At 61.2% G+C, this 115343-nt stretch carries 90 protein-coding genes and 1 pseudogene (1 of these 91 running past the window's edge); 48 read left to right on the top strand and 43 right to left on the bottom strand.

Features of this window, described 5'->3' with window-relative positions; translation table 11 throughout:
* Positions 1 to 59 precede the first annotated feature (59 nt).
* Positions 60 to 869, bottom strand: coding sequence for an NYN domain-containing protein (locus tag BOH68_RS09820; RefSeq protein ID WP_077371238.1), 810 nt, complete (start codon positions 867 to 869; stop codon positions 60 to 62).
* 100 nt (positions 870 to 969) lie between these two features.
* Positions 970 to 1863 carry a LysR family transcriptional regulator gene (locus tag BOH68_RS09825; RefSeq protein ID WP_077371323.1) on the bottom strand — a complete coding sequence of 298 codons (894 nt, stop codon included), beginning with the start codon at positions 1861 to 1863 and terminating at the stop codon, positions 970 to 972.
* Positions 1864 to 1981: 118 nt separating this feature from the next.
* Here BOH68_RS09825 and BOH68_RS09830 point away from each other — a divergent pair, with 118 nt between their 5' ends.
* Positions 1982 to 3193 carry an NADH:flavin oxidoreductase/NADH oxidase family protein gene (locus BOH68_RS09830; protein ID WP_077371236.1) on the top strand — a complete coding sequence of 404 codons (1212 nt, stop codon included), beginning with the start codon at positions 1982 to 1984 and terminating at the stop codon, positions 3191 to 3193.
* A gap of 111 nt (positions 3194 to 3304) precedes the next feature.
* On the opposite strand, the gene arfA is transcribed toward BOH68_RS09830, so the two are convergent.
* A complete protein-coding gene (gene arfA, locus BOH68_RS09835; RefSeq protein WP_077371234.1) occupies positions 3305 to 3484 on the bottom strand; it encodes an alternative ribosome rescue factor ArfA in 180 nt (59 codons plus the stop codon).
* A gap of 901 nt (positions 3485 to 4385) precedes the next feature.
* Between arfA and BOH68_RS09840 the strand changes: the two genes are divergently transcribed.
* A complete protein-coding gene (locus tag BOH68_RS09840; RefSeq protein WP_077371232.1) occupies positions 4386 to 5795 on the top strand; it encodes an NAD(P)-binding domain-containing protein in 1410 nt (469 codons plus the stop codon).
* A gap of 140 nt (positions 5796 to 5935) precedes the next feature.
* On the opposite strand, the gene BOH68_RS09845 is transcribed toward BOH68_RS09840, so the two are convergent.
* The 3 genes from BOH68_RS09845 to BOH68_RS09855 all read right to left on the bottom strand — a co-directional run bounded on the left by BOH68_RS09845 (position 5936) and on the right by BOH68_RS09855 (position 10382).
* Positions 5936 to 6103, bottom strand: a complete 168-nt coding sequence (locus tag BOH68_RS09845) for a hypothetical protein (RefSeq protein WP_157109453.1) — start codon at positions 6101 to 6103, stop codon at positions 5936 to 5938.
* 138 nt (positions 6104 to 6241) lie between these two features.
* On the bottom strand, positions 6242 to 7600 hold the full coding sequence (locus BOH68_RS09850) for an ammonium transporter (protein ID WP_077371230.1): 1359 nt from the start codon (positions 7598 to 7600) through the stop codon (positions 6242 to 6244).
* 355 nt (positions 7601 to 7955) lie between these two features.
* Positions 7956 to 10382 carry a DUF1989 domain-containing protein gene (locus BOH68_RS09855; protein ID WP_077371228.1) on the bottom strand — a complete coding sequence of 809 codons (2427 nt, stop codon included), beginning with the start codon at positions 10380 to 10382 and terminating at the stop codon, positions 7956 to 7958.
* Positions 10383 to 10656: 274 nt separating this feature from the next.
* Between BOH68_RS09855 and BOH68_RS09860 the strand changes: the two genes are divergently transcribed.
* The 7 genes from BOH68_RS09860 (at position 10657) to BOH68_RS09890 (ending at position 17047) form a co-directional block, all read left to right on the top strand.
* Positions 10657 to 11967 (top strand): sensor histidine kinase, encoded by a 1311-nt coding sequence (locus BOH68_RS09860; RefSeq protein WP_077371226.1) that lies wholly within the window; start codon positions 10657 to 10659, stop codon positions 11965 to 11967.
* On the top strand, positions 11964 to 12851 hold the full coding sequence (locus BOH68_RS09865) for a response regulator (protein ID WP_077371224.1): 888 nt from the start codon (positions 11964 to 11966) through the stop codon (positions 12849 to 12851). Before BOH68_RS09860 ends, BOH68_RS09865 begins: the two co-directional genes overlap by 4 nt.
* Positions 12848 to 13705, top strand: a complete 858-nt coding sequence (locus BOH68_RS09870; protein ID WP_077371222.1) for a PAS domain-containing protein — start codon at positions 12848 to 12850, stop codon at positions 13703 to 13705. Before BOH68_RS09865 ends, BOH68_RS09870 begins: the two co-directional genes overlap by 4 nt.
* 172 nt (positions 13706 to 13877) lie before the next feature.
* A complete protein-coding gene (locus BOH68_RS09875; RefSeq protein WP_077371220.1) occupies positions 13878 to 15281 on the top strand; it encodes an NAD(P)-binding domain-containing protein in 1404 nt (467 codons plus the stop codon).
* A gap of 202 nt (positions 15282 to 15483) precedes the next feature.
* On the top strand, positions 15484 to 15852 hold the full coding sequence (locus tag BOH68_RS09880; RefSeq protein WP_077371218.1) for a DMT family transporter: 369 nt from the start codon (positions 15484 to 15486) through the stop codon (positions 15850 to 15852).
* A 14-nt stretch (positions 15853 to 15866) separates the two neighbouring features.
* Positions 15867 to 16187, top strand: coding sequence for a DMT family transporter (locus BOH68_RS09885; RefSeq protein ID WP_077371216.1), 321 nt, complete (start codon positions 15867 to 15869; stop codon positions 16185 to 16187).
* Positions 16188 to 16297: 110 nt separating this feature from the next.
* Positions 16298 to 17047, top strand: a complete 750-nt coding sequence (locus BOH68_RS09890; protein ID WP_077371215.1) for a 2OG-Fe(II) oxygenase family protein — start codon at positions 16298 to 16300, stop codon at positions 17045 to 17047.
* Positions 17048 to 17068: 21 nt separating this feature from the next.
* On the opposite strand, the gene BOH68_RS09895 is transcribed toward BOH68_RS09890, so the two are convergent.
* Positions 17069 to 17983: a LysR family transcriptional regulator gene (locus BOH68_RS09895; RefSeq protein WP_077371213.1), complete on the bottom strand. Its 915-nt coding sequence runs from the start codon at positions 17981 to 17983 to the stop codon at positions 17069 to 17071.
* Positions 17984 to 18186: 203 nt separating this feature from the next.
* Between BOH68_RS09895 and BOH68_RS09900 the strand changes: the two genes are divergently transcribed.
* Together BOH68_RS09900 and BOH68_RS09905 are read left to right on the top strand one after the other, a co-directional pair.
* On the top strand, positions 18187 to 18648 hold the full coding sequence (locus tag BOH68_RS09900) for a LexA family protein (RefSeq protein WP_258038138.1): 462 nt from the start codon (positions 18187 to 18189) through the stop codon (positions 18646 to 18648).
* A gap of 8 nt (positions 18649 to 18656) precedes the next feature.
* A complete protein-coding gene (locus tag BOH68_RS09905; RefSeq protein WP_077371321.1) occupies positions 18657 to 19988 on the top strand; it encodes a Y-family DNA polymerase in 1332 nt (443 codons plus the stop codon).
* Here BOH68_RS09905 and BOH68_RS09910 read toward each other — a convergent pair.
* The 3 genes from BOH68_RS09910 to BOH68_RS09920 all read right to left on the bottom strand — a co-directional run bounded on the left by BOH68_RS09910 (position 19945) and on the right by BOH68_RS09920 (position 23008).
* Positions 19945 to 20835, bottom strand: coding sequence for a LysR substrate-binding domain-containing protein (locus BOH68_RS09910; RefSeq protein WP_077371209.1), 891 nt, complete (start codon positions 20833 to 20835; stop codon positions 19945 to 19947). The genes BOH68_RS09905 and BOH68_RS09910 overlap by 44 nt on opposite strands.
* Before the next feature lie 160 nt (positions 20836 to 20995).
* On the bottom strand, positions 20996 to 21850 hold the full coding sequence (locus tag BOH68_RS09915; RefSeq protein ID WP_077371207.1) for a trimeric intracellular cation channel family protein: 855 nt from the start codon (positions 21848 to 21850) through the stop codon (positions 20996 to 20998).
* Positions 21851 to 21913: 63 nt separating this feature from the next.
* Positions 21914 to 23008, bottom strand: coding sequence for a GlxA family transcriptional regulator (locus tag BOH68_RS09920; RefSeq protein WP_258038137.1), 1095 nt, complete (start codon positions 23006 to 23008; stop codon positions 21914 to 21916).
* A 342-nt stretch (positions 23009 to 23350) separates the two neighbouring features.
* Between BOH68_RS09920 and BOH68_RS09925 the strand changes: the two genes are divergently transcribed.
* The 3 genes from BOH68_RS09925 (at position 23351) to BOH68_RS09935 (ending at position 27728) form a co-directional block, all read left to right on the top strand.
* A complete protein-coding gene (locus BOH68_RS09925; RefSeq protein WP_077371205.1) occupies positions 23351 to 24520 on the top strand; it encodes an iron-containing alcohol dehydrogenase in 1170 nt (389 codons plus the stop codon).
* Between the two features lie 89 nt (positions 24521 to 24609).
* Positions 24610 to 26043 carry a hypothetical protein gene (locus BOH68_RS09930; RefSeq protein ID WP_077371203.1) on the top strand — a complete coding sequence of 478 codons (1434 nt, stop codon included), beginning with the start codon at positions 24610 to 24612 and terminating at the stop codon, positions 26041 to 26043.
* A 65-nt stretch (positions 26044 to 26108) separates the two neighbouring features.
* Positions 26109 to 27728 (top strand): sigma-54 interaction domain-containing protein, encoded by a 1620-nt coding sequence (locus BOH68_RS09935; RefSeq protein ID WP_077371201.1) that lies wholly within the window; start codon positions 26109 to 26111, stop codon positions 27726 to 27728.
* Here BOH68_RS09935 and BOH68_RS09940 read toward each other — a convergent pair.
* The 3 genes from BOH68_RS09940 to BOH68_RS09950 form a co-directional block, all read right to left on the bottom strand.
* Positions 27712 to 28938, bottom strand: a complete 1227-nt coding sequence (locus tag BOH68_RS09940; RefSeq protein WP_077371199.1) for a GGDEF domain-containing protein — start codon at positions 28936 to 28938, stop codon at positions 27712 to 27714. The two genes, BOH68_RS09935 and BOH68_RS09940, sit on opposite strands and share 17 nt — an antisense overlap.
* Positions 28939 to 29179: 241 nt before the next feature.
* Entirely contained in the window at positions 29180 to 30691 is a 1512-nt protein-coding gene (locus BOH68_RS09945; protein WP_077371197.1) for a sodium:solute symporter family protein, read from the bottom strand.
* Complete coding sequence (locus tag BOH68_RS09950) at positions 30684 to 31019, bottom strand: hypothetical protein (RefSeq protein WP_240499702.1); 336 nt, start codon at positions 31017 to 31019, stop codon at positions 30684 to 30686. The genes BOH68_RS09945 and BOH68_RS09950 overlap by 8 nt, the downstream gene beginning before the upstream one ends.
* A gap of 411 nt (positions 31020 to 31430) precedes the next feature.
* On the opposite strand from BOH68_RS09950, the gene BOH68_RS09955 reads away from it, so the two are divergent.
* A complete protein-coding gene (locus tag BOH68_RS09955) occupies positions 31431 to 32375 on the top strand; it encodes a hypothetical protein (RefSeq protein WP_077371193.1) in 945 nt (314 codons plus the stop codon).
* Between the two features lie 94 nt (positions 32376 to 32469).
* On the opposite strand, the gene BOH68_RS09960 is transcribed toward BOH68_RS09955, so the two are convergent.
* The 6 genes from BOH68_RS09960 to ltnD all read right to left on the bottom strand — a co-directional run bounded on the left by BOH68_RS09960 (position 32470) and on the right by ltnD (position 38898).
* Positions 32470 to 33846, bottom strand: a complete 1377-nt coding sequence (locus tag BOH68_RS09960; RefSeq protein WP_077371191.1) for a GntP family permease — start codon at positions 33844 to 33846, stop codon at positions 32470 to 32472.
* Between the two features lie 155 nt (positions 33847 to 34001).
* A complete protein-coding gene (denD, locus tag BOH68_RS09965) occupies positions 34002 to 34997 on the bottom strand; it encodes a D-erythronate dehydrogenase (protein ID WP_077371189.1) in 996 nt (331 codons plus the stop codon).
* A 109-nt stretch (positions 34998 to 35106) separates the two neighbouring features.
* A complete protein-coding gene (otnI, locus tag BOH68_RS09970; RefSeq protein ID WP_077371187.1) occupies positions 35107 to 35919 on the bottom strand; it encodes a 2-oxo-tetronate isomerase in 813 nt (270 codons plus the stop codon).
* 38 nt (positions 35920 to 35957) lie between these two features.
* Positions 35958 to 36611, bottom strand: coding sequence for a 3-oxo-tetronate 4-phosphate decarboxylase (otnC, locus tag BOH68_RS09975; RefSeq protein ID WP_077371185.1), 654 nt, complete (start codon positions 36609 to 36611; stop codon positions 35958 to 35960).
* Positions 36608 to 37960 (bottom strand): 3-oxo-tetronate kinase, encoded by a 1353-nt coding sequence (gene otnK, locus BOH68_RS09980; RefSeq protein WP_077371183.1) that lies wholly within the window; start codon positions 37958 to 37960, stop codon positions 36608 to 36610. Before otnK ends, otnC begins: the two co-directional genes overlap by 4 nt.
* Complete coding sequence (gene ltnD, locus BOH68_RS09985) at positions 37960 to 38898, bottom strand: L-threonate dehydrogenase (protein WP_103751359.1); 939 nt, start codon at positions 38896 to 38898, stop codon at positions 37960 to 37962. The genes otnK and ltnD overlap by 1 nt, the downstream gene beginning before the upstream one ends.
* A gap of 163 nt (positions 38899 to 39061) precedes the next feature.
* Here ltnD and BOH68_RS09990 point away from each other — a divergent pair, with 163 nt between their 5' ends.
* Entirely contained in the window at positions 39062 to 40099 is a 1038-nt protein-coding gene (locus tag BOH68_RS09990) for a LacI family DNA-binding transcriptional regulator (RefSeq protein WP_077371179.1), read from the top strand.
* Positions 40100 to 40122: 23 nt separating this feature from the next.
* Here BOH68_RS09990 and BOH68_RS09995 read toward each other — a convergent pair whose 3' ends face one another.
* From BOH68_RS09995 to BOH68_RS10025, 7 genes are all read right to left on the bottom strand, one after another.
* Positions 40123 to 41838, bottom strand: a complete 1716-nt coding sequence (locus tag BOH68_RS09995; RefSeq protein ID WP_077371177.1) for a sodium:solute symporter family transporter — start codon at positions 41836 to 41838, stop codon at positions 40123 to 40125.
* 184 nt (positions 41839 to 42022) lie between these two features.
* Positions 42023 to 42715 carry an oligogalacturonate-specific porin KdgM family protein gene (locus BOH68_RS10000; RefSeq protein WP_167592992.1) on the bottom strand — a complete coding sequence of 231 codons (693 nt, stop codon included), beginning with the start codon at positions 42713 to 42715 and terminating at the stop codon, positions 42023 to 42025.
* Positions 42716 to 43052: 337 nt separating this feature from the next.
* Positions 43053 to 44840: a sodium:solute symporter family transporter gene (locus BOH68_RS10005; RefSeq protein ID WP_077371173.1), complete on the bottom strand. Its 1788-nt coding sequence runs from the start codon at positions 44838 to 44840 to the stop codon at positions 43053 to 43055.
* 224 nt (positions 44841 to 45064) lie between these two features.
* On the bottom strand, positions 45065 to 47206 hold the full coding sequence (locus BOH68_RS10010) for a heparinase II/III domain-containing protein (protein WP_077371171.1): 2142 nt from the start codon (positions 47204 to 47206) through the stop codon (positions 45065 to 45067).
* Between the two features lie 105 nt (positions 47207 to 47311).
* Positions 47312 to 49471, bottom strand: coding sequence for a heparinase II/III domain-containing protein (locus BOH68_RS10015; protein ID WP_077371169.1), 2160 nt, complete (start codon positions 49469 to 49471; stop codon positions 47312 to 47314).
* Between the two features lie 137 nt (positions 49472 to 49608).
* Positions 49609 to 50382 (bottom strand): SDR family NAD(P)-dependent oxidoreductase, encoded by a 774-nt coding sequence (locus BOH68_RS10020; RefSeq protein ID WP_077371167.1) that lies wholly within the window; start codon positions 50380 to 50382, stop codon positions 49609 to 49611.
* 165 nt (positions 50383 to 50547) lie between these two features.
* On the bottom strand, positions 50548 to 50892 hold the full coding sequence (locus BOH68_RS10025; RefSeq protein ID WP_077371165.1) for a cupin domain-containing protein: 345 nt from the start codon (positions 50890 to 50892) through the stop codon (positions 50548 to 50550).
* A 351-nt stretch (positions 50893 to 51243) separates the two neighbouring features.
* Between BOH68_RS10025 and kdgR the strand changes: the two genes are divergently transcribed.
* The 8 genes from kdgR (at position 51244) to BOH68_RS10065 (ending at position 61942) form a co-directional block, all read left to right on the top strand.
* Positions 51244 to 52044, top strand: coding sequence for a DNA-binding transcriptional regulator KdgR (gene kdgR, locus BOH68_RS10030; protein ID WP_077371163.1), 801 nt, complete (start codon positions 51244 to 51246; stop codon positions 52042 to 52044).
* Between the two features lie 597 nt (positions 52045 to 52641).
* Entirely contained in the window at positions 52642 to 53670 is a 1029-nt protein-coding gene (locus BOH68_RS10035; RefSeq protein WP_456821145.1) for a polysaccharide lyase family 7 protein, read from the top strand.
* Between the two features lie 674 nt (positions 53671 to 54344).
* Complete coding sequence (locus tag BOH68_RS10040) at positions 54345 to 55280, top strand: BKACE family enzyme (RefSeq protein WP_024952191.1); 936 nt, start codon at positions 54345 to 54347, stop codon at positions 55278 to 55280.
* Complete coding sequence (locus BOH68_RS10045; RefSeq protein ID WP_077371159.1) at positions 55277 to 56230, top strand: L-carnitine dehydrogenase; 954 nt, start codon at positions 55277 to 55279, stop codon at positions 56228 to 56230. The genes BOH68_RS10040 and BOH68_RS10045 overlap by 4 nt, the downstream gene beginning before the upstream one ends.
* Positions 56230 to 56697 carry a thioesterase family protein gene (locus BOH68_RS10050; protein ID WP_077371157.1) on the top strand — a complete coding sequence of 156 codons (468 nt, stop codon included), beginning with the start codon at positions 56230 to 56232 and terminating at the stop codon, positions 56695 to 56697. The genes BOH68_RS10045 and BOH68_RS10050 overlap by 1 nt, the downstream gene beginning before the upstream one ends.
* Positions 56698 to 56814: 117 nt before the next feature.
* On the top strand, positions 56815 to 57753 hold the full coding sequence (locus tag BOH68_RS10055) for an alpha/beta hydrolase fold domain-containing protein (protein ID WP_077371155.1): 939 nt from the start codon (positions 56815 to 56817) through the stop codon (positions 57751 to 57753).
* Positions 57754 to 58280: 527 nt separating this feature from the next.
* Positions 58281 to 59252, top strand: coding sequence for a TAXI family TRAP transporter solute-binding subunit (locus tag BOH68_RS10060; protein WP_077371153.1), 972 nt, complete (start codon positions 58281 to 58283; stop codon positions 59250 to 59252).
* 83 nt (positions 59253 to 59335) lie between these two features.
* Positions 59336 to 61942, top strand: coding sequence for a TRAP transporter permease (locus BOH68_RS10065; RefSeq protein ID WP_077371151.1), 2607 nt, complete (start codon positions 59336 to 59338; stop codon positions 61940 to 61942).
* A 109-nt stretch (positions 61943 to 62051) separates the two neighbouring features.
* On the opposite strand, the gene BOH68_RS10070 is transcribed toward BOH68_RS10065, so the two are convergent.
* Positions 62052 to 62936 (bottom strand): MurR/RpiR family transcriptional regulator, encoded by an 885-nt coding sequence (locus BOH68_RS10070; RefSeq protein ID WP_077371149.1) that lies wholly within the window; start codon positions 62934 to 62936, stop codon positions 62052 to 62054.
* A 140-nt stretch (positions 62937 to 63076) separates the two neighbouring features.
* Here BOH68_RS10070 and BOH68_RS10075 point away from each other — a divergent pair, with 140 nt between their 5' ends.
* The 8 genes from BOH68_RS10075 (at position 63077) to BOH68_RS10110 (ending at position 73706) form a co-directional block, all read left to right on the top strand.
* Complete coding sequence (locus BOH68_RS10075) at positions 63077 to 65470, top strand: GcvT family protein (RefSeq protein ID WP_077371147.1); 2394 nt, start codon at positions 63077 to 63079, stop codon at positions 65468 to 65470.
* A gap of 215 nt (positions 65471 to 65685) precedes the next feature.
* Complete coding sequence (locus BOH68_RS10080; protein ID WP_077371145.1) at positions 65686 to 66450, top strand: electron transfer flavoprotein subunit beta/FixA family protein; 765 nt, start codon at positions 65686 to 65688, stop codon at positions 66448 to 66450.
* Positions 66450 to 67376 (top strand): electron transfer flavoprotein subunit alpha/FixB family protein, encoded by a 927-nt coding sequence (locus BOH68_RS10085; protein ID WP_077371143.1) that lies wholly within the window; start codon positions 66450 to 66452, stop codon positions 67374 to 67376. The genes BOH68_RS10080 and BOH68_RS10085 overlap by 1 nt, the downstream gene beginning before the upstream one ends.
* Positions 67376 to 68275: a bifunctional methylenetetrahydrofolate dehydrogenase/methenyltetrahydrofolate cyclohydrolase FolD gene (gene folD / locus BOH68_RS10090; RefSeq protein WP_077371141.1), complete on the top strand. Its 900-nt coding sequence runs from the start codon at positions 67376 to 67378 to the stop codon at positions 68273 to 68275. The genes BOH68_RS10085 and folD overlap by 1 nt, the downstream gene beginning before the upstream one ends.
* Before the next feature lie 221 nt (positions 68276 to 68496).
* Positions 68497 to 69378, top strand: coding sequence for a formyltetrahydrofolate deformylase (gene purU / locus BOH68_RS10095; RefSeq protein ID WP_077371139.1), 882 nt, complete (start codon positions 68497 to 68499; stop codon positions 69376 to 69378).
* Positions 69379 to 69509: 131 nt separating this feature from the next.
* Positions 69510 to 71153 carry an electron transfer flavoprotein-ubiquinone oxidoreductase gene (locus BOH68_RS10100; protein WP_077371137.1) on the top strand — a complete coding sequence of 548 codons (1644 nt, stop codon included), beginning with the start codon at positions 69510 to 69512 and terminating at the stop codon, positions 71151 to 71153.
* A 323-nt stretch (positions 71154 to 71476) separates the two neighbouring features.
* Positions 71477 to 72466, top strand: coding sequence for an IS481 family transposase (locus BOH68_RS10105; protein WP_456821146.1), 990 nt, complete (start codon positions 71477 to 71479; stop codon positions 72464 to 72466).
* Positions 72467 to 72659: 193 nt separating this feature from the next.
* Complete coding sequence (locus tag BOH68_RS10110) at positions 72660 to 73706, top strand: alpha/beta hydrolase (RefSeq protein WP_139345477.1); 1047 nt, start codon at positions 72660 to 72662, stop codon at positions 73704 to 73706.
* Positions 73707 to 73848: 142 nt separating this feature from the next.
* On the opposite strand, the gene BOH68_RS10115 is transcribed toward BOH68_RS10110, so the two are convergent.
* From BOH68_RS10115 to BOH68_RS10145, 7 genes are all read right to left on the bottom strand, one after another.
* A complete protein-coding gene (locus BOH68_RS10115; RefSeq protein ID WP_077377474.1) occupies positions 73849 to 74754 on the bottom strand; it encodes a hypothetical protein in 906 nt (301 codons plus the stop codon).
* 80 nt (positions 74755 to 74834) lie between these two features.
* A complete protein-coding gene (locus tag BOH68_RS10120; RefSeq protein WP_077377477.1) occupies positions 74835 to 75386 on the bottom strand; it encodes a hypothetical protein in 552 nt (183 codons plus the stop codon).
* Positions 75383 to 76003, bottom strand: coding sequence for a HupE/UreJ family protein (locus BOH68_RS10125; protein ID WP_077377480.1), 621 nt, complete (start codon positions 76001 to 76003; stop codon positions 75383 to 75385). Before BOH68_RS10125 ends, BOH68_RS10120 begins: the two co-directional genes overlap by 4 nt.
* A gap of 194 nt (positions 76004 to 76197) precedes the next feature.
* A complete protein-coding gene (locus BOH68_RS10130) occupies positions 76198 to 77172 on the bottom strand; it encodes a YHYH protein (RefSeq protein ID WP_170877451.1) in 975 nt (324 codons plus the stop codon).
* Between the two features lie 361 nt (positions 77173 to 77533).
* Positions 77534 to 77884 (bottom strand): hypothetical protein, encoded by a 351-nt coding sequence (locus BOH68_RS10135; RefSeq protein WP_077377487.1) that lies wholly within the window; start codon positions 77882 to 77884, stop codon positions 77534 to 77536.
* A gap of 150 nt (positions 77885 to 78034) precedes the next feature.
* Entirely contained in the window at positions 78035 to 79078 is a 1044-nt protein-coding gene (locus BOH68_RS10140) for a YHYH protein (RefSeq protein WP_170877452.1), read from the bottom strand.
* Between the two features lie 334 nt (positions 79079 to 79412).
* Positions 79413 to 80369, bottom strand: a complete 957-nt coding sequence (locus BOH68_RS10145) for a GlxA family transcriptional regulator (protein WP_077377493.1) — start codon at positions 80367 to 80369, stop codon at positions 79413 to 79415.
* A gap of 483 nt (positions 80370 to 80852) precedes the next feature.
* Between BOH68_RS10145 and BOH68_RS10150 the strand changes: the two genes are divergently transcribed.
* The 5 genes from BOH68_RS10150 (at position 80853) to tdh (ending at position 88937) form a co-directional block, all read left to right on the top strand.
* Positions 80853 to 82559 carry a BCCT family transporter gene (locus BOH68_RS10150; protein ID WP_258038303.1) on the top strand — a complete coding sequence of 569 codons (1707 nt, stop codon included), beginning with the start codon at positions 80853 to 80855 and terminating at the stop codon, positions 82557 to 82559.
* Between the two features lie 369 nt (positions 82560 to 82928).
* Entirely contained in the window at positions 82929 to 84614 is a 1686-nt protein-coding gene (locus BOH68_RS10155; RefSeq protein ID WP_077377496.1) for a BCCT family transporter, read from the top strand.
* Between the two features lie 280 nt (positions 84615 to 84894).
* Positions 84895 to 86373 (top strand): BCCT family transporter, encoded by a 1479-nt coding sequence (locus BOH68_RS10160; protein WP_077377499.1) that lies wholly within the window; start codon positions 84895 to 84897, stop codon positions 86371 to 86373.
* A gap of 303 nt (positions 86374 to 86676) precedes the next feature.
* On the top strand, positions 86677 to 87915 hold the full coding sequence (locus BOH68_RS10165; protein WP_077377502.1) for a glycine C-acetyltransferase: 1239 nt from the start codon (positions 86677 to 86679) through the stop codon (positions 87913 to 87915).
* Complete coding sequence (gene tdh, locus BOH68_RS10170) at positions 87912 to 88937, top strand: L-threonine 3-dehydrogenase (RefSeq protein ID WP_077377505.1); 1026 nt, start codon at positions 87912 to 87914, stop codon at positions 88935 to 88937. The genes BOH68_RS10165 and tdh overlap by 4 nt, the downstream gene beginning before the upstream one ends.
* A 59-nt stretch (positions 88938 to 88996) precedes the next feature.
* On the opposite strand, the gene BOH68_RS10175 is transcribed toward tdh, so the two are convergent.
* Entirely contained in the window at positions 88997 to 89938 is a 942-nt protein-coding gene (locus BOH68_RS10175; RefSeq protein ID WP_077377508.1) for a LysR family transcriptional regulator, read from the bottom strand.
* 131 nt (positions 89939 to 90069) lie between these two features.
* Here BOH68_RS10175 and BOH68_RS10180 point away from each other — a divergent pair, with 131 nt between their 5' ends.
* Both BOH68_RS10180 and BOH68_RS10185 read left to right on the top strand, forming a co-directional pair.
* Complete coding sequence (locus BOH68_RS10180) at positions 90070 to 90531, top strand: DoxX family protein (protein WP_077377511.1); 462 nt, start codon at positions 90070 to 90072, stop codon at positions 90529 to 90531.
* Positions 90532 to 90580: 49 nt separating this feature from the next.
* Positions 90581 to 91306 (top strand): pirin family protein, encoded by a 726-nt coding sequence (locus tag BOH68_RS10185; protein WP_077377513.1) that lies wholly within the window; start codon positions 90581 to 90583, stop codon positions 91304 to 91306.
* Between the two features lie 500 nt (positions 91307 to 91806).
* Here BOH68_RS10185 and BOH68_RS10190 read toward each other — a convergent pair whose 3' ends face one another.
* The gene (locus BOH68_RS10190; RefSeq protein WP_077377516.1) at positions 91807 to 95451 is read right to left on the bottom strand and encodes a sensor domain-containing phosphodiesterase; all 3645 of its coding nucleotides are present in this window, start codon (positions 95449 to 95451) and stop codon (positions 91807 to 91809) included.
* A 119-nt stretch (positions 95452 to 95570) separates the two neighbouring features.
* Here BOH68_RS10190 and BOH68_RS10195 point away from each other — a divergent pair.
* From BOH68_RS10195 to BOH68_RS10205, 3 genes and pseudogenes are all read left to right on the top strand, one after another.
* Positions 95571 to 96566: pseudogene (locus tag BOH68_RS10195) on the top strand (IS30 family transposase).
* 895 nt (positions 96567 to 97461) lie between these two features.
* Positions 97462 to 97866 carry a YkvA family protein gene (locus BOH68_RS10200; protein WP_077377519.1) on the top strand — a complete coding sequence of 135 codons (405 nt, stop codon included), beginning with the start codon at positions 97462 to 97464 and terminating at the stop codon, positions 97864 to 97866.
* Positions 97867 to 98059: 193 nt separating this feature from the next.
* Entirely contained in the window at positions 98060 to 98749 is a 690-nt protein-coding gene (locus tag BOH68_RS10205) for a hypothetical protein (protein ID WP_139345480.1), read from the top strand.
* 144 nt (positions 98750 to 98893) lie between these two features.
* Here the strand turns inward: BOH68_RS10205 and BOH68_RS10210 are convergent, their stop codons facing one another.
* Entirely contained in the window at positions 98894 to 99874 is a 981-nt protein-coding gene (locus tag BOH68_RS10210; RefSeq protein WP_077377525.1) for a DMT family transporter, read from the bottom strand.
* A gap of 391 nt (positions 99875 to 100265) precedes the next feature.
* Here BOH68_RS10210 and BOH68_RS10215 point away from each other — a divergent pair, with 391 nt between their 5' ends.
* Positions 100266 to 101960, top strand: a complete 1695-nt coding sequence (locus BOH68_RS10215) for an L-lactate permease (RefSeq protein WP_077377528.1) — start codon at positions 100266 to 100268, stop codon at positions 101958 to 101960.
* A 121-nt stretch (positions 101961 to 102081) separates the two neighbouring features.
* On the opposite strand, the gene BOH68_RS10220 is transcribed toward BOH68_RS10215, so the two are convergent.
* The 5 genes from BOH68_RS10220 to BOH68_RS10240 all read right to left on the bottom strand — a co-directional run bounded on the left by BOH68_RS10220 (position 102082) and on the right by BOH68_RS10240 (position 106868).
* Positions 102082 to 102720 carry a DUF1294 domain-containing protein gene (locus BOH68_RS10220; protein WP_077377531.1) on the bottom strand — a complete coding sequence of 213 codons (639 nt, stop codon included), beginning with the start codon at positions 102718 to 102720 and terminating at the stop codon, positions 102082 to 102084.
* Positions 102721 to 102746: 26 nt separating this feature from the next.
* Positions 102747 to 103283: a DUF2628 domain-containing protein gene (locus BOH68_RS10225; protein ID WP_170877454.1), complete on the bottom strand. Its 537-nt coding sequence runs from the start codon at positions 103281 to 103283 to the stop codon at positions 102747 to 102749.
* 223 nt (positions 103284 to 103506) lie between these two features.
* Entirely contained in the window at positions 103507 to 105642 is a 2136-nt protein-coding gene (locus tag BOH68_RS10230; RefSeq protein WP_077377538.1) for a 2Fe-2S iron-sulfur cluster-binding protein, read from the bottom strand.
* 28 nt (positions 105643 to 105670) lie between these two features.
* Positions 105671 to 106312 carry a glutathione S-transferase family protein gene (locus BOH68_RS10235; protein WP_077377541.1) on the bottom strand — a complete coding sequence of 214 codons (642 nt, stop codon included), beginning with the start codon at positions 106310 to 106312 and terminating at the stop codon, positions 105671 to 105673.
* Positions 106313 to 106391: 79 nt separating this feature from the next.
* Complete coding sequence (locus BOH68_RS10240; RefSeq protein ID WP_077377544.1) at positions 106392 to 106868, bottom strand: nuclear transport factor 2 family protein; 477 nt, start codon at positions 106866 to 106868, stop codon at positions 106392 to 106394.
* Between the two features lie 148 nt (positions 106869 to 107016).
* Between BOH68_RS10240 and BOH68_RS10245 the strand changes: the two genes are divergently transcribed.
* The gene (locus BOH68_RS10245; RefSeq protein ID WP_077377547.1) at positions 107017 to 107940 is read left to right on the top strand and encodes a LysR substrate-binding domain-containing protein; all 924 of its coding nucleotides are present in this window, start codon (positions 107017 to 107019) and stop codon (positions 107938 to 107940) included.
* Between the two features lie 6 nt (positions 107941 to 107946).
* Here BOH68_RS10245 and BOH68_RS10250 read toward each other — a convergent pair whose 3' ends face one another.
* Positions 107947 to 108879, bottom strand: coding sequence for a LysR family transcriptional regulator (locus BOH68_RS10250; protein ID WP_077377550.1), 933 nt, complete (start codon positions 108877 to 108879; stop codon positions 107947 to 107949).
* A 128-nt stretch (positions 108880 to 109007) separates the two neighbouring features.
* On the opposite strand from BOH68_RS10250, the gene BOH68_RS10255 reads away from it, so the two are divergent.
* From BOH68_RS10255 to BOH68_RS10270, 4 genes are all read left to right on the top strand, one after another.
* On the top strand, positions 109008 to 109928 hold the full coding sequence (locus BOH68_RS10255) for an NAD(P)-dependent oxidoreductase (protein WP_077377553.1): 921 nt from the start codon (positions 109008 to 109010) through the stop codon (positions 109926 to 109928).
* 3 nt (positions 109929 to 109931) lie between these two features.
* Entirely contained in the window at positions 109932 to 111497 is a 1566-nt protein-coding gene (locus tag BOH68_RS10260; RefSeq protein ID WP_258038305.1) for an aldehyde dehydrogenase family protein, read from the top strand.
* Positions 111498 to 111727: 230 nt separating this feature from the next.
* On the top strand, positions 111728 to 113326 hold the full coding sequence (locus BOH68_RS10265; protein ID WP_077377555.1) for a BCCT family transporter: 1599 nt from the start codon (positions 111728 to 111730) through the stop codon (positions 113324 to 113326).
* Between the two features lies 1 nt (position 113327).
* On the top strand, positions 113328 to 115343 hold the 5' portion of the coding sequence (locus BOH68_RS10270) for a CocE/NonD family hydrolase (RefSeq protein WP_077377558.1). It continues 45 nt past the right edge of the window; only the first 2016 of its 2061 coding nucleotides appear in the window; it begins with the start codon at positions 113328 to 113330; the stop codon falls past the right edge of the window.

Below are 115343 nucleotides of genomic sequence, written 5' to 3' on the forward strand. Positions count from 1 at the left end.
ACTGGTTATCACGGGGCTTCTGTGTCGAAAGGCATCGTGCATCGTGAGATGACGAGGATTCAGCTGGCGTTTGCCGTCTCCCTGGTCTTTTTCCGGACATACAAATGCACGGAACCGCCTTTGACAGGGCGTTGCCATTTGTCCAGATACTCCAATGTCTGAATCACTCCCCCCAGCTTGCTGGCACCATGATCCGCCGGCGTGAAGCCGGGCATCTTCTTTTTCAGGTAACTTCCCAGCGCTGACAGGGCCGTCCAGCCATCCGTCTGTGGCAGCTCATTCAGTGCATTGAGGATATGCGACCTCAGCTGTCGCTGTGCCTTGGTCGGCTTGACGAGGGTAACCGTCTCGGTCGGCGGCTTGCTCGGGGGCTTCTTCACGACAGGCGACTTGCTCGAGGGCTTCGCCACGGCGGGCGTATCCGGCTCCCTGCGCAGACACTCGGTATGCAGGAAACTGTCACAGGCGGAAACGAAGGGTTGAGGGGTCTTGGCTTCCCCGAAGCCATGCACGCGCATGCCGCTTTCCCTCAGACGTGTCGCCAGGCGCGTGAAATCACTGTCCGAGGACACCAGACAGAATCCCTCCACATTGCCCGCATACAACAGATCCATGGCATCGATGATCAAGGCGGAATCTGTCGCGTTCTTGCCCTGGGTATAACGGAACTGCTGGATAGGCTGAATGCCATGGTGCAGAAGTGGCTCCTTCCAGGGCGTCAGATTGGAGGTGGTCCAGTCCCCATAGGCGCGCTTGATACTGGCGATTCCCAGTTTCGCGATCTCCGCCAGCAATTCCTCACAGACGGCTGCCTGGGCATTGTCTGCATCAATCAGTACCGCAAATCGATCTTTTCCCGTTGGTGACATGTCTCGCTCCATGATCTACGTCACAGGAGTCTCAAGGTCGCTCCCTGGGTCAATATGTCATGAATCCTGCAAGACAATCACTCGGTAAATCGTCGTTTACTCACGTACGCTGAGCTTCCTCTGCGTCAAATCCCGCGATCAAGGCATCCATCAGCATTCTCACCCGGCGCGGCAGAATCGACGTCTCCGGGCGGACGAGGAAGATTCTGGTATCGGCACCGTCACCGCGAATGTCTTCCAGCAGCGGGATCAAGCGCCCAGAGGCCAGGTCATCGGCGATCAGGTAGTACGGCAGACAGGCAACGCCACGCCCTCCCAGACAGGCGGTATGCAGGGTTTCCAGGGAGTTCGAGAGAAAGCCGCAGCGCATCTCGGGCAGTGACGTGAGTCCCCAGGCGTTGAAGCCACCGGGGAGATTCAGGATCAGGCTGACATGCTCCGCCAGATCCGGCACTGAGCGCGGCGTGCCATGTCTTGCCAGATACTCCGGCGATGCACAGATGACACGCTGATTGGTGGCCAGCCGCCTGGCGATCAGGCCGGGCTCGGGCTTTGCGGTGCTGCGGATGGCCAGATCCATCCCCTCATGCACCAGGTCGACCACAGCATCCGTCAGGGTCAGGTCCACGATGACCTCGGGATAGCGCTCCATGAAGCGCATCAGCAACGGCATTACCTGCAATTTTCCCAATGCGTTGGAACACGAGAGACGAATGCGCCCCTTGAGTGCACCACTGCCCTCGGCGATCTCCTGCTCCACATTGCGCAGCCGCTCCTGCAGCTCCCGTGTCTCCGAGGCATAGAGCTGACCCGCTTCACTCAGGCGCATCCGCCGAGTGGAGCGAATCAATAACTGGGCACCCAGACGCTGCTCCAGATGCGCGATGCGCTTGCTGATCGCCGAGTGGGTAATGCCGAGCTGACGCGCCGCCCCGGTGAAGGTGCCGGCATCGACCACGGCATGAAAAATATCGAGATCCGTATACGTTTTCATATGTTCCATCGGCTCACGGATGCTGTGCTCACACACCGGATTATCACCAGACACTGCCCATGTCACCATGGCATCTGTTCCTTCCATGCCATATTCAGTGCCCAGAGACATCGCCACCATGATAGATCAGCCGACCGCTTCCGCCCTGTTCACGCCCTTCACGCTGCCTTGCGGGCGAGTGCTCGCCAATCGCCTCATCAAGGCCGCGATGTCGGATTCTCTCGGTGATGGTACGGGGCATCCGAGTGACACCCAGATTCGCCTCTATGAGCGCTGGGCGGAAGGCGGCGTGGCGGCGGCGCTGGTCGGGGAAGTGCAACCGGACCACCACCACGCCGAGAAGCCCGGCAATCTGGTCCTCAATGCGCAGTCCGACCTCGCGGCCTTCACGCAACTGGCGCAGCGCGGCCAACAGCACGGAGCCGAGCTCTGGCTGCAGCTCGGCCATGCCGGCGCGATGGCCTACCCGCCGACCAGTACGCCACATGGCCCCAGCGCGCTGGATATCCCCGGGCTACGTTGCGAGGCCATGAGCCTGGAGGCCATCAAGGCCTTGCCTGCCGCCATGGCAACCACGGCTCGCCTGGCTCGTGACGCCGGGTTTGGCGGGGTTCAAGTACATGCCGCGCATGGCTTTCTGCTCAGCCAGTTCCTGTCTCCCCTCTTCAATCAGCGCACGGATGACTACGGCGGTAGCCTCGACAACCGCATGCGGCTGATGCGTGAGGTGATCATTGCCATGCGTGAGGCCGTTGGCCACGACTACCCGGTGGTGGTGAAACTCAACTCGAGTGATCAACTTGAGGGCGGTTTCGAGGAAGCCGAAGCGCTACAGGTGATAGCAGCGCTCGATGAGCTACCCATCGATCTGATCGACATCAGTGGCGGCACCTATTTCCCCGGCGCCAGCTCCGCGTCGGACGCCAGTGCCAGCGGCCCCTACTTCGTCGAGTTCGCCAGGCGTGCACGCGAGGTGACGACCCTGCCGCTGATGGTGACCGGCGGCTTCAAGACTCTGGCGCAGGCCGAAGACGCCGTGGCACAGGGCGCCGTCGACTTCGTCGGCCTGGCCCGCCCACTGGCGCTGCACCCGTCACTGCCCACGCTATGGCGAGCGGGAGAATGCCCTGCGCCAGAATTCCCGCGTTTCAGCGCTCCGCCGGAAGGTGGCGTGACCGCCTGGTATACGCTGCGCCTGACCCAGCTGGGCGAGGACCGTGAGCAGGAATCACTGGGCGAACTGGAGACGGTGCTGGCCGACTATGAAGCCCGCGACGCCGCGCGCGCCAAGACCTGGAACGCGCACTTCGCCGACTGTCTCCGCGACTGAGCCGCTTCTCGAAGTGGCCAGATACGCGAACGCCGCAGCGCTGATGCTGCGGCGTTCGTGTGACCAGCGCCTCAGACAGGGGCTCCCTTCAGAGGCGGCAATGAGGCTTCTTCAAGCGGCACAATACACACCGACTGAAGGAGCCTCACTGCCACCGCTACCCCCTTGTTGCTTGCCATTGCGCTGATAGCTGCCCTTGCCCTTGCGCGCCTTCACGACACGCTGCTTGAACATCGGGGTACGCAGCACTGCCTTGAGGGCGTTGTCCTGCACCTTGCGCTTGTGAGTCATGGTGTCTTCTCCTGTGGCCTCTCTGTCACCGGCCCAGTATACGCCCTTTCGCCATGCAGAGTGATCAACCTCCACTTCCCCCTCGTCGCTGGTCTGGTGCGTGAATAGCCCCGCAGATCCTCTAGAAAATCCTCCAGCGAGGATCATTCGATAATCTGGCACCCTTTTCCCTTCTGATTTCTGTTCTTTCTCCATTCTCACGCCACTCACTACTCCGACACTACGTTCCCATCCTTCTCACACCCTTATTTACTCCACACCTCAAAATCACGATCGCCAACCTGCTTGACAAAGAGGATATTTAAGGCCACCACCCGCTTGACAAATTACGCATTGAAGAGACAGAAAATCACCCACCTTCCAAGCGGCATTGCAACACGGAAATCTTCTTTTTTCTACACAGAAAAACACGCCAGACAACGCCATGGCAAACCATCACGACATAAAAAATATGCTTTAAATCAACAATTTACTAAAAAACAATACCAACCATGAGCCGATAAATCACATCCTTCATCCTGGCCATTCGGAAGAGAGACACAATCCACAATGATCTTGCCACTAAAGTCTAAATAGTCTCATGATCGTGTACACTTCATGCACTCAGAATCAATACCTCACATTTGAGATGACGCATCATTTCTGCGAGGATGCCTCACGTTCCGCGAGCAGTAGATGGCTCTCAAGGCAATAAAAAATACGCCTTCCGTGCTCAGGCTCCGTGAAATGACAGGTGGCCAGTCAACTGGATTCCTTACCTTTCCAGGCCACCCAAGCGCTGGATAATGCTCATTATTATCGCGATCCACTACAGGGGAAAAAGCACCTGGTCAACACGACATCCCGCAACGCGGGGTTCACGGATCACGACGTCTCATTACAGTCTCAACAGGAAATACCCATGACAAAACGCATTGCGATCATTGGCGCAGGGCCGAGTGGCCTGGCACAGCTGCGCGCCTTTCAATCTGCCGCTGACAAGGGTATCGACATTCCCGAGATAGTCTGTTTTGAAAAGCAGAGCGACTGGGGCGGCCTGTGGAATTACAGCTGGCGAACCGGTCTTGATCAGAATGGTGAACCCGTCCACGGCAGCATGTATCGCTACCTGTGGTCCAACGGCCCCAAGGAATGTCTGGAGTTCGCGGATTATTCCTTCGAGGAACATTTCGGCCACCCGATCGCCTCATACCCGCCTCGCGCGGTCATCTTCGATTACCTCAAGGGTCGGGTCGAGAAGGCAGGCGTGCGCAAGTACATCCGCTTCAATTGCCCGGTGCGCCACGTCAGCTTTGACGACACCCGCGAGCAGTTCACCGTCAGTGTCCATGACCAGCAGGCCGATGCGGTCGTTCAGGAGCATTTTGACCACGTCATCGTCGCTTCCGGTCACTTCTCGACCCCCAATGTGCCTGAGTTCCCGGGGTTCTCGCAGTTCAATGGCCGTATTCTGCATGCACATGACTTCCGCGATGCGCTGGAGTTCAAGGGCAAGGATCTGCTGCTGATCGGCAGCAGCTACTCTGCCGAAGATATCGGTTCACAGTGCTACAAGTATGGCGCTCGCAGCATCACCACCAGCTATCGCACCGCCCCGATGGGCTTTGCCTGGCCGGAGAACTGGGAAGAGAAGCCGCTGTTGCAGAAAGTGGACCGCGACACCGCCTACTTCCGCGATGGCACCCGCAAGAAGATCGATGCCATCATCCTGTGCACCGGCTACCTCCATCACTTCCCGTTCCTCGATGAACCGCTGCGCCTCAAGACAGCCAACCGCATGTGGCCGCTCGGTCTCTACAAGGGCGCTGCCTGGGAAGCCAATCCGCGCCTGTTCTATCTCGGCATGCAGGATCAGTGGTACACCTTCAACATGTTCGATGCCCAGGCATGGTGGGTGCGTGACGTGATTCTCGGTGAGATCGCGCTGCCCAGCCGCGAGGCCATGCAGGCAGACAGTCAGGCATGGCGTGACCGGGAAGAGACACTGGACAGCGATGAATCGATGATCCGCTTCCAGGGCGATTACGTGAAGTCACTGATTTCCAAGACGGATTATCCGAGCTTCGATATCGACGGCGTCAATCGCACCTTCCTCGAGTGGGAGCACCACAAGCACGAGAACATCATGACCTTCCGTGACTACTCCTATCGCTCGCTGATGACCGGCACCCTGGCCCCGCGCCATCACACGCCCTGGCTCGACGCGATGGATGATTCGCTGGAAGCCTTCCTGGCGCAGCCCGACAAGAGCGCCAGACAAGCAGGCGGCAAGACAGCCGCCGAACGCTCCCTCGCGACTGACAAGGTCTGAGTGACGGACAGGATCTGATTGACTGACGGCCTTGTGTCACCTGACATGTGACATCGGGCCCACAGAATGCACAACGCCGCGAAGCATGGCTTCGCGGCGTTGTGCATTCTGTGGTTGCGGAGCAAGAAGGCCCCGATGGATCAGAGGGTCTTCTTGCTGCGGAATGACGCTTTCTCATGGCGCAGGATATTGACGCTCAACGAGATGCAGACGCCAGCCGCGATCAACAGACTGACCGCCACCATCCCTGAATTGCTGAAGAAGAACGCATAGTTGGCAGCATGTACCGCAGTATCGACAGTTTCCATGACAAGACTCCTGGAGAAGAAAGAAAACGAATCGGCCCGTTCGCTCCGTCACTGGCTGGCAGCCAGACTTCAGGACAGATGGCAACGAACGCTGCAACAAACGAGCCAATCCTCATGCGGGTAATCGTCAGAACCGACTCAGCTGATGTCCGGACGCTTGTCCATTGGCGCCGCGACCACCCCACCGGAACGTGCCGGCACGCTGGAAGATGACTCGGTTGCCATGCTCTCCGGGTAGGCCTTGGCCGGCACTTCGAACAGGTCCAGCCCGAGCACTTCGACATGCGGCGGCACGCGCAGCAGGTTGAACTTCTTGAGCAGATAGGCAACGCCCCAACCCGGCACGAAGCCCGTCACTGCCATCACCACCGCGCCTGTCAGCTGCCCGGTGAAGGAGACGTCCGGCACGCCTTCGCCGACATTCGGGAAGCCCGCGGCGAAGACACCCACCAGTACCACACCATAGAAGCCGCAGAAGCCATGTACCGCGAAGGCACCGACGGAGTCATCCAGGCCACGCTTCTCTAGCAGCGCGCCGATCTTCGGCATCAAGGCGCCACCGGTGACGGCCAGTACGAAGGCCAGGCCCGGGTTGTAGAGATCCAGCCCCGCCGCGACGGTGATGATGCCGCCCAGCGCACCGGACATGGTCCAGAAGGGATCACGCGAGGACAGATAGGCACCGATCACGCCGCCACCGAAGCCCATCAGGGTATTGAAGGCGAAGGCCGAGAGGTTGGTGCGATTGCCATAGATGGTGGTCCAGCCGATGTCACCGGTGTTGAAGATGATGCAGCCGCCGAGGAAGCCGAAGAAACCGACGATGATCAGCATCAGCCCGATCAAGGTCATCGGCATGTTGTGCGGTGCGATCACCTGCGGCTTGCCATCGTCACTGTACTTGCCGATGCGCGCGCCCAGATTGAGCAGCACGCCCAGCGCGAAGAAGCCGGCCACGGCATGCACCACGCCCGCCGCGCCGACATCGTGGTAGCCCAACTTGTGCAGCATCCAGCCATCCGGATGCCAGCCCCAGGCACCCGCCAGGATCCAGACACCCGCACCGAGAATCACCGCCAGTAACAGGAAGGCGCCCAGGCGGATGCGTTCGATCACCGCGCCCGAGAGAATCGAGCCCGTGGTCGCACCGAACAGGGCAAAGGCCGCGAAGAAGATACCGGTGCCCATGTCATCGGCGTCCGGGCGCATGCTCGCGCTCCAGGGCAGTGCCGCGGAAGCCTCGATGGGGATCAGCCCGTTGGGGAAGGCGTTGTAGATCCACCAGCCCACGAAGTAGAAGGCGGGGATGATCGAGGCCAGCGTCAGCACGTTCTTCATGCCGGATGCCAAGGCATTCTTGGAACGGGAGGCACCGATCTCGTAGGCCAGAAAGCCTGCGTGGATCAGGAACATGATGGCGGTACACCACCAGTAGAACACCTCGATGTTCATCGCCTGGTGCATATCCAATATGCTTTGCAACGTCTTTTCATCCATCGTCTTTTCTCCTTTTCCGGGCCGGGTCTGACACCGCATGCCTGCCGGTGGAAACCCTGTCTGCCCGAAGGTTGTTGTTGTTTTTCAAGGGGGACCTGCTGGATAAAGCAAGCGACATGCCAGATGACCCCTGATGGCCACCTTCAGTAATACGTTGTTTTCATTGATATCTTCTAGAAATCGTGGACACCTCTTCACATATGAAGCCCGGAAATCACCACCTGGCAAGAGGGTGTTCGTTATTGAGGCAGGCAGGCGGCGTCCTGCACCGTGATATGACGTGAGTCGTACTGCATATACGAATCGTCACCGGCCAGCCTCACGCGCGAGGTCTCGGCCATGCGTCATGCATCACTCAGCTGCGCACCTTGAGACGCTCAGGATCATGGAAAGGCAATGTCACCACCTCGGCGACGAGACGCTTCTGGTGACCATCCAGCTGACCGATCTCAAGCTGCGTTCCGGGGCTTGAGAACTCCGGGGCAAGACGACACATGGCGATGGACTGGTTGAGCAAGGGAGAGCGGGTCGCGCTGGTGATCACCCCGACCGGATAGCGGCCGTGATAGACGAGGTCGCCGTGGCTGACCAGCTCGCTGCTGTCCATCTTCAGGCCCATGATCCGATGGCGGGATTCCGGCGTCTCGCGCTGCATGGCCGCACGCCCGACGAAATCATCCTCCTTGCTCTTCATCGGCACGGTGAAGCCGATGCCCGCCTCGTAGGGAGACGTCTGCGGGCAGAATTCATGGCCAGCGAAGATCAGCCCCGCCTCTATCCGCAGCATGTCGAGGGCATCCAGCCCCAGTGGCGCGATGCCATGCGGCTCACCGGCCGCCCAGATCGCCTCCCACACGGCCGGGGCGTCATGCGGATGACACCAGATCTCATAGCCCAGCTCACCGGTATAGCCGGTCCGAGACACCATCAGCGGGATGCCATTCGGCCCCGCCAGACGGCCGACCATGAAGCGGAACCAGCCCAGCGTTTCCACCTCCGGCTGGGTACGCGCATTCCAGATCAACGGCGCCAGCACCTCGCGGCTCTTCGGCCCCTGCAGCGCGATGTTGTGCAGCTGATGGGTGGAGTCGCGCACCGTGACGCGATAGCCCTGCTGCTCTGCGAGATCCCGCAGCCACTGGCCGCTGGCCGGATCACCACAGATCCAGCGGAAGGTCTGCTCGCCCATGCGGAACAGGGTGCCGTCATCGAGCATGCCGCCGGTTTCCTGACACATGGCGGAATACACCACTTCTCCGATGGAGAGTCGGCGCACGTTGCGGGTCAGCGCATATTGCAACAGGCGTTCGGCGTCCGGTCCGGCGACCTCGAACTTGCGCAATGCGGAGAGATCCATCACCGCGACCCGTTCGCGACAGGCGAGATACTCCGCCTTGGCCCCCCACCCCTCGTAATGGGTGGCCAGCCAGTAGCCGTGGTAATCGATGTACTGCTTGGTCAAGGCGGAGGTGCAGGGATGGAAAGCGGTGGGCAATGTCATGCGCGGCAATTCCTCGGGCCGGTTGCGATAAGCGATACCGCGGGGGAAGTCATGTTCAGCGGCGTAGATACGCACATGGATATCGGTCGGCACCCAGCCGTTGGCGGCGTCGATGTCGTCCGGACAGGCGGATGAGGCACAGATGAGGTCACGGTCGGCGCGCAGCAGCACATAGTCGCCGGGTCGTGACCAGGGCTCATCCACCGCCAGGGTGCCGCAGGGCTGTACCCAGGTATTGAAGAAGAAGTTGATGGCCGGCCAGCTGGCACGCTGTCGGATACCATGAGACGCCGACAGGGCATTGTTGAAGTTGACCGTGCAGCTGTCGTGACCGAAGTAGCCGTGGTGTTCGTAATACTGCGGCGAGCAGGCAAGCATGAAGCTGTCATGGCGTCCGACCGTGTCCTGGATCACCTCGAGCATCGGATGCAGGTGCTGATCAAAGAACACCGAATACAGTCCCGGATTGGGCATGCAATGCCCGGACAGGCTGCGCGTGGCGCCAGCATCCAGCCCCAGCTCCTCGCCCTGTGCCCAGGCAGTGGCGTCGAAGGCCACGAAGTCGGAGCACTGACGCCCCGCCACATCGATGATCTGGATCCACTCGCCCTGCTTGACCTCATAGACCTCGACCGTCCCCGCCGCGACTCTCGTCTCCTGGCGGATCGGTGCCAGCGGCACCGGCAGATGTTCCAGCCCCACAAGCCCGGTGCAGAAATGGGACACCTCAAGCTCGGTGGCCAGCCGCTCTCCTTCGATCGTCATGTCACTGCCGGGGGCCAGCAGAATCAGGCGTGCGGCAGGCGCTTCCAGCGGCCAGCGAATCTCGGCTGGCAATCCGGCCGCTGACAGGCGCTGCCAGTGCGATGGCGGGCAATGCGCGACCCCCAGCGCCTCCAGGCGTGCCTGAGTGTGCGGACTCCGAGTGTGCGGACTCCTGTTGCCGGACGTCTCCTGCGCCTCGCTGGCCTGAGGCTGACTGGCGAAGGCGTGATCTCCCGGGCTGACGACGCTCGCGAAGTGCGCAAGCGACGCCTCGATTGTCGTGCCTGCCCCCTTCACCACTTCGCGGGAGCTTTCCCCGCTCTGCTGTGCCGCATCGGCGGCTTCATCACCCGTTGCCTTCAGCGCCAGCCACTCACAGGACTGCGCACCGTCCACGGATGACACCTGCACGCTATCGCCGGGCGACAGATCAAGTGCCAACACCTCCAGGCCGGCGATTCGGTAACGATACGGCTGGTTCGGCGTGGCAGCGGGTATCTCGACTGCAAGTCCCATCCTGGTGATACCTCTTGTTGTCATGGCAGGCGAGCCAGTCGAAGGAAGTGCTCGAGGGGCTAGCCTGGATCAGATGTGCCTGGATGGTGCATGACTCCTTGCGTCGCGCACCACGTTCTTCATGGTTAATTAAATTTACTATCAGTAGATGCGACGACAATCCATCAAGAGAGGTACCCATGAAGGAGTAATCCATTCGCTGGCATGAAGCTTGCTGGTGTGACACTCGAATCAGGGCGCGCCGCAGGGGCGGCGAAACGACAGAGGAACTCGCATGGCACTCAGTCTCGGCGCATCGAAGACAGGCAAGGCGCCTGCATCGCAAGGGATAGCGCATCGCCTTGATGTCCAGCGCGCACGAGGCTGTCGCGCCGATGCCGAGACTCCCGTTCGCCCTGCTGCCATCCCGCCGCCTGATCTGCGTGACAGACACCACCTCGATGCCATCACCTTGCGCATCGCTACCTGCGCTGACCTCGAGGAGGCGTTGCCATCCATGCTGAGAGAGCTGCTGGACATGCTGAACGGCTGTCCTGAAAGCGGCACGGCTCACTCCGCGACTGGCGAACTCTGTGTCGTGCATCGCGCACCCGGTCAGGCGACCCATGCGGTGATTTCCCCTGTCGGCCTCGCTCTGTCAGCCGCTGCGCGCCAGAGACTGCAGGAAGTCGTCAGGGATATCGCTCGCGATCCCGGCGCCCGACAGCAGGCGTCTGGCATAGCCGGCACGCCAGGTGGCGTGCTGATCGCCCTCACGGACGCCGCTGACAGAGGGGAGACGGGCAGAGGGGCGACGGGCGATGACTGGTTGTGGCTTGGAGAGCCGGCAGCCGCAGCCCCCTCACGCGAGACACCGCTGGCACACGCCGTCATCGACGCTCTGAGCCGTGGGCTGGCATTGCAGCAGCAGCAACAGGCGCGTCACGCCGAAGACAGGCAGGCAGCGGTGGCACAGGCTCTGAAGAACGAACGCCGACAACTGGCGGCCGAGCTGCACGATACCCTCGCCCAGGAATTGAGTTATCTGCAGATGCAGAGCGCACGCCTGACACGTGCCGCCCGTCATGCGCCACAGGAGGTGCAGGCACTGGCTGAGGAGGTGCATACTCAGGCTCGGCGCACCTTCCGCCAGACCCGTGAACTGATCAATGGCGCGCACGCCACCTGGGGAGACGCGCCGCTTGCCTGTGTGCTGGAGGCCTTGATCGAGGAATTCGAGACCCGTTCCAGCATGGTGTTCGAGCTCGACAATCGCATCCAGTCACTGCACCTCCCCGATGCCCTGTCCCTGCAGGTGATGTTCATCGTGCGCGAAGCGATGACCAACAGCGTGCGCCATGCCAGGGCCACCCACCTGCGCCTGCAACTGCTCTATCAGTCTTCAGGACCGCAGCCGGCGGCGCGGGTGTTGCTGACCGTCGAGGACAACGGCTGCGGGTTCGATCCCGCCGAGATCCCCGCCGCGCATTTCGGACTGGGCATCATGCAGGATCGCGCACGCCACCTCGGGGCCGAGTTCGCCATCACCCAGCCTCGCCAGGGCGGTACCCGCGTGACACTGAGCTGGGAGCGCCGCGACACATGACCGCGACACGACAGACACCCTCGACGCACCCGACACGTCATACACTCCCGACAAGAGTGGTACTCGTCGACGACCATCCGCTGTTTCGGCGCGGGCTTGCCGAGCTCTTGAGTGAAGGTGGCCTGTTCGAGGTCGTGGCCGACTTCGATGATGGTGCGCATCTGCTCGAGCGCCTCCCCACCCTCGCCCCCGAGCTGGTGATCGTCGACTGGCAGATGCCGCAACTCGATGGCCTGACCCTGATGCGCCATCTCAAGCAGCGTGATGCCGCCCTCAAGGTCGTACTGTTGACCGCCTCCGACGACAGCCGCCACCTGCTGGATGCCATCCAGCAAGGGGCGGATGGCTACCTGATGAAGGACACCGCCCCCGAACGCATCCTCGAGCGCCTGCAGGCCGTCATCGACGGCAAGCTGGGGTTGGAGGAGGAGACCTTGCTGCTGCTGGCCAGGCGCCTGCAGCAGGACCACCGCCAGCGCTCGGCACGCGAACATGCACCGCCGGAAGGTGGCGTTCCCACGCCGGGTTCAGCCGTGCCGCTGACCGAGGCGACAGACGCTGCCCTGACTGACGGCATGGCTGAGGCCGAGACGGCGGACTGGCATCGCGGTCTGACCGAGCGTGAGCGCGATACCCTCAAATGGATCGGGCGCGGCCTCAGCAACAAGCTGATCGCGCGCGAGCTGGGCATCAGTGACAGCACGGTGAAGGTCTACGTCAAGAATCTGCTGCGCAAGCTGGATCTGCATTCGCGACTGGAGCTGGCCGCCTGGGTCTACGCCCACCCGCTGACGCCAGCGAGTGATGCCGGCCGAGCGCCCGCCGAGGACGCGACAAGCGCCAAAGAGGCCATGATACGGGCCGAAAAGGAGAGCCTGAGATGATGCGCTACCTCGAACAGTTCGCCTCCGCCTCGACTGCCTCGACTGCCTCGCCCTTCAGCGCACAGGCGATTCTCGACAGCCTGAGTGATGCCGTGGTCGTGGTGGATGCTGACAGCACGCTGCTTTATGCCTCGCGTGGCTGGCAGGCCCTGAGCGGACACGAATCGAGCGGCTCACGGGAAGACACGCCAATCGCCTCTCGGACGGAGGGGGGCGGCACGGCACCGCGGCGCCTGCGGGAAGCACTGCACCCCGCAGATCACGCGCGCTGGGACGTGCTCGCCCGGCACGTGTCACGCCGTGAGCGGCCTGACTGCTGGCGATTGCGCATCCTCGGGCCGAACCACCACTATCGCTGGTGTGAAGTCCGTAGCCAGTCGCTCTCGCTGGCCTCACCCTGGCCCGCCACGCTCACTCTGCATGACATCAGCGAGCGCGTGCAGCAGGAGCAGATCGACGCCGCCAACCTGCGCAGCCTGACGCGCCTGATCAAGGGCCTGCCCGCGATGGTCTATCGCGCGCGCAACAACCGCCACTGGTCGATGGAGTACATCAGTGACGGCTGCCTGGCCATCACCGGACTCAGCCCGCGCGAGCTGCTCGACCACCCCTCCCTCACCTACGGCGACATGATCCACCCCGAGGATGCCGACCGCGTGTGGGACCAGGTACAGGCCGCCCTTCAGGCACACACACCCTTCACCCTTGCCTACCGCATTCGTCACCGCGATGGCGACGTGCGCCGGGTACAGGAAAAGGGCCATGGCATCTATTCACCTGACGGCACGCCACTGGCCGTGGAAGGCATCATCTTTGCCGTCGACACCTCGGACCTGGCAGGGGATTCCGCATGATCCGGCGAGCATGGTATCGACGTCGCATACTCCTTTATGGCTACCCTTTCCGAGCAATGTGCAGCCAAGTCACATCTCGCTAGCCTGTTTCGTTGTCAGTGTTTCTCGACGTTCATCACGTCACGAAACCTCAGGTAACGCATCAAGACACAACAAGAACAGGATGGTATCCATGACCCAACGTATCGCGATCATCGGCGCAGGCCCCAGTGGACTGGCTCAATTGCGCGCCTTTCAATCCGCAGCCGACAAGGGCATCGAGATCCCCGAGATTGTCTGTTACGAGAAGCAGGATGACTGGGGTGGTCTGTGGAATTACAGCTGGCGCACCGGCCTGGATGCGCACGGCGAGCCGGCCCACGGCAGCATGTATCGCTACCTGTGGTCGAATGGTCCCAAGGAGTGTCTCGAGTTCGCCGACTACTCCTTTGAAGAACATTTCGGGCGCCCTATCGCCTCCTACCCGCCGCGCGCCGTGCTGTTCGACTATATCAAGGGGCGTGTCGAGAAGGCTGGCGTGCGCAAGTACATTCGCTTCGGCTGTCCGGTCCGTCAGGTCACCTTCGATGAGACTACCCAGCAATTCACGGTCAGCGTGCATGATCAGGCGCTCGATCTGGTGACCAGCGAAGAATTCGATCACGTCATCGTGGCTTCCGGGCATTTCTCGACTCCGAACGTGCCGGAATTCCCCGGTTTCGCGACCTTCAATGGCCGCATTCTGCATGCCCATGACTTCCGTGATGCACTGGAATTCAAGGGCAAGGATCTGCTGTTGCTCGGCAGCAGCTATTCCGCGGAGGACATCGGCTCGCAGTGCTACAAATACGGTGCGCGCAGCATCACCACCAGCTATCGCACCGCCCCGATGGGCTTCAAATGGCCGGACAACTGGGAAGAGAAGCCGCTGCTGGTGAAGGTCGATCGCGATACCGCCTATTTCAGTGACGGCAGCCACAAGCGAGTCGATGCCATCATCCTGTGCACCGGCTATCTGCATCACTTCCCGTTCCTCGAGGAGTCGCTGCGCCTCAAGACTGCCAACCGCATGTGGCCACTGGGGCTCTACAAGGGCGTGGTGTGGGAAGAGAATCCGCGCCTGTTCTATCTCGGCATGCAGGACCAGTGGTACACCTTCAACATGTTCGATGCCCAGGCCTGGTGGGTGCGCGATGCGATTCTCGGCACCCAGACACTGCCGGCGAAAGCGGCGATGCAAGCCGATAGCCAGGCATGGCGCGAGCGTGAGGAAACGCTGGATAGCGACGAGGCGATGATCGTCTTCCAGGGCGACTACGTGAAATCGCTGATCAGCGAGACCGACTACCCGAGCTTCGATATCGATGGCGTGAATCGCACCTTCCTCGAGTGGGAGCATCACAAGCACGAGAACATCATGACCTTCCGCGATCACGGCTATCGCTCCTTGATGACCGGCACCCTGGCGCCCAGACATCACACGCCGTGGCTTGAGGCGATGGATGACTCGCTGGAAGCCTATCTGGCCCAGCCGGCCGAGGCGCCATCCGACGAGGAGTCAGCTGCTCAGGCGACGACCACGCCGCTGGCCTCCTGACGCTTTCTGGTCACCTGACGCTCTTGTGAGAAGGAGCTGCGCGGATGACTCGCCAGGCACCAGGCGGAGGGGCTCCCTCCGCCTTTTCATGGCCATAAACATCAACAAAAACTCATATAGACTCGCATTCATGCAACGCATGTCTTTCGCTGGCGATTGAACGCCTCATTTTCCCGACACCTCACAAGGACGCCCGATCACCATGCGCATCACGCTCTATTTCCTGATCTCGACCCTGTGCGAAATCGGCTGGGCCACGGGCCTGAAGGTCGCCGACACTCCCCTGGAATGGGCACTGACGGTGCTGCTGGTCATCATCAGCCTGAGTCTGGTCACCCAGATCGCCAGGACACTGCCCGCCAGCACCACCTACGCCATCTTCGTCGGCCTGGGCACGCTGGGGACGGTGGTGACTGACCTGCTGTTCTTCGAGCTCGAGTTCCAGTGGTCCACGCTGGGCTTCGTGGTGCTGATGCTGATCGGCATCATCGTGCTCAAGACGGCCCCCGGCGCGCCTGCCGACAAGCAACCTCGCGCGAGTGCCACACCACAGACCACCGTCAGTGAATGAGCAGGAGGGATGACATGGATTGGGTCTATCTGATCGCCGCCGGCTGCTGTGAAGTCGTCGGCGTCACCGGTTTCAACCAGTACGCCAACCACCGCCGCCGACGGGGTGTGCTGCTGGTAACACTGGGCTTCAGCGCCTCCTTGAGCCTGCTGTATCTGGCCATGGACACCATCAGCCTGGGCATCGCCTATGCCGTATTCTCCGGCATCGGCACCGTGGTCAGCGCCATCATCGGGGTGCTGTTCTGGCGGGAGCATTTCTCGTTTCGCCGCATGGCCTGCATCGGCCTCATCGTGCTGTCGATCGTCGGCCTCAACCTGACAGGCGGACATTGATCATTGCCATTCGTGCAATGACCAATTGCCGTCAGGTGCCTTTTTCTGTCGTCGGCAGTGCACTAGCCTCTCGGGCAACATTCGTGATCATGCCATTCAGGAGTCTTGCCATGAGCCTGTCCTTCTACGCCGTCAGTCACGAGCGCGGCTTCTCTCCCACGCCCCTGCCCATCTGGACGGACAATGGTGATGTGTCTGACCTCTTCGAGACCGAGGCGACACCAGAGGTGGTCCGTCAGGAGGTCGAGGGTGTCCCGGGCGCCTTCCAGCTGCTCAATGTGCTGACGCCTGCCGAGGCTGACAACTTCGTCGCCGCCCTGGAGGAAATGGGCTTCGAGGAGGATGCGCCCGTCTCCCTGCCGCGTTCGGTGCGCCACAACCACAACGTCAACTGGGTCGTCAGTGACGCCATCGATCAGGTCATCTGGGCGCGCTCGGCGCCGCTGGTGACCGAGCAGATCCAGGGCGAGGGCGCAAAAGGCATCAATGCGCGCTTTCGTGTCTATCGCTACGAGGCCGGTGACTTCTTCAAGCCGCATACCGATGGTGCCTGGCCGGGCAGTCGCGTCATCAATGGCGAGATCGTCCAGGACGCCTATCCGGGCCTGATGAGCCAGTACACCTTCCTCATCTTCCTGAGCGATGGCTATACCGGCGGGCGCACCGAGTTTCTGGTCAGCCGTCGCGACCCCGAAAGGCCTGCCCAGTCACGGGACGACATCCAGACAGTCGCGGTCGCAACGCCCAAGGGTGGCGTGCTGTGCTTCCCGCATGGCTCGCACCCGCAGCACTGCGTGCACGCAGGCGAGCCGATCCGCGATGGTGCCAAGTACATCATCCGCAGCGATATTCTCTACTGATGACCACCTGCCGAGAACCTGCTAGCGACCGGCCAGCCGCTCGCGGCGGGCGAGCAGGAAGTCGACCCAGGCACGCACGCGCGGGTTGTGCTGATTCTCGCGTGCGAAGACGACATGGATGCCAGTGTCGAAATCCGACGACGTGACTTGATGGTCCTCCAGCACCGCCACGAGGCGTCCCTGGTCCAGTTCTTCACGGATGGCCCAGAGCGGTTGCACCACGACACCAGCCCCCTCGAGGGCTGCCTGGGTCAGAATGTCGGCGTTGTTGGTGCGCAACGCGCGTGCTCGCGCCGAGATGCGGTGCTCCCGCTCACCCTGCACCAGCCGCCAGTGATGATTGGCGGTGGTATAGCTGAAGGTCAGCAGGCGGTGCCGCTCCAGGTCCTCAGGCTGACGAATGGGCGGCTGGGCACTGAGATAGGACGGCGCCGCGGCCAGCACGAAACGCTGGTCACTGATGTGCCGTGCGATCAGACTCGAGTCTTCCAGATGGCCGATGCGGATGGCGACATCGAACTGCTCCTCGATCAGATCCACGCGCTGATCACTGCTGACGATATCCAGCGCCACCTCGGGGTAGCACTGCATGAATTCACTCACCAGCGGTGCCAGATAGAGGCGCGAATATCGCCACGGCACCGAGATGCGCAGCGGCCCTGCGACTCGCTCACTCAGCGTCTCGAGCTCATCCGTCAATTGAGCCACCTCGCCCAGGATGGCACGGAAACGGATCACGGCTCGCTCCCCGGCAGGCGAAAGCCGCACATGGCGCGTGGTGCGCATCAGCAACGGCTCGCCCAGCTGTCGCTCCAGATGATTGACGTGACGCGTCGCCGTGGAGCTGGCGATCTCCAGCTCACGCGCAGCCGCATTGAAGCTCTGATGCTCCGCCACCTTGAGGAAGGTGCGCAGTCGTTGGGTCAGTTCGTTCATGGCTCTCCACAGTGAATCCGCCTTTCACGTAGACACCGGACCTTGCGCCCGATGGCATTCGCCGATGCCGAGCATAACACCCTCGCCATCCGGGCTTCGCAGCGGCCACTTTCACTTGAGGCGGCTTTGCATATTAGCGGTTGCCTAACGCTTGCCTGCCACGGATACTGCATATAAATACAGCCATGACAGGAGAGCTTTCCATGACCGCATCTGCCCCCCTTGCCACTCACGAGACGTTGGCTCGCCCTCATCCCGCTCCTGCGCCATGTAAGCTGCCATACCCCCACATCACGGGGCGTGCGGGAATTTCCGGCTTTCCGTCACCGGCCGAGGATTACGCTGGCCGGACATTGGATCTCAACGAGCGGCTGATCAAGCGTCCGGCAGCGACCTTCTTCATGACGGTGGCAGGTGACAGCATGGAAGGCTTCGGCATCTACGAGAATGACACCCTGGTCGTGGATCGCTCCATCGACGCCCGCCCCGGACATATCGTGGTGGCGCTGGTCGAGGGCGAGGTGGTGGTCAAGCGCTACGAACTGATCGGCCAGCGGCCGTATCTGTGCTCCGGCAATGCCCTGTATCCGCCGGTGGCTATCGTCGATCTCGAGTGTCAGGTCTGGGGGGTGGTGCGCTCCGTCATCCACGAATACTCGGTATGAGCGCGCCGATGATCGGGCTGGTCGACTGCAACAACTTCTACGCCAGCTGTGAGCGAGTCTTTGATCCGCGCCTGGAAGGCCGCCCCGTGGGGGTGATGTCCAACAATGACGGCTGCGTGATCGCACGCTCTCAGGAACTCAAGGCGCTGGGCATCGAAATGGGGACTCCGTCCTTCCAGCTGCAATCCCTGGTACGCGAGGGTCGCATCCACCTGCTCTCCTCGAACTATGAGCTGTATGGCGACATGTCGGCGCGCGTGCGCGACGTGCTGGAGGAATACAGCGCGGGAGTCGAACCCTACTCCATCGACGAGATGTTCGTGCGCTTCGATGGCTTTGACCGCAACGCGATGCTGGCGCTGAGTCGTACCCTGCACCGCAATGTGCGCAAGTTCACCGGCATCCCGGTATGTGTCGGCGTGGCCCCCACTCGTACCCTGGCCAAGCTGGCCAACCGTACCGCCAAGAAGCGGCCGGAATTCGGCGGCGTCTGCGTGCTGGAACCTGCCGAAGTCGGCACCCAGCGCCTGCTGGAAGACACACCGCTGGGCGATGTCTGGGGCGTGGGCCATCGCCTGGTCGAACGGCTGGCACTGCAAGGGCTGCATACCGCCTGGGACCTGCGCTGTGCGGACCCGCGCGCCATCGGTCAGCGCTATTCCGTCGTGCTGGAGCGCACCGTGCGCGAGTTGCAAGGCACGCCCTGCTTCGAGATGAACGACCCCGATGATGCCCGTCAGCGCATCATGACCTCACGCTCCTTCGGCCGCATGACCGATGACATGAATGAGCTCAAGGATGCCATTCGCCAGCACGCCCAGCGCGGCGCCGAGAAGCTGCGCCATCAGGGCAGCCAGACACGTGCCGTGCTGGTCTTCCTCAAGAGCAACCGCCACCGCCCGGATCTCCCGCAATACTCGCCCAGCACCATCATCGAACTCCCCGAACCGACCAGCGACAGCCGCGAGATACTCGCCGCCGCCCATCAGGCGCTCGAGCGTATCTATCTGCGCGGCTATCGCTTCATGAAGGCAGGCGTGATGCTGCTGGACCTCATCGACCAGCCCCGAGAGCAGCTCTCGTTGCTCGACAGCGAGGCCGATATCGCCAGACGAGAACGCAACCAGCAGCTGATGGCGACACTGGATGCGATGAATCAGAAGATGGGCCGTGGCACCGTGCGTCTGGGCGTCGCGCGCCCGGATGCCGCCTGGCAGCTGCGCTGCGCGCATCGCAGCTCACGCTATACCACCCGCTGGCAGGAGCTGAAGCGACTGGGGAGCCCCCCTCAGCTCCCTACAACGCCAGGCGCGACGCAAGAAACTCGACAAAGGCACTGATACGGGGCGAGAGCGTGCTGTTGCGGTAATACACCGCCTGGATCAGCTCACGCGGATTGGGCGACTGGACCTGCCCCGGCAGCACTTCCACCAGAGCGCCCGACGCCAGGTCATCGGCGAGCATGAAGCGGGAGATCAGCGCGATGCCGTGGCCGGCCAGGCATAGCTGGCGCATGACTTCACCGCTGGAGGTGGAAAGGTGCGGCGTCGTTTCCAGCTCCCGGGGCGCACCCTTGAGTGGCCAGCGATTCAGGCGACTGGGCGGCAGGAATCCCAGCAGGCGATGCGACGCCAGCGCCGCGACGCTCGTCGGCGTGCCATGCCTTGCCAGATAAGCGGGGCTGGCGACCAGGTGCAGGGTCGAGCGCCCCAGTACCTTGGCATGCAGGGTCGAATCCTCGAGCTCGCCGATGCGAATGGCGACATCGGTGCGCTGCTCCAGCAGATTGATGATGTCGTCACCCGCCGAAAGCTCCAGGGAAATGCCGGGATAGCGACGCTCGAACTCTCTTACCAGCGGCACCAGCTGATGCAGGACGAAAGGACTGGCGGCATCGACCCGCAGACGGCCGCTGGGTTGATCACGCTGCTGACGCAAGACGTCTTCGGCCTCGCTCAACTGCTGCAGCCCTTCCCTGATGCGCTCGACGAAAGCACGCCCCTCGTCCGTCAGGGCGACGCTGCGAGTGGTACGAGTCAACAGCGGTGTCTCAAGCTCGCTTTCCAGCCGCTGGATGGCCCGCGACACCTTGGCCACGGGCACATCCCGCTGCTTGGCGGCAGCACTGAACCCTCCGCTGTCGACCACCGCCAGCAACCATTCAAGGTCTTGTGAGCGACTGCGCATGATGAAACTTCTCCCAGAAGACGATGGTCCTTGTCAGACCTTGATGACCCCTTGTTCGGCCCGAATCCTTGCAGAAATCGCAATGATCGGCACCTGTCAGCCACTTCTTGCACTACAATCACGCACCGCTTCCAAGCGATCACGCCATGGCCTTCCGTGCTCAGCTCCTGCCTCGCCGACTCTCCCCGGGGCGCAGCATGCGCACCCGGGCCTTGGGAGTACGACGTGGCAGCATCGGCGGCTCGGGGGGCTGGTCGATCTTCATCGAGGCCTCGAGCTTGCTGAGCCCCACTGAGCCCCCCAGGGTGGTGGCGAATTCGGCGTCACCCTGCTCGCGCTGATTGTCTGAGGGCGTGCCCGACGTGCGGGGTTCACCACTCGCTGACAGGTCCGGTGGCGGGATGATGACCCAGGCGAAGGTCGGCAGCGTAAGATTCCAGTAGATGGCCGGAAGTCGAATCATCAATACCATCACGATGGCCGCGCCTGTCGCCCAGGCAAGCGGCATCCCGAGCTCGAGTAGCGCGATATAGAGAATCCCACCCGCCAGCGACGCCGAGGCGTAGATTTCCTGACGCAGCACCATCGGCACGCGGCGCGCCAGTACATCCCGGATCATGCCGCCTGCCACGCCACTCATGGTGCCCATCACCACGACAACGATGCCCTCTACCCCCATCATGCGGGCCTTGTGAGCGCCCAGCACGGTGAACAGCGCAAGGCCGAAGGCATCCGTCACGGGCAGAAAAACCCGCGTCAGACGGTGGATGTAGTGAAAGCCCAATGTCGCCACGCCCACCGTGAGCAGGATCACCCAGAGATAGACCGGCTGCTCGACCCAGAACACCGGCCTGATGCCCAGCACCAGATCACGCAGGGTGCCGCCGCCGATACCGGTCACGGCGCCGAGCACCAGCATGCCGATCGGGTCCATCCGCGAACGACAGGCCACGACGACGCCTGTCAGCGCGAAGATCATCACACCGGCCAGATCCAGCCAGGTTATCCAGTTCATACCCATAGCATCCTCAGACGACGAAACTGTCATTCATGCGCCACACGCGAGCGTGATGGCCGTTCATTCAGCGGCCAGTCCGCGACGCGCCGTCACGCTGGGCGCCTCACCGAAACGCTGTTGATAGGCACGAGAAAAGTGCGCCAGATGGGTGAATCCCGTGGCAAAGGCCGCCTGGGAGACACTGACCCGACTGTCGGCGAGCACCCGCTGCGCATGATCCAGACGCATGCCGAGATAGCATTGCTTGGGTGTCTCGCCGAATTGCGCCACGAACAGGCGCGTCAGCTGGCGCTGTGACTGCCCCGCGAGCCGGCAGACCACCGGAATGGGCAGGGCCTGGGCAAGATTGGCCTCCATCACTGCCAGCGCCCGCACGACACTGCGCGGCAACGACGAATCGCGCGGAGTCGGGCTCTCCACGTTCACGGCCGTGCGCTGGTGCATGATCTGACGTCCCACGGCATCGGCCAGCGAAGGGCCATAGAGCCGCTCGATCCAGGCCAGCATCATGTCGATGCTGGCCGCCCCGCCGGAGCCGGTCAGACGCTCACCCTGCCATTCATAAGGGGCCGAGCTGACGTCCAGCTCAGGAAACTCCTGCTGAAAGGCCGGCACGCTTTCCCAGTGCAACGCCACCGGATGCCCCGCCAGCACACCGGCCCGCGCCAGAATGAAGGGGGCGGTATCCAGTCCCCCCAGCCAGGCACCATGGGCCGCCAGCCAACGCAGCACGGCACGCGACTCACTGTCGACACTCGCTTCTGGCTCATAGGACGACACCACCATCAGGCGCATCCGGGCCATGGACGCCGAGGTCTGTTCACACACCGCTTCCGGTGCCTGGCGGGGCGCCCCCGTCATCAGCTGATCGAGGCGACCATCGACATCGATACGGACCCCATTGCTGGCCACCACCGCCTCACCATCCGCTGACAACAGCCGCCAGGCGAACAGATCCCGCCCGAAGCGATTGGCGACCCTCAAGGGCTCGAGCAGGCAGAACAGCGTCAACATCGAGAAGCGCGGTACCAGCCAGACATTCAGCGTATTCTCGGCGGCGCCGGGCGCCAGCACGGGTGGTGAGTCCGGCCGCGGGTAGGGATGCGCGCCAGTGCTCAAGGGCTTCATGTCCAGCGCGGTCGGGGTATCAGGCATATGGCGATTTTCATCAATCCTTCGGCGGTTTTCATCAAACGATAATGACATTGGAGAAAAGAGACCAGTGACCCGTGCAGAATCGCGGCTTTCGATCGTCTGTCACCTGCCATCATCGCATCGCGTCTGATGACATAACGCATCACTCAAGCCACGCGAGTGATTCCATATGGCATCAGAATATCGACCTTGGGCGTAGCGACCTTAGGCGAAAACTCAATAAAAACCCATTGAATTCAGTGGCTTGCAAAGAGCAAGAAACTGGCATGCCATTTGCTATCCATCATGACAGGAGACGCCAACCAGCGCCTCTCCCCATGTCATCCAGGACAGGATATCGCCATGAGCATCGCCAGCTTCAAATCCGCCCACCGCCTGATAACGGGCCAACAGGCCTCATCACGCCTCAGTGAAGAAATCCTTCGCCTGGGCATGCGCTGCCCGATGGTGGTCACCGACCCCGGTGTGCTGGGATCGGGTACCCTCAAGCCGATCACGGATCAGCTCGATGTACTGAAGGCCAATGGCCAGCTGACCCATTACCGCATCTTCAGCGAGGTCAGTGCCGAGCCGGAAGTGCACATCGTGGAGGACTGCATGAGCGTCTACCTCGAGGCGCAGTGCGATGGCCTGATCGCGCTGGGCGGCGGCAGCGCCATGGACATCGCCAAATGCGTGGCGGTATACGCCACCCATGACGGCGATCTGGAAAGCCTGTTCGGGGAAGACAAGGCCCGTGTGCGTGGTGCACCGCTGATCGCGATGCCGACCACGGCAGGCACCGGCTCCGAAGTCACCAACATCGGCATTCTGTCTGACACCGAAGCACGCATGAAGAAAGGTATCGTAAATGACTACCTGCTGCCGGACGTCGCCATCGTCGCCCCGGAGCTGACGGTCAGCTGTCCCCGCCATGTCACTGCCGCCAGCGGCGTCGATGCTCTGGTGCATGCCATCGAGGCCTACCTGTCCAACTTCGCCACGCCCATCACCGATGCGCTGGCCATCAAGGCCATGCGCCTGATCATCAAGGCATTGCCCAAGGCCTATGCCAATCCCGGCAATCTCGAGGCGCGTGAAGCCATGGCCACGGGGAGTCTGCTGGCAGGCATGGCCTTCGGCAATGCGGGGGTCGGTGCGGTCCACGCCCTGGCCTACCCGCTGGGCGGGCGCTACCACCTGCCCCATGGCGTGACCAACGCCCTGCTGCTGCCGCATGTGATGCGCTGGAATGCGCTGGCCTGCGTCGAACGCTTCCGGGATATCGCTGAGGCACTGGATACTGCGCATCATGCACTCAAGGATGAGGCCGCGGCCGAACTGGTCGTCGAGCGCCTGCACCAGCTGTGCCGAGACGTGGACATCCCCAGTGGCCTGCGCCATTTCGACATTTCCGAAAAGGATATTCCTTCGCTTGCGGCAGATGCAGTCAAGGTGGAACGCCTGCTGCGCAACAATCCGCGCCAACTGACCCAGCACGACATCGAGTGCATCTATCGCGCCGCCTGGTGAAGCCCGCCAGGCATGAGCACTGCCCCTTCTCGTGAACACCATCTCCACCCCAGGTGAAGATGAATAACGATAACAACAGGAACGCCATCATGAGCCACTGGAAAACCCGCCAACCCGGAGAGGAAAGCCCCTACTACGCCCTGGGGCCTTTCAAGATTCGCCTGCCCTTCCTGCACTACCGATTCGAGCTGCCCGACTATCTGCAGGGACTTCTGATGTGCGCGGTGGATCTCGCCGCCATCCCGCTGATGACGGAGCTGCTGGGCATGCCGTTTGAAGCCGCCCTGGCGATCGTGATGCTCAACGGGCTGCTGTATCTCGTTCACCATCTGCTGGGCGACCCGGTCATTCCCGGCTGGATCACGCCGGCCATCCCTCTGCTGATGGCCTATGTGGCCACCTTCCCCGAGGGCGAGACGCGGGTGCATGCCCTGATCGCCTTCCAGCTGATGCTCGGGATACTGGCCATCGTGCTCGGACGAACGGGGCTGGCCAGCAAGGTGGTCAATCTGATTCCCTCGGCCATCAAGGCCGGCATCATCATGGGGGCAGGCCTGGCCGCGATCAGCGTGGTCTTCAAGGAAGGCGGACGCTTCGACACCTATCCCATCACCATCAGCATCGCCGTGGGTCTGGCGTTCTACATCATCTTCTCGCGCCACTTCGCAAGGCTGAAGACCTCGAATCCGTTCTGGGGCAACCTGGGCAAGCTGGGAATCTTCCCGATCATCCTGCTGGCGATCATCGTCGCACCGCTGGTCGGCGAGGCCGCCTGGCCTGACGTGCAGTGGGGCTTCAGTCAGCCGGACTTCGTGACCATGTTCAGCCAGTACACCGTCTTTGGCGTGGGCTTGCCGCCGCTGTCGATGTTCCTGACCGCCCTGCCCACCGTACTGGCCGCCTATATCGTGCTGTTCGGCGATGTCCTGCAATCCAAGGCGCTGGTCGAGGAAGCCGATGAGTCACGGCCTGACGAGAAGATCGACTACGACGCCAACCGTGCCCACATGATCTTCGGTGGCCGCAATACGCTGATGAGTCTGTTCGGTCCGGACGTCACCATGTGCGGGCCGCTGTGGGCCGCCATGCAGGTCGTCGTGGTCGAGCGCTACAAGGAAGGCAAGCAGGCGATGCACTCGCTGTTCGGGGGCTCAGGCTCCTTCCGCTGGGGCACGAATACCGGCCTGCTGTTGCTGCCCATCGTCAGTCTGGTCCAGCCCATTCTGGGGATCGCGCTGGCGCTGACCCTGTTGATCCAGGGCTATGTCAGCGTGCGACTGGGGATTCTCGAAGCCCGCAGCCAGCGTGACCTCGGCATTGCCGGCGTGATCGCCGCCGTTCTGGTGATCAAGGGCGCCGCCTGGGCCTTCGGAATCGGGATCGCCCTGTGCCTGTTGATCTACGGCAAGCGCTTCTTCTCGGGGGAAAACGACGAGACCTTCAGCCGCGATCTCGGCAAGGGCGATATCGACGCTCCCGCCAGTGACGTGACGCCAACCGTTTCCACGACATCCTCGCATTGACGTATCGTTACCCCATGGCCCCCCGCCGCCTGAGCGCGCGGGGGCTTCTGTCAGGGGAACCCTCAATGCAGAACGTGGAACAGGATCTCAAGCTGGAAGCGGCGCTGGCACTGCTGGAACGTCAGTCACTGGAGGCCGTCGAGGTCATCGACACCCGCGGCGAGGTGATCGGCGTCTTGACGCGCCAGGAAGTGGAATCCGCCGCCGAGCGCAAGGAACGCCTCGCCCGGTCGAATCAGCGCACCCTCGCCGCCGGGCCGGACGGCCCATCGGACACCGCCACGAACCTGCTGGCCGAGGTTCCGGTGCAGCGAGTGCTGGATGCCTTGCACGACGGGGTCTACATCACCGACGCCCTCGGGGTGACCGTGGCCATCAACCAGGCCTATGAGCGCATCACGGGGCTCAAGCGCAGTGATGTGCTGGGCCGGCACATGCAGGAACTGGTGCGCAGAGGCTATATCTCCAAGTCGGTCTCTCTGGAAGTCATCCGTGACGGCAAGCCCGTCACTCTGGTCCAGAGCCTGCACGATGGCCGCAAGATCCTGGTCAGTGGCCTGCCCATGCACGCGCGGGATGGCGCCTTGAGTCACGTCGTCACCAGCGTGCGTGATATCACCGAATTGCTGCGCGCCAAGCATGCCCAGGAACAGCTTCGCCAGCTGCACTCCCTGCACGAGACCTACAGCGTCAACGCCGGTACCGACGAGCAGGCACTGGAACTCGTCACCAGCGAGGCCACGGCCGCTTGCTTCGCGCTGGCAGAACGCGTGGCCGCCACCGACGTGAAGGTCCTGATCCAGGGCGAGACGGGCACGGGCAAGACATTGCTGGCCCGCTATCTTCACGAGCACAGCGAACGCTCTGCCGGCGTGTTTCTGGAACTCAACTGTGCCGCCCTGCCCGAAGGACTGCTGGAGGCGGAACTGTTCGGCTATGCGCCCGGGGCCTTCACCGGTGCCAATGCCCGGGGGAAACAGGGGCTGTTGGATGTGGCCAATGGTGGCACGCTGTTTCTCGACGAGATTGGCGACCTGCCACTCTCGCTGCAGGCCAAGCTGCTGAAGGTCGTCGAGGAGCAACGTTTCATGCCCGTGGGGGGAACCGAACTCAGGCGGACCAACGTGCGCCTGCTGACCGCGTCACATCATGACCTGGCCGCTCGCGTGAGGGAGGGGCGCTTTCGCGAAGACCTCTATTATCGCCTCAGCGTCGTCCCCATCACGCTGCCCCCGCTTCGCGAGCGCCGTGGTGAGGTCATCCCGCTGCTACGCCACTATCTGGGTCACTTCTGCCAACGCCATGCCCGCGTTCGCCACTTCGATCCCGAGGTGCTGGAACTGCTGGCCTCGCATCAGTGGCCGGGCAACATCCGTGAGCTGATCAACCTGGTCGAGCGACTGGTCGTCACCACCCACCAGATGCTCATCACCACGGACATGCTGCCCGCCGAATGCCTGGGGCCAGGCGGTCTCGCGGCTCCCTCTGTCGCTGCGACGATACCTGCCGGAGTGCGCGAGAACCACGCCACACTCACGCAATGCACCCAGGCCCTGGAGCGGGAACTGATCCACCGGGCGCTCGAGCGACATGCCACGACGCGTGCTGCCGCTTCCTCGCTGGGCATCAATCAATCGACACTGGTCAAGAAGATGCAGAAGTACGCCATCAGGCGTCAGCAGTGACCGTGGTCTCGGGCAGCGAGCGAGGTGACAGCACGCAGCGGTCCCTGCCTCTGGCCTTGGCGTGATAGAGCGCTTCATCCGCCTGATTCAGGATATTCTCGAAGTCGTAATCCTCCCCGCTGCCAGCGGCGGAGACCCCCACGCTGATGGTGACGATCCCCTGCTGCGGATTGCCCGCATGCGGTAGCGCCAGTCCGCTGACATGCTCGCGAATCTCCTCCGCTCGCGCCAGCGCCGCTTGCGGGGAGCACGATGGCAGCAGCACCACGAACTCCTCCCCCCCGAAACGCGCCACGATGTCGACATCGGGGTGCACGCTTTCGAAGATGGCCGTCGCGATGCGCTTGAGGCAGACATCGCCTTTCACGTGACCGTAGTGATCGTTGTAGGCCTTGAACTGATCGACATCGATCATGGCGACGCCGTACTGGAGTCGGCGATCGACCTGCTTGCCGATCAGGGAACTCACCAGGCTGTCGAAGTGGCGGCGGTTGTAGACTTCCGTCAGGGGGTCGATGGAGGCAAGTCGCCGAAACTCTTCATTCTTCTCCGTGAACTCCTCGACCCGCAACTGCTCGCGCAGCAGCAACAGGTAGGAAAGCCGCTCGGCCTTCTCGCTGCGCAGATTGGAGATGATGGAAAACAGCGTGATGGAGAAGAACACCATCAACGCCATGAACCCTGCCGACTCATAGGGGGCAGGATGGGCGGTGACCAGGTACAGCATCACGCAGAAATGGAAGGCCGAGGAACATAGGGCGTACCAGAAACGCAGCTGGAACAGGACATTTCCCACCAGCACGATGAGCCCGAGCGCGAACAGATCCAGAAAGGAATGCGGTGACACTGACAACTGGATCAACAGGGCCGTGAAGATCATCGCGAAGCACACGAGAGCGGTCATCAGCATCTCGCGCAACACCGGCGACACACCGCGCTTGAGCAGGTAGATACAGAACAACGCGATGGGCGTCATCACTCCGACCCGGATGATGATGGCTTCCAGCATGTGATCCGGCCGAAAGCGCCAGTCATTGATCAGAAACAGCAGGTAGATGCTGATCGCCACCGCCCCCATGCAGACAAGCTTGTGACTGCGCTCTGCGTGGATATCCCGCTCGAACCGCGCCTCGATCTCGTCCGGGAAGTCGATACCCAGCCCGCCGTTGCGGTGTATCTGCCTGTCCACCTGTACCATCAGATCATTCATCCACGCCCCCTCCCTTGAGGACAGTCAATCAATGATCACACTCTATACAAGGCGACACCGGTGAATAAGGCATGCGGGCCAAACGTGACAATCGTTCACGCTTGTCAAACGATTGTCCAAATATTCGAGGCCTCGGACATTGCCCCCACGCCCCGGCGGGTGGGACGAGGCGACGGGGTCCCTCCCGTCTCGCTCATCACCCGAGATTCTCCCCCTGCAGGCGACAATCGGCAGTGCGCCCTCAGCGATCGGCAGGCAATGAAAAGCGCCACGGCGCCGCAATCCGGAAGAAGCGCCGCGTGACGGCCTCGTCCACGGGACGCGTGATCAGCGAGACCAGCACGAAGACCGGTAGATTGAGCATCAGGCCCCAGAAACCGGCGTGAATCCCGAGCGGATGCGGCCAGACGATGGTCAACAGCACCGTGACGACAAAGCCGGCGCAGATGCCTGCAGACACACCGGCTGCCGAGGCACGCGGCCAGAAGAACATGCCGAGAAACGCCGGCAGCACCTGGGAGGCAAAGCCCAGCCCGATCAGCAGGATCATCACCAGATTGCCCGGTTCGATGATGGCCAGCGGCGCGATGATCAGAAACATCACCGGGAAGATCAGCCACCGTGCCCATTGGCCGGCGCGTGCATCACTGAGCTTGAACCCGGGCTGCAGCACATCCCGGCTCAGGCTCAGGGCTACCGAATGGATGAAGGGCTCGCTGGAGGACATCGAGGCAGCCAGCGTCCCCGCCCCCAGCAGCCCCACCAGCCAGACCGGCATGTTGGCCATCGCGTACTCCAGCACCACCGTATCGGCACGCTCAAGCTCGGGCAGGCTGAAGATGCCGATGAAGCCCACCACCACCAGCGGCAGGATCACCACGTAGTAGGTCGGCAGCCAGCTGGCGCTGCGGCGGATGGTCTGCGCGGAGGAGGCGCTCATCCATTGCGTCCACACCGGTGGCATGAAGGACAGCATCGAGACGATGATCGAGGTGGTCCAGAAGCTGAAGCTCATGTCGCCTCCCGCCCCCGGCAGGCGGAGATACTCGGGATGTGACCGCTCGAGGCGCTCGAACACTCCGCTGAAGCCCCACTCCCCCGTGGCCAGGTGCGCCGCCCACAGGCCGATGACCCATGCCACCACCACCATCAGCACGCCCTGGAAGACATTGGTACGCCCGATGGCGCGCTGACCACTGACGAACAGATACACGGCGATCGCCGCAAGCACCAGCAGCACGCCGGCCCACAGCGGGATACGCCCCCCGCTCATCACCAGCAGGATGTAGGCCGAGCCGATGGTCTGCAGCACCGCATAGGCCACCGAGGCGATCGACATCACCAGCGCCGAGAGCGCGCCGAGTGCGGGGCTCTGATAGCGATCCGCGATCGCGCTTGCCTGGGTGACATGCCCGAACTGCTCACCGAATTTCCACACCTTGGGCCCGAAGTACCAGGCCACCAGCGCCAGATAGGCCAGATAGATCGCGACATAGAAGACCGGCACTCCCTTGCTGTAGGCCCAGCCCGGCGCGCCCATGAAGGTGTAGGCACTCACGCTGCCCGCCGCGATCAACAGATACAGTGTCATCGGCCCCATCGAGCGGCCGGCCACACCCCACTGCTCCAGCGAATCCATGCGTCGGCCGCCGCGCGCGCCCAACCCGATCAGCATCGCCAGCGCGATATAGCCCAGGGTCATCATCAGCGGCACGCTGCCCTGCCAGGACGTGAGAGTCAGTGACTCACTCATGTGACGCCCTCTCATCCTCGCGCGGTGCGCCATCCTCTTCATCCGGCAACAGACGATTGCCCAGCAGCATGGCCCCGCTGCAGGCGAAGATGATCAGGTAGCTCCAGAGGATCAACGACGGCATGCCCCACAGCGAGCTCTGCTGATTGACCCAGCCGATCACCGGCCAGATACCCAGCGCGATCAACAGCAGAAAGACCGCCAAGAGACTCCAGCCCCGCCAGCTGGCAGGCATGACGACGCATGGCAGGCGTGACGTGGAGGCAACCTCGCCGGTGTCCGGCGCGGAGGAAGGAGAGGAAGACGACGAGGTGTCAGGCGTAGCCAAGACAAGCTCCGATATGAACAGGGAGTGAATGAAAAATCTCGGCGCGCAGTGTAGCCGCTTGAAGCGCGGCTGGGGAGTTGCCATGAGGGTAAAAGGTCTGACCGCCGGGGATGTCAGTGGCCATGCTCGATCTCCTCATCCGTTCAGAGTCAGGTCAGAGTCAGGGCAGAGTCCGGTCATGCGGATGCGATGAGTTTCCACCAGCCCTGAATGGAGGGCATCGGCTGGCTGTGGTAGCGTTCGCGCGATCTTTCATCAGACAAGACGCATTCAACCAGGGAGCATCGAGAGGTGCTTGATCCCCGGGCATCCTGAGCAGAAATTCTGCCGAGAGCCACCTCTTGAGACGCCTCGCTCACTTGTAGCGCGCTGAGCGAGCTCTCCCTCATCTACCGACAAGGCATTGGTACCGTGACCCCCATCTTCGAAAAGGACATTCGATATTTCACTCAACACGAACAGGAATATGTCGCCCCGATCCGCAGACGCAAGCTATATACCGCCTGGAGCCTGGCGCTGGTAGGCATCCTGCTGGTGGGTCTTTCATGCGTATTCCTGATGGCGCCATTGCTCTTCCCGGAGAAGGACAGCCTTCCCTGGCCTGCCGACCTGGTGGTGATCGTCATCGTGTGGGTGGGCCTGTTTCTCATGAGCCTGCCCTACCACGCCCGTCATGGCGTGCCACCGACGGCAGGACGGATGACCGGGCAACTTGAGGAAGTGACATCCTCGACCCCCACTACCCCTCCGGACTCGATCATCGAGGATAGATTTCAAAGACAGGGATGGAAACAGACACATGAAGGCATCAGCTATCACTCCAGCAACCCCAGAAAGATCACCACTCGCCACTATTATCTGGGCAATACCCGCCTGATCTTGCCGCCCGGGGCTGACGCCATCGTCCGTCCAGCCCTTGGCGAGGAGATATCCGTCATTGGTGCCCATGTTCCTGACGGCGTATCGCCACCGTTTCGGACTCTCTTCCCGTTCTTGAGACTCGCGCGCCAGGGAAGCCCAGACCACGGCTACATGGTCGTGCTGCAATATGACGACAAGATCAACATCGATGGTGTCCTCGAGAAGTACGGCAAGCACTTCTTCTGGCGACGCAGGATGAGGAAACCTCTGCTGGCTCTGGTCATGGTGCTTCTGCTCATGCTGCCTTTCCTCTCTTCCCTCATCATCGCCCTCATCGATCACTTCTCCGAGGGGCTGGGTCCCGGGTTGACCTACCCCTGGTGGGCCGCATGTCTCTGCCTGGTGCTGTCCTTCCCGGTGATCTATCTCAAGACCCGAAAGGCGCTGATCGGCAAGAGCGACATGATCGATTATCAGGAGCAGCTCAAGGGCTGATGGATACACGACTCAAGAACACGCTGCTCAACACAGCAACGCTGGACCTCGATGAGGCCCGGCGTTCTTGAGGCGAAAGACTGTCCTGACTGGCTCAACCGACGATGGCGTTGAGCATCAACAGCGTGATGATGGAAATGGCCCAGGCGAGTGTCGTCGGCAAGGTCAGCACCAGCATCTGATGCTTGGTGCTCTTGACGCCGAGCATGCGATTGACGACCCAGAAATAACTGTCATTGAAGTAGCTGAAGAACATCGCGCCGATACAGGCGGCCTGCGCGGCCAGCACCATGTTGACGTCCGGCATGCCCATCAGGATCGGCGCGGAGATCGAGGCTGCGGTAATCATCGACACCGTGCCGCTCCCCTGGATGAAGCGCACCAGCGTTGCGATGATGAACGGGATCAACAGCGGCTGAAGCCCCAGTGCCGCGACCTGCATGGCGATGTAATCGCCTCCGCCACTGGCACGCAGTACCGAGCCCAGTGCACCACCGGCACCGGTGACCAGCAGGATGATCCCCGCCGTCTCGACGCCCTTTTCCAGATGATCGAACACTTCCTGTTTGGGGGTCTTCGGCATCAGGCCATAGATGGCGACCAGCACGCCGATGCCCACGGCGATCACCGGGTTGCCGATGAAGGCGATGGTACTGGTGAGCGCATTGCTGGTATCGCCCATCACGGCACTGACCAGCGTGTTGAGGAAGATCAGCGCGATGGGCAGGCCGATCGGCATGCAGGACATCAGCAGGGAAGGCAGCTCCGATTCAGGCAGCATGCTGTCGGTGTCATGCTTGACGCTACCTTCGAAACCACCCGGCTGGGCCTCCAGCATCGCCTCGATGCGCGGGCCCATGATACGGGCGTAGATGACGAGTGCGATCAGCGCAGGAGCGGTGATCACCAGGCCCCAGCCGATCATCAGACCGATGTCGACACCGAAGATACCCGCCACGCCCAGCGGACCCGGGGTCGGTGGCACGCTAGAGTGGGTGATGATCAGGCCAGCCGCCAGCGCGATGCCCAGACCGATCACCGAGCGTCCGCTGTTGCGCGCCAGTGAACGCACCAGCGGGTTGAGGATGACGTAGGCCGAATCACAGAAGATCGGGATGGAGACGATGTAGCCCGTCAGCGCCATCGCGGCCTCTTCCTTGTTCTTGCCCAGCAGATTGAGGATGGCATAGGCCATGCGCTGTCCGGCACCGGTCACCTCCAGCACACGCCCCATCATCACGCCGAAGCCGATCACGAGACCGATGGTGGAAAGCGTCTTGCCAAAGCCGGTGGTGATGGCACTGATCACCTCATTGGGCGGCATGCCACCGATCAACCCCGCCAGAGAGGCGGCGATGATCAAGGCCAGCAAGGCATGCACGCGGGTCTTCAAAACCAGATAGATCATGACGAAGATGGCGATACCCAGGCCGATGATGACCTGTGGCCCCGCGACGGCGGCGTCTGTCATGGGTGATGCTCCTGTCGATTGTTATTGTGTGGCGTGCGGTGTCGGCGCTGCCGGCTGGCATGTCACCGATCGTTGTTATTGACGTACTGGTGTGACGAGCAGGTCTGGCGAAGGTGTCTGGCGAGCTCGTCCTGGATGAGATGCCCGAACGCTGGCTAGGCGATGGCGCTCTCGTCGCGATACGCATTGAGAATCTCGTGCAGGTCGGCATCGCCGACGAAGCCCAGCGCACGCGCCTTGCGGGTGTCAAAGCGCGCCGGCCAACTGCCGACGATGGCGGTGATCCGCGGGTCAGGCTCATGCTTGACGAGGGCCAGCGCCTGCTCGCCGGCGATATCTGCCAGCGCCTTGAGCATCTCGGCGACGCTGACGGTGATGCCCGGCAGCATGAAGCAGCGCGAGAGGCCGAAATCAGCCGCCGGCACTTCCGCACCCTGGATCAGGGCCGCGACCACGCGACGCGGCGACATCACGAACATCTCAAGCTCGGTCGGTACCGGGCAGATGGCGGTTTCGCCATTGAGCGGTTCGCGCAGGATTGAGGAGGCGAAGCTCGAGGCCGCCGCGTTGGGGCGCCCCGGGCGCACGATGATGGTGGGCAGGCGCAGCACGCAGCCATCCACCAGACCGCGACGGCTGTAATCATTGATCAGCAGCTCCGACATCGCCTTCTGGGTGCCGTAGGAGTTCTGCGGCACCAGGGCAGTCATGTCGCTCAGCGTCTCGGGGAGATCGCCCCCGTAGGCGGCGACCGAACTGGCCATCACCAGTCGGGTATCGCTCAACCCGCGCGCCGCGCAGCCTTCCAGCAGCAGGCGAGTCGCGTCGAAATTGACGCGCATGCCGAGTGCCAGATCCGCCTCGGCCGCCGAGCTGACCACGGCTGCCAGGTGATAGATCACCGCAGGCTCACCGGCCAGACAGCGATCAAGCACCTCGGCATCGGCGATGTCGCCGGCGATGATCTCGACATCCAGCGAGGTGGCCGGTTCGGCTGCCAGACATAACGCCGCCTCGGGACGTGGTGCCTCGATCTGATCCAGCAGGGTCAGGCGTGACAATGGCTGGCCGTTCAAGCTGCCCTTGTCGATCAGGGCCTCGGTCAGGCGCTGACCGAGGAATCCGGCGGCGCCGGTAATCATGACGTGCATCGTGTGGACTCCTTGCCAGCCGTCGGCATGACGGCCCATGGCGTATTGTCGTTGTTGTGGTTGTTGGCGTTATTGGTGTTATCGGCGTTGTTGCTGGCTTGTCTGATGATCAGGCGGTGCCGGACAGGCCGTCGTTGAGCCCGAAAGCCTGTCCCCAGCCGAGGCCTGCGCGCGTCTCACCGCGTGGACGATATTCACAGCCGATCCAGCCGTCGTAGCCCAGGCTTTCCAGCCGGGCGAACAGCGCCGGATAGTGCACTTCCCCCACATCCGGCTCGTGACGGTCCGGCACGCCGGCGATCTGCACATGGCCCATGTGCGCGAACTGCGCTTCCAGATTGCGGATCAGGTCGCCCTCGACGATCTGGCAGTGGTAGAGATCGAACTGCACCTTGAGGTTGGCGGCGCCGACCCGGGCGAGAATCTCGCGTGCCTGCGCCTGGCCACTCAGATAGAAGCCGGGCATGTCGCGCGGGTTGATCGGTTCGATCAGCAGTGTCTTGCCGACCTTCTCAAGCTCTGCGGCGGCGTAACGCAGGTTGCTGAGGTAGGTCTCGGTGCAGCGCGCGCGCATGGCGTCATCCGCCCCCTCCGGCACCAGCCCCGCCATGGCATGCACGCGGGGACAATCGAGCGCTTCGGCATAGCGAATCGCCTCGGCCACCGAGGCCCGGAACTCCTCCTCGCGGCCCGGCAGACAGGTCAGGCCGCGCTCACCGGCCTCCCAGTCGCCCGGCGGCAGATTGAACAGCACCTGCGACAGCTGGTGTGCATCAAGCCTTGCGCGCAGTTCTTCCGGGGAATAGGCATAGGGGAAAAGATATTCGACCCCGCGAAAACCGCTGTCGGCCGCAGCCGCGAAGCGATCAAGAAAGTCATGCTCGGTGAACAGCATGCTGAGATTGGCGGCCAATCGGGTCATGTCAGATCCTTGGATGTCACAGACGAAGAGGTCATCACTCATGGGCGCCCGAATTTGGCTTCGAGTTCCGCCACCTGTTCCGGGGTCATCCCACGTGGATTCTTGCCCTGCAGCAGCAGGAACAGCTTGGCGGTTTCCTCAAGCTCCTCGGTGGCATAGACCGCCGCTTCCAGGGTCTTGCCGGCCACCACCGGGCCATGATTGGCCAGCAGCACGGCGCAATGCTTGCCGGCCAGGCCACGCACGGCATCGCCCAGCGCGGGGTCGCCCGGCATGTAGTAAGGCACCAGCGGCAGCTTGCCGACCCGCATCACGTAATAGGCCGTCAGCGGCGGAATGCACTCACACGGATTCACATCCGGCAGGCAGGACACCGCCACCGAGTGGGTCGAATGCAGGTGGACGATGGCACCCGACTGCGGGCGCTCGTCATACATGGCGCGATGCAGGAAGTGCTCCTTGGTCGGCGCGTCGCCATCGATCAACACGCCCTGGGCATCCAGGCGCGAGATGCGCGCCGGGTCCAAGCGCCCGAGGCAGGCATTGGTCGGCGTCATCAACCAGCCGCCATCGTCCAGCCGCTGGCTGATGTTGCCGCTGGAGCCCATGGTCAGGCCGCGGTCGAACAGTGACTTGCCGTAGGTGGCGATCTGCTCACGCAACACGTTGATGTCGTGCCGTGACTGACTCATGCGGTCTCCTCGCGAGGATTCATGGCATCGAGGACATCGAATGCCCGGGTAAAGAAGTCTTCGCCGCCGAAGTTGCCGGACTTGAGGGTCAGCGAGAGCATCGCCTCCGGCCGCGAGGGGCCGGCGGCCGGGTGCGGTGCCTGTGTCCAGGGCACGCCGGGGTCGATCTGACCGCCGATGCGCAGCTCACGGATGTCGAGTGCCGAGACCACCGCGCCGGAGGTTTCTCCCCCCGCCACCAGCAGGCGCCCGACCCCTTCGCTCACCAGCGTGCTGGCCAGACTGGCCAGGGCGCACTCGATGAGTTCACCGGCCTGCTTGACGCCCAGTGACGCCTGCGCCGCCTTGACGCTTTCCGGCTCGGCCGAGGCGTAGATCAGAAATGGCCGGGGGTCCGCCGCCGCCAGTTGCTCACGGGCGAAGTCGAGTGCCGCCTCGAAGTGGGCATCGCCCGCGTTGAGCTTGACGGGGTCCAGCGCGAAGGCGGCATGCTGCTGGGTGAAGTGCGCCACCTGCTTGAGCGTCATGCGCGAGCAACTGCCGGACAGCACCATCGCGGCGCCCTGCGCCGGGGCCAAGACCGCCGCATCATCGATCTTCGCAAGCCAGCCCTTGCGCCGGTACTGGGCAGGCAAGGCCTGCGCGAGGCCAGAGCCACCGGTGACCAGCGCGTGCTCCACCAGCGCCTCGGCCAGTACCTCGAGATCACGCTCGTCGAGACTGTCGCAGACCACATGACGCACTCCTTGCGCCTTCAGCGTGGCAAGTCGCTCACCAGCGGCCGGCGCTCCCTCACTCAACGTGGCGTGGTTGAGAAGCCCCACGCCATGGGGCGTCTGGCGTGACAGCACGCGCACGATGTCGGCATCGGTCATCGGGTTGAGGGGGTGATGTTGCATGCCGCTGTCATTGAGCAGACGGTCACCCACGAACAGATGCCCCTGATAGACACTGCGCCCGTTGATGGGGAACGCCGGCACGAAGGCGGTCTGTGCGCTGTCCAGCGCCTCCAGCAGCGCATCGGCGACCGGGCCGATATTGCCCTCCGGCGTGGAATCGAATGTCGAGCAGTACTTGAAGAACAGCTGGCGAGCCCCCTGGGCCTTCAACCATTCAAGCGCCGCCAGCGATTCACTGATCGCCTGATCCACCGGGCAGCTACGCGACTTGAGCGCGATGACCACAGCGTCCACTTCGCTGAGATCCAGCCCGCTCCCCGTCCCTTCCTGCAGCGCGTCCTGGGGGACCCCGATCACCTGCACGGCGCGCATGCCGGCCCGTACTAGGTTGTTGGCAAGATCCGTCGCGCCGGTGAAGTCATCGGCGATACCGCCCAGTACGATCGCCATCACTGCGCTCCTTCATCATTGGCGGCCGGCAGGCTGAAGCTGCCGAGACGCTGATAGACCTTGATGACCGCCGAGTCATCCTCGCGCCCGAAACCGGCGCCACTGGCAGCGGTAAACTGCTGCAGGGCACTGCCGGCCACCGGCATGGCAAGCTTCAGCTCGCGCCCGGTGCTGTGCACGATGTTCAGGTCCTTGACGAAGATGTCGACGGCCGACAGCGGCGTGTAATCGCCCTTGAGGATGTGCGGCACGCGATTCTCGAACATCCAGGAATTGCCCGCGGAATGGGTGATGACGTCATACAGGGTGTCGGGGTCGATCCCCATGCTCATGCCCAGCGCCATGGCTTCTGCCGCCGCCGCGATGTGAACGCCGGCGAGGTGCTGGTTGACCAGCTTGACGCTCGAGCCCGGGCCGGCACAGTCGCCCAGCCGATAGACATTGGCTGCCATCGCTGCCAGCACGCGTTCCGCCTTGACGTAAGCCGCGTCACTGCCGGAGGACATCACGGACAGCTCACCACTGCGTGCCTTGACGGCGCCGCCGCTGATCGGGGCGTCGAGCAGCTCCAGCTGCATGCCGTTCAGGCGGGTTTCCAGTTCACCCGCGAAGCTCGGCGCCACGGTGGCGCACTGGATCACCAGGCTACCCGGCGCGAGTCGCTCAGCCAGCCCCCCCTCGCCCTGGGCCCCGAACAGCACCTGCTCGACCTGATCGGCATTCACCACCACCAGCACCACCACCTGACACTCGGCCGCCAGTTCCAGCGGCGAGGCCACCGTGCGCCCCCCTGCCGCGTCAAACGCCTGACAGGCATCAGGCGAGATATCACAGCCAATCACGTCCAGGCCTGCTTCCAGCATGGCGCGCGCACTGCCCATTCCCATCGCGCCGAGGCCGACAAGGCCAATCACTGGTGAAGTCGTTACTGCTGTCATCTGGCGTCTCCCGCTGAACCTGTTCCGAGTGACGATCAAGGCGGCCTCTTTCAGCGACATCGATCTGCACTTCCATGAATGTTAGCGCTACCATGTTAGCGCTAACATCATTAATAGATTAGGCTCCAAGCCACGACAAGCGGCAGATGAGAAAACGCGACAAATGTCTAATCAATCAGAATCATCCCGACGCAGCCGCAAGGGGGCCATGCAGCCGACCCTGAATGATGTGGCCCGGGAAGCCGGCGTCTCGTCGATCACCGTCTCGCGCTACTTCAACAGTCCCGACAGCGTGCGCGAGGCGACACGCCTCAAGGTCGAGGCGGCCATCGAGAAGGTCGGGTACGTGCGCAACCTGATTGCCGGCAGCCTGGCCTCGGCCACCAGTCGCGTGATTCCGGTCATCGTGCCCTCGCTGTCCAACGTGGTGTTCATCGACGTGATCAAGGGGCTCCAGGAGGAATTCGAGGCGCACGGTTATCAGCTGCTGCTGGGCAAGACGGATTACGATCTGGCTCGTGAAACCCAGCTGATCCGAACCTTTCTGGGCTGGTCGGCCGCGGGCCTTGTGGTGACGGGACTGCGCCATGACGAGGCGACGCGCCAGATACTCGAGCACTGGAATCAGCCCATCGTTGAGATCATGGAGCTGGGGGAAGGGTTGGATCTGAACGTGGGGATGGATCATGTCGCCGCCGGACGCGCCATGACCGAGCATCTGCTGGCACGCGGGTATCGTACGATCCACTTCGCCGGTGCCGAGCTCGATCGCGACTATCGTGCGGCGATGCGCTACGCCGGGCACCGTGAGGCGCTGGCCGCCGCCGGCATCGAGGAGGCTCCCCTGCTCGACCTGCCCGTGCGCCAGCAGATGACCAGCGGTGCGCAGGCGCTGGAGCGCATCCGCGAGAGCCACCCGGACTGCGACGCCATCCACTTCGCCAACGATGACATGGCCTGTGGCGCGATTCTCGCCGCCGCGCGGCTCGGCGTGAGCATCCCGGACGACATCGCCATCGCCGGCTTCAATGGCCTGCCCATCGGTGAGCACGTCACCCCGCGTCTCACCACCATCGTCTCACCGCGAGAGCAGATAGGCCGTGTGGCCGCACGCAAGTTGCTGGCACGCATCCAAGGCGAGCCCGCGGGTGAGCAGAGTCACGACCTGGGATTCACGCTGCGGGTCGGCGACAGTACCTGAATACCCCCTGAGCACACACAAGCTCAGCGCATCACCCACGCCATCATCAGCTGGCCCAGCGCGAGACACACGAAGACACTCAGGCCCGCCAGCGTGGAGGAGAAGCTGGCCAGCGCCACGGACAGCAGTGCCGCGACGCACAGCAGACGCGACGGCAGGCTGATTCGACGACGGGATACGCTTTCTGGAGGCGGAGGACTGACGGGACGCTTGAGGTTGGCGAAGAATTCCGCCAGCCGTCGCGCGCGTGAGAACGGGCGTCTTGGCGCATACAGATAACGGGCGAGGAACAGGAAGCCGACGACAGTCACGATCTGGATGACCAGCGATATCGCCAGCTTGATGTCGACCAGCTGGGATTCCGGGAAGCCCGAGAGCCAGGGCAGACGCTGCAGTGTCGGCATGTCGAGCCAGAGATAGCTGCCAAGCGTGACCGTGATCCCCACCAGCACACTGCCCCACCCGGCCCAGTCAGGCGCCCCCGTTCTGAAGAGCACCATCAGGGCCGGGAGTGCCAGCGGCATCTGCAGCAGCACACCGAACATGATCATGATGTCGAACAGGCTCACCAGCTCAATGCGACTCAGGACGATGACGAACAGGACGACGATGACGCCCTGCACGACACCGAACATCCGTCCCAGACTCACCAGTCGCGTTGCCATGCCGGAGGTCTGCTCGAGCAGTGGCATCACGAGTCGCATCATTACGCCGGCATCACGATTGAAGGCCGTGGTGATGGGCGCGATGGTGACCGCCAGCATGGCGGAGATCACCAGTCCCAGCACACCGGACGGCAGGTAGTGGATGATGAAATGCACATAGGCCACGTTGGCCGCGTCATTGCCAAGCTCAGGATAGCGTGCCGCCAGGTCGATGCCCGCCGACCCCAGCAACCACGGCGGCAGGAACCAGGTCACGGGCCCGATCACGAACAGCACCGACGCCAGGCCTGCCGCCTTGCGCGCTTCGCCGTCATCTGCCGTGGTCAGAAAGCGATAACTGGAAGTGGCATTGTTGATGCTGATGCACTGCTTGACCAGCATGGCCAGTGACCAGATCCCCATGATGAGCAGGCTGTTGTGTGAACTGCCGATCCAGAAATCCCGGTTCGACTCAGGGAAGCTCAACGATCCGTTCCACATCAGCGTGAGGCAGAAGCCACCGATGACAAGCGTGAGAATCGCCAGCTGCATCATCTGGATGAAATTGTTGGCCGAGACGATCCACACGCCGCCCACCAGGGTAATGGCGATGATGAGGCTGCCGATCAGCACGGCGATGCTCACCACCGGAAAGCCGAAGACCGCGCTCAGGAAAAGCGAGACGCCGTAGAGGCCGATGGAGGCGGTCATCAGCGTCAGGAAGATCTGACTGATGACATACACGAGTTGCGTCGTCTTGCCGTAACGCAGCTCCAGGATGTCGGAATAGGTGCTGACCCTCAGCCGGCGGAAACGCGGCGCGAAATACAGCGCCGCCAGCAGAAAGCCCAGCGCATTGCCCCAGAAGATCACCAGCACGGCAAAGCCATCCTCGTAGGCCTTCTGGGCGGCCCCGGTGAAGGTCCAGGCGGAGAACTGCGTCATGAACGCCGTACTCCCCGCCATCCACCAGGGCACGTTGCCGCTCCCCCGGATGAAGCTGTCCGGGGTCTGGCTGCGACGTCGATAGACCAGGATCGTCAGCACGATCAGGATGATGGAGAAGAACAGTGCGACTCTATCCAGCTGTGTCATGTGGCTCCCTGCCGATCATTCCCGTGCCGACGCTCACGATAGCGCCCTCGAGGTGTGACTCACGCGCGCTCATGCTCACGATCTTGCTCATGGATCTGGCCTCAAGGGCTCGCCCCCTAGCTGGGGCGAACTATCGACAACTGCCACGCACGGCATGTCGCATGTACCGCGTGGCATCTCTGGATCAGTAATAATATTTCAAGCCGACACGTGTCTTGAGCTGACGAGTATCGGAACTGGAACTGGAACTGACATCCGCGAATTCAAGATACGGGAACCATGATCCCATGCGACGTCCCGCACTCAGAATATAATCGTAGTTCTCGCGGGTATTGTTGTAGATATCCTTGTCTTCGTTGCGATAATAGTTGGCCTCCAGCCAGTATTTATTCTTGCCATGGTTGTAGGACATGGTGAAGGTGATCTTGTTCTGTTCATAATCATCATTGGAATCTTCACTGTAGTTGGAGTATTCCCGACGATAGCGCAGCGCCGTGGTCAAGGGGATACTGCTGGCCTTGTAGCCGACACGCAGCTGCGGCTTGATCGTGTACTTGCCGTCCCCGAACGCGATGGGCATGCCGGGTTGGATATACCAGTTATCGTCCAGCTTGAACTTGAAGCCCCAATCGATCTCACTGTCACCGCGCTCCAGATTCCCCATCGCGGGTTGTGAGCCATCTTCACGCTTCTCGGACGCAAACTTGGATTCCAGCCCGTAATAGAAGTTGTCGATGGAATCGCTCACCTTGACTCGGGTGGCATGTTGCTTGGCGTGATGCTTGTATTCATGACGAATATCCAGTGTCACGGCCTGGGCGCTGGTAGTGAACACCAGTGCGGCAATCGAAAGGGAGATCTTGTTGTAGTGTTTCATGGCGTACCTCATTGTTTTTATGGGGAGTCAGTCAATTGACTTGCAGGCAACCTGCGTCCTGTCGCGTGCCCGGCATTGGCTAGCGCGTGGGTTGCCTTGTGTTGGCATCGGCGTACTGGATCGATCCAGACGCCAGATGCAGGCCGCAGAATCCCCTGCCGATGGCGCAAAGGCGCATCGACTCTCCTGCTGAGGTGGTCATTGGCGTTGACCGAGTCAGGAGGGGGGGATTCGGGTTCGGGGTATCAGAGGTTTACGGAGCGAGTGGCGCGCACGAATGGCGAGCCAAGTGAGCGACGAGGCACCAGGTGCCAGCGCCGCTCACCATCACGCCGCGTCAGCGCGTACTGCCATCGCTGACCAGGCGCTCTTCCCTGGAATGTGACGTCTTGTCGATGGAGGTCACCAGCAGCAGACCGATCGCCACGATGATGCCGCCACACAGCACGAAGACCATGCGTCCCCAGAAGGGGTTGGGTACCAGGAACATCAGCATCACGCCCAGGCCGGCAACCAGGATCAGGTAGCCGAGAATGTTGCGCTGGCGGTTGTCGACGCTGCGATGTTCCTCGTCATCGCTGATGACGGGCGTGTCACGGTTGGTGAAGAAGGTCGCGACTTCCGCTTCGCGCTCGGCGGAAAGGCCGCGATAGAACAGCGTGGTCAGCACGAAGAAGCCTGCCGTGATCACGGTGTGCGCCATGATGCCGACCGCCACCTTCATGTCGCTCCATTCACGCGAGGTCAGATCCGCGTCGAGACCGAAGGTGTTGACGATGAAGTCCGGCGTCATCAAGAAGCCGACCACATAGGACACCAGGCCACCGACCACCAGCGTCGCCCAGGCCGCCCAGTCAGGCGTCTTGCGGATGAAGAAGCCGAGCAGGCCGGGAATGGTCATCGGCAGGCCGATCAGAGCGCCGACATACATCATGGCGTCGAACAGGCTCAGTCCCTTCAGGGAGTTGATGAACAGAGCAAACCCGATGATCGCCAGGCCGAAGACGGTGGAGGACAGGCGCGACATCAGCAGCAGTTCACCTTCAGACGCCTTGGGACGCAGCACGACCTCATAGAAGTTCTTCACGAAGATCCCGGAATTGCGATTCAGGCCGGAGTCCATCGAGGACATGGTCGCGGCGAACATCGCCGCCACCAGCAGCCCCAGCATCCCGGCAGGCATGTAGAGGCTGACGAAGCTCATGTAGGCAAAGTCAGCCGCCTTGGCACCTGCCTCGGGATACATCGCGAACAGATCCACCCCTTCACTGGCCATGAACCAGCTGGGCATGAACCAGATGAACGGCCCCATGGTCATCAGGACACAGGCCAGCAGACCCGCCTTGCGCGCATTCTTCGAATCCTTGGCCGCCAGGTAGCGATAGGAGTTGAGCAGGTTGTTGGTGATGCTGAACTGCTTGATGAAGATGAAGAACCCCCATAGCGCGAACAGCGACAGGTAGTTCATGTCACCCCCGATCAGGAAGTTCACCGGGAAGTCTTCCACGACATGGCTCGGGCCGCCGGCGTGGATCACGGCCACGATGGCACAGGTGATGGTGACGGCCATGATGATGACCATCTGCATGTAATCGGACGCGATGACCGCCCAGGAACCGCCGGTCACCGACATCACCAACACGACCAGACCGGTCACGATGATGGTGGTTTCCATGTCATAGCCGAACAGCCCGGAGGTCACGATGGCCAGACCATTGAGCCAGATGCCCGCATTGATGATGCTGGTGGGCATGGAGGACCAGGTGAAGACCTGCTCGTTGACGGCCCCGAAGCGCTGCCGGATCGCCTGGATCACGGTGATGACCCGCAGCTGCCGGAAGCGTGGTGCGAAATACAGATAGTTCATCAGATAGCCGAAGGCATTGGCCATGAAGATGATCGCCACGGCAAAGCCATCGTTGTAGGCCTTGCCTGCCGCACCGGTGAAGGTCCAGGCACTGAACTGGGTCATGAAGGAGGTCGCACCGACCATCCACCACAGCATCTTGCCGCCACCGCGGAAGTAATCACTGGTGCTTGAGGTAAAGGTTCTGAACAGCCAGCCTATGGCGATCAGAAAGAGGAAATAGATGCCGATGACGGCAGTATCCAGATCTAGGTTCATGGCAATGCACTCTTGTCTTTAGCTGTCTTGTCATTGTTGTTGCGCACCCGGCAGTGCACGTTTCCCCGCTGCCTTTCCCTGACCACGGGGGCCGCTGTCTCATCTGTCGCTGGCAGCGCCTTCCATCTCCGGGAAAGATCCCGGCCGTTGTTTGGATCGGTCCAATTCACATCCTGAATCGACTCCCGGATGACGCCATCCAGACCTCGGACGCCGACGGCGGGTCAGGCGTTGTGTGACACCCGCGCCTTGTCTGGAAGATCAATGAGCGTGACATCCTGCTCGATTCGCAGGGGGCGCTCCCCGGCCTCGAGCGTCAGGCTTTCCCCTTGTCGGGCTGGCTCGGCCAGCACCACCAGCAGTCGACCGGTAGCGAAGGTCAGCTCGAGAATCGTCAGGCCATCCGCACTCGGCAGCACCCGGAAATGGATCACCTGCGGACGCGCCCCACCACACTGCTCCAGAGCTTCATCGAAATGCCCGTGACTCTCGAACAGGGAATAGAAGGTCTGCGAGGTGGCGGTCAGGCGCGTCATCACCTTGGCGTCAGGCCGCAGGTTGTGATCAGGGTCATTGGCACCGACACGCAGCTGGAAGGCTTCAGCAGGTGCCTGGGTGATCTGATGCCAGCTATGGAAACTGTCACCCTCAAGCCAGGTCATGCTGTGTCCGGTGGCGGGTCGGCACTGCCCCTGCTTCCAGAGGTGCTGATAGCCGTGGCGATCCCCCATCACTTCCAGGGCATCCAGCGCGGTGAATTCACTTCCCCACCAGCGCACGACATGGCCACCATGATGGAAGGTGTAGTCATAGACGTGCGGCTGCTCCGAGGTCAGCGTGAAGACATCCAGCAGAATCGGCGTCTCGGTATGGCGGCTTTCCACCAGCAGCACCTCACGCTGCATGGCCACGCCGTCATGCGCGTTGTCACATCGGGCACGCGCACCCGCCGCGCAACCAGTCAGCAGTGAGATCTCGCCATGTCGCTCGTCCGCCAGCGCGTGGTTCGCCGCGTGCTGCGACTGCATGTCCACCACGACCAGGTTGTGGGCGACACTCTGCTTGGCATAGCCCTCGTTTTCCTTGAGGTAGCGTCCACCGAACTTGGTCTCCACATTGACCCAGCGTGCGAAGCCATATTCCTTGAGCACTTCCTTGCCGCGCGAGAAGAAGCTCAACCCCAGCTCATCGAAGTGGCCATGCCCCATGCCGTGCTGACCGGCCGTCAGCACGACATGCTGTGCCGCAAGCCCCTGCCCACGCTTGAGGTGTGCATGTCCGCCAGACTGGCCGTCCGGGCCATCGCGGAAGAGCTGGGTGGTCGCTTCCACCTGCGTGTCGACACCCTGCACCGCGTTCAGCAGCGCCAGTCCATTGGCATGGATCCAGCAGCCCTGCTGCTGACGCGCCAGGGCCAGCAGCTCCCGGGGTGCCTCATAGCGTGCCGCCAGCAGCGACATGGCGCAGCGCGCGCCCTCATCATCGAGATCCATGCTGCGCGAGGCGTCATTGAGCGCCGGAAAGCGTCCGTCCGGATAGGCCGTGGACAGCAGCACGTGCAGCGATTTCTCGATGCGTCCGTCGGCATGTGTCAGCACCCTGCGTTCAGGGTGGTGACGCTCGATCGCCTCCGCGAACAGACACAGCGGATGGATGGCGAAGCGGTGGTAATAGGGGCCCTCGACGTAATAGCCCTGCGGGGAGAACAGCAGCGCGATCTGGGCGATAAAGCCGCCGGTCTCGCCGCTGCCATCCAGTCCATCGATGGAGATCGCCAGATGCTCAGGACTCTCGATCACCATCGCGCAGATCCCGACCGCCGCCACGGCCCACAGGCCGTGATTGTGAATGCGGTCGAAATCGTGGCGGTAGGTCTCGGTGAACATCTCGAGCATCGGCTGGAAGAGTCCGTCCAGCAGCGACTGATACCGCGCCTCGCTCAGGGACGGCTTGAGCAACGCCAGCCCCAGCGAGGCATGCAGCAGCCAGATATGCTCGTTGAGAATCTGATGGAACAGCCTGCCAGGCGGATTGGTGTTGCGCGCGACCTGATACGGCATGTCGCGGTAGCAGGCCGCGTAGCCCGCCAGCAGCTCCTCGGCGTGCGCCAGGGCCTGCGCGTTGTCACTGAGCCGTCCCCACAGAGCCGCCCCCTCGATCACGCGGGCATTCTCTTTGTGGGTATTGTGCTCGAAGCTACCCGCCTCGCCCTGCCCCGGAATCACGATACCGCGCGCCATGCTGGCCGCCACTCTGGCCTCCAGCGCGGCGAGGCTGCGCCCCATCGCATTGTCCTGCCCCTGCTGCCTGCGAATCTCGTCAAGCTCTTCACGGGTCCAGAGCAGGTAATCACCTTGTGCCGACATAGATAGAATTCTCACTGAATGAAGCGTTCACTGATCCTGCCTGTTGCCCGGGTCCTGCCTCGCAGCGACCGACACGGATGGCCTCACGAGGCAGGTGGCGGTGCATCACAGCAAGGCGCACCCGCCTTGCCATTCGAGATGCTCGCCTGTCACGCTCACCGCATGCTGCTGGCCGGGCGTCAGCGCGACGGCGAGACGGTGTCGAGTGCCATCGCGCAGCTCAAGCGCCAGCACACAGGCCTCGTCACTCTCCTGAAGCAGCTGAAGCTTGAGGACACGGGGACGCGCCTCACTGGCGATCTCGCGCGCTTCCTCAAAGACACCGTGTGTCTCGATGACACAGGCCACCGTCTGCGAAGAGGCCTGAGAGCGCAGCAACAGGTAGGGCTCATCGCGCAGATTGCGCTCGGGATCATTCGCCCCGATGACGCCCTGGACCAGCGTGGCAGGCGCGGTGCACACCATGCGCGCGGTGACGAAGTGGTTCTCCTGCAACCAGGTGACGGCCTGCGAGACGCCCGCCGCCTGCTCCGCGCCGGACGCCATCTTCCACAGATGCTGGTAACCATTGGCTGCACCCAATGCCGTGGGTGAGGCCTGCTGCTCGAGCGCCGGCTCTGCCATCATCAGTTGCCCCTGGTAATGCAAGGGGTAGTCATAGCGATGCGTGCCATCACTGCGTGCCTGCATCAGGTCCACGACCAGCGGCTCGGCCATCTCCGGCAGCGAGACCAGCAGCAGGCTGCGGGTGAGCATCACGCCCGGCACGTAATCCCGAAGCCGCGCCCGAACCATCTGCAGACGCGGGTCAGTCGTGTCAAAGGCGTCGAGTTCCCCGTGATGTTCACAGGCGCGCGCGGTGTCCAGTCCATGGTGCGAGATTTCATCCACGACCAGGGTGTTGTGCGCCACGCTCTGCTTCGCGTAGGAACGGTTCTCCGGGGTGTAGCGGCCACCGAATTTCGGTTCGATATTGACCCAGCGACTGAAGCCATAGTCGGTCAGGACTTCGTGCTGGCCGTTGTGATAACCGAAGTGCAGGCCATCGAAGTGACCATGATCGAGCGCCGAGTGCAGCGTGGGGTCACTGCCATGCTGTCCGAAGGCCAGATACACCATGGTTTCCGCACCGCTCGCCGAAGGCGCACGCAGGATGGCCAGACCGCCCGCATTGCCCTCGCGTCCATCGGAAATGAATTGACTGGCGCGTGCGCCGGGGGCCCGTGACGCCGTCTCGGCGAATTCCGCCAGCGACTGACTGCCACCACACAGCGGCAGGCGTTCGACCTTGTCGCGCACCAGCCCGGCCACCGCCGGATTGAGCCGCGTATCCTGATAGCGCTTGAGCAGCGTGGCAGCGCCCAGCATCGCGCCCTCATCGATCAGTCCCATGGTTCTTGAGCTGTCATTGAGCGCCAGGAAACGGCCATCGGGGAACGCGACCTCCTGCAGACACAGAATCGCCTTGCGAATGATCTGATCGCGATGATCATGGATGTCCGGCCGCACGCCACTGTTCACCAATGCCTCGGCGAAGAGCACCATCGGTCTGAGGGCGAAGCGATGGTAATAGGGGCCTTCCAGGTAATAGCCGTCCGGCGAGAACAGCTGGTCCAACTGGGCGAGAAAGCCACCGCTGACGCCATCGCGGGCATTGCCGAGCAATGACTGCTCCACCAGCGCCTCGTCTCCCAGTACCAGCCCGGCAATCCCCGCCGCCGCCACGGACCAGATGCCATGGTTGTGCACCACATCGAAGTCATGGGCGTTCTGCACCACCAGCAGGTCGATCATCGGACGCAACAGATGCGCTTCGATCTGCTCACGCTCCGCCTCAGGCAATTCGGAGCGGATATTGCCGTAGGCATCCGCGGCGTACAGCAGCCACATCCCCTCGTTCAGACACTGGTGAAACAGCTTGCCCGGCGGATTGCTGTCCCTGGAGACATGGGCGGGCAGCGCTTCATAGATCTCGGCATATCCCAGCAACAGGCCACGCACGAATTCGAGATAGCGCTCATCATGTGTCACCAGCCACAGCTGAGAAGCCAGATTGACGTGCTGATAGTTGAGCTTGTGGCGTGCATGCTCTTCTCCGCCCGCCTCACCCTGCCCGGGAATGCACAGGGGTGCCGAGAGCACCGACGCCAGGCTCGTCTCGGCATGTGCCAGCCGGCGTGCCAGCAGTCCGCTCCTGTCCTGCGATTCATGGGCCTGGCGCAGCGCCGTCAGTGATGCGCGATCCAATAGCAATGTCTGTTCCATGGCGTGGCCACTCGTGATGATGGTTGGCGTGTCGTCTTGATGCCCGACAGCTCGTCGGGCGTCCCTGGTTGGCTCAGTCTCGCCCGGCCCCGCGACGTCAGTGGGCGCAGGGGTTGCCTGAGCACGGATTGACGAACTCACGGACACATCTGCCCACCATTGACGTCGATCACCTGGCCGGTGACATAGCCACTGGCCGCATGCGAGGCGAGATAGAGGTAGGTCGGCGCCATTTCCTGGCACTCGCCGAAGCGCCCCATGGCGATGCTGCCGGCGATGGTCTGCTTGAGCGCATCGCTCTTGTCGGCATGGAAGGCCGTATCGATGGTGCCCGGCGCCACGGTATTGAAGCGGATACTGTCCTTGGTGAATTCCTTGACCCAGTTGCGATGCAGGTTGTGCACCATCGCCTTGCTGCCACCGTAGAGGCACGCGCCCAGGCCACCGCCTTCACGCCCCGCGATCGACCCGGTCGTGATCACGCTGCTGCTCTGTCCGGACTGGCGGGCCGAGGCGCGCAGCGACTCAATCGCGAAGCGCGTCACCATCACCACCGAGCGAATGTTGAGGTCGATGACATTGTCGAAGAAGTCATCGTCAATGCTCTCGAGCCCCTGGCGCCCGCCAAGACCGCCGGCATTGTTGACCAGCACGTCCAGTCCGCCCATGGCCTCGACGGCCTGCTTCACCAGCGCCTCGCACTGAGCCGTCTCGCGCACGTCCGCCTGCAGATAGAACACGCGTCCCGGCGCGGAAAGCTCGCTCAGCAGCGATTCGGCCTGAGACGGACTCCGGCTGCCGTGCAGCACGACCTTGGCACCTGCCCCCAGGAAGGCTCGCGCCACCTCAAGCCCGATGCCTGCAGTGGAACCGGTCACCAATACACGTCTGTCCTTGAGATCTTCAAACATCACGACACTCCTGAAATTGTGGAATGAAATTGGGGGAATGGTGGGCGTCAGTGGCCCCGGCACAACGGCCATCACTCATCAATCAATAAAGTCTTATTTAGATAAACCGCATCATTTAGTGCGCCAGCGTGCCGACGCGGGCCAGAGCCCGAGAGCGGCACAACGTCACGAGGTCAGCATGTCATCGCGGCGCGGCGAGAAGAGATCGATCACCACACTCTCTGACTCCAGCGCCACGGCGCCATGCAGGGTGTGATGCGGTGCGACGAAGGCATCGCCCGGCCCGAGCCGGCGCTTCTCGCCGTCAAGCTCGACCTCGAATGCGCCCTGCACGACGTAGCCGATCTGGTCATGAATCTCATGCTGATGGGGCGTGCCGACGGCACCGAGGTCGAACTTGACGCATACGGCCATCAGGTCCGGGGTGTGGGCGACGATCTTGCGCTGGATGCCCGGCTCGACATCCTGCCAATCCTGTTCGTCGTTGATGAAGAAACTGCCTGCGTTCATCGCTGTCGCTCCCTGCTGAGTACCGGGTACTGAATCCTGAGCACCATGTCCCATCCTTGAGACGCTCCCCCGCACTCGCAGCGCGAGCAGATTCGCGAGGGACACCGTCGATTGAGACATCAATCTGAAATGGCGTTTTGAAAACGTAGCAGGGGATTTTTATTTTTGAAACAGCATTTCATTCCATCTTAGACTTTTAGACCGCTCCAATGCCTGGACGATGATCTGCCGCTCAGCGCATCCATCGATGCCACCACCGGCCGCAAGCGTTGTGGTAGCGCGGCTGAGGGTGTAAAAGCGAAGGTGGGTGTTCTAAAATCAAGTTTCATTAATTTCAGAATAAGGGATCTCATGTCTTCAGAAACCAAGGCTGCCGAAGCCAAGGTCGACAACGTCACCGCGGTGATGAAGGTGATGGCAGTGCTGGAGGGGCTGGATATCGATCATGAGTCCAGCCTCGCCGAACTCTCGCAGCGTGCCATGATGTCGAAAAGTACTGCTTATCGGTTTCTTCAGACACTCAAGAACCTCGGATATGTCGCCCAGGACAGCGAAAGCGAGAAATACCGCCTGACCATGAAAGCCTTCGTGCTGGGCAGTTCAGCCCTGGGCAACATGGACCTGATCAAGATGGCGGATCCCGACATGGCCGCCCTGTCGCAATTGACCCGTGAAGCGGTTCACCTGGGCACTCTGGATGCCAGCACAGGGGAGATCGTCTATGTCCACAAGTACAACTCGCACTTCAACCTGTGCATGAATACCCGCATCGGTGACCGTTGCCCCGCGCACACCACTGCCATGGGCAAGGCGCTGATGTCACGCATGACCGAAGCCCAGCTTGAGCACCTGCTGACACTGCAACCATTGGAACCGCGTACCGAGCGCACGCTGACCTCGCGTCAGGCGCTGGATGAGCAGCTCGCACAGGCGCGTCAGTCGGGTCTGGCAGAAGATCTCGAGGAAATGGACGCCGGAGTGTGCTGTTTCGCGACACCGATTCTTGATCACACCGGCAAGGCCATTGCCGCCTTGAGCATGTCCATCCCCACCATTCGCTATCACCAGGACATCACCCTGGCCTACAAGGCCAACCTGTGTGAATCCGGGCGCAATATTTCCCGCCAACTTGGCTGGAAGGAAACGGATTGAGACACGCATCACCCCTGAACGACGTCAGGTAGCGCTTCGCTATCCGACACGCAGCGTGCAAGTCATTGCTCGCCAGTCGCCTGACATCCATGGATGGATGTCACAGCGTGAAAGAATCTCCGCTGTCACACCGTTGTCCGCATGCCAGCACTTCATGCCAGCAATTGTGTCGACACGCCGTGCCACACCTTCTTCATTCTCTTCAGGCAACTACTCACTCTCTTCTTGCGTGAGGCGGTCAAGCCTTGTCTTCATTCAGCGTCCACCATTGCGAAACCGCCATGCATGACCAATGGATGACATGGAAATTCAAGAAAACGCATTGATATGATTTTTTCCTTATCAATCATTGAGATGCCAACAGCGATACCTTTCCTCTCTCATGGCTGAAAGCACGATTCCACCTCTCAGATCACCACATAACCCTCTGTAAAATATTGGAAATCCATTTTTCAAAACGCTATTTCATTTTCATCAAAAATCGTCTTGACAGTCATGATCAACTGGCTCTAGCCTTCGACTGCCATCTTGGCACTCACCCCATAAGCATAAAAAAGGCTTGAGACCATGCGTAATACTCGGGTACGCCACCCCTTGGTGACAGCATTTCTCCTCGCTGCCAGTGCAGGTATCATTTCATCGCCAAGTGCTGCCAATGACACTCCCCCCGGAGAGACATTCGATCTCGGCACCTGGAAACTGACACTGCCGATGGACGCCGACGGCAATGGCAAGGTGGATGAAATCAAGGTGTCAGACCTTCAAAGCTATCGTCACTCTGACTACTTCTATCTCGACGATGATTCCCATATGGTCTTCGTAACGCCCAACAGTGCCTTCACGACGCCAAATTCAAGCAATGCCCGCACGGAACTGCGTCAGATGCTACGCGGTACCAACACCAGCATCGGCACCCATGATCCGAAGAACAACTTCGCACTCGCCTCGCATGAAAAGGCCGATGAATTCGCTCAGATAGGCGGCTACCTTGAGGCCACGTTGCGCGTGGAACATGTCGCGGAGCGTTCGAAGAAACCAGACAGGAAGTCAGCCTATTCGGTGGTCATCGGCCAGATACATGCTGGCAAGGACCAGGCATTGATGGAGGCGAATGAAGACTTTGGACATGGCAACGAGCCACTCAAGATCTTCTACAAGAAGCTGCCGGATCAGGACACTGGCTCGGTGTTCTGGAACTACGAGAAGAATCTCGCCAAGGAAGATCCCAAACGCACGGATGTCAGCTATGCGGTATGGGGCAACGACTGGAGCAGCAACGCTGATCCTGGCAAGGAAGGCATTTCGCTGGGCGAGACCTTCAGCTACAAGGTCGAGGTCAAGGGCGACATCATGCATCTGACCTTCAATTCGGACGGCCATCCGACACGCAATTTCGAGATCAATCTTGCCGACAATGTCGATGCCAACGGCAAGGTTGACGCAGATGACCTTTCGGCGGGCTACGCCGGTGACTGGATGTACTTCAAGGCGGGCTCCTACAACCAGTGCAACACCAAGGCCAGTTCCAATGCCTGTGAAGGTACGGGCGTATGGGAAACCGACAAGGCCAACGGCGACTACGCCAAGGTGGTCTTCTCTGAGCTGAAAAGCGGCAAGATTCAGTGATGAAAGATTGAACTGAACAGATGCTGAAGCGCTGAGACGCCCAAGGGATGAGACCCGCGTGAGATCACGAGTCTCGGGCAAGGGATTGCCACTCATACTCTTGAGCCAAGGCCATGTCTCTTCAGCCAGGGACATGTCTCTTCAGCCAGGGGCATGTCGTCCTCTCCCCCCTGGATTGTCAGAAGCCCTACCTCTGGCAATCCAGGGGGAGTTGCGTTGCCGATGACCAGGGCACTCGAGACTGTCCATTTCCTCCGGGCTTGTCTCTCCTTCCTGTCGCTCTCTTCTCACTCCCCCCTCTCTTCTCTCTCCTCTCGCTCCCTCTCACTCCCTCTCTCATTTCTCATCTCTCTCCATCCCTACACTCTTCCTTCATCTCGACCCTCTCCTTCTCAACGCAATGAGCGTATCGCCACCCTTGCCCTGCCTGCCGGAGAAGACGTCGAGAAGCCTGCAAGGGAGGTCAGTGATCACCCTCAATCTGCTGCGAGCGGCAGGTTGACGTAAAACGCAAAGTATCCGGCGCGTTCTGATCATCTCGCTACCCCCAACTTCACGACACTGTGTTCAACAAAGGCGCAGAGGCGATGCGACCGGGACGTGCAGGTTGACGTCTGGTGACATGGCCGCTGCGACTTACCGCAGACAAATGTCCTGACACGTGAGGCCCGACGATGAATCGCAAGACAATCCTGACATGCGCCATCACTGGCGCGGGTGATACCGCCAGCAAGAACCCGAATGTCCCGGTGACACCGAAGCAGATCGCCGATGACTGCATCGCGGCGGCCAAGGCCGGCGCCAGCGTGGCCCACATTCACGTGCGTGATCCGGAGACCGGCGGCATCAGCCACTCCACCGAGCACTTCCGTGAAGTCATGGACCGTGTGCGTTCCGCCGACACCGACATCGTCATGAACATCACCGCCGGTGGCGGCGGCGACTGGATTCCGGACGTCAACGACCCGACTCGTGGTGGCCCGGGCACCGACATCCAGACCCCGGCCGAGCGTCACGCGCCGATCCAGGAACTGCTGCCGGAACTGTGCACCCTGGACTGCGGCAGCCTGAACTTCGGCGACATGGTCTACATCAACACCGCTGACTGGCTGCGTGAGCACGCTCGTCTGGTGCAGGCCGCTGGCGTCAAGCCGGAGCTAGAGTGCTTCGACCTGGGCCACGTCTGGTTCGCTCGCCAGCTGCAGCAGGAAGGCCTGCTCGACGACGATCTGCTGTTCCAGCTGTGCCTGGGCATTCCGTGGGGCGCCGAAGCCGACACCGAAACCATGCTGACCATGAAGAACAAGCTGCCGACCAACTCCAACTGGGCAGCCTTCGGTATCGGCCGCATGCAGATGCCGATGGTCGCACAGGCCGTGCTGCTGGGCGGTCACGCTCGCGTCGGTCTCGAAGACAACCTCTATCTGTCCAAGGGTGTTATGGCCACAAACGCTCAGCTGGTCGAGAAGTCCTCTGGCATCATCGAGAACCTGGGCTCCAGCGTGATGACCCCGGCCGAGACTCGCGCCTTCCTCAAGCTGCGTGATCCGTCCACCGGCAAGACCGCCGGCGACGTGGCAGCCCTCGAAACCGCAGGAGGTGTCGCATGAGCCAGTTATCTGTCGTAGGAACCGGTGTCATCGGCAATGGCTGGATCTCCCGTGCATTGGCCAATGGCTGGGATGTGGTCGCCTTTGATCCGGCCCCGGACGCCGAAGCCCGCACTCGCGCCTTCGTCGAGAATGCCTGGCATGCACTGGAGAAGGATGGCCTGGCGGAAGGCGCCTCCGTCGAGCGCCTGCGCTTCGCCGCGACCCTCGAGGAAGCTGTCGTCGGTGCTGACCTGATCCAGGAAAACGTGCCGGAGCGTCTGCCGCTCAAGCAGGAAATCCTCAGCGCCATCGATGCCGCGGCCGAAGAGCACGTGGTGATCGGCTCTTCCACCTCCGGTTTCAAGCCGACCGATCTGCAACAGGACTGCAAGAAGGCGCCGGGCCGCGTCATCGTCGCCCACCCCTTCAACCCGGTCTATCTGCTGCCGCTGGTCGAGCTGGTGGGTGGCGAGCATACCTCTCCGGCGCTGCTGGAAGGCGCACGCGAAGACTATCAAGCACTGGCCATGCGTCCGCTGATCGTGCGTCGCGAGATCGAAGGTCACATCGCGGATCGTCTGATGGAAGCGCTGTGGCGTGAAGCCCTGCACCTGGTCAACGACGGCGTCGCCACCACCGAAGAGATCGACGCGGCCGTCGTCTATGGCTGTGGTCTGCGCTGGTCACTGATGGGCACCTTCCTGACCTTCCACCTCGCCGGCGGCGAGCCGGGCATGCGTCACATGCTCGAGCAGTTCGGCCCGGCCCTGAAACTGCCGTGGACCAAACTCGAAGCGCCGGAGCTGACCGACGAGCTGATCGACAAGGTCGTGGAAGGCTGCGAATACCAGGCAGCGGGTCGCCCGGTCGCCGAGCTGGACCGTCGTCGCGATGAATTCCTGGTCGAGCTCTTGAGCCTGACGCGCAAGTACTGGCCGGAAGCCGAAGGCCTCGAGGGACGTATCTGATGGACCTGCTCGAGATCACGGTACCGCATGAGTGGGTCGACTATAACGGCCACATGAATGATGCCGAGTACGCGCGTGCCTTCTCGATGGCGGTCGAAGCCTTGATGGAGCACGTGGGGCTGGATGCCGAGGGTCGTCGCGAACATGACCTGACCATCTACACCCTGGAGACGCACCTGTGCTATCTGGCGGAAGCGCATGAAGGTCAGACGCTCAAGGTCAAGGTGCTGCTGCTGGACCATGACGCCAAGCGTCAACATGTGCTGTTCACCCTGACGGATGCCGACGGCGGCGAGATCGCCACCAGCGAGCAGATGTTGATGGCGATGAGCATCAGTGGCGGTCGTCCGACGCCCTGCCCGGAATCGGTGGCGGAGCGCATTGCCGCCCTGCCCCAGCCGGCCGGTGACGATGACTGGCCCAAGGCGGCCGGCCGCCGTATCGGTATCCGTCGCAAGACGGCCTGATACGCGCACCAAAAGCGTCAAGAAGTAGACCGTCCTTTCAAAGGATGGACCACACCCCGTCAGTTTCTGGCGGGGTGTTATCGTATGCATGACATTTTTCCTTTCGGGCCAGACACCATGACACACGAGACATCTTCACCGCTGCGTTGCCAAGCTTTCATCGACGCCTTCGCCGACGGCATGGTCGAATTGGCAGGCCTGTCAGCCGCCGAGAGCCGGCCCCAGTGCGAAGCCCTCTACGCGCGACTGGCAGCCCCCGTGGCCGATGACGTCACGATACGCAATGACAGCCTGTGCAGTGAGGATGGACACATCATCCCCTTGCGTCACTTCACACCAAGCCTCGCTGAGCCATGTAAGAACGGTCGTGTGGTCTATCTCCACGGCGGTAGTTGGCAGATCGGCTCACTGGATAGCCATCAAGGCGTCGCTGCAAGTCTGGCAGCTTTGCTCAATCGAGAAGTGGTCAGCGTGGATTACCGCCTGCTGCCGGAAGCCTCCTACCAACAGGCGCTGATGGACTGTGATGTTGCCGTACGCAAGCTAGCCCCTGTCGCAGTGGTCGGCGATAGCGCGGGCGGGCGTCTGGTGATGGATGTGGCACGTCTGCATCACGAGCCCCTGCAAGGGGCCGACCACCCATCAGCGGCTCCTGTCCTTGGTCTCATCTATCCGCCGATGGACCCGGTACTGCATCTTGCCGAGGACGACCTCACGACGCTGGGCCCGACCGCGCCATTGCTCAGCCGTGAGGAAGTCGTCGAGATGTGGCAGCTGGTCGCTGAAGGTGACCCCTCGCGCAGTTATGCCATCACGCCCGCGCACTCCCGCCAGGCACCGGCTCCGGCCATCGAAGTGCTCTCTGTCGAGCACGATCCACTGACGACACCGCTAGAAGCGGCAGTCACGACATGGCGTGCCCAGGGAGCGGAGGCCGGGTATCACTGCGCGACCGGCATGGTCCACGCCGCCCTGCATGCCCATCACGAACTCCCGGAGATGAAACAGGCCTGGCAGGCTTTCTGTACCGGGCTTGCGACACGTCTTGATCGATAAAGGCTGGCCGAATCACTCTCTGAAGAGAGTCTTCTGAGGAGTAACCTCCAATCAAGTAGTGAAACTTGGTTTTGCGCGAAACAGCTCAATTCAATACAACAATAATGAATAAAGCGCCATTTATTGAAAAGACTCTTAAAGGCAATGATGTTTTTAAAACAATAAGGCGAACAGGGGATATTCAGGTCATTACCGCACCTGTCAGAACCCATCACAATGGGCTCATAAGCAGTACATTTGTGTATCAACTACTTTCAGCAACACAGGCTTCCACATGCACCACCACTCCGTAAGCAATTGAAAAAAAATTAGAAACAGGTATCAAATGTCGAAAAAGGCGTAGTCTTCGTGTCGAGAAAAATCGCGCCTAAGCCTTTTGATTCCGGGCGGATAAAAAACATCAGTTTTTCCTTGACACTAACCTTTAATTTTCAGACATTCGAGCGGTAGCTTGGCAGGATGAATACTGCACAATGACCCTATCCTCGATCAGAGTCAGCCTTACAATAACTCCAAAAGGATTCAACATGAGACTGGTCAAATTGACACTTGGTGTCGCTGTCATTTCCGCGATGTCAGCCTTCACCGCCGCACAGGCTCAGGATCAGCGCTTCATCACCATCGGTACCGGTGGCGTGACTGGTGTCTACTACCCCACAGGTGGCGCTATCTGCCGCCTGGTAAATGCCAACCGCAAGGAAAATGGTCTGCGCTGCTCCGTCGAGTCCACAGGTGGCTCCGTCTATAACGCGCGCACCATACGCCAGGGCGAATTGACCTTCGGCGTCATCCAGTCCGATGTGCAATCGGCTGCAGTGGAAGGCACTGGTGCCTTCGCTGACGAGAAGCCGTACACCGAACTGCGTGCGTTGTTCTCCATTCACCCGGAGCCGATGCACTTGATGGCGCGTGCCGACAGCGGTATCGAAACCGTAGCTGACCTGAAGGGACACCGCGTCAATATCGCCAATCCGGGATCAGGTACACGCGTTCTGGCCGATACCCTGATGAAGTATTCAGACCTCAAGGCCAGTGACTTCTCACTGGCAGCCGAAATGACCTCCGCGGAACAGGCCTCTGCGCTGTGTGACGGCAACATCGATGCCACCATTTGGGCGGCAGGCCTGCCCAACGGTTCGACCCAGGAGGCAACATCTACCTGCGACGTCAATCTGATTCCGCTAGATGGCCCGAACATCGACAAACTGCTGGCCGACAATCCGGCTTATGCGCCAAGCGTCATCCCGGGCGGCATGTACACCGGCAATGACGAAGACGTTCCGTCCTGGGGCCCGCGCGCCACTCTGATGACATCCAGCGATACACCTGATGATGAAGTCTATGCACTGGTCAAGGCCGTGTTCGACAACTTCGACAACTTCAAGCGCCTTCACCCTGCCTTCGCCAGCCTGACCGAGAAGGAAATGATCTCCGCCGGGCTGACCGCAGAACTCCATCCGGGGGCTATGCGTTACTACAAGGAAAAAGGCTGGATGTAACACTTTTCCAAGGCCCGTCGGCAGCAATGTCGGCGGGCTTTGCTGGTTCTTAAATCAGGGTGATTGAATTGAAAGATAACGAGATGCCAGCACCTGACCACAGCGATGCTGACGAGATGATGGCGCAAGCCGATACTGGCGCACGCGCGCCCGTCGGGCAATTCAACAAGAAAGTGCTCTGGGGCATACCGTTGCTCTGGTCCCTTTTCCAGCTCTGGATAGCCTCCCCTTTCCCTTATCAGTTAGGCGTTTTCGTACTTAATAGTGCTCAAGCGAGATCAGTGCATCTTGCCTTCGCGGTCTTCCTTGCCTTCACGGCCTTTCCGACCCTCAAGCGCAGTCCTCGGGACACCATCCCCTTGCTGGATTGGTTGATCGCTTTGATTGCAGCCGGTTGTGCGTCCTATCTGTACTTCTTCTGGACCGAGCTGGGCGCCCGAGCCGGGGCACCGACAATTTTAGACCTCAGCGTTGCATGCCTGGGCATCATCCTGTTGCTTGAAGCGGCACGGCGCTCATTGGGCTTCCCGCTCATGGCAGTCGCGGCGGTCTTCCTCGCTTATGTCTTCTTTGGTTCCTCGCAGTACGTCCCCGAGGTCATCCAGTGGCGTGGCGCCAGCGTCGAACGCGCCATGAGTCATCTGTGGCTGACCACAGAAGGCGTATTCGGTGTGGCCCTGGGGGTTTCCACCGGCTTCGTATTCCTGTTCGTGCTGTTCGGAGCGTTGCTCAACAAGGCCGGCGCCGGCAACTACTTCCTGTCCTTGGCCTTCGCATCACTCGGGCACCTGAGAGGCGGCCCAGCCAAGGCAGCCGTCATCGCCTCTGCTGCCACGGGGCTGATTTCTGGCTCGTCCATCGCCAACGTAGTCACCACCGGCACTTTTACCATTCCGCTGATGAAACGCGTCGGATTTTCGCCTGCCAAGGCTGGCGCCATCGAAGTGTCCTCCTCCATCAATGGCGTGCTGACCCCCCCAGTGATGGGTGCCGTCGCCTTCCTCATGACAGAGTATGTCGGCATTTCCTATGTGGAAGTGGTAAAGACTGCCATTCTGCCGGCCGCCATCTCCTACATCGCTCTGCTATATATCGTGCACCTTGAAGCCGTCAAGATGGGCATGAAGGGCACCAGCAGTCGCAGCCCGCTGAAGGTACTGGTATCCACGGTCTTCATGATCTGCAGTGGCATCGTGATTGCCGGGGGCGCCCTGTGGACAGCCGGGCAGGCCGTCGATCTGCTTGAGCACGTGATTGGCGATGCTGCCGTCTGGGTGACGTCCGCCATCTTCCTTGCCATCTATGTACTTGCCGTACGCACTAGTTCCGGGGTTCGCGAACTTGAGCACTCCCTGCAGAGCATGGAATCACTGCCTTCCACCAAGGAAATCTTCAAGAGCGGCCTTCACTACTTGATGCCGATCTTCCTGCTCATGTATCTCTTGATGATCGAGCGCAAGTCCCCGGGCTTCTCGGCGTTCTGGTCGTCCATGTTCATGCTGCTGATCCTGATTACCCAGCAACCCATGAAAGCCTTCTTCCGTGGTGAGTCAGATGTGCTCAAGGGTGTGAAGGTCGGCTATCACGAAGCCCTGGAAGGCATGATCGAAGGGGCGCGCAACATGATCGGCCTGGCGTGTGCGATGGCGGTGGCCGGCATCATCGTCGGCTCCGTCACCCTCACCGGTATCGGCCAGGTAATGGCGGAGTTCGTCGAATTCCTCTCTGGCGGCAACTTGCTGCTGATGCTGGTCTTCGTCGCGCTGATCTCCATCGTGCTGGGCATGGGTCTGCCAACCACTGCCAACTATATCGTGGTGTCATCGCTGATGGCCGGTGTGGTGGTGGAACTGGGTGCCCAGAATGGTCTGATCGTGCCGCTGGTCGCGGTACACATGTTCGTTTTCTACTTCGGAATAATGGCGGATGTCACGCCACCGGTGGGGCTTGCCAGTTTCGCCGCCTCCGCCATCTCGGGGGCCGACCCGCTGAAGACAGGCTTCCAGGCCTTCTTCTATTCGATCAGAACCGCACTGCTGCCCTTCCTGTTCATCTTCAATACGGACTTGCTGTTGATCGACGTTAGCTGGTATCACGCCATCTTCGTGTTCATCGTGGCCACCATCGCGATGCTGGTGTTCGCCTCGGGCACCATGGGATATTTCGTGACGCGTTCGCGCCTGTGGGAATCCGCCTTGCTTGTCGTCATCGCGCTCACCCTGTTCCGCCCGGGCTTCTGGCTTGACCAGGTGCAACCGGCCTGGAATGAGCAGTCTCCCCAGCAGATCTTCACGCTGGCACAACAAGGCAAAGCCAACAGCAATCTGCGGGTCGGCATGGAAGGCATGAGCCTGGATGGCAGCTTCGTCTCATCCACCTACCTGCTTCCCTTGGGCGCCAAAGGCCCCTCCGGTGAAGCACGCCTGGCACAGGCAGCGGGGGTGGATCTGATCAATCAGGAAGGTGACATCATTGTCGACAATATCGCCTTCGGCGGCCCGGCGGAGTCCAAGGGGATCGACTTTGACTGGAAGGTCACCAAGGTGGAAGTCATGAATGATCGACCGCCCAAGGAGATCTTCTTCATCCCGGCACTGCTGCTTCTGCTGTTCGTCTTCTGGAACCAGAAGCGCCGCGCCCGCAACGAGCCTGACCTGGAGGATGCTGGCACAACGGCACGGCCCGTCTGATGACGCACGTCTCATGATAGTTTGAAGTCACCGCTGGAACGCAAGGCCCACCCATGAAAATGGGTGGGCCTTTTCATGGCAGGTGTACAAGAAATTGTCGAAAAAAAGCTCAGCCCTTCTTGCCTGTCCAATACACATGCGTACTGGCACGCAGGTCCTCATAGGAGCGAATGCGTTGCTGGGCGGCGTCTCCACCTTCGGCCACGAGTATGCCGATGAGCGTCTCGATGATCGCTAGCATGCCGGTATAGCAGGCCAGATGATGCGTGGAATGCACCGAGGCTATCAGGGTTTCATCTGCGACCAGATCCGACGAGACGATTTCGCTGTCCGACAGCAGAATCAATCTTGCGCCCTTGTGCAGCGCAAACTGGCAGGCCTCGATGGTCTCCCGCGAGTATGGTGTCACGGTGATCGCGATCAATACATCACCCGGGCCTGCATTGTTGAGGTCATCCGTGGCGCTGTTCATGTGCCGCGGTATCAATTGCAGCGCCGGTAGTGCCATGCGACCGACGTAGTGGAAGTACGAGGCCAGCGAGTAACTGGCGCGCATGCCCATCAGGTAGACATTCTCGGCCTTGAGCAACAGCTGAGTGATGCGATGAAGACTGTCAGGATCGAGATGCTCCAGTGAACGTTGCACGATCGCCATGCCATTGCGAGCGGTGGCAGCCTGAACCTTGCCGAGCTCGCCGTGTTGCTGCAGCTCTTCTATCCAAGTGGGCTGATCACCTCCCCCTGTGGTCGATACCAGCGCCTGACGAAAGGGCTCACGCAACTCATCGAAGGTCTTGAAACCCAGCTTTTCCGCCAGCCGAATCAGCGTATAGGTGCTGACCCCCGCCTTGCTGCCGGTTTCCCTGATCGGGTCCAGCCCGAAGTCCGAGGGGTGGTCGAGGATATATTTCGATGCCTGACTCAGCCCGCGTGGCAACTCTGGAATGATGCGCTTGATATCAGCGACGATATGATTTTTCAGCCCGGGATTCATACACGAACACCTCTTTTTCACGCACCAGAAAAACACAAACGTTATTATATTGGCATTATTGACTAAATTTGTTTTGGATGCAAAAGTTGGTTCATTGCAGAGCCTGAACACACAACAGACAAGACATATCAGGAGCCCAGATGGCCAACTCACTCCCTTCACATGCATCTGTCGTCGTCATCGGCGGCGGCATCATGGGATGCTCGACTCTCTATCACCTGGCAAAGATGGGGGTGACGGACGCCATCCTGCTGGAACGTAATGCCCTGACATCAGGCACCACCTGGCACTCCGCAGCACAGGTCCGCGCGCTGCGTAACTCGCAGAATCTGACGCGCATGATCCAGTACTCGGTGGACCTGTACTCGAGCCTGGAAGCAGAGACCGGCCAGTCCGTCGGTTGGATTCAGAAGGGCTCGCTGTCGATTGCCACCAATCCGGGCCGTCTGACTCACGTCAAACGCCAGGAAGCGTTGGCACATGCCTATGGGATCGAAGCGACCTCCATCTCCGGTGCCGAGGCCAAGGAACGCTGGCCACTGATGAACGCCGATGATGTGCTGGGGGCTGTCTGGTCACCGGATGATGGTCGCGTGTCGCCTTCTGATGTGTGTGCCGCGCTGGTCAAGGGCGCCAGGAATCGTGGCGCGAAGATCTTCGAGCGTACCGGTGTCACGGGCATCATCACCGAGAACGGGCGCGTGCGGGGCGTCGAGACAAGTCAGGGCACCGTGATGTGTGATGCCATCGCACTGTGTACCGGCCTGTGGTCACAGGAAGTCGGTAAGATGGGGGGCGCTGAAGTGCCGGCACTGGCGTGCGAACACTTTTATCTGCTGACCAAGCCTATCGATGGCATCGTCGGCAACACCCCGACCCTTTCTGATCACGACAATCACCTTTACATGCGTGATGACTCCGGCGGCCTGCTGGTCGGGTGCTTCGAGCCGATGGGCAAGCCGATTGCACCAGGTGTGTTGAACGAGACCTTCGAATTCGGTTTGCTGCCGGAAGACTGGGATCACTTCGAGCCGATGATGCTCAACGCAATGCACCGTCTGCCTGCGCTCGAGAATGCCGAAGTGAAGATGCTGCTCAACGGTCCAGAAAGCTTCACCCCTGACGGCAACTTCATGCTCGGCGAGACGGCCGAGACCAAGGGCCTGTTCCTGGGCTGCGGCATGAACTCCGTGGGTATCGCCTGTGGCGGCGGCGCGGGAATGAATCTGGCCTACAGTATCGTCCACGGCCATACCGCTTATGACCTGAGCGAAGCCGATGCCAAGCGTTTCGCCCCGACCTTCAACAGTGTCGAGCACCTGATGGCACGTGCCCCGGAAATTCTCGGCACGCACTACGACATCGCCTATCCGGGCAAACAGCTCAAGACCGCACGCGACCTGCGTCGCCTGCCGCTGGACGCGCATTATCGCAAGGCCAATGCCTACATGGGGCAGTTCTATGGTTGGGAGCGTCCACTGTACTTCGGCAGCACCCAGACACCGGAACTCAAGTTCGAACGTCCCGATTGGTTCGAGAACGTCAAGCAGGAAGTCATGGCAGCTCACGAACACGCTGCCATCTTCGATGCCTCACCCTTTGGCAAGATCGATGTCCAAGGCACTGATGCCGAAGCCTTCCTACGCAGGGTGTGTGCTGGTCAGGTCGGCCGCGCCCCGGGCGCCGTGATCTACTCGGCCATGCTCAACGAGCGCGGCACGTTCGAGTCTGATATCACCGCACAGCGCATTGCCGATGACCACTACCGCCTATTCGTGGGTACCACGGCCATCAAGCACGACCTGACCTGGCTGATGCGCAACTCGGAAGGCTTCGACATCACCCTGACCGACACGACCGAAACCTATGCGGTTCTCGGGCTGATGGGCCCGCAAGCCGCCGATATCGCCCGGCAATGTGGTGCAACCGCCATGGACGAGATCGGCTACTTCAAGCATGCCGAAGTCGAGATTGCCGGTATCACGGCACGCGCGGCACGCATGTCCTACGTAGGGGAAGCCGGCTGGGAAATCACCTGCCAGAGTGCTGATACCGTCAAGCTCTTCGAGGCACTCACTGCAGCGGGTGCTACCCCGGCCGGTATGTTTGCCCAGTCCTCGATGCGTATCGAGAAAGGCTTCTGCGCCATGGGACACGAACTGGACGGCGACGTTACACCGGTAGAGGCCGGGCTGGACTTCGCCACCCGCAAGAGCGGTGGCTACATCGGTGCAGAAGCTGTCGATGCCGCGCGTGCCAAGTGTGACCACTCCCATGTCGTATCGCTAACATTGTCCGATGAGATGGCCGTGCCTCTGGGCCATGAGCCGGTCTACCTGGACGGCAAGATCGTCGGCAAGACCACGTCATGTGCCTTTGGCTACCGCGTCGGCAAGCCCATCGCGCTGGCGCACACCACAGAACAGCTCAAGGATGGCCAGCATGTCCAGATCGATATTGCCCGCCAGCTGTTCGATGCCATCGTGACTCTCGGGCCGCTGTTCGACCCGACAGGCGAGCGCATGAAGGTCTGATCCACGAGTGAGCCGTGGTGCCAGAGACTGGCGCCACGGCCCTCCCCCTGTCTTTCAGCGAGTCTGGTGTATTTCCATCCTGCTGCCGTTCTGGCGCTGGAAGATCCCCAGACTCTCCCTGTTCTTGCATCCCATTACCTGTCGACGTCATCGCGATGCCAGCGCCACCTCAGGGCTTGCGAGATTGGCGACACCGGGAATACACGAGGTTACCGATGAAGAAGATACTGGTCCCGATCAAACGAGTGATCGATTACAACGTCAAGGTACGCGTCAAGGCAGACGGAACTGGCGTTGATCTCGCCAACCTGAAGATGTCCATGAACCCCTTCGACGAGATTGCCGTCGAAGAAGCGATTCGCTTGAAGGAGAAGGGCGCTGCCGAAGAAGTCGTGGTGGTCTCGATTGGCGTCAAGCAGGCACAGGACACCCTGCGTACCGCGCTGGCCATGGGGGCTGACCGCGCCATCCTGGTAGTGACGGGGGATGACGTGCAGCAGGACGTAGAGCCGCTGGCCGTCGCGAAGATTCTCAAGGCACTGGTCGAGCGTGAAGGCCCCGACCTGGTACTGGCCGGCAAGCAGGCCATCGACAACGACATGAATGCTACCGGTCAGATGCTGTCTGCGCTGCTGGGCTGGAGCCAGGCCACCTTTGCTTCCGATCTGGAAGTCGAGGCCGACAAGGCCAGGGTCACGCGCGAAGTCGACGGTGGCTTGCAGACCCTTGAAGTGCCGCTGCCGAGCATCGTGACGGTCGACCTGCGCATGAACGATCCGCGCTTCGCCTCGCTGCCCAACATCATGAAAGCCAAGCGCAAACCCCTGGAAACATTGAGCAGTGAGGACCTTGGTATCGATATCCGCCCGCGTCTTGCGATCCTGAATACCGAAGAGCCTCCTGCCCGTCCCCCAGGTGAGCGTGTCACCTCAGTGGTGGAGCTGGTAGATAAACTCAAGACTGAAGCAGGGGTGATCTGATGAGCATTCTGGTACTAGCTGAAATCAATGATTCGACTCTCGCACTGGATGCCACCCAACGCGCCGTCACCGCCGCCACACAGCTCGGTACCGTCACGCTGCTGTGTGTCGGCCACGGGATAGAGCAGGCTGCCGTTCAGGCGGCAACCATCAACGGTGTCAGCGGCGTGATCCAGGTCGAAGACGCTGCTCTAGCCCAGCGCCTGGCAGAGCCGACAGCCGCCCTGCTGGCTGACATCGTCAAGGGCTACACACATCTATTGGCACCGGCAACCAGCGATGCCAAGAATATCCTGCCGCGCGTTGCCGCCCTACTTGATGTGATGGTGATCGCAGACATCATCTCCATCGATAGCACTGATACCTTCCGTCGTCCCATCTACGCCGGCAATGCTATCCAGACCGTTCAGTCATTGGATGCCATCAAAGTGCTGACCGTACGCACCACCGCCTTTGAGCCGGCCCCTTGCAACCAGCAGGCATCTATCAAGACAGCGACCACACCAGAATTGCCGGTGCTGTCTGCCTGGATCGAGAACAGCGTCTCAAGCACCGAACGCCCGGACCTCGCCTCCTCCAAGGTCGTGGTGTCCGCGGGACGTGGTATTGGTTCCGCAGAGAACTTCAACATCATCAATCAACTGGCCGACAAACTGGGCGCCGCCGTCGGTGCATCACGTGCCGCCGTGGACGCCGGCTACGCACCTAATGATTGGCAGGTCGGCCAGACGGGAAAGGTCGTGGCACCGGATCTCTACATCGCTTGCGGTATTTCTGGCGCCATCCAGCACCTGGCAGGCATGAAAGATTCCAAGGTCATCGTCGCCATCAACAGTGACGAAGACGCCCCCATTTTTCAGATTGCCGATTATGGCCTGGTGGCTGATCTCTTCGAGGCCGTCCCCGAATTCTCGGAGCAGGTCTGATGGCCACTAATCTGACAGAGAAACCGCGACACTCAGCACAGCTCATCGATGGTCGCCGAAGCGCGGCGCGACTGCAGGAACGCGTTGCCACTGACGTAGTAACGCTCAAGAAAAGCTCAGGCATCACGCCTGGGCTGGCCGTGGTGCTGGTCGGAGAAGATCCGGCCAGCGAAATTTATGTCAATCACAAGATTCGACGCACCACGGACGTCGGCATGATCAGTCTGTGTCACCGCCTGCCTGTCGACACTACCGAAAAGATGCTTCTCGAATTGATTGCCGGACTGAACACTGACATTGACGTACACGGTATTCTGGTGCAGTTGCCATTGCCGGCCCATCTCGACCAAGGCCGCATCATCGAGACGATTGCTCCGGAGAAGGATGTCGATGGCTTCACCGCCTTGAACATCGGTCGGCTCGTCAATCGGCAACCAGGGTTGGTGCCCTGTACACCACTGGGCTGCATGACGCTGCTCAAGGAAACGGTGACGGAACTGCGCGGCAAGGTGGTGGCCGTGGTCGGCTGCTCCAATGTTGTGGGCAGGCCGCTGATTCAGCTACTGCTCAAAGAGGACTGCTCGGTATTGGTACTGCACCGCTACAGTCGTGATACCGCAAAAATGGTAAGGACCGCCGACATCGTCGTCGTGGCAGCGGGTTCTCCCGGCTTGGTACGCGGGGATTGGCTCAAGCCTGGCGCGGTGGTCATCGATGTGGGCATCAATCGTATCGAGACCGATGATGGCACGACACGCATCGTTGGCGATGTCGCCTTCGAGGAAGCACTCGAGGCGGCCTCTGCCATTACGCCGGTGCCCGGCGGAGTCGGCCCGATGACCATTGCATGCCTGCTGGCCAATACCTTGACCGCTTGCCAGCGACAGATTGGCGCCTGAAAAGAAGCAGGTTTGGGCGGAATGCTACCCGCGTAGCCCTCGACTGCCACACTTTCACTACAGATGTTTTCGCTCAAGCGCCCTATGCGCTGACGAAACATAGTGTCATGACGCTACCCAGAAGAACGCTAGCTAGAAACCATTGCAACAAGCTCAGCACAATTTCATCACACGTCAACGACAAGCTCTCGACAACAGCACAAGAATAAAGGACACATCTCATGTCTCGTTATTGCCTGACAGTGACCTGCCCTTCAAGGCGCGGAATCGTTGCAGCCATCTCCGCTTACCTGTCAGAAAATGGGTGCACGATCACTGATAGCGCCCAGTTCGATGACCCGGACACCGACCGCTTCTTCATGCGCATCAGCGCCGTGGCGGAAACTGGAGTCACGCATGATGCACTGCTCAAGGGCTTTGTCCCGATCGCCGAAGAGTTCTCCATGCAGTGGGGAATCCACGGCGAAGACGAGAAGATGAAAGTCCTGCTGATGGTCTCACGCCATGGTCACTGTCTGAACGACATCCTGTATCGCACGCGGATCGGCTCGCTGCCAATCGAGATCGTCGGTGTGGTGTCCAACCATCACGACTATCAGAAACAGGTGGTGAACCACGACATTCCCTTCCATCACATCAAGGTCACCAAGGACAACAAGCCGGAAGCAGAGGCTCGTCTGATGGCGGTGGTCGAGGACAGCGACGCCGAACTGGTAGTACTAGCGCGCTACATGCAGGTGCTCTCGGATGAATTTTGCAAGAAGATGTCGGGTCGTATCATCAACATTCATCACTCCTTCCTGCCCTCCTTCAAGGGAGCCAATCCCTATCTTCAGGCCTATCAGAAAGGCGTGAAGCTGATTGGTGCCACCTCGCATTACGTGACCGCAGACCTGGATGAAGGACCGATCATCGAGCAGGAAACCACTCGGGTCACCCACGGCCAGTCGGCCGCAGATTATGTGAGTCTGGGCCGAGAGGTCGAATCTTCCGTACTGGCGCGCGCCATCCACGCACACGCCAATCGCCGAGTCTTCCCGAATGGCCCCAAGACCATCGTCTTCCCGCCGTCCCCGGGAAGCTATGCCTCTGCCCTTTCGTGACCTGAGGTCGCCTGATCGGCCTGGCTGACAATCAAGCCAACTGCATCACAGATCAATAGCCACTGACAGCTAGCCAATGTCAGATAGCCAATGTCAGATAGCCAACGACAACAACAACGGAGACACAGACCGTGTCACAGCGTGAAAGTATCGAGTACGACGTGCTCATCGTAGGGGGTGGGCCGGCAGGATTGTCTTCGGCCATTCGCCTCAAGCAACTCGATCCGCAGCTCTCGGTAGTGGTGCTGGAAAAGGGCTCTGAGATTGGTGCCCATGTTCTCTCTGGCGCAATCCTGGACCCGTCAGGACTGGATGCGCTGTTGCCGGACTGGCGCAAAATGGCGTCTCCTATTAAGACCGAGGTGACATCCGACACCTTCATGCACTTGGGCGAGAGAAGCCAACGGACGCTGCCCAGCGTCCTGATGCCCGGCATGCTGCATAACGAGGGCAACTATATCGTCTCGATGGGCAATGTCTGTCGATGGCTGGCCGAAATCGCCGAGAGCATGGAAGTAGATATATTCCCGGGTATGGCCTGCTCCGAATTGCTGTGGCAGGGTGAGCGTGTCTCTGGTGTGGTAGCCGGTGAGTTCGGCCTGGCCAGTGACGGCACTCCCGGCCCAACCTATGAGCCGGGCATGGAAGTGCATGCCAAATACGTCTTTCTTGCCGAAGGCGCACGTGGCTCACTCTCCAAGCAGGTCATTGCACACTTTGAGCTCAGTAAGGAATCCCAGCCGCAGAAGTTCGGGCTGGGACTAAAGGAAATCTGGGACATCGACCCCACCAGGCACAAGGAAGGCACGGTCACACACACCATGGGGTGGCCGCTGGATCGCAAGACTGGCGGTGGATCCTTCATTTATCATGCCGAGAATCATCAGGTGTTCATTGGCTTCGTCGTGCACTTGGATTATGCCAACCCATACCTGTCGCCCTACAACGAATTCCAGCGTTTCAAACAGCATCCGATGGTGGCCAATTTACTGGAAGGCGGTAAACGCGTTGCCTATGGCGCCCGTGCAATTTCCGAGGGAGGCTACCAGTCGATTCCCAAAGTCACTTTCCCGGGCGGCGTACTATTGGGATGTTCTGCCGGTCTGGTCAACGTGCCGCGGATCAAGGGCAATCACAACGCCATACACTCCGGCATTGCGGCAGCCGAGTCAGCGCATGCCGCCATCAAGGCCGGGCGCGCCGGTGATGAATTGCTCGACTATGAAACCACACTGCGCGAAGGCCCTGTAGGCAAGGACTTGAAGCCTGTGCAGAACGTAAAACCACTCTGGTCACGCTTTGGGCTGATCGGTGGACTGGCGCTGGGGGGGCTGGACATGTGGTGGGCTTCGCTGGTCGGCAAACCGCTGATGGGCTCGCTGACGCATCGCAAGAATGATGCCCAGGCGACCGGCAAGGCAGCGAACTTCACGCCAATCCAATACCCCAAGCCGGATAACACGCTGAGTTTCGATCGTCTCACCAACGTGGCGTTCTCAGCGACCAATCATGTAGAGAGTCAGCCCAGCCACCTGGTCCTGCGCGATGCAACGATCCCTATCGCTGTCAATCAGCCGCAGTTTGCCGAGCCATCCCAGCGTTATTGCCCGGCAGGCGTCTATGAGGTCGTCGAGCAAAGCGAAGGCAAGCTTGCCTATCAGATCAACTTCCAGAACTGCTTGCACTGCAAGACCTGTGATATCAAGGACCCCAGCCAGAATATCACCTGGAATACCCCACAAGGGGGTGATGGTCCCAACTACCCTAATATGTAACCCATACGCTTCCTGAGAAGGCAAGTTGACCAATTTCTCGTCTGATGGATTACAAGTCTTGCTCCCCGAAAAGCCAGTCAGCGGCGTCACTGAATTGATACCGAAAACGTACAAACATCAGCCCATCAGGCAGAAATTGTACCAGCAACACCGATAGGGCCGGCAAGGAACATGGCGCGATCAGCGACTCCACATCCGATCTCGAATTCTCATATCTGCGGTAGCTCCTAGCTGTAGGGTGCCGGATGATCGGATTTCACAACGAAGCTATCCTTTGTTAGCCTCGCGTGAGCTTATCAAGCAATTTATTCAGGAAAGGCTTCATGGACATCAAGCTGCATAAGCAAGCGACGACGACACCGAAAATTCGTGCCGACATCCAAGCAGCTCCTGCCGGTATGACCAACAAAGATCTTGCTCGTCAGTTTGGGGTCAGCGTCTCAACTATCCAGCGCTGGCGTCATCGTGATGATGTCCTGGATCGTTCCCACACACGTCATAACCTACTGGCGACTCTGACCTCAGAGCAGGAAGAGATAGTCATCGCCGCTCGTGAGTTACTACGGCTGGGACTCGATGATCTACTTGTCGTTGCTCGTGAATTCCTGAACCCCAAACTGTCACGTTCCGCGCTTCAGCGCATGCTCAAACGGCGTGAAGTGCCAACTCTCGCCAAGCTGGCACGTCGAGACGCGGAAGGCGTCGAGAAGCCTAAGCATCGGCCTTTCAAGGATTATGAGCCCGGGTATGTGCACATAGATATCAAACATCTGCCCCAAATGCCTGACGAAGATCACAAGCGTTATCTCTACGTCGCGATTGATCGTGCCACTCGGTGGGTGTATCTGGAGGTCAGATCAAGTCAATCTGCAAAGGATGCCCGGGCGTTCATGAAGCGTGTGGAAGAGGAGGCTCCCTTCACGATTCGAACCGTGCTCACGGACAATGGTAAATCCTTTACCGATCGCTTCACCGTGGGCGGCGAGCGTAAGCCCAGTGGGCATCATCTTTTCGATCAGGAATGTCAGAACCATGGCATTGAGCATCGACTGATCAAGCCAGGCAGACCCCAAACGAACGGAATGGTGGAGCGCTTCAATGGGCGTATCTGCGATGTGCTGGCGACTCGGCGCTATGACTCAAGTGAGGATTTAGAACAGACTCTCGAGCGGTATTGCTGGTTATACAACCACCATATTCCTCAGAAGGCACTACACCACAGGGCACCTGTTGCAGCAATGAAGGAGTGGCAGGCCGAACGACCGGAGCTGTTTACCCAGACTGTAATCAATCAGGCGGAACCCGACACCTAGCCAAGCTCACTAGAGGCGAGTAAGCATCTCAGTCACTATAGCAAGTGCCGATGACTGGTCCAAGACGGCCTGAGACGTGTGACAACCGATGTCCGCTTCGGATAACAAGTCGCTGATTTAGCGTCGAAACCCGCACCCTGCCAGTCTTCTGGCGGGGTGTTATTGTCTTGGGACACCCGCCGAGAGCCGATTTATGACCATGACCCCTTCCCCCATCACCTGTCGCACCTTTATTGATGACTTCGCGCGCGGCATTGATGAAATGGTAGAGATGCCGCTGGCAGATGCCCGCGAGCGCTATGAACAACTGTGCCAGCAACTTGGCGCGCCGCTCGCCGAGGGCGTCACGACCCACGAGGATCACGTCGAGATCGCCGGCCGCGCGACGCCACTGCGCCTGCGCCACTTCATCCCGGAGGTGGCACGCAAGGCGGAAGGCAACCTGCCGGCGCCGGTGGTGTTTCTGCACGGCGGGGCCTGGCAAATAGGCTCGCCGGAGAGCCATCAAGGCATCGCCTCCAGCCTGGCCGCCCAGCTGGGTCGTGAGGTGGTCAGTGTCGATTATCGCCTGCTGCCGGAAGCCAACTATCAGGACGCACTGGCGGATTGCCTGGCGACCATCGAGCACCTCTCCGCCAGAGTCGAACCGGTGGCCATCGTCGGTGACAGCGCCGGCGCTCGACTGGCGATGGATGTGGCGCGCCGACTCGATACCGAGATGCCCAACATCGGCCTGCAAGGCACACGCATGCAAAGCCTCGGCACCCACGGCGCGGAAATGGAGACGGCCCATCATCAGGAGCATCCGGCCCCCGACAAGCCTACAAGCTATGTGCTGGGGCTGATCTACCCGCCGATGGACCCGGTCTTCGTGCTGGCCAAGGAGAACGAGTTCGCGCTGGGCTCGGATGCGCCGCTGCTCGGCCGCGATGAAGTGGTCAGCATGTGGCTGACCATCGCTGAGGGCGACCGCTCAGTCAGTTACTCGCCCTCGCCGGCCCATTCCCAGCAGCCGCCTGCACGCCAGATCGAAGTACTGGCCGCCGAGCATGACCCGCTGACGCAACCGCTGGAGGCAGCGGTGGATGTCTGGCGCTGGCGCGGTGCCGATGTCGGTTATCGCAGTGCACGCGGCATGGTGCATGCGGCGCTGCATGCGCATCACGCGCTCCCCGAGATGCAGCACGCCTGGCAGGCCTTCTGTGAAGCCCTCGATCGGCGCCTGTGCACCCTGGACTAGCGAAAGCCCCTCACGCACACAAACGCCCAGCCACGATAGTCGTGACTGGGCGTTTGTGTATCTGGTGACCGACATAGCTGACGGCAGATATAGCTGATTACTGAAAAGCTCGGTGACCACCGCTTGAGCGTCTAGCCGTCGGTCAAGTCTTCAGGCTGGCCGGTGACATGAAGCGCAGCTCGATGGCGACCGGGCACTGACGGATGCGCTGATGCCACTCCTGCTCCAGCCGCTCGCGCGTCATGTCCTGAGATGAATCGTCCGTCAGCACGACCACGACAATCAGTCTGAAATTGGCGTCCAGGGTGCGGTCCGCTAGCAGCGCTTCGTAAAGCAGACTTTGCAGCACCGTCTGCGCTCTGGCGTAGTGCTTGAGCACCTTCACTTCAATGAACGTGAAGGGGGCACTTTCTCCCTCGAGCAACGCATCGAAGCAGGCATCGGTCTCGCCCACACGCACATGCCGCGTCATCGCGCCGCTTGAACCGCCGCCCGCAGTGGAGGACTCCTGCATCTGACGCAGCACCGCATCCTTCAGCTGGGTCAATTGCTGGCGATGATGATCCAGGTGCTCGGCACGGGATAACGGCGCCCTCTCATCGGTGCTGTCCTGCGGGCTCAACAGCTGAGCGACATCGGCATCGCCGACGGCCTGCCCGCAATCCTCAGCAACGGCTGACATCGGAGTCTCGGCTCCTGCTCCACCCTGCTGCCAATCACTCTCCCCCAGCGACTCCTGCACCTCGCGAGTCAGACGCTGCTCCTGCTCGGTTGGCGATAGCGTTCGCATGAAGGAGCGGTCCTTGTCGTAATCCCCCGGCGCATACAACTTACCGTGATGATGGGTCACGAGACGATAGAACACCGCCAGCACCAGCAGCGGAAACACCACGATGAAACCGATCAACGGCCAACGCTCCGCCACCGTCAGCGTCTCGGCCGCCGAATTCAGCAGCAGACTCGCGAAGCCATAGATCAACGAGATGAACAACGCGATGATCCCCAGCGGGTTCCGCGCCAACTGCCTGGCATATTTCATGAACTGCATACACGCTCCATTCCTTGGGGCTTACTGAGGATATCCTCATGCAATGGGGGCGAGCAGCCTGATAATGCAAGAGGCCAGCCTCACCACTGCATCACGATGAATGTCAGGGTCATCACGCCGATGGCGACCAACCAGGCACCCAGCACACGTTGGGCGATGACGAAAGCCGTCTCGGGGAGCAAACGCCCGGCCAAGGCAAGCATTCCCCAGCCGGCGACAACGATGAGGAGTATGGCCATCATCACGCCCAGCAGTATTGCCACAGGGGGAGTGGCCACGTCATGCCCGACGAACAGCAGGGCGACCACCAACCCCGACAACGTTGCCGGGACATGCGCCATCAGCGCCCTGCCCCACAGCGTGCGCAGCGGTAGATGAATCGACACCAGCGAGGCCGTGACGATCGCTAAACCCACCACTGCCATAACCAGCGAATCCGGCGCGTACAGCGCCACCACGATTCCCAGCACCATGGCATTGATCAGACGCAGGACACCGCGCAGCCACTCGCCAGTCGTGAAGCGGCTCTGACAGGCAACGCCCACCAGACTGGCCGTCATCAGCAGATAAATAATCACCGGACTTCCAGTGGCGGCGCGAACACCCAACAGCCATTGATCCCACATCATCATGCCAGGGCCTCCATCAGGAAGTAGACGCCCAACAGCGCCGTCACTGCGCCCAACACCCGCAGCAACACGCCCTGACGAAAGCGCTCTGCCACTACGCCCACGCCGATACCGGCGGCATGCAGACTGCCGGTGGCCAACATGAAACCCATCGCGAAGGCGAAGGGATCAGAGGCCAGGGGCAATTCCGCCCCGTGGGCGTATCCATGACAGATCGCGAACACCGAGACCACCAGACAGGCGAGCCACAGCGGTAATGCGACCCGCCACACGATGAAGGCGCCGAGTATCAGTGCGGAAAGCGCGATACCGATCTCGATGCCCGGCAGCGCCAGACCCACGATGCCGACCACGCTGCCCAGCGCCATGATCATCGGGAAGACGACCGGCAGCAGCCAAGTGGCGGGCCGCCTCAGAATCACGCCCCACAGGCCCACCGCCACCATGGCCGTGAAGTGATCAAGCCCCGTCAGAGGATGTAAGAAGCCCGCGGCAAAGCCACCGACCGAATCGGTATCGACATGGGCATGCGCAGCCCCGGAGAACATGACCAGCAACAGGCCCAGACGGGAGATGGCTGTCCGCGTGAGCCGCGGCGCCGAAAAGCGGGTGAACGTCATGAGGTAACAATCCTTCGGTGAAAAGCATGAAGCCTCGCGGCAATGCAGGTCTCTCGCATGGCCGCAGGACTTCTTCATACAGCACGCTATTTCATGCAACGCTTATGCTCAGGCAGTCCGCGCGACTGTCGGCAAGGTGGCGCGCCAAGCTGCCACCCCAAGCTTTCACTCAATAGCCTGATGAACATCCGCCTCTACTGCTCAATGGATGCCTGAGACGGGGCCTCTGACGGCTGATCAGACTCCGGGCGATCAGACGTGCCCTTCTCCGGCCCACCCGGGCCAGGGCCCTGGCCCGGTATACGCGGCGAGCCGATGCCCATGCTGGCCGTGGTCACGAAGTTGTCCTTGGCGACCACGCCCTTGAGGCACTTGGGCAGATTCGGGAACTCGTCGGTGGCGTGATAGTGGTACTCGCCCTCGGGGTGGCGCTCTGTGGGGCCGAAGTGCCCATTACAGCTGTCGAGGTCCGTCGGGACGCTGCCGCCGGAATCCTGGGTGCCGAACATCGGATAGCCATCGAAGGCATAGGCGAACTGTGCGGTATGGCTTTGTGGCAACTGACAGTGGGCATCGACACCGTGCTCATCATAGAGGGTGTCGATATCGGTCGCCGTGGCATGCCAGTGATACCAGCCACCGGGGTCGACATGCCCGCCACAGGTATCCAGCGCCGGCAGGTTGCCGGTGTCCAGCACTGATGGGGCGTCAGCGAAGATCGGCACGCCATCCAGGGCAAGACCGATCTTGGCGACGGTGCCTAGGGGTGTGGGCTCGTCAGCCTCCACCGGTTGGAGGGGCAGCAGTACGGTCATCTCGACGCTCTCATCCTCGGCCACGTTGAGACAGTTGTTGGCCTCGACCAGCGTCTTGCTCAGATCCGTCATGATGTGAAGCGATTCGTCATCATCATAGAAATGGAAACCGAGCGTATCGAGCATCTCGAAGAAGGCACGATCCAGACGATAGAGCCCCGGATTCTCGCCATCCCAGTCCCAGATACCCCCCTCATCATCCAAAGATGGCGGGCAGAACGGGCCGGTTTTGAGGCCATCCGGCTTGTACTTGACCACCAGACGGATGCACTGGGACTGCGTGCCATTTTCCAGCGTACAGCTCACCGTTTCAGGGGCTTTCACCAGTGCGGCCGAAGAGAATTGGCTCGGCACGACTTCAGCGTGAGCCGCGCCGGCCATGAGCATTGCGACCGATGCTGACAGTACTGAAGCAGACCGTACTGAAGCGGGCAAGCGTGCCTTGTGCCGCAAGGCAGCTGCACGATGAGGAGATGTGAAGGTCATTCAATGACTCCTGAGATGACGCTTGAGCATCGCGGTAAGCGCAAGATGTCACCGCGACAGAAAGGGTGAGTCAATCAGAACGCATGCAAAAGAGCAGCGCTTCAGTCAACAATCAAGCACTGACAACCGGCAGCCCACAGACAGCAATGCCCGCCCTCTAATTCCATGCAACATCATCAGAATGGCGGGCGAAGCATTCACGGTGCATGCGGCGCAGGCGCCTTCAGCCTCAGCGTTCCGCTGGGCCGCCCGGCGGCTTGGCACCCACGGGCAGACAGGCAAGACCTTCACCGCCATCGGCCGGCGCGTCACCTGATGCACCCGGGCCAGGGCCGCCCTCAGGCGGTGCGATGCACTGACCGGGGATCAGATCCTGCTGACCTTGCACCTGAATCTGACATTGGTCTCCCACCTGCTTGGCAATACATGCCTCCAATGCTTCCTGAGGCGGCTTACCGCGCGGCGGTTGCTGCGCCGCACTCACGGCACTAACTGCCAGCAGGGCGCCGGTGGTGGCAAATATTGCACCGCTGCGGGCGATAGCCTGACTCACGCCAGAGAGACCAGAAAGCTTCATCATGCTCGTTCCTTGTGTATTCGTGCGGATCAACGCAGGGTGCCGCCAGAGTGTGCAGGCAATATGTCAAAAAGCCGCAACCACGCCGACAACCCCGGAGCACCCTCTGCACTCGCAAGGACTCCCCCATACACACAAGAAAGGCCTTCGGCCTCACGCCTCGTCGTGAGGCTTTTGCCCTTCAGGCCCGCCCTCGGGCGGCCCACCTGCCGGGCGTTCATCTGCCTTGCAGACCGCATCCGGTGAGTCGAGCGCACAGCCGATCTCGCCCTTGAAGCAACCTAGAATCTCGTTCTTCTCGGCACTGTTGCCGTGATAGTGATAGCCGATCCCTGCGGCGACGTGACCGCTGCAGGCATCCAGCTCGGCCTTTTCAGCATCCTCACCGGTCAGCTTGGCCAGGATCGGGTAACCGTCCATCGCGAAGCCGATCATCGGGGCATCCGCTTCAGACTTCTCCTGCTTGGGGCTACAGCCATTGGCACCGTGGTAGTGATAGCCCACGTGCAGATTGACGTGCCCGCCGCAATCGTCGAACGGGGCCAGAGTATGGGCAGCGAGAATGGCATCCTGCGGCGCTGCGGCATCGAATCTGACGCCGTTGAAGGCGATACCCCGTGGGCCTGGCGTGCGCCCTGTCGCCTCTTCCTGACGAGCAACAGGCATCAATGGCAGTACATAGGTGGTCTCGACGACCTCATCCATGTATTCCGTGCGGCATTCCACGCAGTAGTTGTTGTACTCCTCGGCCACATCCGGCCGCGCCGCCTGATCACACGCGGTTCTGGTATCGGTGACGTGCACCTTGCCGGTGTCCTCATCGAACAGCTGCCACTCGGGGTCATCATAGAAAGTGGCCAGATTCTCGATGAAGGCACCATCGACATCGTATTGCTTGCCGTCGCGCACCCAGATGCCGCCTTTCTCGGCACCATCCGCGATATTGCCGGGACACCAGGGGCCCATTTGATCAGCGGCCAGCGAGTTCTTGAGCGTGATGCTGAAACATTGGGTATCGGTACCGCCGGACAGCGTGCAATCCACTACCTCGGGGCCTGCGACGATGCTGTCGGCATCGAACATCGACTTGAGGGTAGCCAGGCGCTCGCTCATGTCGGTGCCGTGGGCCACGGCGGTCGTGGAAGCCATCAATGCGATGGCGCTCCCCAATAGCAGCTTGCTTGTCAGATGCTTCATTCCCCATCCCCTTGTCATTGCGAAAGTCGCTCTCATACCTCTGCAGGCCACACGCAGCTATCACTCACCCGCGGCAAACGCCGGCTGAAACCTCGTACTTTATCCAGCACAAGACGCACCCTGTCCGACAGCATGACATCTCAAGGCGAAGATACCCGCTTTCTGGCAGCCTTTCCCATCAGATCAGGTTTTTGACACGCGGGTATGACAGCCGCATGAGGGCCACCGACAAAAGCCATTGATAAGAGCCGATCGCACGCAAGGTGGCACACGAACTTGCAGCAATTGTTGAAAGCATCGCCAGTGTGTTTAAAGCAGCATCTTTGGCCAGGCCTCAGCGCGTCTGGCGCGGGGAGTGCCCGAAGTGATTGCGGTAGGCACGAGAGAAGCTGGAGCTGGAGGTAAAACCGCTCGACAGCCCGACCGAGAGAATATCGAGGTCGGTTTCCTTGAGCAGGTGCCGCGCCCGCTCCAGGCGCAGCCGCAGGTACCAGGCTCGCGGCGAGGTGGAAAGCTCCTGCTCGAACAGGCGCTGCAACTGTCTGAGCGAGATGCGACAGCGTCGGGCCAGCTCCTCCAGCGACAGGGGGGTGTCCAGATGCTGCTCCATCAAGGCGACGGCATCGACCAGCTGGCGCTTGTGAGTGCCGAGTCGCCGCGCCAGCGTCATGCGCTGCTGATCGGTACGCGTCCGCATGCGGTCATGGACAAGCTGCTCGGAGACATCGACTGCTAGGGCCGTGCCGTGCCGCCGGGCAATCACGTCCAATGCCATGTCCATCGCCGCCGCTCCCCCGGCACACGAGAAACGCCGTGCGCCCAGCTCGAACAATTCATCCGAGGTGCTGATGGCAGGGAAACGCTCGCGAAACGACGGCAGACTCTCCCAGTGCAGCGTGACGCGCTCACCATTGAGCAGTCCGGCCGCGGCGAGCAGGAAGCACCCGGTATCCAGCCCGCCCAGCACACAGCCACCGGCATCGAGGCGATTCAGCCAGCCAGTGAGAGCGCGATTCAGGTGAGCTTCCGGCTCGAAGCCACTGCATACCGCAAGCGAAGGCAGCGAGCGGATATCCAGAATGCTGTGATCCGCCACCAGCGTCATGCCACTCGATGCCGTGACCGGCTGGCCATCCTCACTGATCAGCAACCAGCGAAACAGCGGCTTGCCGCTGATGCGATTCGCGATGCGCAACGGCTCCACCGCCGCGAAGAAGGCCATCATCGAAAAACGCGGCAGCAGCAGAAATCCGATCGTTTCGGGCAAGGGGCCGGAATAGTCGAGACGCATGACGCGAGAGCCTCCGTGACAGGGAAAGAGAGGTGTCATGGGTCATCACCCGAGAGCGTGACATGACGACGACCGTCAAAAATGACGCATTACGTTAACAATAATTCGCCTGACGACAAAACAGACTGTTGAAATTTACCTGTCGTCGAGACTTCACCATGCCGCCTCCCGGGCATCCCCGGGGCCTCAGTACGAGCGCCTGGCGATCATGTCGCGGTGATTCGCGTCCCGCTTGCCCGACCCGCTTCTGGCCTAGCGTGATTTTTCCAGAAGCTGTAGCCATCAAAAACAATTCCATCCATAATATATCGTAATGTTATTAGGCAGTTAGCCAAGAACTGCTCTTTCCAAAATGCGCTCCTCATCTCTTCTCGTTGCCAATACGACAACAATAATGGTGCCGGATGAGCGGTCGATATCCCCGATGCCTCGACCGAGACAGGGATCGCTGGCCCTTTGACCAGCTCGAACAGGAGTTACTGCGTGACCCCTTCCCAATCCGACCCCGCGTCCTCTCCCGATTCCACGAATACCGCCCCTCTGCCCTATCCCGACGCCAGTTCCAGCGTGCAGGTCGAGACCTCAGGCTGGCTGACCGGCATGCACAAGGGCATGACCCTGACCTCAGCGGGCCTGCTGCTGCTCTTCGTCCTGGCCACGGGCCTGGCACCCGACATGTCCGCGAGTCTGTTCGGCGCCGCCCGCGCCTGGATCGAGTCCACCTTCGGCGCCTATTATCTCGTCACCATCGTCGGACTGATCGGGCTGTGCATCGCCCTGGTGTTCTCTCCCTGGGGCAACCTGCGCCTCGGCGCACCGGACAGTCGTCCCGAATTCTCACGCTTCACCTGGGTCTCGATGCTGCTCTCGGCAGGCGTCGGCATCGGCATCCTGTTCTTCGGGGTCGCCGAGCCGCTGTTCTACTTCGATGACTCCGGCGGCTTCGGCTACCCGAACAACCCCCACGCGGACCTCGCCGGCCACACCGCCATGACCCATGCGCGCGCCGTGGATGCGCTCAAGCTGGCCTTCTTCCACTGGGGCCTGCATGGCTGGGCGGTCTATGTGATCGTCGGCATGACCTTGGCCTACTTCGCCTATCGCCGCGGCCTGCCGCTGGCACTGCGCTCCGCGCTGTATCCGCTGATCGGCAATCGCATCTATGGCCCCATCGGCCACGCCGTCGACATCATGGGGGTACTGGGCTGCGTGTTCGGTATCGCCACCTCGCTGGGCCTGGGCGTCAGCCAGATCGCCGTCGGCCTCAATCGCCTGACCGGGCTGGATTCCGGCATCTACACCCAGGTGGTGCTGATTGCCGTGATCTGCGCCATCTCCATCGCGTCTGCCGTCTCGGGGGTCAGCCGGGGTATCCGCATCATCTCCGAACTCAACGTAGGCGTCTCCGTCATCGTGGTGGGCAGCTTCCTGATCGGGGGGCCGACACTGTGGTTGATCAGCATGTTCGGCGAGACGCTGGTCTCCTATGTGCGTGACGTCATTCCCATGGGCCTGTGGGTGGCGGGCACGCCGCTGGAACGCGACTGGCAGGATGCCTGGACCATCTTCTACTGGGCCTGGTGGCTGGCATGGGCGCCGTTCATCGGCCTGTTCATCGCCCGTATCTCCAAGGGCCGCACCGTGCGCGAATTCGTGCTGGGCGTGCTGATCGCACCGCCGCTGATCATCTTCATCTGGCAGGCGCTGTTCGGTGGCACCGCGTTGCACCAGGAACTGACCGCAGCCCTGGGCCCGGGAACCGGCGAACTAATGGGCATGATCCGCGACTGGAACCTGCCGGAGGCGCTGTTCGCCACGGCGGATACACTGGTGGCCAATGACACCCTGAGCGTCATCCTGTCCTCACTGCTGATCTTCCTGCTGATCAGCTGGTTCGTGACCAGCTCCGACTCCAGCACCCTGGTCATCACCACCATCCTGTCGATGGGCGATGAGGAGCCGCTGGCGCGCCACCGGATCTTCTGGGGCGTCTGCATCGGCTCGGTCGCTGCCGTCCTGTTGATGGCCGGCGGCCTGAAAGCCCTTCAGACCGTGCTGATGGCGGCGGCATTGCCGGTCAGCCTGGTCATTCTGCTCATGACACTGGGTCTTCTGATCGCCCTGATCGAGGAATCGCGCATGGCGCTCAAGGCACGTCGCCGCGCCTCCTCCGACACGGGCCTGAATTGATCCGCCGGTCAGTCTGACCGATGCCGGTCACGGCTCCTGCCATGACCTGATGCCGGCACCCGCATGACACCAATCCCCGCTTGAGGCCACAAGGCCCGGCGGGGATTGGCGTTTCTGGCTCCCGGACATCCTCTTCCAGCCTCTCTCGGAGGGCCCCTGAGCGCCGAGGCACTGCAGGCTTCCAGCGAGAAAATATCCGAAAAGCCGGCCTGACGCTTGCCGCATGACGCGTTCAGCTAACTGGACTTCGTTTGGGGAGAAAATGAACGGGGACGACGCTCTAGCCTTAGAACGTGTCGATGTCTGATGTCCAGAACGTTCCACACAGGTAGTGCGAGACAACAATCACAACAATAAAGGAGTGTTCCCATGACACCCGCCCAACAGGACTCGCAAGAGTCCGCTCACCGCGGCATCCCCCCTGATTTGACGCAGCGCCTTGAGACCCGCGGCCCGCTCAAGGGCATGCACAAGGGCATGACACTCACCGCTGCCGGCCTGCTGCTGGCCTTCGTGGTCGGTGCCGGCCTGAGTCCGCAGGCCTCTTCTGCCCTGTTCGGCGCCGCCCGCGCCTGGATCGAGAACACCTTCGGCACCTACTACCTCATCCTGGTCGTGGGCATGATCGCCCTGTCACTGGTCATGGTGGTGTCTCCCTGGGGCAGCCTGCGACTCGGCCCCAGGGACAGCAGACCCGAGTTCTCGCGTTTCACCTGGATCTCGATGCTGCTCTCGGCAGGCGTCGGGATCGGCATCCTGTTCTTCGGGGTCGCCGAGCCACTGTTCTACTTCGACGACTCCGGTGGCTTCGGGCACCCCAACAACCCGCACGCGGATCTGGCCGGCGCTACCAGCATGGACCATGCCCGCGCCGTCGAGGCCCTCAAGGTGGCCTTCTTCCATTGGGGCCTGCATGGCTGGGCGGTGTATGGCGTCGTCGGCATGACACTCGCCTACTTCGCCTACCGCCATCACCTGCCCCTGGCACTGCGCTCGGCGCTCTATCCGCTGATCGGCGAGCGCATCTACGGTCCCATCGGTCACGCCGTGGATATCATGGGCGTACTGGGCTGTGTCTTCGGAATCGCGACCTCGCTGGGTCTCGGCGTCAGCCAGATCGCCGTCGGGCTCAACCGCCTCACCGGACTGGATGCCGGGCTCGGCACTCAGCTGGCGTTGATCGCCGCCATCAGCGTGATCTCCATCGCGTCAGCCGTCTCCGGCGTGAAGCGCGGCATCCGCTTCATCTCCGAGCTCAACATCGGCGTCTCAGTGCTCGTGGTCGGCAGCTTCCTGATCGGCGGCCCCACCCTGTGGTTGATCTCGCTGTTCGGCGAGACGTTGCTGGCCTATCTGCGCGACGTGGTGCCGATGGGACTCTGGGTCGCCCAGACCCCGGGCGAGAGCAGCTGGCAGGAAGGCTGGACCATCTTCTACTGGGCCTGGTGGCTGGCCTGGGCCCCGTTCATCGGCCTGTTCATCGCGCGTATCTCCAAGGGGCGCACCCTGCGCGAGTTCATCCTCGGCGTGCTGATCGCCCCACCGCTGATCATCTTCCTCTGGCAGGCGCTGTTCGGCGGTACCGGGCTGCATCAGGAGCTGACGGCCGCCATGGGCCCGGGGACCGGCGAGCTGATGACGCTGGTGCGCAACTGGAATCTGCCGGAAGCCCTGTTCGCCACCGCCGATGCCCTGGCCGGCAACGGCGTGCTGGGAGTCATCCTTTCCTCGCTGTTGATCTTCCTGCTGATCAGCTGGTTCGTGACCAGCTCCGACTCCAGCACCCTGGTGGTCACCACCATCCTGTCGCTGGGCGATGAGGAGCCGCTGGCGCGTCACCGCATCTTCTGGGGCATCTGCATCGGACTGGTGGCCGGTACCTTGCTGATGGCAGGCGGCCTCAAGGCACTGCAGACCATCCTGATGGCCGCCGCCTTGCCGATGAGCTTCGTGATCGTGGCAATGACGATGGGCCTTTTGGTGGCGCTCTATCAGGAATCCGGCAACGCACTGAAAAGGTTCGAGAAACCCGCCCAGCATCACACAGGCCCCTGAGCCCGCTCTAAGCCCCTCACTCGACCCGGGCCCGTCGTGCCAGCAGGCAACGGCGGGCCTTGAGGCATGTCTTTCACGTCAGGCGTCCCACGAGACTCATAATGTCGCGTTATGGCAAATACTGGTCGCCAATAACCAAAAATTAACCAGAGGGCAAGATAGGCTTATGAGGTCCTTGCCACCCACAGGAGTCAGCCATCGTTATCTGCCCTCTCTTGACGACTTCTTGCTGCCGTCAGCTTGCCAGTTCGACAACAACAACTTCAGGAATCGCGCTCTCATGACGACCGACACTTCCTCCTCCCGCCAGCCCGAGGCCACCACGGATTCCGTCTGCGGCCTGGGGGACACAGACTCCGCCAAGGGCAAGTACCTGACCTCGATCGCTACCGTCGCGGTCATCATGCTGCTGATCGGCGCCGCCGCCCTCTTCCCGACGGGATTCCTCGCGGCCCTCGACACCGTCAAGACCTCGGTGATCGGCAATCTCGGCTTCATCTTCACCTGGCCGGCCTTCGCCATCTCGCTGGTGATGGTCGCGGTGTGCTTCACGCCGCTGGGCAAGCTGCGCTTCGGTGAAGGCGAACCGGAATTCCACACCCTGAGCTGGATGGGCATGCTGTTTGCCACAGGCATGGGCATCGGCCTGCTCACCTGGGGCGTGCTGGAACCCAAGTACCATACCGATGCCGGACAGAGCACCGACATGGCACTGCTCAATGCCTTCAATCATTGGGGCCTGCTTGCCTGGGCGGGCTATCTGGCCATCGGCGCGCTGTTCGCGCATGCCATGTACAACATGAAGATGACCAAGCCCGCCGAAGAACTGCTGGGCAATGGCCTGTGGAGCAAGCTCAACCTGGTCAGCCTCGTCGTTTCCACCGTCATCGGCCTGTCGCTGTCCTTCACCTACGCGACCACCCCGATCCAGCAGGGGCTGGTCAAGCTGGTCGGCATCGAGTTCAGCCCGACCCTGATCATCAGCGTGCTGGCCGTATGCGCCATCATCTCCTCCGCCTCTGGCCTCAAGCGCGGCATCAAGTGGCTGAGCAACTACAACACCCTGTTCGCCATCATTCTGATGATCGGCGTGCTGGTGCTGACCGTCCCCGGCGACATCGTTTCCACCTTCGTGCGTCTGGTGCCGGAATACCTGCTCAAGTACCCGGCGATGGCCACCGACATCGGCCTGGGTGATCCGGAGCGCAAGGCGTGGCTGGCCGACTGGCTGTATGCCTTCGAGGCTGCCTGGTACGGCTGGTTCATCTTCACCGGCGTCTTCGTGGCGCGCATCTCCAAGGGCCGTACCCTGCGTGGCATGGTGCTGGGGGTGATGCTGGTGCCGACCCTGTTCTCGTGCCTGTGGTTCGTGGTGTTCGGTCTCGGCAGCCTCAGCCTGGGCGTCGAGGACGTGTTCAAGCTGATCGATACCATCGATACCACCGGCATCCTCTCGGTGATACTGACGCTCAACATCCTGCTGTTCTTCATCACCAGTGCTGACTCGGCAGGACTGGTCTGCGAGATGCTGACCGTCAAGCGCTCACGCGCCTTCTGGATCATGGCCATGGCCGCCCTGGCCATCGTGGTCAGCTGGCTGGGCGGCGATGTCTACAAGACCCTGCTGAGCCTGATCTCGGTCGCCGCGATACCGGTCGCCTTCGGCATCTTCGCCCTGGTGATCGCCTTCGTGATCCGCGTACGCCGTGATCGCGCCTCCCAGGCCATCCCGGCATCGGTGCCACTTACCCAGCGCTGAACCGCCATGGCGTGAGGTACGCCGTAGCGCGTGCCGACGCAATCCGGGACAACGATCTGGCGCAACGCAATCTTCCAGCACAACGGCCCTGCCCTCGAATGAGTTGCAGGGCCGTGTCATGTCTGATGCCCGCCTTTTTTCGTCACCTGCCAGGAATGGAATGGCGGGTCTTGCGCCCTCGACGCCGACAGAGCCCTGCTGTGCTGACAACGACCTACTAGGCTGAAGTGTGTGTCACTACGTTTCCCCCAGGCGTACAGCGTCCATCGGAAGCGACAGGATCACGACAGACAGGAGCGACGCATGCCAGCCAGTTTCCACGACCACCTCAGCCGTCAGATCAATGCGCTGCATGAAGAGGGCCTCTACAAGCAGGAGCGCGAGATCACCTCGCCCCAGCGTGCCAGCATCCAGGTTTCCGCCAGTGATGAAGACGAGGGACAAGGCGCCCAGGTCATCAACTTCTGCGCCAACAACTATCTGGGCCTGGCCGACAGCCCCGAGCTGATCGCGGCCGCGCAACAGGCGCTGGAGCGTGACGGCTTCGGCATGGCCTCGGTACGCTTCATCTGCGGCACTCACCATCAGCATCGCGTGCTAGAAAAGCGCCTCGCGGCCTTTCTGGGCATGGACGATGCCATCCTCTATTCCTCGTGTTTCGATGCCAATGGTGGCCTGTTCGAGACACTCTTCGGCCCTGAAGACGCCATCATTTCCGATGCGCTCAACCACGCCTCCATCATCGATGGCGTACGGCTGTGCAAGGCCAGCCGCTATCGCTATGCCAACAATGACATGAGCGAACTCGAGGCCCGCCTCAAGGAGGCGGACGCGGCTGGCGCACGCTTCAAGCTGATCGCCACCGACGGTGTCTTCTCGATGGATGGCGTGATCGCCAATCTCAAGGGCATCTGCGAGCTCGCCCGCCGCTACGACGCGCTGGTGATGGTGGATGACTCCCACGCCACCGGCTTCGTCGGCGACAACGGGCGTGGCAGCCACGAATATCATGACGTGATGGACCAGATCGACATCATCACCACCACCTTCGGCAAGGCCCTGGGTGGTGCCTCGGGCGGTGTGACGGCCGCGCGCGGACCCATCGTCGAGTGGCTGCGCCAGCGCTCACGCCCCTATCTGTTCTCCAACTCGCTGGCGCCGCCGATCGTGGCAGCGACCCTCAAGGCGCTGGACAGAATCGAGGACAGCGCCGAGCCGCGCCATCAGCTGTGGGAGAACGTCGAACGCTTTCGCACCGGCATGCAGGCCGCCGGCTTCACCCTCGCGGGCGCCGGCCACGCCATCATTCCGGTGATGATCGGCGATGCACGCCTGGCAGGTGACTTCGCCAATCGGCTGCTGGAGGCCGGCATCTACGTGATCGGGTTTTCCTATCCGGTGGTGCCCAGGGGACAGGCGCGCATTCGCACCCAGCTCTCGGCGGCGCATACCCCGGAGCAGATCGACACGGCCGTCTCGGTCTTCACGCGCATCGGCCGCGAGATGGGCGTGATCGGGCCTGCGACAGGAGGTGATGCATGAAGGCGCTGGCCAAGCTCAAGCCCGAACCCGGGATCTGGATGACCGAGACGGCGGTACCGGAAATCGGCCACAACGATGTGCTGATCAAGATCCGCAAGACCGCGATCTGCGGCACGGACATGCACATCTATCAATGGGATGAGTGGTCACAGGCGACCGTGCCGGTGCCGATGGTCACCGGTCATGAGTATGCGGGGGAAATCGTCGCACTGGGCAGCGAAGTGCGGGGTTACGAGATCGGTGATCGGGTCTCAGGCGAAGGGCACATCACCTGTGGCCATTGCCGCAACTGCCGCGCAGGGCGTCGCCATCTGTGCCGCAATACCGAGGGCGTGGGCGTCAACCGTCCGGGTGCCTTCGCCGAATACCTCGCCCTGCCCGCCTACAACCTCTTCAAGCTGCCGGATGAGATCAGCGATGACCTGGCGGCCATCTTCGACCCCTTCGGCAATGCCGTGCATACGGCGCTGGCCTTCGATGTGGTCGGCGAGGACGTGTTGATCACCGGCGCCGGGCCCATCGGCATCATGGCGGCGGCGGTCATCCGCCATATCGGGGCTCGCCACGTGGTGATCACCGACGTGAATGACTATCGACTGGCACTGGCCGAGCGGATGGGCGCGACCCGCACCGTCAATGTCAGCCGCGAATCCCTGAAGGAGGTGATGGCGGAGCTCGACATGCATGAGGGCTTCGATGTAGTGCTGGAGATGTCCGGCGTGCCGTCAGCCGTCGGTCAGATGCTCGATGTCATCAACCACGGCGGCAAGATCGCCATGCTGGGCATTCCCCCCGGCGAGATGGCCATCGACTGGACCAAGGTCATCTTCAAGGGGCTGACCATCAAGGGCATCTATGGCCGTGAGATGTTCGAGACCTGGTACAAGATGGCCAGTTTGATCCAGTCCGGGCTGGATCTCTCGCCCATCATCACGCATCGATTGCGCGTCGATGACTTCGAGCAGGGCTTCGAGATCATGGGCTCCGGTCAGTCGGGTAAGGTGGTGCTCGACTGGTCCTGAGGGCTTTTGCTCGATTGCTCCCCCACGCCAGTCAGCTCCCGATCGTCTGCCCCCGATCGTCAGAGCGCGTGCCGGTCAGTCGTCGCCTCGCGGGGTAACAGCCCGAAGGCCTCGCCCATGCCGGGAGCCGAGAGACGCTGGAGAATCCATTTGAGCGCCTTGCCCTGACGGCCACTGCGCCAGGCAAGGGAGAGATCGATCGGCGCACGATCCGTCTCCAGTGGCAGCACCGTGAGACTGCCGTCTTCCAGTGATTGACGAATCCGGTGCAACGGCAGATAGCCGACACCAAGCCCCCTGCGCTGGACGTCTATCTTCTGCGCCGTGGTCTTGACGATGATCTGACTGCGACCATCCAGCAGCCCCGAAGAGCGCCCGGGCAAGCTGCGCGAACTGTCGGCCACGATGACAGTGGGATAGTCACGCAGGGCGTCGGCGGACAGCGGCTGCGGCAGATGCGTCAGCGGATGACCGGCCGCCACGGCGAAGACCGGCTCGATCGCCCCGAACACTCGGCTCGACAACCCCGATACCGGTGCCTCGCCGGGCGCTCCGATCACCAGATCACAGCGGTTGTCATGCAACGCTTCCCAGGCGCCCCCCATCACCTCCTCACCGAGTACCACCCGGGTACGCGGCTGGATGGCCTGAAACTCCTCCAACAGCGGATAGAGCGCGTCCGGTTCAAGGATGGAATCGACGCAGATACGCAGCTCGACCTCCCATCCCGCCCCCGCCTGACGCGCCAGCGCCGTCATCTCATCGGTGGCCAGCAGAATGCGTCGCCCATGCTCCAGCACCAGGCGTCCGGCATCGGTCAGTTCGGCCTTGCGGCGCGAACGGTCGAACAGCGGCACGCCCAGCTCTTCCTCCAGCTTCTGCACCGAGTAGGAAATCGCCGAGGGCACGCGGTGCAGTGTCTCGGCGGCCGCGGCGAAACTGCCACGTCGGTCAATGGCATCCAGTACGCGCAGCGCGTCCAGCGTGATGGGTGAGACCATGATTCAAAAATTCTGATCAATCAGACCAGAATCCTCCGTTATTTTTCTGTGACACCTCATTTTATAGTAGCGCCATCGATCAGACACACTGATTTGAAAATCCACCCCTTACCTGATCCCTGGAGCCACTCATGCTCAAATCCGCCTTCTCTCGCCTGGTGTCCACTGACACGAGCCTCGCAAGCCTGGTGCTGCGCGTGCCCACCGGCATCATCTTCATGGCCCACGGGTCACAGAAACTGTTCGGCGCCTTCGGCGGCTATGGCCTGGAAGGCACGGGGCAGTGGATGGCCTCCATGGGCATCGAGCCCGGCTACCTGATGGCACTGTTGTCCGGCAGCGGTGAATTCTTCGGCGGACTGGCCATTCTCATCGGCCTGCTGACGCGCCCGGCAGCTGCCGTGCTGGTCTTCACGATGCTGATCGCCATCCTGACCGTGCATATCGGCAATGGCCTGTTCATGAGCAACAACGGCTTCGAGTACGCGCTGGCCCTGTTGACCATCGCGGCCAGCCTCATGATCACCGGCGGCGGCAAGCTGTCCCTTGATCGGGTACTGCAACCGGGCAGCAACGCCGTGCGCGAAGACTGAAGCCTGCTTCACTCACCGGCAGACACCACGACACTCTGAGGAGGTTGCCATGTTCACGTTACGTCCAGCAGCAGAACGCGGTCATGCTCGATTTGGCTGGCTGGAGAGCCGCCACAGCTTTTCCTTCGCCAGCTACTATGACCCGAATCACATGGGCGTCTCCGTACTGCGCGTGCTCAATGATGACACCGTGGCACCCGGCGCAGGCTTCGAGACGCATCCGCACCGTGACATGGAAATCATCAGCTATGTGCTGGAAGGCAGTATCGAGCATCGTGACACCATGGGCTCACATCGCACCCTGGGAGTGGGCGAAGTCCAGCTGATGAGTGCCGGTAGCGGCATCGAGCACAGCGAGTACAATCCCTCGACTCGCCAGCCACTGCATTTCCTGCAGATCTGGATCACCCCGGATGCCAGGGGCCTGACGCCGCGCTATCAGCAGCAACCCTTCACCGCACGCGAGGGACTCGATCTGTTGATAGCTCCGCCACAAGAGGCCGTGGACGGCATCCTGTCCATCAATCAGGATGCCCGGATGTATCGCATCGGCCTGCAAGGCGTGGAACACACGGATACCTCGCTCGCACTACCCTTCGCGCCCCAGCGTCGCTACTACCTGCACGTCATCGACGGGACGGCAACACTGAAGGACAAGGATCAGCAGAGCCTTCCCTTGTCCGCAGGGGATGCCGTCACGCTGGATCATGAATCCGAGGCCACTCTCGCTGAGGCGCGAGGTCTACATGCGCTGCTGTTCGACCTGCCCGCTTGAGAGCCGGCCTCCGATGGCATCGGGCCATGAGTGGCCTATAGACCCACGACGCCTCCCCGCCCACATGACTGTCGGCGGGGAGGCATCGTTGTGTCACGTCCGCATGGGAAGACACCTTGCAGGGAAGGCGGCTGGGCGACATCTGTCGTAGGAAGGCAGAGGTCGTAGGTTCGAATCCTGCTACTCCGACTAAAGAATTCAGTAAAAACGGCCACTTAGCTAATCATAGCGGTGGCCATTATTCGTTGCGGGCTTTCTAGGTTCCAAGTAGGTTCTATATGTCAGAAGGTCGCCAGCTACGCTCCTGACGACCCGCAAATAAACACACCGCACCCGCGCCGCCCTGCTATTTTCCTAGTTAACCAACCATCTACACCTGACCGAGGCGGATCGGGCAAAACAAGAAGAGGACACGACGGAGTCATGGCGACTATGTAGCGCCCTCCACTGCCCTATGATGTTCCTCGGCCGGCGAGGAGTGTCCCCGCCGGTCTTGTTCGCTAAGCGTTGGTCGTCAAGAAAGCCTCCACCTTGTCTAGGGGCATGGGCTTGGCCAACAGGTACCCCTGGAAAATGTCGCAGCCTTGGTCGGCCAGGTACTGCCATTGTTCGTTGGTTTCCACGCCCTCGGCTACCACCTGAAGCCCCATGCTACGAGCCATGGAGATCACGCCCTGTACGATGGCCCTGTCGCTAGGGTCTGTCACCACATCACGCACGAAGCTGCGATCGATCTTAATCTTGCTGACCGGCAGGCTCTTCAGGTAACTCAGGCTGGAGAAGCCCGTACCGAAGTCATCGATTGCGACACTGATATCCAGTTCGCGCAGGGCATTCAGGATCGAGATAGCGGCATCTCTGTCCTCCATAAGCACCCCTTCGGTGACCTCCAGCTCAAGCCAGTGAGGGGGAATGTCGTTCTCCTGCAGCCGTTGGTGCAGGTTGCTCAGGAAGGCAGGACGCTGGAACTGCATCGGCGACAGATTGACGGCCACACGGCAGCTGGCGGTCCCGAGACGCTTCAGCGCCGGCAGATCACGATAGACCTGCCCCAGCACCCACTCGCTGATGGGAATGATCTGGCCGGTGATTTCTGCCACCGGGATGAAGATGCCGGGCGACACCATCCCCTTGACGGGGTGCAGCCAGCGAATCAGAGCCTCGAAGCCCTCCACCTCGCCACGCGAGTTCATCAGCGGCTGATAATGCACCGAAAACTGATCTTGCTCGATGGCCTCCTGGATGTCCTTGCGCAGCTCAACCCGCTCCGAGGGCTCGGCACCGATGTGGTGACGATACCAGTGGGCGGTGTTACCCCCCTGTTTCTTGGCCTTGTACATGGCGCTGTCAGCCCACACGATCAGCTGTTCAGGGTGCTGTAAGGCGAGCTCCCGGCTCGAAGCCATACCGATGCTGGCAGAAAGCCGGAAGTCATGCTCATCGATCCGGAAGGGACGAGTGAGGGCTGTCAACATCTGATCCACGATCGCTTGCGCCTGTTCCTCATGCTCAAGCCTCGGTAGCAGTACCAGGAACTCGTCTCCACCGAAGCGCCCCAGGCTGTCAGTGGAGCCTAGCTGCTCGGCGAGCCGTTCGGCGACAGTCTCCAGCAGCATATCGCCCATGGCATGCCCGAAGGCATCGTTGATCGGCTTGAAGTCGTCGAGGTCGATGAAGAGCACGACAAGCAACGTATCTTGACGCCTGACAATATCAGCCTCCTGCTTGAGCCGCTCCTCAAACGTCGAGCGATTATAGGCGCCGGTCAGGTCGTCATGGCGCGCTTGGTAAGCCAGTGCTTCCTCATCCGCCTTGTGTTCGGTGATGTCCTTGGCAATACCGAACACCCCGGTCACTAGCTCACCCGTCTTAATCGGGATCGTAGTGACATCCAGCACAAGAGACTCTCCCTGCCCGTTACGGCCCAGCATCTCATAGCGCAGCGCACGGCCTGAAAGGGCGCCTTCGAACAGCGCCTGAACCTTGGGCAGGTCGGCCGGCTCGACGAAACGCGAGAAATGCGTGCCCCGCAACTCGTTGGCTGGAAGGCCTGTGAGACTCTCAGATTGCGCGTTCAAGCTCTGGATTCGCCCGTCCAGGTCCAACGAATAGGCCGCGTCCGGGTGATGGGCAAATAGGGAGCGATGGTGCTTCTCGCTATCGAGCAAAGCCTGACGGTCACGATGGCGCTCGATGGCCAGAGCTGTCAGGTTAGCCGCCCTAGTGGTTAGCCTGCGCTCATGGTCGCTGGGCGTGCTCGGTGTCGAACGGTACAGCGCCAATGTACCCAGGAGGTCCCCGTGTGATGAGAACACAGGAAAGGCCCAGCAGGAACCGAGCCGGTATTGTTTCACTAGGGCCTGAAAGTTTTTCCAGCGACAACTCGTAACCAAGTTCTCAGAAATGATCATCTCGCCTGAATAGGCGGCACTACCGCAGGCGCCAATGTCGGGGCCAATGGGAACATCCTTGAGCTCATCCAGGTAGCCAGAGGGCAGGCTAGGGCCCACGGCTTCGGGGAAGTGGGTCTGCGTCTCATCACACAACATGATCGAGCAATAAGCGCCGGGGATTTGCCGCTCCAACATCCGACAAACCGCTTCCAGCGACTTCACATGAGAGACTTCTCGGGCAATCGATTCCTGCACCCGGTACTGCTCCTGGAGCTGCCGGTTAACATAGCGTAGCTCGTTGGCACGCGTCTGACTCAGCTTCATGACCCCGACGCTGAAGGCCAGGAGATAGCTCAGCAGCAGACTGCCAACGCCCGCGCCGGTCGACAGTAATGAGGAATCCGACCAGGGGGCCGGCGGGCCACCAAAGACCGCCCATCGCAGGGTCGCCCCCCCCAATGAATCAATGCTACGCTCAGCGAGAGGCTGGAGCACCATGACGTTTCGATCATGCCCATGCCCATGCCCATGCCCATGCCCATGCTCATGATCCTCTGGCGCGACTTCGGCAAGCATCTGACCTTCTCGCTCGAGATGAACGTTGTAGTCATTCAGCTCCGGGCGTATTTTCTGGAACAGCAGTGTGTCTAGGTCGGCCCAGGAGACTAGCCGACTTTCTGGCCGATCAGGCACCCGGATCGATAGGATTGCCTTCAATGGCTGATCCGGGTCGGGGAGCAGCCAGGACAGTGGCGTATCCCGGGCTATCACCCCTTGCTTGACAGCATCGTTGCGCAACCAGGCTTCCAGCCATGATAACGACTCGGCATCGGGCGCCTTGAGCCAGCCCCCTCCCCCCGTGCCACCAATGAAGGCAATCCCCTTCAGGGCCGGGTGATCGCGGAAGTAGCTCGCGACCTCCTGTTCTCGCAGCGAGGCCATGGGCAGCCCTCCCAGGATGCCCCAGCGCTCGGCCATGCGCTGCATCGCCTGTTCATGACCATTGATCACCGACTCACTGGTCAGCTGGATCACATCCGCCACATGGCCTGCCTGCTCCACCTCGACTCGATGCTGCTGCCAGCCGATGAGCAGCCAGCACAAGGTACTCAGGGAAACCCCGACTACCGCGACATTTCGGTGCCACCGCCCGAGGTTCAAAGGAAAGCGCCGCCAGTGGCCAGCCGTATAGAGCATGGCTAGGCCGAAGCATAGGAAGAACCCGCTGGGCAGGGCCGTACTCAGTTGTTGTAGTGCGAGCCAGGTATCACGGCCTGTGGGGGCCAAGTCTAGGATCAGGCTTGTCAGCCCGACAGCGAAAAGGCTGCCACCAATCGCCTTGAAACACCTCTCGCGCACCACGCCCTGCAGGCCAAACCCAAGCCCGGTGGCAATCAGCAGCATCAGAATAGGGGTGACGGCTTCCTGCGCCACACTCCCTGTACCGAGACGCTCTTGCCTGATACCCAGAGCCTCGATCAGAAGATAGAGAGCAAAGGCAGCAAGGAAGGCCGACAGGCCAAGACGCCACCTCTGATGTCTTTGAATCAGGGTTACCAGGCCGAGGCCCGCCAGGAGCCCAGCGAACATGATGCCGGGGGTAGCACGCAGGCCAACTGGCAAATGAAGCGCTATACCCAGTAGAGAGAAGAGGGTGCCAAGTACGCCGATGGAAATGGTGCCGACAACCACAATCAACAGGCCTGTATCGCCTGCAAGGTGCTGGTGCTGGTGCTTGAACTTGGGATTCACAATAAACTTCTCTTTGCCCTGGATTCATAGAATAACCGCAGCACTTTGGACCGCACGGTAGAGGCAGAAGGGTCAGCACCGGTACCCTTCTCGGCTCACCGACCAAAGTGAAGCAGAGCATGGAATACCGACAGCTGCCCCATACCCAACGATACCAGATACACGCCCGCTATGACTTGGGCATGAGCCAGCGCCAGATTGGCAGGGAGCTGAACCTCCACAGCAGCACGATCAGCCGTGAAATCCGCCGTAACGCTACCGCTGATGGCTATGATCCTGAGCAGACTCAGACACTCAGTGATCATCGGCGCCGCACTGCCACCAAGTGGACAAAGCGCCTTCCAAGCATGATGGCTGCCGTTGCCGGTCAGCTACGTGAGGAGTGGAGCCCACAGCAAATCAGTGGCTTCATGGCGCTCTTGGCCGGCGTTAGTGTCAGTCATTCAATGGATCTACTCCTTGATCTGGGACGACAAGGCCCGGGGTGGTGACCTTTGGCGGCATCTCCGTCAGCCCAAACGCCGCAATAAGCACCGCACGCACGCCAAGAGCGCCGGGTTGGGCAAGATCCCTAACCGAGTCGGTATCGAGCACCGGCCAGATAAGGTTGATGACCGGCGCTTCATCGGCCACTGGGAAGGCGACATCGTGATACAGGGCCACAAGCAATCAGGACTTGTCACGCTGGTCGAGCGTCGCAGTGGTTATTTACTGGCGGCACGACTGCCCAGGATCTCGGCCGAGTTGACGCAAGCAGCCATGATCCACTTGTTAAAGCCGCGTCGAGGAGCGGTCCAGACCATTACGCTGGACAATGGCTCGGAATTCACAGGCCACGAAGCGGTGGCCAAGGCCGTGACAGCGGCGATGTATTTCTGCGATCCCGACTGATCTGGACAGCGTGGGACCAACGAGAATACGAATGGCTTGATACGGCAGTATTTTTCCCAAAGGAACCGATTTCCGCCAAGTCAGCAATGCAGAGCTAAGCAAGGTAGTCGAAAAGCTGAATGACCGTCCTCGAAAAACGGCTTGGTTACCGGACACCTGCGCAGGTGTTTCTAGGGGAATACTCAGGAATCTTGGATACCGCAGGTGCTACGCTTATTGCTTGAATTCAGGTGCTAACCTCATGATGTGAGGCCACGACGACCTTGGTACTGGGTTTCTATAAAAGAAACGGACAGTGGTAGGATAGCTCAGTTTTGCATAAGAGAATTCCGATTGACTAGTTGCTAGAGTCGCGATAGACCACCTCTCAAGGTGAACCCGGTGCGGCCTCGGCCATCAGCTCGGCGAAGCTCTTAAGATCATCGGTGGGGGCATCGTTCAGATTGTAGGCCTGGCGCTTGAGCCGGGTGGCCTTGGCCTGAAGCGCCCTCTTATCCGATGCTTTATTGTCACAGTAAACTTAGCCTTTCAAAGCGCAAGCGAAACGAAACACGATTTATAGAGATTCGCACATAGCGAAGACCTGGGCTTCAGCGCCCCGTACCCTACCTATGGTTCAGGAAGAACCTGGGCTTTTCTCCTCGGCTTCCAGTAGCGCATCCCAATCCAAGCCCGCCAGATCGGCCAAGGGTCAGCACTCGACGTTTGCCAGCCAGATTGTAGTAGGACACTCTCAGGGCCAGACCGCGCTTGCCGACGCGAACGTGGTAGCCGGCTTCTCCGCTATCCCACACTTCGTCACCTTCGGGTAGCTCCTTGGTAAGACGCTCCAGCCCCCTTGTCGTAAGACGTTCTGTCTTTGCCGTCATACCATTGACCTCGATTCCTAGGTTCAAAATAGGTTCCAAGAGTAGGATATATTGGGCTACAGTGAGCAACAAACAGCAATCAGCAAACAGCAACGTCTCCTTAAGCCACTGTTTTGTTTGATATAACTGGCTACTTTTGCTTACGTCAGTTTCTGCTTGAATATGGCGCTTACGCCTTCGGGAGGCATGATACGATCAAGCGCGAGGCTGGCCGTCATCGCCATCCTCGTGAGCTGACGGAGGAAACCCCATGAGCAAGGACACGACCATCACGTCCACTCCACCCGAGACACCCAGATTGCCGGCACCGGATGCACAGCCCCTCACGGCCCACGCCTCTGAGTACAGCGAGGAAGGTTTCTGGCACAAGGTCTCGTCGGTCGCCCGCAAGGCCGGCCAGACAGCACTCAATCCCGCCCTGCGCATGTACTTCGCGGCGCAGGATTCCGATACCCCTGTCTGGGCCAGAACCACTATCTACGGCGCTCTGGGCTACTTCATTTCCCCCATCGATGCCCTGCCGGACTTCACCCCCTTGCTGGGTTACACCGACGACATCACCTTGATGGCGGGCGCAGTGGCCATCGTGGCGGCCCATATCAAGCCGGAACATCGCGCACGCGCGGACAAGGTGCTCAAGCGCTGGTTCGATTGACGGCAGACGACACGCTTGGCAGCGCCTCCCCCCCTCGTGACGGCCCAATGGCCACAAGTTCTCCGTCATGTACAGGGTGTCAACAGTGTTGAATGCCGTGTAGAGCGCTCGTTTAGCGGGTGACACCGTGCGTGTTACCGTGAACTCATCTCTTCATGCCCACGAGCCCCCCCCGAAAGCGCAGGATGCCTCCATGACAATGTTGAAATTCGCCACGGCAGGTCTCGCGCTGCTGCTGATGACCGGTTGCGCCTCGCGTGCCGAGATCGATATGCCCAACATTCAGCCGGTGCAGTCTCTGGCCTATGAACACAAGACGTTCTACCCCGACATCTATTACAGCCAGCCTCAGGCCAATCTGTTCTCGGGTGCCGCGACCCAGGCCATGCTCCCACTGGGCAGCGTGAAACTGCCGCACGCCTCTTCACCGCCCATGAAGAATTTCGACCTGCTGCTGCGCGAACAGTTACCCAGCACCTCGGTGATCTCGCACGATGCCCGCGAGAAGGACTATCGCCTCAAGGTCGAGATTCAGGCCCACGAGAACCGTGGCCCCGTCTATCTCGACTATCTGATGGCAAAGAACCTGCCGATGAATCTGCTCACCTTCGGCATCGCCAATGAAGACTTCGATGTCATTGCCGATTTCGAGGTGGTGTACTGCCTCTATGATAAGGATGAGCAACTCCTCTATCGCAAGGATTACACGGTCAAGGACTCCGTACCTCATCAGACCGGCAACTTTGATCTCGGGGATCGCATGCTGATGCCTGCCCGCGACATGATGAAGAAATACCTTCAGCTGACGATGAATGACTTCTTCATCCAGGCGAGCCAACCCTCACTGAGGCACGTCGCGGTCGTTTCTCCACCCGCCATCTGACGGCTGTCGTCCGCCCCTTGTACAAGAACGCCTCGACCACATGGTGGTCGAGGCGTTCTTGCATGGCCATGCCATTCGTTGCTTCTCTCAGGTCATTTCATCCTGGCAATCGGCTTCGTCTGGCCAAACCAGTCGTCTGCAGCCTCATCCCTTGCTGACCTGAGTACCGCCACCTTCCTCACGGGTGGAGGCCGTCATATTGCGCGGCTTTCCGCCCCGCAGGCCCAACGGCAGGCGAAGCAATACCTCAGGGCCATTCTGCGCCAGACTCAGGGTCGTGATCGCCACGAGAATCAGCGCCATCCCTGCCAGCTGCATCATGTCCATACCTTCTCCCAACACGAACACCCCGAACAAGGTGGCCGTGATCGGTTCTATCATGGCGATGGTGGAAGCCACCGACGGCAAGGTATTCTTCAGGCCGATCACATAGCAATAGAAGGAGAACCCTCCCCCCACCAGGCCGAATACCAGAATCAGCCACAGTTCATCGGCGAAGGGGACCGCCACTGCCTGTGAAAGATTCGTCAACGGCAACATCACCAGACTGCTCACGCCCAACGCGATGGCCAATACCCCAGGGGTGCTGCCATGACGCGTGGCTGACTTGAAGGCAAAGATGAAGATGGCGTATGACACACCCGCCAGAAGTCCGAACAGGACACCCAGGGGAGTCACCTTGCCACTCCCGGATTGCAGCACCCCCGTCAGCAGTACGATGCCGATCATCACACCGACGATGGAAATCAGCTTCACCGGTGTCGGGCGTTCCACCCGGGCCAGGAATGACGTGATATAAACGAAAATCGGCGCGCTATACATGAGAGTCGCGGCAACGGCGACACCACTCATGCTGACACTCGTGAAATAGAACATGAAGTTGCCGGCGACCCCTACCCCCGCCAGCAGCGACCACCCCAGCAACGCGAGCGGTTTCCTGGCCGGCACCTTGTGGTAGCCCAGCAATACCATCCAGGCCAACATGCAGATGAACCCGACAAGGGCACGCCAGAAGGAAATGACTTCAGCCTCCCAGCCCCAGGACATCAGCAAGCTGCCAATCCCACCTGTCAGCCCCCATTGAAAAGCGGCCAATACGACCAACACACTACCCAGTTTTGCCATTCATGCTCCCTTGTCTCAGGAAAAACCAGATCTTCGATGATTTATCAGCCGCAATCGCAGCGTAACAAGAGTCCTCAAGACACATAAACCCATCCCTCATTGGTCGTAACCAGAGTCTCTGAAACTCCATGACTGCCTATCCAGGGCTTTCATAACCTCATGAAAAACTTCGAATATTCGCGTCTTCAGAACGGTGTTTGACACTGGTATTACCAGTCAACATGACGTCGCCAAGAATGTTTTCCTCGCTTACCTTGATCTGGTGAGCCCTACGGTGATTTCCCGCAGTGTGGATGAAAACTCAACGCCAAACTCTGGATCAACCTTCACATTGCAGTGTCAAAAACCAACAAAAAGACAATCACCCTTTCATGCGAAGGAGAGTATTGACATGAATGCATCATGGATGGCGCTTCTGGCGTTCACGCCATTGATACTGGCTGGTATCTTGCTGATAGGGTTCAGAATCCCTGCCCGCATTGCCATGCCCATCGTCTTCGTGGTCACGGCCCTGATCGCCCTGCTTGCCTGGGACATGACCTTCACACGCGTCATGGCCTCATCGTTGCAGGGCTTGATACTGACGGTGGCGATCCTGTGGATCATCTTCGGTGCCCTGCTGCTGCTCAATACGCTCAAGCACTCCGGCGGCATTGCCGCGATCCGCAATGGCTTCTCCGGCATCAGCCCGGACCGGCGAGTACAGGCCATCATCGTCGCCTGGCTGTTCGGTTGCTTCATCGAGGGTGCCTCAGGCTTCGGCACACCCGCTGCCGTCGCTGCCCCCTTGATGGTGGCGCTGGGCTTCCCGGCACTGGCCGCCGTCGTGGTCGGCATGATGGTGCAATCCACTCCGGTCTCCTTCGGTGCCGTCGGCACCCCCATCGTCGTCGGTGTCTCGGGAGGACTCGACAAGGCTGGCGTCAGTGACGCTCTGGCCGCGAACGGGTCAAGCTGGGACAGCTACTTCCAGTTGATCACCTCGGAAGTCGCCATTACCCACGGCATCATCGGTATCTGCATGCCACTCATCATGGTGGCGGTGATGGTGCGCTACTTCGGGGCCAATCGCTCCTGGCGCGAGGGGCTTGAAGTCGCTCCCTTCGCGCTGTTCGCGGGTGTCTGCTTCGTGGTGCCCTATGTACTGGCCGGCCTGCTGCTCGGGCCGGAATTCCCCTCGATGATCGGCGCCATGGTAGGCCTCGCCATCGTGGTACCCGCGGCGCGCAAGGGCTTTCTGCTGCCCAGCAGGACCTGGGACTTCCCGAACGCTGACCACTGGCCCGAGGAATGGGTGGGCAAGCTGGACATGACGCTGGAGCCCGTCGAGGGACGCACGCCGCTCTCGGTCGGCATGGGCTGGCTGCCCTACGTACTGCTGGCAGTGCTGCTGGTGATGTCCCGGGTCATCGAGCCGCTCAAGGAAGCACTGACCTCCTTGAGCTTCGGCTGGAGCGGTATCCTGGGCGAGAATGATATTTCCGGCAGTCTGCAACCACTGTATCTGCCCGGCGGTATCCTGGTGATCGTGGTGCTGCTGACCGTCGTGCTGCACCGCATGCGCATGCAGGATGTCAGTGCCGCCGTCACGGAATCCAGCCGCACGATTCTGGGCGCAGGCTTCGTGCTGCTGTTCACGATCCCCATGGTGCGCATTCTGATCAACTCCGGCGTGAACGAGGCAGATCTGGTCTCGATGCCGGTGGCCATGGCGCAGTTCATCGCTGACAGCATGGGCGACATCTATCCGCTGTTCGCCCCCAGCGTCGGGGCCCTCGGGGCCTTCATCGCCGGCTCCAACACCGTCTCCAATCTGATGCTGGCGGATTTCCAGTTCAATGTGGCAGGCGCGCTGGGCATCTCCAGCGCCATGATGGTCGCCCTCCAGGCCGTCGGCGCGGCTGCCGGCAACATGATCGCCATCCACAACGTGGTCGCCGCCTCGGCGACCGTCGGGCTACTGGGGCGTGAAGGCATCACCCTGCGCAAGACGATCCTGCCGACGCTCTACTACGTGATCTTCGCCGGCATCATCGGCATGATCGCCTTCCATGGCCTGGGCGTGGTGGATGGCTTGATGCGCTAGAACAGACACTTCAGCAGCTACCGTGGAGACGCAGACAACGGTGTGCTGGATGGGGTGATCCACAACGACAAAGGGGCCTCGAAAGGCCCCTTTGTCGTTGATAGGTACTGACGATACCCGCTCATGACCAGCGGATCATGGCCTCTCCGGGAATGACAGGAAAGCCGAGCAAATCACGAATGGCCGCGGCATCCGGCGAGAGCGTCAGCCAGCTCACGGCCGCGATGTTGATCAATACCACACCCCAGAACACGAGCCGGTAGCTTGTCTTGCGCGTCTTGTGGCGCAGGCTCTGCTGGGCGATCAGCGCGCCCGGCCAGCCACACAGCAGCTCCATGAGGTGCAATTTCCCCTCGGACACACGCCACTCACCCTGTGTGGCTGCTTGTTTGTCGACTCGATAAGCCAGATACGCCACCAGACTCATGCCCAGATACGCTGCAGGCAACATCCATGGCAGACGCCCTTGCCACCACCCTGCCCCTAGCACGACCGCAACGACCAACACCACCAACCAGGCAAGCCCCACTCCAGCAGAAGTAGTGGAAGCCCCTGCTCCATGCGTGCGAAAGCGTGTGGCTCGTGGGCGATCGTTCTCATCCATGCCCAACTGATACTGCACCTGCGCACTGGCTTTCGGCCGCCCGCGCCCCTTGTACGCACTGATGTGGGCAAAGACATCCTTGCCCCCCGACTCCGGCGTGATGAAGCCGAAGCCCTTGTCATCGTTCCAGCGCGTCAATCGTCCTTGAAGGTTCATCGTCTCATCTCTTCCTGGTCCGGCCCCTAGCCGATGAAGGTACCAGAGGTGTTGCCACCCCCCTTGCCGCCTGCGCCACCATCACCGTTATCCTCATCATCCCTGCCATCATTACGGTCGCGCCTGTTTTCCTGCTCATCCCGGTGATCCACGGGGAGATCCTGCTTGTGAGTGCCACGTTGTTCATGGTCGCGGATGTCGGCCGCAGACGCCTTCAGCGAGTTGGCATGCACGGCCAGCGCATCACCGGGGTTGCGCGCCTCGACCTGGGCCTCTCGGGTGAAGCCCTGGGTTTCCAGCAGGCTCGCGTACCACTGATTGCTCTTCATGCTGATAGTCAGGTTCAAGCCCAGGAACAGGACATTAGAAATCAGCTGCCCTTCCATCGTCGCGGGAATGAAGACCGAGCTGAGCAAGATGAAGCCGAACAGACTCGCCGCCAGCAACCACATGCGCTTGTAGAGTGCCCAGAACAGGCCGAAGAAGAAGGCTGGCCAGGACCAGCCGATCTTGACGGCACGCGTCCCGTGTTCGGGGTGCGTCAGAATACGAAATGAAGCCATCGAGGGAATCCTTGTCTGTGATGCCGAGCAGGCCGCGGGCTGCACGAGGCTCGGGACAAATGACACAAGCCTCGCACTATACCGCTGACCACTTGTCAGGACCATGAACCCCGCTGGCGCTATCTCATTGTTTCCCATCAGGCTTGTCAGCCGCGCGAGTCATCGAGCCCAATCATTCAATCTCAGTCATTCACACCGAGCCATTCGCGCCTGACGACACAGCTCACAGCGTCTGGATGACCAGAGGCGCCTCTCCCGCCGGATAGGCACAGCACATCAACACCTGTCCCTGAGCCACGGCGGCCTGTGGCGGCTCGGGATACTGCACCTGCCCCTCGGCGAGTCGCAGTGCACAGCTACCACAGCGCCCGGAACGACAACTGGACATGGCATTCACGCCTGACTGCTCGGCCAGCTCCAGCAGGCTGCCCTGTTCGGGCGTCCACTGTCGAGTAATGCCCGCATCGCTGGGGGACGGCTGGCCAGGTGCCCCGCGCGGCGTGAAGGTGACTTGGGCATGTTCCGGCAAGCTCGCCTGAAAGTCTGCCGATAGCGCAACCGCGGTTGCCTCCCCCTTCTCCAGTGAGCCAAGGCCAAAGAATTCGTGATGCAGTCGCTCACGCGGCAAGCCCAGCGCCATCAGGGCGGCGTATTGGGCGCGCATGAAGCCCTCGGAGCCACACAGATAGACATGGCTGGAGGCAAGGCCCGGCAGATTGCCCGCCAGACTCACTAGCTCCAGCCTGCCCACTGACTGATGCCGCCCGGCCACGAGATCCGCCTTACTCGGGCGTGACAGGGCGATATGTACCTGCAACCACGCATGCACGCGCGACCAGCGCTCCAGCGTGTCGAGAAACGCCAGCTCACGACCATTGCGCGCGGCGTGTACGAAGGCCACCTCGCCGAGCGGAGGATGCCCCGCGTCTGCCAGCTGAACCAGGCCATCCAGCATGGCGATCATCGGCGTGATGCCGACACCCGATGACAGCAGCACGATGGGCGCGGGGGAGTCCTGCAACATGAAATTCCCCGCCGGTGGTGTCGCTTCCAGCACATCGCTCACCGTGAATTCATCATGTAGCAGTCGTGAGGCGAGCCCCTTGGGATCGCGGCGTACCGAGATGCGGTAGGCATTCTGTCCCGCCCGCCAAGCCTGCGAGAGGCTGTAGCTACGCATCACCGCAATCTCGCCTGACGACAGAGGATGCTGTGGCGTGGAGGCCAGACGCAGGGTCAGAAACTGGCCGGCTTGATAGGCCGCGATTTCCGCCGATTCACGAACCTGCCCCGCTTGCAGCCATGGCGTCAGATAAAAGGAGGTGATCGTCTCGCTTTCGCGCACCTTGTCGATGACACGCAGACGTCGCAGCGTCGATGGCTCATCGCGCGTTGCCGGCCAGTCACCGGTAAGCGCAAGCGATGGCGAGCGTTCGATCAGTCGCGCCTGGGCGGGCAAGGCATTCTCGACATGCAGTACCTGCTCCGGCACCACATCCACGATACGCTCGGCGCCCTCGACCAGTGCTGCCCGCTGGGGGTTCCAGTCGACCCGAGCATGCCCCTTGAGCAACAACACCTCGCCCGTGATGAAATCAGGAATCAACAGGCTGACCCGCGAATCCAGCTCGATATTGCCCAGGGTGTTGAAGAAGCGGTTGCCGGCAAAATCGGGAAACGACAGGCTGCCATCGGCATTCATGTGCAGAAAGCCTGGCCTGCCGCCACGATGCGAGACATCCACGCCGTTGGGCGCAGCGTCATCCAGCTCACCTGCGCGGGTCGCGATGAAGAAGGTGTCTGCCTGAGCCAGCAAGGCACGCGACACCTCATCGTTCAGTGCCACCTCACGGCTGACGAGCGATTTGGTCTGCTCGCCAGCCCAATCGATCTCACGTTGCTGGATGTATTGCGGACAGTTGCCGAAGCTCTGATCGACCCCGATCCGCAGCCCATCGGGCGCGATGTCTGCCACCGCGTCAGGGACAAGCAAGGTGCCATTCAGACGATTGCGCCGCCGAGTTGTAAGATCCAGCCCCAGCACGCCGACCTTGGCACCGGGAGTGAACTCAAGTCCCAGCAATTCCTCCAGCGCCGGTCGTGCATGCACCTGCAGCTCACCGGGCGTGGCATCGCAAAGCTGCCCGGGCGGCGCAAAGCTCACCACCGCCCACGGCCAGCCGTCGCTGTCAGGCACGCCCATGAACAGCACCGGCAGGCTCGCGAAGAACGCGACATGCTGTTCAGGCAGCCGGTCGCGCACATACGGAGCGACCTGCTCGAGATAATGCTCTGGCACGCTTGCGCGAGCCTGGACACGTCGCTCACCTGCATGAAACACCTGCCGCTGCTCATTCATGGGCAAACCCTCAGGATGACATGGAGGCTCAGACCATTACCGGGCTCGTCGCCATGCCCACGAAGTCCGGCTCGGCTTCAATACGCGCAAGCCAGCCGCGAATGGCGGGATAAGAGCTCAGGCTGACACCACCTTCCGGGGCATGGGCGATGTAGCTGTAACCCGCGATGTCGGCCAAGGTGAGGCGCTCCCCCACCAGGTAGTGACGCTGTTCGAGATGGGACTCCATGACGGCGAACAGGGCATGTGCGCGAGCGATGGCCTGCCCGTGGTCAAAGGGAGCACCGAACACGGTCACCAGGCGTGCCGTGCAGGGGCCAGCGGCAATCTCACCGGCCGCCACCGAGAGCCAGCGCTGCACTTCGGCCGCCGCCAGCGCATCGCTGGGCATGAAGCGCTGCTCGCCGTCATAGCGCTGGGTCAAGTAGACAAGGATGGCGTTGGAATCACTCAGGAAGACGCCATTGTCCTCAATGGCCGGCACCTGCCCGAACGGACTGATCTTGAGAAACTCGGGCGCCTTGTGCGCGCCGTTGGCCATGTCGAGATCCACCGTCTCATAGGGAATGTCCAGCAGCGCCAGCATCAGCTCGACGCGGTGACAGTGGCCAGACTTGGGATTGCGGAACAGACGGATGGGAGCTGACGTAGCAGCAAAGCGTGGGTTCATGATTCACCTGACAATGTAAGGAAAGAGCCGAGAGCGGCAAGCGCAGTGCGCTGCAGGAAACGTGACTGGCGATGACGAATCAGAAGCCGAAATCGCTCAACCCCGGGTGGTCATCGGGACGCCGCCCGAGCGGCCAATGGAACTGTCGCTCGCTTTCAGCAATCGGATGTTCATTGATGCTTGCGTGGCGGTGGATCATCAGGCCCTGCTCATCAAACTGCCAGTTTTCATTGCCGTAGGCGCGGAACCACTGGCCGCTGTCGTTGCGGTACTCGTAGGCATAACGCACGGCAATGCGGTCGTCTGTCGTCGCCCACAGTTCCTTGATCAGGCGGTACTCAAGCTCGCTTGCCCACTTGCGAGTCAGGAAGGCCACGACCTCATCACGCCCGGTCACGAATTCGGCCCGATTGCGCCAACAGGTTTCCGGGGAATACGCCAGCGCAACCTGCTGGGGATTGCGACTGTTCCAGCCGTCTTCGGCGAGACGCACCTTCTGAGCAGCACTTTCCGGGGTGAACGGTGGCAAGGGATGACGTGGAAGATTTGCAGACATGGCATCGACTCCAGCGATTGGGGGGATCAGACACATATTGGATAGGCGCATCTCCACGGTACTCTCCCCGCCATGGCGCTAGAATCCTCACCAAACACAATTCATTATTCCATCCGATGACAATAATCGCCGTGAACAGGAGCCAGCAATGGACCGACTGCAGACACTGGAGGTCTTCGTGGCCGTGGCGGATACCGAAAGCTTCGCGGCAGGCAGCCGCGCGCTGGGCATGAGCGCTCCCTCGGTGACACGCGGCATCAATGCCCTGGAAGCCCGCCTGGGCGCACGCCTGTTCACGCGCACCACGCGCCGCGTGCGCCTGACCGAGATCGGTGAGCGATATCTGGAGGATGCACGGCGCATCCTGGCGGAACTTCAGGCAGCGGAGGATGGTGTCAGCGGCGCCGCGACACGTCCTACCGGCGTATTGCGCATCACCTGCCCCACCGAGTTCGGCCGCATCCACGTGATGCCGCTACTGATGGAGTATCTGGAGCACTATCCCGAGATGCGCGCCGAAGTGGTGATGGTGGACCGCGTGGTCAACATGATCGAGGAAGGCTTCGATATCGCCGTGCGCATCGGCTCACTGCCCTCTTCGGGGCTCTCGGCACTTCGTGTGGGTAATGTGCGACGAGTCGTATGCGGCTCACCGGCCTATTTCGCCCGCGAAGGTATTCCCACCTCATTGGATGCGCTGACCACACAGCGCGTCATCGCTTCAAGCACACTGAACAACGGAAGGGAGTGGCGTTTCGGACAGGAGATGGAGCAACAGGCAAGGGTAAGCGCACAGCTAACGATGAGCAGCATTGCCGCCTGCATCGAAGCGGCGTGTACTGGTTGGGGGATTACCCGTGTGCTGTCCTATCAGGTCGGCGATGACCTCGCAGCGGGACGTCTGCAGGCCGTACTGGAAGAGCTCGAGCCACCACCGTTGCCGATTCATTTGCTGCATAGCGAGGGGCGCGGCGCAGTGGCCAAGGTACGTACCTTTCTGGATTTCGCCGCCGAGCGCCTGCGCGCCAATCCCGTACTGAATCCCTCACCGTCAGCGCGATTGACCGACTGAGCCTGCCTATGGCGGGTTGAAGGCCGTCATGTCCTGTTGCAGCAGGCCCAACAGGCGGTTGGCGCCCCCGCTCAATTGTCTTCCTAGACGGCTAATCAACTGCACATGTGGCGTGACGAACTGGGCTTCCTGCAACGGAATGCGGCACAGCCGTCCAGCATCGTCCTCCTCGGTGACCACGAATTCCGGCAGCAATGTCACTCCGCCATGCAAGGCGAACTGCTTGAGCATGGCAATGGCATTGCAGGTCAAGGTCGGGCTCAGCATCACGCCCGCCTGATGCTCCGCCAATGTCACCAGTTGGCGAATGCCGAAAGACACCTCCGGCAGTGCCAGAGAGTGACTGGATAGCTCTCCAAGCGCCAAGGGCTCACGCGTTTCACCCGAGCCCGCCGCACACTGCTGCGCCAGCGGATGCGCTGGATTGACCACTGCGCACACCGGTTGCGGTCGCGAAACATGCGTGCGGATCTTGGGGTCACCCGCTGGGTGAAACACCAGCCCAAGATGCGCTTCATCCTCGACGACCTGACGGATCACCTCATTGGTTCCGCACAGATTCACCTTGAGCTCGATGCCCGGATAGCGCGCGGAAAAGCGGCTCAATGGCCCTGCCAGACCCTCGATGAATCCCTCGCCGATTGCCAACACCAGCGAGCCACTCTGCAGCCCTTTCAATGACTGCAATGACTCGAGTAGCACTTCCTGCTGTGCCAGGCGCTGTCGATAGTATTCAAGCACCCGCTCCCCGGCCTCCGTCGGCTTCACCCCACGCCTGTGCCGCTCCAGCAGCGGCATGCCCAGCTCATGTTCCAGCTGGGTGATCTGTCGACTGACCGCGGAGGGCGCCACATTCAGGTAATCTGCCGCCGCACGCACGCTACCGAGTCTTGCCGCCTCAAAGAGATGCCCGATCCGCCGCTCCTGCACCTGACTCATGACGCCTCCAGCATTGCTTTTAAAGCAACATTAAAGTGAATTCTGGATTATTGCTGGAACGCAGAAGCCCTGTCCATACTCGAGTCACTGGGTGCTACTCCCCCTTTCACCACGACAGGAACCACACAATGACAACAACCGTCGGTGTCATCGGACTGGGCAACATGGGCGGCGGCATGGCCGCAACGCTTGCTCGCCATGACTTCCCCGTCTTCGGGTTCGATCTCTCACAGGCTGCGCGTGACAAGGCCGCTGCGGCAGGCGTCATACCGGTCAGTTCACTGGCAGAGCTGCTGGACAGGATCGACGTCGTGATCCTGTCACTGCCCAAGGCTGAACACGTGGAACAGCTGTGTCTGGGCAAGGCAGCGGGACAGACAAATGGGCTGGACGCCTCAAGTCTGATGGCCCTGGGCAAGCCGGGATTGATCGTGATCGACACCACTACCTCGACTCCCGAGACCAGTCGCAAGGTGGCGGCGGCGCTGGCGAGTCGCGACATCGACTTCATCGATGCCCCAGTGTCCGGCGGCCCCAAGGGCGCGGCGAGTGGCAGCATGTCGATGGTGATTGGCGCCGAGGAGGAAGTGCTGGCCCGCGCCATGCCGGTACTGGAAGCCATGAGCGGCAGCCGCGTACACGTCGGCAGCTGTGGGGCGGGCAACGTCGCCAAGATCGCCAACAACATGCTCGCGGCCTGTCATCTGATCAGCACGGCGGAGGCCGTCTCAATGGCCGCCAAGGCAGGCGTATCGCCGGAGAAATTGATGGAAGGCCTTAACGCGGGTTCAGGTCGCAGTGGTGCAAGTCAGGTCATGTTCCCCAGCTGGGTGATCAACAAGGCCTTTGATTCCGGCTTCACCATGGGCCTGATGCGCAAGGATGTCGGGCTGGCCAGTGATCTGACGGCAGAACTGGGGTTGGCGCTTCCGCTCTCCAGTACCGTCGCGCAGCTCTGGGATGAGAGCCGCGCGACGCTGGATGACAGCGAAGACTTCTGCGCCATCGTGCAACGCACTGACCCGACCCTCTTTGGCCACGGAGAATAAGCCATGCTGACCCACGACATGACCCCGGAATTCTCAACGACTCAGCGTATCGCCGAGTTGATGCAGAATTTTCAGAACAGCAGCCAATCTCATGACGACAGTTTTATCGTCAGCAGCCTGATCGGTGGTGAGTTCATCACCGGCACGCGTGAGCCCATCGAGGTGCGCAACGCTCACGATGACAGCCTGATGCTGTCCTTCCCGGATGCCGATGCGTCTCAGGTCGCGCTTTCCAATGCCGCCACGCGCCAGGCACAACCGCAGTGGGCTGCCATGACCGCCCAGGCGCGTGGGCGCATCATCTATCAGATAGGCAGCCTGATTCGTGAGCAGGCCGAGGCACTGGCCGAGCTCGAGGCGCTGAGCGCCAACAAGCCGATTCGTGATGCTCGCGTCGAGGTGGCCAAGGTCGCCGAGATGTTCGAGTACTACGCGGGCTGGGCAGACAAGCTGCACGGAGAGGTAATTCCGGTCCCGACCTCACACCTCAACTACGTGACCTATGAGCCGCTGGGTACCGTGCTGCAGATCACGCCGTGGAATGCGCCGATTTTCACCGCCGGCTGGCAGATAGCCCCGGCCATCACCGCCGGAAATGCGGTGATCCTCAAGCCTTCGGAGCTGACGGCGCTGTCCTCGCTGGCCCTCGGTGTGTTGATCGAGCGCGCCGGCGTGCCACGCGGATTGGTCAACGTCATCGCAGGCTACGGCCATACCATTGGCCAGGCCTTCATCGCCGAGGGCGACATCCGCAAGGTGGTGTTCGTCGGCTCCCCCGCGACTGGCCGCCATATCGCCACCGCCGCGGCACAGCGCTGCATTCCCAGCGTGCTGGAGCTGGGTGGCAAGTCGGCCAATATCGTCTTCGAGGATGCCGATCTCGAGGTCGCCCTGCGTGGCGCTCAGGCGGCCATCTTCTCCGGCGCTGGTCAGAGCTGCGTGTCGGGTTCGCGCCTGCTGGTACAGGCCTCGATCTTCGAGAAGTTCACCACTGCACTGGCCGAGGCCGCCACGCAATTCACCCTCGGTGACTCGCAGGACCCGGCGACCCAGATCGGCCCGATCAACAACGCCAAGCAATACCAGCATGTGAAGTCGATGCTTGCCGGGGCCATCGAAGACGGCGCGCGCTTGGCGGATAGCTCAGCAGACCCCATCCCGGACACCGGCGGCTATCATGTTGCGCCGACGGTGCTGCTGGGCGACAACGCCATGACCTGCGCGCAGGAGGAGATCTTTGGCCCGGTGGTGGTCGCTATACCGTTCGAGGAGGAAGCCGACGCCATCCGCATCGCCAATGACAGTCGCTTCGGGCTGGCCGGTGCCGTCTGGACACGTGATGTGGGCCGCGCCCACCGCGTGGCACGTCAGGTGCGTGCGGGCACCTTCTGGGTCAATGGCTACAAGACCATCCATGTGAGCTCGCCCTTCGGGGGCTACGGCGAGAGTGGCTATGGCCGCTCCTCCGGATTGGATGCGCTGCGCGAATACAGCGAAGTGAAGAGCGTGTGGGTCGAAACCGCCGCCGAACCGGCCGCCAGCTTCGGCTACGGTGCCAGCCTGGAATAAGCTCTGCGCTTTGCACTGGGCGCATGACGGTGTCCACAACTTCAGCACTCACCTCGTCGCAAGGCGCCAATGATCAGGTCATTGGCGCCTTGCGACGTTTGGAGGGCATGCGTCAGCGTCATACCCCCATACACAACCCGCGTTTGCGGCAGCCCCCCGACAAGCCGATAAGGTAGTGAGCCATTTTGCATGTCATCACTCACCCAACAACAAGCACGAGGTAGCGGCGTATGGCGCGTTCCATTCGGCATCTGGTCTTCTGGCCAACCTTTCTGATACTCATCGCGGCGGTCAGTCTGAGCGCCTACGACAAGGACAGTTTCCTTGCCAACACCACGGCAATGAACAATTGGGTACTGGACCACTTTTCCTGGCTGTTCACCCTCGGCAGCGTCTATCTACTAGTACTGGCAGTCATCATCTATTTCTCGCGCCTAGGCAACATCCGCATCGGCGGGGAAGATGCCAAGCCGATGTTGAGCAAGGCACGCTGGTTCTCCATCACCCTATGCACCACCCTGGCGGTGGGTGTGCTGTTCTGGACCACGGCAGAGCCGCTCTATCACCTGATGAACTCGCCGGAATCGCTGGGACTGGAAGCCGGTTCCACTGACGCCATCCTGTTCAGCATGTCGACCATGTTCCTGCACTGGTCATTCACGCCCTACGCCATCTATGCCGTACCGGCGCTGGTCTTTGCACTGGCCTTCTACAACCGCCGCCAGAAGTTCTCCATCTCCAGCATGCTGGAACCGATATTCGGTTCGCGCATCACCCGCTACAGCGGTCTGATCGATGCGCTGGCACTCTACTCGCTGGTCGCCGGCATGGCTTCCACCCTGGGAACCGGTGCCCTGACCCTGGCCGGTGGCATCGGTCAGTACACCGATGGCGAGACGACTCCCCTGCTGCTGGGCATCATCATCTCCGTCATCGTGGTCACCTTCGTGCTGTCCGCCGCCAGCGGCCTGCAGAAGGGCATCGCACGCCTGTCATCCCTAAACGCCGGCCTGCTGCTGGTGCTCGGCGTCTTCGTGTTCGTGTGTGGCCCGACCATCTTCATGCTCAAGCTGGGCGTGGAATCCTTCGGTGTCTATCTGGACACCTTCTTCACGCGCAGCCTGTTCACCGGCGCGGCGGGCAATGACCCATGGCCGTACTGGTGGTCCATCTTCTACTGGGCCATCTGGTTCGCCTGGGCGCCGGTGACGGCACTCTTCCTCGGTCGTATCTCGTGTGGCTATACCGTGCGTGAATTCCTGCGCGTCAATCTGTTCTATCCGGCGCTGTTCGCCGTCGCCTGGATCACGATCTTCTCCAGCGCCAGCCTCTACTTCCAGCTGCACACCGCTATCGATCTCAACAGCGTGCTCAATGATCAAGGGGTCGAGCATGTGCTTTACTCGCTGTTCGACCAGCTGCCGCTGTCCGGCGTCTGGATTCCGCTGCTGCTGTTCATCGCCTTCGTGTCCTACGTGACCGCCGCCGACTCCAACACCGATGCCATCGGCAATCTGTGCACCCGTGGCCTGACCGCCGATAGCGAAGGCAATTCCGGGGTGCCGATGAAGGTCATCTGGGGTGGCATGGTCGGTATCGTCGCCTGGGTCATGACCAGTTCGGTGGGCATCGATGGCGTCAAGATGCTCTCCAATCTGGGCGGCCTGCCGGCCCTGATCATCATCCTGCTCGCCAGTGGTGCCATCTGGCGCTGGCTGAGCAACCCTGAACTGCTGAACGTCGAGGCCAATCCGCGTCGCGACGCTTCCGCTGCAACATCGCACGACAGCCAAGACTCCGCCGACATTCTCGACCAGAAGGCTCAGTGACATGCAGGTCAAGACCGACTTCCCGTATCCCGTCCGTGAAATCGAACACACGCTGATTCCGCTCTCCGATGGCACCCAGCTGGCCGCGCGCATCTGGCTGCCGGAGAGCACGGAACAGGCGCCGGTGCCTGCCATCCTGGAATATCTGCCGTACCGCAAGAACGACGGTACCGCACCGCGCGATGCCCTCACCCACCCGTACTTCGCTGGCCACGGCTATGCCTCAGTACGCGTCGACATGCGCGGCAACGGCGAGTCTGATGGACTGATGGAAGATGAATATCTGCCGCTGGAGCAGTCCGATGCGCTGGAGGTGATCGACTGGATCGCCAATCAGCCGTGGTGTACCGGCAAGCTCGGCATGATGGGTATCTCTTGGGGCGGCTTCAATTCGCTGCAGCTGGCGGCACACAAGCCGGAACCGCTCAAGGCCATCATCACCCTCTGCTCCACCGATGATCGCTACACGGATGACATCCACTACAAGGGCGGGTGTCTTCTCAACGAGAACCTGGCCTGGGCTGCCACCATGCTCAGCTTCTCCGCGGCCCCGCCGGATCCGCGCCTGGTCGGTGACAAGTGGCGCGTTATGTGGAAGGAACGTCTCGACGAGATGCCGCTGCTGGCCGAGACCTGGCTGTCGCATCAGCACCGCGACGACTACTGGAAGCAGGGTTCCATCAATACTGATTACGCCGATATCGAAGCGGCGGTCTATACCATCGGTGGCTGGGGCGATGCCTACAAGAACACCGTCGGGCGGATGATGGAAAACCTGAGCTGCCCGCGCAAGGCGCTGATCGGCCCGTGGATTCACAAGTATCCGCACTTCGCGGTACCCAATCCGGCCATCGGCTTCCTGCAGGAAGCGCTGCGCTGGTGGGACCACTGGCTGAAGGGTGAGGAAAACGGCGTGATGGACGAGCCGTCCGCCACCTTCTACCTGCAGGACTCCCTGCCGCCGAAGACGATGTATGCCGAGCGTCCGGGACGTTGGGTACAGACGGATGGCTGGCCCGCCAGCGATGTCGAGATGCACCAGATGTCTCTGAGCGAGTCAGGCCTGAGCGACAATGCACGCCAGGGCCAGCAGGCGCTGGCCAGGCCAGTCGTGGTGGATTCCCCGCTCACTGCTGGCCGTCATCAGGGCGAGTATTGCGCCATCTGGTTCGGGCCTGACCTGCCGGCTGACCAGCGTCTCGATGATGCGCTGGCCGTGTGCTTTGACAGTGAACCGCTCGACGCGCCGCTGGATATCCTCGGCAAACCCAAGGTCACGTTGACATTGGCCAGTGACCAGACCTGCGGCCAATTGGCAGTGCGCCTGAGTGACGTGCAGCCGGATGGTCAGGTCGCACGCATCACCTACGGCGTGCTCAACCTCAACCTGCGTGATCATGACACTCCGCAGACAGTGGTACCGGGCGAGCCCATCGAGGTGGAGCTTGAACTGGACATGGCGGGCTACCGGATTCCGGCCGGCCACCGTCTGCGCGTGGCCCTCGCGACCGCCAACTTCCCGATGGTGTGGCCGGCGGCCAGACGTGCGGCACTGACCCTGCAGCCGGGCCTGCAATCACTCGAGCTGCCGGTCTTCACCGGCGAGGCCGTGGCCAACCCCTTCGAGGCACCGGAATCCGCGCCACCGGCCAACATCAGCGAGCAGCGCGAGGCCAAGCCCAGCCGCAGCGTGGTCGAGGACGTGGCGACCGGAGAAATCACCACCATCGTCGCGGATGACCTGGGGGCGATGACCTTCGAGGATACCGGCATGCGTGTCGAGCATCGCTGCACCGAGCGCTATACCACGCATCCGGAAGATGCCGATCGTACGCGTGCCGAGATCGTCTGGCATTACCGCGCCGGACGCGATCAGCACGGGCGTGACAGTGCCCTGGGCGAGACCACCCCGGGCCAGTTCGACATCCGTGTCGAGAGTCACTACCGCATGCGCTGCGACGCCGAGAACTTCTATCTCGAAGCCGAGCAGATCGCCTGGGAAGACGACAAGGAAGTC

Origin of the sequence: Cobetia sp. MM1IDA2H-1, assembly GCF_002916775.2 — a bacterium.
Classification (GTDB): Bacteria; Pseudomonadota; Gammaproteobacteria; order Pseudomonadales; family Halomonadaceae; genus Cobetia; species Cobetia marina.

Coding starts and splice junctions, on each gene's coding strand:
- BOH68_RS09840 (WP_077371232.1), top strand. CDS start 4,386: ATGACAAAACGCATTGCGATCATTGGCGCAGGGCCGAGTGGCCTGGCA.
- BOH68_RS10045 (WP_077371159.1), top strand. CDS start 55,277: ATGAGCCAGTTATCTGTCGTAGGAACCGGTGTCATCGGCAATGGCTGG.
- BOH68_RS10200 (WP_077377519.1), top strand. CDS start 97,462: ATGAGCAAGGACACGACCATCACGTCCACTCCACCCGAGACACCCAGA.
- BOH68_RS09930 (WP_077371203.1), top strand. CDS start 24,610: ATGAGCCACTGGAAAACCCGCCAACCCGGAGAGGAAAGCCCCTACTAC.
- BOH68_RS10235 (WP_077377541.1), bottom strand. CDS start 106,312: ATGAACCCACGCTTTGCTGCTACGTCAGCTCCCATCCGTCTGTTCCGC.
- BOH68_RS09935 (WP_077371201.1), top strand. CDS start 26,109: ATGCAGAACGTGGAACAGGATCTCAAGCTGGAAGCGGCGCTGGCACTG.
- BOH68_RS09995 (WP_077371177.1), bottom strand. CDS start 41,838: ATGACACAGCTGGATAGAGTCGCACTGTTCTTCTCCATCATCCTGATC.
- BOH68_RS09885 (WP_077371216.1), top strand. CDS start 15,867: ATGGATTGGGTCTATCTGATCGCCGCCGGCTGCTGTGAAGTCGTCGGC.
- BOH68_RS10260 (WP_258038305.1), top strand. CDS start 109,932: ATGCTGACCCACGACATGACCCCGGAATTCTCAACGACTCAGCGTATC.
- BOH68_RS09960 (WP_077371191.1), bottom strand. CDS start 33,846: ATGACAGACGCCGCCGTCGCGGGGCCACAGGTCATCATCGGCCTGGGT.
- BOH68_RS10125 (WP_077377480.1), bottom strand. CDS start 76,003: ATGACGTTCACCCGCTTTTCGGCGCCGCGGCTCACGCGGACAGCCATC.
- BOH68_RS09830 (WP_077371236.1), top strand. CDS start 1,982: ATGATAGATCAGCCGACCGCTTCCGCCCTGTTCACGCCCTTCACGCTG.
- BOH68_RS10165 (WP_077377502.1), top strand. CDS start 86,677: ATGCCAGCCAGTTTCCACGACCACCTCAGCCGTCAGATCAATGCGCTG.
- BOH68_RS09825 (WP_077371323.1), bottom strand. CDS start 1,863: ATGAAAACGTATACGGATCTCGATATTTTTCATGCCGTGGTCGATGCC.
- purU (WP_077371139.1), top strand. CDS start 68,497: ATGTCTCGTTATTGCCTGACAGTGACCTGCCCTTCAAGGCGCGGAATC.
- BOH68_RS10105 (WP_456821146.1), top strand. CDS start 71,477: ATGGACATCAAGCTGCATAAGCAAGCGACGACGACACCGAAAATTCGT.
- BOH68_RS10075 (WP_077371147.1), top strand. CDS start 63,077: ATGGCCAACTCACTCCCTTCACATGCATCTGTCGTCGTCATCGGCGGC.
- BOH68_RS09865 (WP_077371224.1), top strand. CDS start 11,964: ATGACCGCGACACGACAGACACCCTCGACGCACCCGACACGTCATACA.
- BOH68_RS10245 (WP_077377547.1), top strand. CDS start 107,017: ATGGACCGACTGCAGACACTGGAGGTCTTCGTGGCCGTGGCGGATACC.
- BOH68_RS10180 (WP_077377511.1), top strand. CDS start 90,070: ATGCTCAAATCCGCCTTCTCTCGCCTGGTGTCCACTGACACGAGCCTC.
- BOH68_RS09900 (WP_258038138.1), top strand. CDS start 18,187: ATGACCGCATCTGCCCCCCTTGCCACTCACGAGACGTTGGCTCGCCCT.
- BOH68_RS10210 (WP_077377525.1), bottom strand. CDS start 99,874: ATGGCAAAACTGGGTAGTGTGTTGGTCGTATTGGCCGCTTTTCAATGG.
- BOH68_RS10115 (WP_077377474.1), bottom strand. CDS start 74,754: ATGCAGTTCATGAAATATGCCAGGCAGTTGGCGCGGAACCCGCTGGGG.
- BOH68_RS10080 (WP_077371145.1), top strand. CDS start 65,686: ATGAAGAAGATACTGGTCCCGATCAAACGAGTGATCGATTACAACGTC.
- BOH68_RS10225 (WP_170877454.1), bottom strand. CDS start 103,283: ATGGCTTCATTTCGTATTCTGACGCACCCCGAACACGGGACGCGTGCC.
- denD (WP_077371189.1), bottom strand. CDS start 34,997: ATGCACGTCATGATTACCGGCGCCGCCGGATTCCTCGGTCAGCGCCTG.
- BOH68_RS10040 (WP_024952191.1), top strand. CDS start 54,345: ATGAATCGCAAGACAATCCTGACATGCGCCATCACTGGCGCGGGTGAT.
- BOH68_RS09925 (WP_077371205.1), top strand. CDS start 23,351: ATGAGCATCGCCAGCTTCAAATCCGCCCACCGCCTGATAACGGGCCAA.
- BOH68_RS10140 (WP_170877452.1), bottom strand. CDS start 79,078: ATGAAGCATCTGACAAGCAAGCTGCTATTGGGGAGCGCCATCGCATTG.
- BOH68_RS10050 (WP_077371157.1), top strand. CDS start 56,230: ATGGACCTGCTCGAGATCACGGTACCGCATGAGTGGGTCGACTATAAC.
- otnI (WP_077371187.1), bottom strand. CDS start 35,919: ATGACCCGATTGGCCGCCAATCTCAGCATGCTGTTCACCGAGCATGAC.
- BOH68_RS10155 (WP_077377496.1), top strand. CDS start 82,929: ATGACACCCGCCCAACAGGACTCGCAAGAGTCCGCTCACCGCGGCATC.
- BOH68_RS10220 (WP_077377531.1), bottom strand. CDS start 102,720: ATGAACCTTCAAGGACGATTGACGCGCTGGAACGATGACAAGGGCTTC.
- BOH68_RS10265 (WP_077377555.1), top strand. CDS start 111,728: ATGGCGCGTTCCATTCGGCATCTGGTCTTCTGGCCAACCTTTCTGATA.
- BOH68_RS10215 (WP_077377528.1), top strand. CDS start 100,266: ATGAATGCATCATGGATGGCGCTTCTGGCGTTCACGCCATTGATACTG.
- BOH68_RS10230 (WP_077377538.1), bottom strand. CDS start 105,642: ATGAATGAGCAGCGGCAGGTGTTTCATGCAGGTGAGCGACGTGTCCAG.
- BOH68_RS10020 (WP_077371167.1), bottom strand. CDS start 50,382: ATGTTTGAAGATCTCAAGGACAGACGTGTATTGGTGACCGGTTCCACT.
- BOH68_RS09915 (WP_077371207.1), bottom strand. CDS start 21,850: ATGAACTGGATAACCTGGCTGGATCTGGCCGGTGTGATGATCTTCGCG.
- BOH68_RS10000 (WP_167592992.1), bottom strand. CDS start 42,715: ATGAAACACTACAACAAGATCTCCCTTTCGATTGCCGCACTGGTGTTC.
- otnC (WP_077371185.1), bottom strand. CDS start 36,611: ATGAGTCAGTCACGGCACGACATCAACGTGTTGCGTGAGCAGATCGCC.
- BOH68_RS10185 (WP_077377513.1), top strand. CDS start 90,581: ATGTTCACGTTACGTCCAGCAGCAGAACGCGGTCATGCTCGATTTGGC.
- BOH68_RS10175 (WP_077377508.1), bottom strand. CDS start 89,938: ATGGTCTCACCCATCACGCTGGACGCGCTGCGCGTACTGGATGCCATT.
- BOH68_RS10005 (WP_077371173.1), bottom strand. CDS start 44,840: ATGAACCTAGATCTGGATACTGCCGTCATCGGCATCTATTTCCTCTTT.
- BOH68_RS09875 (WP_077371220.1), top strand. CDS start 13,878: ATGACCCAACGTATCGCGATCATCGGCGCAGGCCCCAGTGGACTGGCT.
- BOH68_RS10010 (WP_077371171.1), bottom strand. CDS start 47,206: ATGTCGGCACAAGGTGATTACCTGCTCTGGACCCGTGAAGAGCTTGAC.
- BOH68_RS10135 (WP_077377487.1), bottom strand. CDS start 77,884: ATGATGAAGCTTTCTGGTCTCTCTGGCGTGAGTCAGGCTATCGCCCGC.
- BOH68_RS10145 (WP_077377493.1), bottom strand. CDS start 80,369: ATGCGTCTCGACTATTCCGGCCCCTTGCCCGAAACGATCGGATTTCTG.
- BOH68_RS10070 (WP_077371149.1), bottom strand. CDS start 62,936: ATGAATCCCGGGCTGAAAAATCATATCGTCGCTGATATCAAGCGCATC.
- tdh (WP_077377505.1), top strand. CDS start 87,912: ATGAAGGCGCTGGCCAAGCTCAAGCCCGAACCCGGGATCTGGATGACC.
- BOH68_RS10110 (WP_139345477.1), top strand. CDS start 72,660: ATGACCATGACCCCTTCCCCCATCACCTGTCGCACCTTTATTGATGAC.
- BOH68_RS10255 (WP_077377553.1), top strand. CDS start 109,008: ATGACAACAACCGTCGGTGTCATCGGACTGGGCAACATGGGCGGCGGC.
- ltnD (WP_103751359.1), bottom strand. CDS start 38,898: ATGACAGCAGTAACGACTTCACCAGTGATTGGCCTTGTCGGCCTCGGC.
- BOH68_RS10065 (WP_077371151.1), top strand. CDS start 59,336: ATGCCAGCACCTGACCACAGCGATGCTGACGAGATGATGGCGCAAGCC.
- BOH68_RS10015 (WP_077371169.1), bottom strand. CDS start 49,471: ATGGAACAGACATTGCTATTGGATCGCGCATCACTGACGGCGCTGCGC.
- kdgR (WP_077371163.1), top strand. CDS start 51,244: ATGTCTTCAGAAACCAAGGCTGCCGAAGCCAAGGTCGACAACGTCACC.
- BOH68_RS09820 (WP_077371238.1), bottom strand. CDS start 869: ATGTCACCAACGGGAAAAGATCGATTTGCGGTACTGATTGATGCAGAC.
- BOH68_RS09880 (WP_077371218.1), top strand. CDS start 15,484: ATGCGCATCACGCTCTATTTCCTGATCTCGACCCTGTGCGAAATCGGC.
- BOH68_RS09895 (WP_077371213.1), bottom strand. CDS start 17,983: ATGAACGAACTGACCCAACGACTGCGCACCTTCCTCAAGGTGGCGGAG.
- folD (WP_077371141.1), top strand. CDS start 67,376: ATGGCCACTAATCTGACAGAGAAACCGCGACACTCAGCACAGCTCATC.
- BOH68_RS09855 (WP_077371228.1), bottom strand. CDS start 10,382: ATGGGACTTGCAGTCGAGATACCCGCTGCCACGCCGAACCAGCCGTAT.
- BOH68_RS09845 (WP_157109453.1), bottom strand. CDS start 6,103: ATGGAAACTGTCGATACTGCGGTACATGCTGCCAACTATGCGTTCTTC.
- BOH68_RS10205 (WP_139345480.1), top strand. CDS start 98,060: ATGACAATGTTGAAATTCGCCACGGCAGGTCTCGCGCTGCTGCTGATG.
- BOH68_RS09905 (WP_077371321.1), top strand. CDS start 18,657: ATGATCGGGCTGGTCGACTGCAACAACTTCTACGCCAGCTGTGAGCGA.
- BOH68_RS10055 (WP_077371155.1), top strand. CDS start 56,815: ATGACACACGAGACATCTTCACCGCTGCGTTGCCAAGCTTTCATCGAC.
- BOH68_RS10085 (WP_077371143.1), top strand. CDS start 66,450: ATGAGCATTCTGGTACTAGCTGAAATCAATGATTCGACTCTCGCACTG.
- BOH68_RS10120 (WP_077377477.1), bottom strand. CDS start 75,386: ATGATGATGTGGGATCAATGGCTGTTGGGTGTTCGCGCCGCCACTGGA.
- BOH68_RS09945 (WP_077371197.1), bottom strand. CDS start 30,691: ATGAGTGAGTCACTGACTCTCACGTCCTGGCAGGGCAGCGTGCCGCTG.
- BOH68_RS10250 (WP_077377550.1), bottom strand. CDS start 108,879: ATGAGTCAGGTGCAGGAGCGGCGGATCGGGCATCTCTTTGAGGCGGCA.
- BOH68_RS09940 (WP_077371199.1), bottom strand. CDS start 28,938: ATGAATGATCTGATGGTACAGGTGGACAGGCAGATACACCGCAACGGC.
- BOH68_RS09890 (WP_077371215.1), top strand. CDS start 16,298: ATGAGCCTGTCCTTCTACGCCGTCAGTCACGAGCGCGGCTTCTCTCCC.
- BOH68_RS09850 (WP_077371230.1), bottom strand. CDS start 7,600: ATGGATGAAAAGACGTTGCAAAGCATATTGGATATGCACCAGGCGATG.
- BOH68_RS09860 (WP_077371226.1), top strand. CDS start 10,657: ATGGCACTCAGTCTCGGCGCATCGAAGACAGGCAAGGCGCCTGCATCG.
- BOH68_RS10160 (WP_077377499.1), top strand. CDS start 84,895: ATGACGACCGACACTTCCTCCTCCCGCCAGCCCGAGGCCACCACGGAT.
- BOH68_RS09870 (WP_077371222.1), top strand. CDS start 12,848: ATGATGCGCTACCTCGAACAGTTCGCCTCCGCCTCGACTGCCTCGACT.
- BOH68_RS10025 (WP_077371165.1), bottom strand. CDS start 50,892: ATGAACGCAGGCAGTTTCTTCATCAACGACGAACAGGATTGGCAGGAT.
- BOH68_RS09920 (WP_258038137.1), bottom strand. CDS start 23,008: ATGCCTGATACCCCGACCGCGCTGGACATGAAGCCCTTGAGCACTGGC.
- BOH68_RS10240 (WP_077377544.1), bottom strand. CDS start 106,868: ATGTCTGCAAATCTTCCACGTCATCCCTTGCCACCGTTCACCCCGGAA.
- arfA (WP_077371234.1), bottom strand. CDS start 3,484: ATGACTCACAAGCGCAAGGTGCAGGACAACGCCCTCAAGGCAGTGCTG.
- BOH68_RS09910 (WP_077371209.1), bottom strand. CDS start 20,835: ATGCGCAGTCGCTCACAAGACCTTGAATGGTTGCTGGCGGTGGTCGAC.
- BOH68_RS09990 (WP_077371179.1), top strand. CDS start 39,062: ATGTCTAATCAATCAGAATCATCCCGACGCAGCCGCAAGGGGGCCATG.
- otnK (WP_077371183.1), bottom strand. CDS start 37,960: ATGGCGATCGTACTGGGCGGTATCGCCGATGACTTCACCGGCGCGACG.
- BOH68_RS10060 (WP_077371153.1), top strand. CDS start 58,281: ATGAGACTGGTCAAATTGACACTTGGTGTCGCTGTCATTTCCGCGATG.